We start from the raw sequence: 113838 nt of genomic DNA on the forward strand, positions 1-113838 counted from the left end.
ACCGCCGCGCCGACCGTCACCCGGCGGGACGTGCCGCCCCTGGTGACCGTGCGGGCCCGCCCCGATCACGCCGCCTTCGGCTCCTCGCCGTACCGCAACCAGGAACTGCTGCTCGGCAGCCGCGTCTACACCGTGCCCCGGATCACCGTGCGGGGCGACGACGGAACTCCCGTGCCCGGCCGCCGGGTCGGCTCCGGGACCGCTCTGACCGGTCCCTCCGTCAACGCCCGCTGTCCGGCCGGCACCCAGGTCTACCTGGCCGCCCCGCACTTCTCCGGCACCGCCCGGCTCGCCGGGGGCACGGGGAGCGCCGTCCCGTTCCACTACGACCAGGGGCGCGCCCTGGCCGCCATGGAGCCGCTGGGCCGCGCCCCCGCCTCCGGGCAGGTACGGATCGACCTCGTCCCCGACCGGCCCGGCCGTATCCCGCCCGGCGCCGTCGGCTGCCTGGACACCGCCCGGCTGAGCACGGCCGCCGCCCGTCTCAAGGCCACCGGCGCCACCTCGGTCACCGTCGCGGACGACACCGTGCACGCCCAACTCCCTCTGGGAAGCCAGGGACTCGCCGTCCTCGCCGCGCCCCGCATCGCCGGCTGGCGCTGCGCCACGGGGGCCGGACCGACCCGCCCCGCCCGGAGGTACCACGGACTGATCGCCGTCCCCCTTGACGGCACCGAGACCAGCCTGACCTGCACCTTCCACCCACCCGGCCTCCGCCTCGGCACGGCCGTCGGCTTCGCCTCGCTCGCGGCACTCCTGCTGCTCACCGCCGCGAGCGCCGTCCGCCGCCGACGCCTGCCGGCACCCGCCCCGACCACACCACCGGCACCGCGCGAGCGCGTGACAGCCGCGCCCTGACCGCGATCCGACCGCGCCCCTGGGGGACCTCCGCCATGCTGATATCGATCGTCGCGCCCTGCTACAACGAGGAAGCCGTCCTGGAACGCTTCCACCAAGCCGTCCAGAAGATCGCCGACGAACTGCTGCCGCTCGGTCACGACATGGAGTTCGTGTACGTCGACGACGGCAGCCGCGACCGCACCCTCACCGTCCTCGAACGCCTCGCCGAACGCGACCAGCGGGTGCGTTACGTCTCCTTCAGCCGCAACTTCGGCAAGGAAGCAGCCCTGTTGGCCGGGCTGCGGCACGCCTCCGGCGACTCGGTCGTCGTCATGGACGCCGACCTCCAGCACCCGCCCGAGCTGATCGCCCGCATGGTCCGGCTGCGCGAACAGGGCTACGACCAGGTCATCGCGCGCCGCACCCGCACCGGCGACCGCCTCACCCGCACCCTCACCGCCCGCCTGTACTACCGACTCGTCAACCGCCTGGTCGACGTCGAACTCATGGACGGGGTCGGGGACTTCAGGCTGCTGTCCCGCCGGGTGGTGGACGCAGTGCTCGGCCTGACCGAGTACAACCGCTTCTCCAAGGGCCTGTTCGCCTGGGTCGGCTTCCCCAGCACCACCTTCGCCTACGAGAACGCCGTGCGCGAGGCGGGCAGCAGCTCCTGGAACCTGCGCGGACTGCTCGACTACGGCCTGGACGGCGTCCTCTCCTTCAACAACCGCCCGCTGCGCGCCGCCCTCTGGCTCGGCATCAGCCTGCTGCTGTGCGCCGGTCTCTACACCGCCTGGATCGTGGTCGCCGCCCTCCTGCACGGCGTCCAGACGCCCGGATATGTCACCATCATCACCGCGGTCACCGCCCTCGCCGGGGTGCAGATGGTCATGCTGGGAGTGATCGGGGAGTACACCGGCCGCATCTACTACGAGGTGAAGGGCCGCCCGCACTTCCTGGTGAAGGCGACCAATGTGGAACGGACGAAAGATCTCATTCCTTGATAGCGCGACAGATCATCACCTTCGCCGTGGTCGGCGTGCTCAACACGGCCGTCTACTACGGCCTTTACCTGCTCTTCCTGACCTGGCTCCCGTATCTCGCCGCGCACGTTCTCGCATTCGCGCTGAGCATGGTGGGATCCTTTTTCCTCAATGCGCGGTTCACCTATCGCATCCGCCCGACCTGGCGGAAATTCCTGCTGTTCCCGCTGACCAACGCGGCGAATTTCGTGATCACCACGGTGGGCGTGTACGTGATCGTGGACGTCCTGGGCGCCGGCAGCCGCTTCGCCCCGCTGCTCGCCTCGGCGGCGGCGATCCCGATCACCTTCGTGGTGTCCCGCTGGATCATGCTGCCGGGGGCGTCGCCGCGGGTGGCGGTCGAGAAGTGATCGCGGCGGTCCGGCGCCGGTGACGTCAGCGGTCCGCCTCGACGCCCCACGCGGCGGCCCGTGCCCGGTGAGCCACCGCCCGCCCGGCTCCCGCCGAAGGCGCACCCGTGCAGATGGGAGTCGTTGATCCCCCGCGGCAGCGTCCCGCCGGGCGGCTCCACGACCCGGGTCCCGGCCCCGACGAGAGCCGCGGCCTCCGCCCGCTCCCCGACGGCACTGATCACCCCACCGCTCACCGCGAGCGGCGACGCCGGGGAGAACCCCGCATCCGCCGTGACCCCGGGCACATCGGTCGTCCCACCGATACCGAGGCGGTACGACGACGTCAGCGGGCGCGGTCGTGGGCACCCGTGGCGGCAGGGGTGTCCGGCGGCACGGGCGGGGTCCGGCCCAGGCGGCCGAGCTGGGACAGGGCCATCACGGCCGGGGACAGCAGCATGCCCGCGGCCGTCACGAGGAGGCCGGTGCGCGTGCCCCAGGCCTCCGCGAGGAAGCCGCCGAGCAGGGAGCCGAGCGGGGTCAGGCCCATACCGGCGAAGTTGATCGTCGCGGCGGCCCGGCCCTGCATCCCGTCCGGGGTGACGGCCTGCCGTACGGCCATGAGCGTGACGTTCACCAGCTGGCCGCAGGTCCCGAAGACCACGTTGACCGCGAGCAGCGCCGGAACCGTCACCGCGGGGGAGCCGTGCAGCGCGGGCACGAGCAGGAACGCGCCGTCACCGAGCGCCGCCGCCGACAGCAGTACGGCGCCCCGCCCGAAACGGCCCGGCAGACGGGCGGCCAGCAGCGAGCCGAGGAGCGCGCCGGGCCCCGCCGCCGCGAGCACCGACCCGACGACGGTGCCCGGCAGCCGCAGCTCCCGGGGCAGGAACAGCAGACAGCAGGTCGTCACGGCCGAGAAGAAGAACTGGAAGGCGGCCGAGGCGAGGCACACGGCCCGCAGGGTGGGGTCACCGGCGACGAAGCGCAGGCCCTCATGGATGTGCCGCCCGATCCGGGGCGGGTGCGCCGGGCGTTCCGGGGCGGACTCGCGGCGGCCGATCCGGCGGATCGACAGGAACGACAGCGTGAAGAACAACGCCCCGGTGGCGGCCGCGATCGGCGCCGACAGCGCGGTCACCAGCGCGCCGCCGAGGGCGGGACCGCCGATCTGCGCGGCGGACCGGCTGCCTTCGAGCGCGCTGTTGCCCCGTACCAGCTGATCGCGCGGCACCAGCCGTACCAGGGACGCCTGGTACGCCACGTCGAAGAACACGGACAGCGCTCCGACGGCGAAGGCGACCACGAACAGCGCCGGCAGACCGAGCCCGCCCAGCAGGCCCGCCACCGCGACGGCGGCCAGCGCCAGCGCCCGTCCGGCGTCGGCCGGAACCATCAGCGCCCGCGGCCGCCATCGGTCCACCCAGGCACCGACGAACAGCGACAGCGGCAGGATCGGCGCCTGTTCCACGGCGCGCAGGGCGCCCAGCTGACCGGCACCGGCGCGGAGCGTCAGGACGGCGAAGAGCGGCAGCACCACCAGGCTCGTGTGCTCGCCCAGTTGGGAGACCGTCTGGCCCACCCAGAGCCGACGGAAGTCGCGATCGCGCCACAGCGTCGACGGAGCACCGGGTACGGCGGCGGGAGAAGAGGAAGTGGACGGCACGGGTGAGAACCCCTCGGAGCAGCCGGAGACGAGTCCCGCCGACCGTCTCGGGCAGCGGGCAGGAAGAGCTCGCCGTGCCGCGTGTTCAGGGCGGCACGCGATGACCGGCCGTTCTCACGGCCACGACGTCAACGCGTGCTCTTACGACCGACCATTCCTCGCCCCTCCCCGGTCACCGACCGCACGCACCCTAACCCTCACCCGGCACATCCCGGAAGCGGATTGACGCAGCGGGTCAGGACCGGGTGGGCACGCGGAACTCGTGACCCTCCGGGCCCGTCAGACAGGTCCGGGAGACGGCGCGGTCTTCAGGCCGGGCACCCGGAGGAATTCGAGGCAGGGGTCCCTGCCCCGGGCAGCGCAGCACCGCGAGGTCGCCGGTCACGCCGCGCACGGGCCAGTCCGTCGCCGCGCCCCAGAACCGGGCCGTGGCCCGTGGGTCCGCGCAGTCGACCAGCACCGCGGCGATCGGCCCGGTGTCCCGGTAGACCTCCCGGGGCTCCAGCGCACAGAACTCATTGCCCTTAGGGTCGGCGAGGCACCGGCCACGGCACCTCGCCCTGCCCCACGTCGACGGGCGTCGCGCCGAGTGCCGTCAGGTGTGCGACCAGTTCCGCCTGGTGGGCCGGGGAAGTGGTGGCGAGATCGAGGTGCGTACGGTTCTTCACCGCCGGTTCGGGCTCCGGTACGGGCACGACCCCGATGCCGAGGACGACCGGGCCCGCGGGCGAGGCCGCCCGCGGGCCCGGCGGAATCCGGCGTCCTGGGGTGGCCGGCCGCACCTCCTACTTGTTGTGCGTCGGGTAGACCTGGACACCGACGTAGGAGCCCTTGACCGGCTTCGCGCCCGCGGGCCACTTCAGGTCCACGGTGTGGGTCTCGTTCGGGGGCGTCACCAGGATGTCGGTCGGGGACGTGAGGCTCTTGCCGCTGGAGTCGATGTCGTAGGCGATGTCGAAGACGGCGGCGGCACCGGGCTTGAGGACGGTGATACGCGGCTGGGCGGGCCCGCGGTCGACAGGGCTGGAGGTGTGGTCGGCGTCCTTGATGTCGACGCCCGGGAAGCCCGTCGCCGAGCAGGTGGTCGAACCCCGGTTGACCATGGTGACGTCGATCCTGCCGGACGTCTTGTCGGGCGAGGCGTCGACGGCGTCGATGGCCAGGTCCGCCGTCCGGCAGAACGTGACCTTGCCGCTGGTCGTCGTCCCGCCGCCCGTGCTGCCGGAGCCGGCCTTGCCGCTCCCGCCGGAGGACGACGCCGACTGACCGTCCGTCGAGCCGCCGGAACCCGAGCCGCCACCGGAGGACGAGGAGGCCGAGGACGCGGAGGACGACGCCGACTCCGTGGGCGCGGACGACGCCGAGGAGCCCTTCGCGGACGTGTCCTTCCCGGAGTCGTTGCCGCAGGCGGTGAGCGAGAGGCCGGCGACGAGGCCGATGGCGGCGAGAGCGGTGATACGGGTGGTCTTCACGGTGGTTCCCCCAGGAACTGTGCACTGCGTGTGGTCGGAGATATTTGTATCCCGCAGCCAGTTACAGGCGGTTCTCCACGACGTCCGCGTTCTGTCACGGCCGGAAGCCGCTCCCTCCCATCCACTCATTGCATAAACGTGCAGTGATGCGTATAGTCATGCCATCCAGAGGAGGACGGACATGGCGGTACGTGCGGCGGTTGCCGGAGCGAGTGGATACGCGGGCGGAGAGGTCCTGCGGCTGCTCCTCGCGCACCCCGAGGTCGAGATCGGGGCCCTGACCGGGAACTCCAACGCCGGACAACGGCTCGGAGCGCTCCAGCCGCACCTGTGGCCGCTGGCCGACCGGGTGCTGGCCGAGACCACGCCCGAGAGCCTCGCCGGGCACGACGTGGTCTTCCTCGCGCTGCCGCACGGACAGTCCGCCGCCGTCGCCGAACGGCTCGGCCCGGATGTGCTCGTGATCGACATGGGCGCCGACTTCCGGCTGAAGGACGCGGCCGACTGGGAGAAGTTCTACGGCTCCCCGCACGCCGGCACCTGGCCCTACGGCCTGCCCGAGCTGCCCGGCGCCCGCGCCGCGCTCACCGGCACCAAGCGGATCGCCGTGCCCGGCTGCTACCCCACCGCCGCGACCCTCGCCCTCTTCCCGGCGTACGCGGCGCGGATCGCCGAGCCCGAGGCCGTGATCGTCGCCGCCTCCGGCACCTCCGGCGCCGGCAAGGCACCCAAGCCGCAACTGCTGGGCAGCGAGGTCATGGGCAGCATGTCGCCGTACGGCGTCGGCGGCGGCCACCGGCACACCCCTGAGATGATCCAGAACCTCGGCGCGGTCGCGGGGGAGCCGATCACCGTCTCCTTCACGCCGACCCTCGCCCCGATGCCCCGCGGCATCCTCGCCACATGCAGCGCGAAGGCCGTCCCCGGGGTGGGCGCCGAGGCGGTGCGCGCCGCGTACGAGAAGGCGTACGCCGATGAACCCTTCGTCCGTCTGCTGCCCGAGGGGCAGTGGCCCGCGACGGCCGCCGTCCACGGTTCCAACGCCGTTCAGGTGCAGGTCGCGTACGACGCGGCCGCGGGCCGCATCATCGCGATCAGCGCCATCGACAACCTGACCAAGGGCACCGCCGGCGGTGCCGTCCAGAGCATGAACCTCGCCCTGGGTCTCGCCGAGACCACCGGGCTTTCCACGATCGGAGTCGCACCGTGAGCGTCACGGCAGCCAAGGGATTCCGGGCGGCCGGTATCGCCGCCGGGATCAAGCAGAACGGCAACCCCGACCTGGCCCTCGTGGTCAACGACGGGCCCCGCCGTGCCGCCGCCGGCGTCTTCACCGCCAACCGCGTCAAGGCCGCGCCGGTGCTGTGGTCCGAGCAGGTCATGAAGAGCGGCCAGGTCTCCGCCGTGGTCCTCAACTCCGGTGGCGCCAACGCCTGTACGGGCCCCAAGGGCTTCCAGGACACCCATGCGACGGCCGAGAAGGCGGGCGAGGCCCTCGGCCGCGGCGCCATCGAGGTCGCCGTCTGCTCCACCGGCCTCATCGGCGTCCTGCTGCCCATGGACAAGCTGCTCCCCGGCATCGACACCGCAGCAGCCCAGCTGTCCGAGCACGGCGGCGAGAAGGCCGCCATCGCCATCAAGACCACCGACACCGTGCACAAGACCTCGGTCGCCACCGGCGCCGGCTGGACGGTCGGCGGCATGGCCAAGGGCGCCGGCATGCTCGCCCCCGGCCTCGCCACCATGCTGGTCGTCATCACCACCGACGCCGACGTGGACGACGCCACCCTGGACCAGGCCCTGCGCGCCGCCACCAAGGTCACCTTCGACCGCGTCGACTCCGACGGCTGCATGTCCACCAACGACACCGTGCTGCTGCTCTCCTCCGGCGCCTCCGGCATCACCCCGGAGTACGACGCCTTCGCGGAGGCCGTACGGCAGGTCTGCGACGACCTCGGCCGCCAGCTCATCGGCGACGCCGAGGGCGCCAGCAAGGACATCAAGGTCGAGGTCGTGGGCGCCGCCAGCGAGGCGGACGCCGTCGAGGTGGGCCGCTCCATCGCCCGCAACAACCTCCTCAAGTGCGCCCTCCACGGCGAGGACCCCAACTGGGGCCGCGTCCTGTCCGCGATCGGCACCACGAGCGCCGTCTTCGAGCCCGACCAGCTCAATGTCGCCATCAACGGCGTCTGGGTGTGCAAGAACGGCTCCGTCGGCGAGGACCGCGACCTGGTCGACATGCGCTACCGCGAGGTCCACATCGTGGCCGACCTCGCCGCCGGCACCGAGACCGCGACGATCTGGACCAACGACCTGACCGCCGACTACGTCCACGAGAACAGCGCCTACTCCTCATGACCACGACCCGTAAGCACACGGCCCTGCCCAAGGCGCAGATCCTCGTGGAGGCGCTGCCCTGGCTGACCCGGCACCACGGAAAGACCGTCGTCATCAAGTTCGGCGGCAACGCCATGGTGGACGAGGAACTGAAGGCCGCCTTCGCCCAGGACGTCGTCTTCCTGCGGCACGCCGGACTCAAGCCGGTCGTGGTGCACGGTGGCGGCCCCCAGATCAGCGCCGCCCTCGACCGGCACGGCATCGTCAGCGAGTTCAAGGCGGGCCTGCGGGTCACCACCGAGGACGCCATGGACGTCGTACGGATGGTGCTCGCCGGACAGGTGCAGCGCGAACTGGTCGGCCTGCTCAACCGGCACGGCCCGCTCGCCGTCGGCCTCACCGGCGAGGACGCGCACACCATCACCGCCACCAAGCATCTGCCCGAGATCGACGGGGAACTGGTCGACATCGGGCGCGTCGGCGAGATCACCGCGATCGACACCGGCGCCATCGAGGCCCTGCTCGCCGACGGCCGTATCCCGGTCGTCTCCTCCATCGCCCGCAGTCAGGACGACGGTCATGTCTACAACGTCAATGCTGATACGGCGGCTGCGGCACTCGCTGCGGCCCTTGGCGCCGAAACTCTCATGGTCCTCACCGATGTCGAGGGCCTCTACGAGGACTGGCCGCACTCCGACGAGGTGATCAGCCGCCTCACCGCCACCCAACTGGAGAAGCTGCTCCCGGAGTTGAGCTCCGGCATGGTGCCCAAGATGCGGGGCTGCCTGCACGCGGTGCGCGGCGGTGTGCGCACCGCCCGCGTCATCGACGGACGGGTACAGCACTCCATCCTGCTGGAGATCTTCACCGACGAGGGCATCGGCACCATGGTCGTGCCCGACGAGCCCGAAGGGGACGCATCGTGACGGGGTATCAGACCGGCAACCAGGACCTGACCCAGCGCTGGCAGGGCGCGCTCATGAACAACTACGGCACCCCCCGGCTGCCGCTGGTGCGCGGCGCGGGCACCACCGTGTGGGACGCCGAGGGCCGCGCGTACACCGACTTCGTCGGCGGCATCGCCACCAACGCGCTCGGCCACGCCCACCCGGCGATCGTGGACGCCGTCAGCAAGCAGATCGCCTCCCTCGGCCATGTCTCCAACCTGTTCATCGCCGAGCCGCCCATCGCGCTCGCCGAACGGCTGCTCCAGCTCTTCGGCCGCGAGGGCCGGGTGTTCTTCTGCAACTCCGGCGCCGAGGCCAACGAGGCCGCCTTCAAGATCGGCCGGCTCACCGGGCGCACCCATGTCGTCGCCACCGAGGGCGGCTTCCACGGCCGTACGATGGGCGCCCTCGCGCTCACCGGGCAGCCCGCCAAGCAGGACCCCTTCCGGCCGCTGCCCGGCGATGTCACCCACGTCCCCTACGGCGACGCCCAGGCCCTGGCCGCGGCCGTCACCGACGAGACCGCCCTGGTGATCATCGAGCCGATCCAGGGCGAGAACGGCGTGGTCGTGCCCCCGGCCGGCTATCTCAAGGCCGCCCGCGCCATCACCGCCGCCACCGGCGCCCTGCTGGTCCTGGACGAGGTGCAGACCGGCGTCGGCCGCACCGGCACCTGGTTCGCGTACCAGGCCCACGAGGGGGTGCTGCCCGATGTGGTCACCCTCGCCAAGCAGCTGGGCGGCGGCCTCCCGCTCGGCGCCACCGTCGCCTTCGGCCGCGCCGCCGAACTGCTCGGGCCCGGCCAGCACGGCACGACCTTCGGCGGGAACCCGGTCGCCTGCGCCGCGGGCCTCGCTGTCCTCGACACCATCGAGGGCGAGGGACTGCTGGAGAACGTGAAGCGGCAGGGCGAGAAGCTGCGCGCGGGCATCGAGGCGCTGGGCCATCCGTTGGTCGGCCATGTCCGGGGTGCGGGCCTGCTCCTGGGTATCGTGCTCACCGGGCCGCGCGCGCACGAGGTGCAGCAGGCGGCCCAGGAGGCCGGGTTCCTGGTGAACGCCCCCGCCCCCGACGTCGTACGGCTCATGCCCCCGCTGAACCTGCGCGACGACGAGGCGGGTGCCTTGCTCCAGGCGCTGCCCGGCATCCTCGACGCAGGCGGGGACGGACGATCCGGAGAATGAGACGACGATGAGCCAGGCGCAGGAGCACGAGCAACAGACAGGTGCCGGGCCCGCCGTGCCGCAGACCCGCACCGCACGGCACCGCCGGATCGTGGACATCCTCAACCGCGAGCCGGTGCGCTCGCAGAGTCAGCTGGCCAAGCTGCTCGCCGACGACGGGCTCAGCGTCACCCAGGCGACGCTGAGCCGGGACCTCGACGAGCTGAACGCGGTCAAGATCCGCAACAACGACGGCGATCTCATCTACGCCGTGCCCAGCGAGGGCGGCTTCCGCACCCCGCGCGCACCGCTCGGCGAGTCCGCCAAGGAGGAGCGGATGCGGCGCCTGTCCCAGGAGCTGCTGATCTCCGCGGAGGCCTCGGCCAACCTGGTGGTGCTGCGCACCCCGCCCGGGGCCGCCCAGTTCCTCGCCTCGGCCATCGACCAGGCCGAACTCCACGACATCCTCGGCACCATCGCCGGCGACGACACCCTGCTGCTGATCAGCCGCAACCCGACCGGCGGCCAGGCCCTCGCGGACCATCTGCTCAAGCTCGCGCAGAACGGCCACTGAGCCGGGCCCCGACCGGCGCATGCGGGTGCCCGCTCCGCGACGGAGAATGGGAGCGGCAATCTCCCTGTGGCCGTCGGCCGTATAAAGAGGTGTGTCGGGTTTGCGGTTCCCCGTGGGTCGCCTCCCGGACGAGGCTCTGCTGTCCGGGCTGGCCACCGGAGACCAGGAGCTGGCCGTCGTCTTCGTACGACGTTTCCAGCACCGGGTCTTCGGTGTCGCCATGGCCGTCACCGGAGACCGCCAGCTCGCCGAGGACGTCGCGCAGCAGACGTTCGAACGCGCGTGGCGGCACGCGCAGATCTACGACTCGCGCCGTGGTTCGGTCACCACCTGGCTGACCACCATCGCGCACAACCTGGCCATCGACGCGGTACGCGCCCGGCGCACCGAGCCGGTGGCCCCCGAGGACCTCGACGCCCTGCTCGGCACCGTCACCGAGACCCCCGAGCGCTGGGCGCTGGCCGACGAGGCCTCCGCCCGGCTGCGGGCCGCGGTCTCCCGGCTGCCCCGCGAACAGGCGCGGGCCCTGATGATGGCCGGTATCTACGGAATGACCGCCCAGCAGGTCGCCGACGCGGAACAGATCCCGCTGGGCACCGCCAAGACCCGCATCAGAGCGGCGATGGGCAAACTGCGCACCACACTGTCGGCTCCGGAGCGAGGCGGCCATGTCCAGTGACGCGAACTGCGAGAAAATGCGCGAGATCGGCGCCGAGCTGGCGCTGGGCGTGCTGCCCGGGCGGGAGCGCGCGGAGGCGGTCGCCCATCTGGACACCTGCGCGGACTGCCGGGAGTTCGTCCGGCAGCTGACCCTGGTCGGCGACCGGCTGATCGGCCTGCTGCCCTGCCAGGAGCCGCCGCTCGGCTTCGAGACCCGGGTGGCCCGCAGCCTCACCCAGCAGGCGGCCGCGGACGGGCGCACCGCCGCCCGAGCCCCGGCGTTCCCGGTGCTGCGCGGGCGGGCGCGCCGGGCCCGGGTCCGGCTCGGGGCGGCCGCGGCGGGGCTCGCGGTGGTCGCCGGGTTCGCCGGCTGGGGCATCGGCACCGCCGTGGAGACGGTCACCGCCGCGGCCCCGCGCACCATGGACTCCGAGCCCATACTGGTCGGCGACATGACCGCGGACTCGGCCGCCGGCGGTTCGCCCATCGGCGAGGTCTACGCCCACCCCGGCAGCCCCGGCTGGATCTTCGTGACCGTCGACCTGGCCGGGCACGGCAGCGCGTACAGCGGCCGGGTCAGCTGTGTGCTGGAGCGCTCCGACGGTAGGACCGTGCGCGTGGGCGACTTCACCGTGCGCGACGGGCAGGGCCACTGGGGGGCCCAGGCGCCGGTCGACGCGGACGCGGTCTCCGGCGCCCGGCTGACCTCCGCCGACGGCACGGTCCTCGCCCGCGCCCACCTCCAGACCGGGCACGTGCTGACCCGGGAGACGCATGTGCCGTCCCAGCAGACATGAGAGGGCGGTCAGGGGGAGCGCGACGAGGGTCTACGACAGCACGGTGCCGGTGTTCAGCCGGTGCAGCCGTGCGTACGTCCCGTCGCGCACCAGCAGATCGCCGTGGGCGCCGTCCTCCACGACCCGGCCCCGGTCCAGCACCACGATCCGGGTGGCGTCGCGCACGGTGAGCAGGTTGTGCGAGATGACGATGGTGGTCCGCCCGGCCATCAGCCGCCGCAGCGGCTCCATGATCCGCCGGCCGGAACTCGCGTCGATCCCGGTGGTCGGCTCGTCGAGGAGCAGCACGGGCGCGTCCCTGACCATCGCGCGGGCGATCGCGAGCCGCTGGCACTGACCGCCGGACAGGGTGCGGCCGCGCTGCCCGACGAGGGTGTCGTAGCCGTCCGGGAGCCGTTCGATGAACTCGTGCGCGTCCGCCGCGCGCGCCGCCGCGACGATCTCCGCCTCGGACGCCTCCGGACGGCCGTAGGCGATGTTCTCCCGCACCGTGCCGTGGAAGACCAGGGTCTCCTGGAGCACCACCGCGACGCTCTCGCGGACCTCGGCCAGGCGCAGTTCGCGCAGATCGGTGCCGTCGAGCCGGACCGCGCCCCGCTCGGGGTCGTAGAACCGCAACTGGAGCCGCGCGGCCGTGGACTTGCCCGCGCCGCTCGCCCCGACCAGCGCCAGCGTCTCGCCGGGCGCCACCCGGAACGAGACGTCCGCGAGGGCCCAGGGGGTGGTGCCGGGGTAGCGGAACCAGACGCCGTCGAACTCCACCGCCCCGCGTGCCCGGCCGAGTGAGCGGGCCCCGGGGAGTTCGGTGACCTGCGGCCGCTGGTCCAGCAGTTCGATGATCCGCTCGGCCGAGGCGGCGGCGGAGTAGAAGGTGGTGCCGAGCCCGGACAGGCCGTGCACGGGGCTGTACATCTTGCCGATCAGGGCGAGGAAGACCAGCAGCCCGCCCAGGGTGAGCTGGCCCTGGGACAGCTTCCAGGTGCCGAGGCCCAGCACCGCGAGCCCGCCCGCCACCTCGATGATCTCCACGAGCGGGGCGTACAGGGACCGGATCCGCGTCGAGGCCATCACCGCCCGGAACCGCCCGACGTTCTCCCGATCGAACCGGCGCGCCTCCCAGTCCTGCCGGTTGTACGCCTGCACGAGCGCGACATTGCCGAGCACCTCCTCGGCGATCGCGCTGAGCGAGCCGGTGCGCCGTCTGCGCTCCCGGGAGGCGTCCTTGATCAGCCGCGAGAAGTGCCGGGCCGCGCCCCAGAACAGGGGCACGATGACCAGCGCGAGCAGGGTCAGATCCCAGCTCAGGTAGAACAGCAGGCCGACGAAGACGGCCAGTTGGAGCACGTAGTACAGGGCGTCCGCCACGCCCGAGAGCAGGAAGGTCTCGACCGCGTCCACATCACCCGTGACGCGGGAGAGCACATCGCCGAGCCGGCGGCGTTCGAAGAAGCCGAGGGACAGGCCCTGCACATGCCGGAAGACATCGCGGCGCAGCGAGAGCAGGAAGCGTTCGCCGACCCAGGTGGAGGTCATCTCGTCGGCGAAGCCGAGGACGCCGGAGCACAGGATCAGCCCCAGGTAGGCCGGGGCGATCCACAGAAAGGGGTGCAGGTCCCGGGGGACCAGCACCTGGTCCACGACGCTCTTGAACAGCCACAGCTCACCGGCGTCGATGACCGGTCCGGTCAGGCTGAGCAGCAGCAGCGGGGCGAGCCAGCGCCGATTGCCGCGGGTGTAGGGCCAGAACCGGCGGAAGACCGCGCGCGGTGAGACGGCGGGCGCGGCCGCGACGACATCGCCGGATGCCTCGGGGATGTCGGAGGAGGGGCCGTCGGGGTCTCCCCAGGACAGCAGCCGCCGCAGGACTTGCGCCATGGGATGCGTTCCTCGGACAGCGGCCGGGCGGACCGGGTCCTCCGGGCCCCGGTCCGCTCAGCCTGTGGGGATGGTCAGTAGCCGCCGTGGCCGCCGTGCCCGTGACCGTGGCCACCGTGGCCGTGGTCGTGGCCATGACCGTGGCGGTCGCCGTGCCGGTCTCCGTGACGGTCGAAGCGGTCGAAGCGGTCGAAGGCGTCGAAGCGGTCGTCGCTGTGGTCACGGCCGTGACCCCGGCCGTGGCCGCCGCCGTCCTTGGGCAGCAGACTGCTGAAGATAGCCATGGTGTTCCTCCCGGAAAATTTGCCGCACAGGGGATACGTCCGAGGGCGGCACAGGGATGGCTCTTCGGCGAAAAAATTTCCCTTTCAACCCCTTTTTCACGCTATGTACGTGGCCAGTCCCGCGGTGTGGAGCACCTCGCCGTCCGCCGTGAGCAGCAGTGCCTCGGTGTCCGGCAGCGACTCCAGCCATCCGAGGCCCGCCCGCGACCCCCGGGCGAACGCGGCCGTGGCCCAGCAGTCCGCCCAGGTCAGACGGGGAGCCACCACGGTCACCGCCACCAGGTCGGTGACCGCGGGCCGTCCGGTGCGCGGGTCCGTGATGTGCGCGCCCCGCTCGGCCGTGCCCGAGGTGGCCACGGCCAGCTCGCCCGCCCCCGCCGTCGACACCACCGCGATGAGCCCGCCGGGGCGCAGGGGGTCCGCGATCCCCACCCGCCAGGGCCGCCCCGGCTCCGGCGCGCCCAGCGACTGCACATCGCCGCCGCCGTTGACGCTGACCCCCCGCACCCCGGCCACCTCGGCCAGCCGCCGCGCGGCCCGTTCCGCCGACCACCCCTTGACGATCCCGGTGGGATCCGGCACCCCCCGATGCCGCGCGCTGAACCACCCCTCGCTGACCCGTTCCGCCTCCGCCGCGAGCCCCAGCACCCGCGCGACCTCGGCCGGGCACCGCTCCACGGGCAGCTCACCCCGGGCCAGCCGCGACACCGCGCTGTCCGCGCGGTAGGTGCTGAACACCGTGTCCACCTCGTGCAGTTCCGCCACCACCTGCCCGAGCGCCGCCCGCACCGCGCCGGCCTCGCCGCCCCGCACATCGAAGGAGAACACGGTCCCCATGACCTCCTCCGCGTGCCGGACGCCCTCACCCATGGACCTGGTCCAGCGCGGACTGGAGCGACTGCTGGTAGCCGGTGCTTGTGTACGTCGCGCCCGAGACCATGTCGATCCGTGCGCTCTGCGCGGCCAGCGCCTCGCGCCGCAGCTGGGGGAGCGCGTAGCTGTTGATCTCCTGGTCGCGCGGGTTCTCCGTGGGGTACTGGATGGCTGTCACCTCGGTGAGCCTGCCGCCCGTGACCGTCACCCGTACCTGGACCGGTCCCCAGCGGGTCTGCGCGGTCTCACCGGTGACGGTCTTCGCGGCCCCTCCGGCCGCCGGGGCACCACCGGACGCCGAGGAACTCCCCGATGCCGCGGAACTCCCGGGCGTCGGAGAACCTCCGGAAGCGGCGGGCGCGCTCGCGCCGCCCCCGGAGCCCTGCGCCGACGCGCCCAGGGCGAGACCAGGGCTGCTGTGCGGCTTCAGGGACAGCAGCAGCACCACGGCGGAGACCGTCGTGGCACTCGCCAGCACGACACGGCGCAGCGGGCGGTTCTTCCTCAATGCGTGCATGACCTCGGCCTCACAGCTCGAACGACTCGTGATGGATACGGCGGTCCGGCGAACCCGCCGCGCGCAGGGCCTCGTACACGTCCCGGGCGAACCCGTGGGGCCCGCAGATGTAGACGTCATAGGCGGGCAGACCGGGGAAGCGCGCCCGCAGCGACTCCGCGGTGATGCGGGGCCGCTCGCCGCCCGGGCCGTTCAGCGCGTACAGCACCTTCGCGCCGCGCCACCGCGCTATCGCCTCCAGCTCCCCGCCCAGCGCCAGGTCCTGCGCCGAGCGCGCCCGGTACAGCAGCGTGACCTCGCCGGGCAGCGTCTCGAACAGGGCCCGCAGCGGGGTGATGCCGACCCCGGCCGCGATCAGCAGGGACCGCCCGCCGCTCGCCCGGTCGGCGGTCAGCGCGCCGTAGGGGCCCTCCGCCCACACCCGGGTGCCGGGCCGGAGTGTGGAGATCGCCGCGCTGTGGTCGCCCAGCGCCTTCACGGTGATCCGCAGCCGCTCCGGGCGCGGCGGCGCCGACAGGGAGTACGGCGTGGACGTCCAGGCCATCCCCGCGGTGCGGAACCGCCACCGGAAGAACTGCCCGGGCCGCGCGCTCAGCAGGTCGAGGTCCCGCCCGCGCACCACGACCGAGAACACCCCCGGCGCCTCCGGCGTCACCGACTCCACCCGCAGCCGGTGGCGCCGGTTGAGCCGGATCGGCGCGAGGACCCGGAACCACACCACGAGCGCCGCGACCCCGAGGTACAGCGCGTACCAGGCGGCCGTCGCCACCGGCTCGCCGTTGAACTGCTCGCCCAGTGACACCTGGTGGAAGAAGGCAAGGAACACGGCCGCGTACGTCAGCAGATGGACGTAGTACCAGAACTCGTGCCGGATCCGGCGCCGGGCCGCCCGCGCCGAGGTGATGCCGACCGCGAACAGGATCAGCGTGCCCGCGGTGGCCTTCAGCATGTCCGGGTAGTCCAGCACCACGGTGACCGCCTCGTGCCACAGCGACGCCCGGTCCTGCGCGGCGTACCCGGTGAGGATCAGCACGATGTGCGCCACCAGCAGGCACACCGTGTACCGCCCGGCCATCGCGTGCCAGCGGGCCACCCGGTCCGAGCCCACCCGGTTCTCCAGCACCGGCACCCGCGCCATCAGACCGACCAGCACCGCGCAGGCGTACCCGCACAGCAGCCCGGCGAGCCGTCCCGCACCGGTCAGCCATCCCGCCGCGCCGGCCACGGAGGCGGTGTCCACCCACCACAGCGCGACCACGGCCGCCGCCCCCGCCCACAGCACCGCCAGCAGCGGCCCCGCCGGGGAGCGCCGCGCGACCCCCGGCCGGGGCGGTGCCGCCCGTCTCATGTCCACGGCTGTCATCAGTGCCGTTCCCTTCGTCCGCCGCCCGGGCCACCGGCCGGCCCGAGTCACTGTGCGGGACCCAGCTCTCAGGCGCCTCTGAGAAAGGGCCCCGCGGCCGGTTCTCTGAGGGCTTTCTCACAGAGGTCTCAGCGAGCTCTCACACACCGCCCTGACCAGGGAGTACGACACTCCGCCGAGCCCACTCAGAGGAAACTCAGAGCCGCAGCGGCGGCCGGGCGCCGCGCGCACCCGCGATGCTGGGAGGCGCGATGAACACGACCCGTTCCGGCCGCCCGGCCCTCACCCGCCCCGACGGCACCGCGCTGCGCGTCCTCGTCGTGGACGACGACCCCGACCTCGCCGAGGTGCTCACCGGCGCCCTGCGCTACGAGGGCTGGCAGGTGCGCGCCGCCGGTGACGGCGCCGCCGCCCTCGCCGCCGCGCGCGAGCTGGCGCCCGACGCCGTCGTACTGGACGTGATGCTGCCCGACATGGACGGCTTCACCGTGCTGCGCCGGCTGCACGAGACCCAGCCCGAGGTGTGCGTGCTCTTCCTCACCGCCCGGGACGCGGTCGAGGACCGGATCGCCGGGCTCACCGCGGGCGGCGACGACTACGTCACCAAGCCCTTCAGCCTGGAGGAGGTCGTGGCCCGGCTGCGCGGACTGCTGCGCCGCGCCGGCATGGCCCGCCGCCCGGAGCCGGAGGAGGACCCCGGGCTGGTCGTCGGCGACCTGGTGATGGACGAGGACGCCCGCGAGGTGACCCGGGCCGGCGAGCTGATCGAACTCTCGCCGACCGAGTTCGAGCTCCTGCGCTTCCTGATGCGCAACCCCCGCCGCGTCCTGAGCAAGGCGCAGATCCTCGACCGGGTCTGGTCCTACGACTTCGGCGGCCGCGCCCATGTGGTCGAGCTGTACATCTCCTACCTGCGCAAGAAGATCGACGCCGGCCGCGAGCCCATGATCCACACGGTGCGCGGGGCGGGGTACGTACTGAAACCGGTGGCCGGGTGAGGATCGGTGAGTGGGCGCGGACAGATGGCCGGGTGCGGGCCGGTGGCCGCGACCGCGCGACGGAGGGGGCCCGCGCGACGGAGGGGGCCCGCGCGAAGGGCGGTGACCAGGTGCCGTCCGGTGACCGGGCGAGGTCCGGTGGCCGGACGGAACGCGGTGGCCTGCTCGCCAAGCCGTCCCGTTTCCTCGCCCGGCTGCCCCGCTTCCGCTCCCTGCGTGCCCGGATCACCTTCGGCCTGGTGGTGCTGCTCGCGGTGAGCTGCGCCGCGGTCGGGGTGGCCGCCGTGGTCGAGCTGAACGGCTTCCTCACCCAGCGCCTGGACGAGCAGCTCGCCCAGGTCGGCACCCGGTTCCCGGAGAGCCTGGAGCACCAGGGCAAGCTCCCCGACGACCACGACGGGGACGAGGAAGCCGACACCCGCCGAATGGCCACCGGCACCTTCGGCGCCTGTCTGCGGAGCGGCGCCGTCACGGACAAGGGCCTCATCCGCTCCGGCGACCTCTCCGTCGACCTGGACATCACGCTGAGCGCGCGGGACGCCGAACGGCTCGCCCGAATCCCCGACGACGGCCGCCCGCACACCGTCGAACTCTCCGCCCTTGGCCACTACCGGGTCGTCGCCACCCCCGGCCGCGACGGCGACGTCCTGATGGCCGGGCTCCCGCTGAAGCCCGTCGAGGCGGCCGTGCACCGCCTGGAACTGGTCGCCGGGATCGTCTTCGGCCTCGCCCTCGTGACGGCCGGGGTGAGCGGCGCCCTCTGGGTCCGCTGGTCCCTGCGCCCCCTCGGCCGGGTCACCGCCACCGCCACCCGGGTCAGCGAACTCCCGCTCGCCAGCGGCGTGGTGGCACTGCCCCCGCGCGCCCCCGTCGCCGACCCGCACAGCGAGGTCGGCCAGGTCGCCGCGGCCCTCAACGGCATGCTCGGGCATGTCGAGGACGCGCTCACCAAACGGCACGCCAGCGAGGAGCGGCTGCGCCGGTTCGCCGCCGACGCCAGTCATGAGCTGCGCACCCCCGTCGCCTCGGTGCGGGGCCACGCCGAGCTGGGCCTGCTGCACCCGGGGCCGGTGCCGCCGGAGATCACCCGGGCCCTGGAGCGCATCGCCGCCGAGTCCTCGCGGATGGGCCTGATGGTGGACGATCTGCTGCTGCTCGCCCGCCTCGACGCGGGGCGCCCGCTGGAGCGCGGCCCGGTCGATCTGACCCGGCTGGTCCTGGACGCGGTCACCGACGCCCGGGCCGCGGGCCCCGGCCACGGCTGGGCCCTGGACCTCCCGGAGGACCCGGTCACGGTCACCGGCGACGCCCACCGCCTCCACCAGGTGTTGGCCAACCTGCTGGCCAACGCGCGTTTGCACACACCTGTCGGCACCAAGGTCACCATCACCCTGGACCCCGGCGCCGGCCCCGACGCCGTCCTGCTCTCCGTCCACGACGACGGCCCCGGGATACCCGAGGAGCTGCGCTCCGCCGTCTTCGAACGCTTCACCCGCGCCGACCACCGCCGTCACGGCGACGCCTCCGCCACGGGCGCGGGCCTCGGCCTGTCGATCGTGTCGGCGGTGGTGGAGGCACATGGGGGCACGGTCGGCGTGGAGAGCACATCGGGCTCCACGACGTTCACGGTGAAATTGCCGACGGATACGTAGTCAGGGGCGCGAGGAAGCGCGCACAGCAGATCAATACCGGTTAACCCCTGTGGCGCCGCCCTCCGTGCCGATGGCGATACGCGGCGCAGCCCCCGGCACCACCCACCGGAGGATCCGCCGCATGGCATCCTCCGGCACCGACACACAACCGGCCGTCGCCCCCGCCCCGTCGACATGCAGGAAGATCCCGGCTCCCCGCCCCCGCACCGGCCGGTGGTAGTTGAACCCCACGACGAGCGCGTACGCGTACTGCCCGGCGTACGCGCTGAGATGCTCCGCCTCCGCGGCCCGGCAGTCGCCCGGCAGCGGATCCGTCCAGCGGTTGTACGACGACGACGCGTTGTCCTGGCACCACCAGGAACTCTCCTTCACCGCCCGGTAGGAGATCCCCGTGCCGGCCGGCGCCGCCTTGACCCCGAACCCGAACGGAAGGTCGTACAACCCGGTCGGCGTCGTGTCCGTCCCCTGGGTGCGCGCGCTCCCCTCGACCAGCCCCTTCGCCCCGAACCGCGCCGGCGCGGAACCGGCCCGGGTCCAGGTGCCGCCGCGCAGGTCCCACCAGCTGACCGTGCCCGTCGTGGACGAGGTGTCCGGCGCCTGCGCGATGATCAGCTGGGTGCCGCCGCCGGTGTCCGCGAGCCGTGCGGGCAGTGGCACCGGGACCGGCGCGCGCGGCGCGGGCGCGGCCCCGAGCAGGCCGAGCACGGAGAAGGACAGGAGGCTGGCGACGACACCGGGGCGCATGCTCAGACGCTAGACGGGGGCAGCGGCAACGGCAGCCCGGGCAGTCCGTCCAGGCTGCTGGCGATGTGCTCCTTCTTGGTGAAGTAGTCGTTCAGGGAGGCGTCGTCCTCCCGCGCGAAGCGCCGCTCGTGCAGATCGCGCTCCTCCTCGTACGCCATGAAGGGGACGGCGTATCCGCAGGTGTCCCGCACCAGCTCGGCGTGCACCACGATGACCGCGCGCAGCCCGTGCGAGCGCGCGTCGACGCCGGGGAAGCGGGCGAGCAGTCCGGGGAAGCGCGGGTCGTCGCGGAAGACCGGCTCGCCCCGGCCGTGCACCCGCACGATGTTCGGCGGGCCCTGGAAGGCGCACCACATCAGCGTGATCCGTCCGTTCTCGCGCAGATGGGCGATGGTCTCCGCGTTGGATCCGGCGAAGTCCAGGTAGGCCACGGTGAGTTCGTCCAGTACGGCGAACGAGCCCTTGAGGCCCTTGGGGGAGAGGTTGACCCGGCCGTCGCCGGACAGCGGCGCGGTCGCGGTGAAGAAGAGGGGCTGTTCCTCGATGAACGTACGGAGCCTGCCGTCGATGCGCTCGTAGGTCTTTCCCATGTCCGCGGATTATCCCCGGAACTCTTTCGGCTGTCTAAGGATTCTCGGGCCCCGCCCGCATCACCCGGAGGGGTGATTGACGAATCATGCGGTGTACTGCATACTCATGCATATCAGCGAATGCACTGTGAGGAGAAACCCCGTGACCGAGCGCGTCGTACTCGCCTACTCAGGCGGTCTGGACACCTCCGTCGCCATCGGCTGGATCGCCGAGGAGACGGGCGCCGAGGTCATCGCCGTTGCGGTCGACGTCGGCCAGGGCGGCGAGGACCTGGACGTCATCCGCAAGCGCGCCCTCGCGTGCGGTGCGGTCGAGGCCGAGGTCGCCGACGCCAAGGACGAGTTCGCCGACGAGTACTGCCTCCCGGCGATCAAGGCCAACGCCCTGTACATGGACCGCTACCCGCTGGTCTCCGCCCTCTCCCGGCCGACGATCGTCAAGCACCTCGTGGCCGCCGCCCAGAAGCACGGCGCCACCACGGTCGCCCACGGCTGCACCGGCAAGGGCAATGACCAGGTCCGCTTCGAGGCCGGCATCGTCGCCCTCGCCCCCGACCTGAAGTGCATCGCCCCGGTCCGCGACTACGCGATGACCCGGGACAAGGCGATCGCCTTCTGCGAGGCCAAGCAGCTCCCGATCGCCACCACCAAGAAGTCCCCGTACTCCATCGACCAGAACGTCTTCGGACGCGCCGTCGAGACGGGCTTCCTGGAGGACATCTGGAACGCCCCGATCGAGGACATCTACGAGTACACCTCCAACCCCGCCACCCCGCGCGAGGCCGACGAGGTCGTCATCAGCTTCAAGCAGGGCGTCCCGGTCGCGATCGACGGCAGGCCCGTCACCGTCCTCCAGGCCATCCAGCAGCTCAATGAGCGCGCGGGCGGCCAGGGCATCGGCCGGATCGACATGGTCGAGGACCGCCTGGTCGGCATCAAGTCCCGTGAGGTCTACGAAGCTCCCGGCGCGATCGCCCTGATCACCGCCCACCAGGAGCTGGAGAACGTCACGGTCGAGCGCGAGCTGGCCCGCTACAAGCGCCAGGTCGAGCAGCGCTGGGGCGAGCTGGTCTACGACGGCCAGTGGTTCTCCCCGCTCAAGCGCGCCCTGGACGGCTTCATCAACGAGGCCAACCAGCAGGTCAACGGCGACATCCGGATGACCCTGCACGGCGGCCGCGCGGTCGTCACCGGCCGGCGCTCCGAGTCGTCCCTGTACGACTTCAACCTCGCCACCTACGACACCGGCGACAGCTTCGACCAGGCCGCTGCCAAGGGCTTCATCGACATCTACAGCCTGTCGTCGAAGATCGCCGCCAAGCGGGATCTCGCGTAACCCCTACGGGTTCACCTCGCACGCATCACACTGACGGCCGCCTCCCCACCTGCAAGGGTGGGGAGGCGGTGGCACAGAGACAACATTCCGAGGAGCAACGCAGTGAGCAGCAACAGCGGTGACGTACGGCTCTGGGGCGGCCGTTTCGCCGACGGTCCCGCCGAGGCCCTGGCGAAGCTGTCCGCGTCCGTCCACTTCGACTGGCGGCTCGCGCCCTACGACATCGCCGGCTCGCGCGCCCACGCCCGCGTGCTGCACAAGGCCGGACTCCTCACCGAGGGCGAGCTGACCCGCATGATCGCCGGCCTCGACCGGCTGGAGGCGGACGTCGCCGACGGCTCCTTCACCGGCACCATCGCCGACGAGGACGTGCACACCGCCCTGGAGCGCGGTCTGCTGGAGCGCCTCGGCCCGGACCTCGGCGGCAAACTCCGCGCCGGCCGGTCCCGCAACGACCAGGTGGCCACCCTCTTCCGGATGTACCTCAGGGACCACGCCCGGATCATCGGCGGCCTGATCGCCGACCTCCAGGACGCCCTGGTCGGCCTGGCCGAGGCCCACCCGGATGTGGCGATGCCCGGCCGCACCCATCTCCAGCACGCCCAGCCGGTGCTCTTCGCCCACCATGTGCTCGCCCATGTCCAGTCCCTGTCCCGGGACGCGGAGCGGCTGCGCCAGTGGGACGAGCGCACCGCGGTGTCGCCGTACGGCTCCGGCGCCCTCGCCGGTTCCTCGCTCGGCCTTGACCCGGAGGCGGTGGCCGCGGACCTCGGGTTCGAGCACGGCAGCGCGGCCAACTCCATCGACGGCACGGCCTCCCGGGACTTCGTCGCGGAGTTCGCCTTCATCACCGCGATGATCGGCGTGAACCTCTCCCGGATCGCCGAGGAGATCATCATCTGGAACACGAAGGAGTTCTCCTTCGTCACCCTCCATGACGCGTTCTCCACCGGCTCCTCGATCATGCCGCAGAAGAAGAACCCGGACATCGCGGAGCTGGCCCGGGGCAAGTCCGGCCGTCTGATCGGCAATCTGACCGGTCTGCTGGCCACGCTCAAGGCGCTGCCCCTCGCCTACAACCGCGATCTCCAGGAGGACAAGGAGCCGGTGTTCGACTCCTGCGACCAGCTGGAGATCCTGCTGCCCGCCTTCACCGGCATGATGGCCACCCTCACCGTGCACCGCGAGCGCATGGAGGAGCTGGCCCCGGCCGGCTTCTCCCTCGCCACCGACATCGCCGAGTGGCTGGTCCGCCAGGGCGTCCCCTTCCGGGTGGCGCACGAGGTCGCGGGGGAGTGCGTCAAGGCCGCCGAGGCCGAGGGCAAGGAGCTGGACGAGCTGACGGACGAGCAGTTCGCCAAGATCTCCGTCCACCTCACCCCCGAGGTCCGCACCGTCCTGAACGTCCCCGGCGCCCTGGCCTCCCGCAACGGCCGCGGCGGCACCGCCCCGAGCGCGGTGGCGGTCCAACTGGCCGAGGTGAAGAAGGACGTGGCTCGGCAGCACGAATGGGCGACGGCCAAGAAGTAGCCGTACGGCAGGCGCCCGAAGGGGCGCGGGGCTGTGCCGATAAGCGGCTGCCGCCGCGTGGGCGCGAGCAACCCGGACACACTCGCGCACCCACCGCACGAGCCACGCCCCTGGACGAAGCCCCTCGCGGGTTACGTTGGTCGTGAACCGGAACCGAACCGGAACCGACCGAACCGGAGCCCGCGATGCCCTTCGCCCGCCTCGCCCACGCGACCACCCCGACCTGCCACATCGGACTCGGTCTCGCCGCCGTCGGTCGCCCCGGCTACATCAACCTCGGCCGGGACGACGACCTCGGCGCGGACCGCAGCGTCGACGCCCTGCGCGCCCGTAGCCATGAACTCCTCGACGCCGCCTACGCGCAGGGCGTCCGCTACTTCGACGTGGCCCGCTCCTACGGCCGTTCGGAAGAGTTCCTCGCCCAGTGGCTGGCGGCCAACCCGGGCATCGACGACGTGGTCATCGGCAGCAAGTGGGGCTACACCTACACCGCCGACTGGTCCACCGACGCCGAGCGGCACGAGGTCAAGGACCACACCCTGGCGACGTACGAGCGGCAGCGCGCCGAGTCCGACGCCCTGCTCGGCGACCGGCTCGACCTCTACCAGATCCACTCGCTCACCCCGGACAGCCCCGCCCTCACCGACAAGGAACTCCACGCGCGGCTCGCGGAGGCCGCCGCCGGGGGACTGACCATCGGCTTCTCCACCAGCGGGCCCCGGCAGGCGGACACCGTCCGCGCCGCCCTCGCGGTGACGGTCGACGGCGAGCCCCTCTTCCGTACCGTCCAGTCGACGTTCAACATCCTGGAGCACTCGGCCGAGTCCGCACTCGCCGAGGCCCATGACGCCGGGCTGACCGTGATCGTCAAGGAGGGCATGGCCAACGGCCGGCTCGCCGACCCGAACGCCCCCGAGGCACTGAAGTCGATCGCCGCCGAGGAGGGGCTCGGCCCCGACGCCGTCGCCCTCGCCTGGATCCTGCGCCGGCCCTGGGTGGGCGTCGTCCTCTCCGGCGCCGCGACCCTCACCCAGCTCTCCTCCAACCTGCACGCGCCTGCCGTCGACCTGGACGCTGACCGGATGACCCGCCTCGCCACGCTCACGGAGGAGCCGCGCGTGTACTGGGAGCGGCGCGGACAGCTGCCCTGGCACTGATCGAAGAGCCTCGCTGATCAAGGTCACCCGCTGATCCACGACTCCCGCTGGCCCCTCGCTGACCAGCGGCGATGAGTCACGCGCGCCCGTGGTGAGACATTCATGTCTCACATGGGTTACTCTTGTCTCATGGCCCTGGACCGTGACCATGTACTGCGCAGCGCCGCCGCCCTGCTGACCCGCAAATCCACCGCGACCATGGACGAGGTCGCCAAGGCCGCCGGGATCAGCCGGGCGACGCTGCACCGGCACTTCGCCGGCCGCGACGCGCTGGTACGGGCGCTGGAGGCGCTCGGCATCGCCGAGTGCGAGGCGGCGCTGGACCGGGCCCACCCCGAGGAGGGCACCGCGACCGACGGCGTACGCCGGCTGGTCCGCGAGATGCAGCCGGCCGCGGGACTGCTCGCCTTCCTGTACGGCGAGAGCCAGCTGTGGGAGGGCGAGCGGCAGAACGACGGCTGGCAGCGGCTCGACAGCCGGATCGGCGCCCTGTTCCAGCGCGGACAGCAGGACGGCGAGTTCCGTATCGACCTGACGCCCGTCTGGCTCACCGAGGCCCTGTACGGCCTGACCGCCTCCTGCGCCTGGGCCACCATGGACGGCCGGGTGGCCGCCCGCGACTTCCCGACCATGGTCGCCGAACTCCTGCTCGGCGGCGCTCTACGGAGAGAGGAATCATGACCAGCACAGTGCAGCCGGCCAAGGCGGCGCAGCCCACGGCGCGTCCGGGCCGCTGGCTCGCGCTCTGCGTCCTCGTCCTGGCCGTGCTGCTGGTGGCCGTCGACGCCACCGTGCTCGGCCTGGCGACCCCCTACATCAGCGAGGACCTGCATCCCTCCGGCACCCAGCTGCTGTGGATCGGTGACGTCTACTCCTTCGTCATCGCCGGCCTGCTGGTCTCCATGGGCAGCCTCGGCGACCGCATCGGCCGCAAGCGGATCCTGCTCTGCGGCGCCACCGCGTTCGGCGCGATATCCGTGCTCAACGCCTATGCCACGACACCGGAGTTGATGATCCTGGCGCGGGCGCTGCTCGGTGTCGCGGGCGCGACCCTGATGCCGGCCACCCTCGCCCTGATCCGCAATCTCTTCCACGACCCGCGCGAGCGCAGCCTCGCCGTCGGCATCTGGGGCGCGACCGCCTCGGCCGGTACGGCGGTCGGTCCCATCGTCGGCGGCTTCCTGCTGGGGCACTTCTGGTGGGGCTCGGTCTTCCTGATCAACCTGCCGGTGATGGCGGTCCTCGTGCTGGTCGGCATCCGCACCCTGCCCGAGTCCCGCAACCCCGACCCGGGCCCCTGGGACCTGGCCAGTGTGCTGCTGTCGCTCATGGGCATGATCGGTGTGGTCTACGCCGTCAAGGAGGCGGCCACCCACGGCTTCTCCTGGCCCACGCTCGCCGCGGGCCTGCTGGGCGCGGGCGCGCTGTACGGCTTCGTACGCCGCCAGCTGACCATGCCGGCCCCGCTGCTGGACATGCGGCTGTTCCGGCACCGCGGCTTCAGCGGCGCGGTCCTCGCCGACCTGCTGACCGTGCTCGGCATGTCCGGCCTGGTCTTCTTCCTCTCCCAGTACCTCCAACTCGTCCAGGGCAGGCGCCCGTTCGAGGCGGGTCTGGCCGAACTGCCCGCCGCCGTGGGCGCGGTGGTGGCCGGACTGGCCGCGGGCAGCGCCGCCCGGCGCTTCTCGGTCCGCTCGGTGGTCTCGGCCGGCCTCGCCGCGGTCGGCCTGTCCCTGGCCGCGCTGACCTGCCTCGGCCAGAGCACGGGCTATCCGGTGCTCGGCGCCGCCCTGCTGGTGGTGGGCGTCGGCGCGGGCCTGTCCTTCACGGTCACCGCCGACGTCATCCTCTCCAGCGTCCCCAAGGAGCAGGCGGGTGCCGCCTCCGCGGTCTCCGAGACGGCCTACGAACTGGGCGCCGCCCTGGGCATCGCCCTCCTCGGCTCCATCGTGACCGCCGTCTACAGCGGCTTCCACGGCCCGGCCGGCACCCCGCCGGGCGCCCATGACTCACTGGGCGCCGCCGTCCAGGCATCGGCCCACCTGCCCCCGCAGACCGCCGAGTCCCTCCTGGACGCGGCCCGCGACGCCTTCGTCCACGGGCTCCACCTGGCCTCCGGGGCGGGCGCGGCGGTCCTGCTGGGCACGGCGGCCGCGGCGTGGTTCCTGCTGAAGGGGCAGCGGCTGGAGAACGCCGGGTGAGCGTGCCGCACCCGGCGGCCCCTCACCGCTTGTAGCCGAGCACCGTCATCATCCCGCTCTCCGAGTGGTACTGGTTGTGGCAGTGCACCATCCACAGCCCGGGGTTGTCCGCGTCGAACTCCACCACCAGCTTGCGGTGCGGCAGCACCAGGGCCGTGTCCTTGCGCGCGCCCACCGCGTCCAGGCCCGTCATCGCGAAGGTGTGCCCGTGCAGATGCATGGGGTGCCACATGTCCGTCGCGTTGATGAGGGTCAGCCGCACCCGCTCGCCGGCGTGGATCTCGTGCCGCTGGCGGACGTCGTACGGCTTGTGGTCGAAGCCCCAGTCGAACTTCTGCATACTGCCGGTGATCTTGATGCGCAGCTGGCGGTCGGGGTGCCGCTCGGGCAGCGCCACCGAGTCGGCCGGCCTCAGCCGCCGCGCGGGCACGCACTCGCCGTCCAGTTCATCGGGGCGGACATCCGGCGCCGGAAGGTTCTTCCCCTTGTCGGTGCGCAGGACGGCGAGCGCGTTGCCCTTCTTGCCCTCGGCCAGCGCGACCAGCGGGAAGCAGCCGTCCTTGGCGGTCACCAGCACGTCGTACCGTTCGGACATCCCGATGAGCAGCGCGTCGGTCTCCTTGTGCCGCACCGGGTAGCCGTCGGTGTGGGTGACCGTCATGGCGTGGCCGCCGAGCGAGACCCGGAAGGCCGTCTCAGAGCCCGCGTTTACGAAGCGCACCCGGATGCGGTCGCCGGGACGGCAGCGGAACTCCTGGGGGTGGTGCGGCAGGCGCCCGTTGGCGAGGTAGTACGGGTAGTCGACGCTGCCGCCGTCGCCGTCCAGCATGCGGCTGTGGGAGTCGTGCAGCACCCGGTCGGGGCCGCCCCCGGCCTTCGCGGACGGCGCCCGCTTCGCCCTGGCCGATCCGCTCGGGCTCGGGGCGGGGCTTCCGCTCGCGTGCGGGTGCTCCGGACCCATGCCCATGCCGGCCATCCCGGAGCCGCCCGGCTTGAGTTGTTCGAGCACGCTGTCGGGGGTGGAGCCGTCCACGCCGTCGAGCCAGTCGTCCAGGACGACGACCCACTCCTTGTCGTAGGCGAGCGTCTCCTTGGGATCGTCCACGACCAGCGGCGCGTACAGCGCGCGGTCCGGCTGCATCCCGACGTGGGAGTGGAGCAGATACGTGCCGGGGTGCTTCACGGTGAACCGGTAGCGGAAGTCCGTGCCGGCCGGGATCGGCCGCTGCGTCAGATCAGGGACGCCGTCCATGTCGCAGCGCAGCCGCACCCCGTGGGAGTGCAGGGTGGTGGTGGTCGGCAGCCGGTTGGCGAGCGTCAGATCGAGGACATCGCCCGCGGTCACCCGGACCAGCGGCCCCGGCACCGTGTCGTTGTACGCCCAGGTGCGCACCGAGCGCCCGCCCAGGTCGAGCTTGGTCTCCGCGGCGGTGAACCGGTACGTGCGCACGCGCCCCGCCCCGCGTTTGCGCTCGGCGGCGAGCACCTCCGGGTCCGAGGGGTTGACGTACCCCTTGGGCCCCGCCGGTACGAAGTTCCCCTCGATGCCCGCCCCGAGGGGACCGGTGTCCGGGTGGTGCGGACCGGAGCGGGCCTCGGGCCCCGAACCGGAGCCGCAGGACGCCAGGAAACCCGCGCCGACGGCTGCGATCGGGACACGGAGGAGGGTTCGCCGCGAAGGTGTATCCATGTCTGAATAAGACATGTTCTGTGGATCATGCGCTCGGGGGCGTAGGCCGAATGACCCTGCCTCAGGGCAGATTCACACCGGCAGACGGACGAACGCGGGCCGCCCCGGTACAACCGGAACGGCCCGCGACCATCTGCTGCGCCGGACTCAGGCGGCCTTCGCCTTGGTGGCGTACATGTCGACGTACTCCTGCCCGGACAGCCGCATGACCTCGGCCATCACGGAGTCGGTGACGGCGCGCAGCACATAGCGGTCGCGGTCCATGCCCTCGTAGCGGGAGAACTCCATCGCCGGGCCGAACCGGACGGTGACCTTGCCGGGTCGCGGCATGCCGTTGCCGCCGGGCTGGAGCTTGTCGGTGCCGATCATGGCGAACGGCACCACCGGCGCGCCGGTCATCAGGGTCAGCCGGGCGATGCCCGTACGCCCCCGGTACAGGCGGCCGTCGGGGGAGCGGGTGCCCTCCGGGTAGATCCCGAAGACCTTGCCCTCCTCCAGGACCCGGCGCCCCGTCATCAGCGCCGCCACTCCGCCGTTCGCGCCGTCCCGGTCCACCGGGATCATGCCGACCCCGGTGAAGAACCACGCCATCAGCCGGCCCTTGAAGCCCTTGCCGGTGACGTACTCGTCCTTGCCGATGAAGAGCACCTGACGCTTCGTGACGACCGGGAGCACGATCGAGTCGATGAAGGTGAGGTGATTTCCGGCCAGAATCACCGGCCCGTCCCCCGGGATGTTCTCCATGCCCTCCACCTGTGGGCGGAACATCAGGCGCATGATCGGTCCGAGCACTGCCTTGATGAGGCGGAAGCGGGACAACGGGTCCTCCGATGTCAGGGGGCGGTATGAATCTGTGCGAAGTGGGTCTGTGCAGGTGAGGACATTACTCGCGGCTTCGCCGCGAACGCACATCGGGGACGAGCGGTTCACCGAGGTCTTACGAAGTGTTGACATGGGTTTACCTGCGGTGACGTGCCACGGACGGCGTGTAACGCCCTTGTGCCGATGTGACGGACATCGCTCGTCTCGTCCCTGTACCCGACACCCCGTCACCTGCCCGCACACACGGGCCATACGCCGGCACCCGCGAGTTCGACGCGAAGCCGCCCTTCTGTCATATGCGCGCCCCTACGATCTCCCGGACTGATGAGCGTCGGACTGATGAGCGAAGAAGACAGAAGACGGCAGGAGGCCGCCATGGGAACCGAACGTACGAACGAGACGCAGCCACAGACGCAGGTCACGGGACGGCGGGCGCTCCTCGGCGCCGCGATGCTGGGCGCGAGCGGCGCGGTCCTCGGACTGTCCGGCACCGCCCGGGCCGCCGAGGCCCCGGCGGCCAAGCGCACCGCGCGCGGCCTCAAGGGCCTGCCGGTGCCGACCATCGTCGGCCACCGCGGCGCCAGTGGCTACCGCCCCGAGCACACCTTCGGCTCCTACGAACTGGCCCTCGACCTCGGCGCCGACATCGTCGAGGCCGGCGACCTGTGCCCCACCAAGGACGGCCATCTGGTCTGCCGGCACGAACCGGAGATCGGTGGCACCACCGATGTCGCGGACCACCCCGAGTTCGCCGGCCGCAAGACCACCAAGGTGCTCGACGGCGTCCCCACCACCGGCTGGTTCACCGAGGACTTCACCCTCGCCGAGCTGAAGACGCTGCGCGCGATCGAGCGCATCCCGGACAACCGGCCGCACAACAAGCTCTACAACGGCCGCTGGGAGATCCCCACCTTCGAGGAAGTCCTGAAGTGGCAGGACGAGCAGACCCGCAAGCGCGGCAAGCAGGTCTGGATCTACCCCGAGACCAAGCACCCCACCTACTTCCGCGAGTTGGGCCTCGCCCTGGAGGAGCGGGTGGCCAAGCTGCTGCGCAAGCACGGCAAGGACACCCGCAACTCCCCGGTGATCCTCCAGTCGTTCGAGCCCACCAGCATCCAGCGGCTGAACCAGCTGGTCGACAACCCGCTCGTGGTGCTGCTGTCCACGGCCGACAGCCGCCCCTTCGACTTCGTGGCGGCGGGCGATCCGCGCACGGTCGCCGATCTGATCACCCCCAAGGGCCTGCGGGAGATCGCCGGTTACGCCCAGGGAATCGGCCCCACCCTGGACCTCGTCATCCCCAAGAAGGCGGACGGCTCCCTCGCCGAGCCCTCCACCCTGGTCTCCGACGCGCACCGGGTCGGCCTGATCCTGCACCCCTACACCATGCGCAACGAGAACCCCTTCCTGCCCACCGAGTTCCGCAAGGGCGGCGCGGCCGACGGCTACGGCGATCCGTTCGGCGCCTTCAAGGCGTACTTCGCGACCGGCATCGACGGCGTCTTCACCGACAACGCCGACACCGGCGTCCTGGCCCGCGCCGACTTCCTGGGCTGACCCGCGTACCTGACGCCGTGTCGCCGCCCCCGCGATCTCCCGGAAGGCCCAGGTCCGCCGGGAGATCGCGGGGAGTTGGCTATGTCACAGGGCGTCCCCGCGCGACGAAGGTTGCTTCCCGTCGAGCGCGGGGATAGGAGTGTGGGGGGACAGCAGATGATCAGGTGAGCGGGAGGCATGCGCACATGGGCATGAGCGTGACCATCTCGGTGGCGACCGAACAGGACGCGGAGGAGATCTTCCGCCTCCAGTACCTGTGCTTCCAGAGCGAGGCGCAGCTGTACGGCAATTACCGCATCGACCCGCTCGTCGAGACCCTCGACGCCGTCCGCCGCGAGATCGGCGTCGACTGCGTCTTCGTCGCCCGGCTCGGCGACGAGGTGATCGGCGCCGTCCGCGGCAGGATCACCGAGGACGGCTCGGCCGCGATCGCCCGCCTCTGCGTCCACCCCCGCCTCCAGGGCCATGGCATCGGCGCCCGGCTGCTGCGCGCCGCCGAGGCCGACCTGGCGGGGGCGCGCGGCGCCACCCTCTTCCGCCTCCAGACCGGCCACCGCAGCGAGGGCAACCTGCGCCTCTACCGCCGCGTCGGCTACGAGCCGGTGGGCAGGGCGAAGGGAACGGACGGGGTGGACCTGATCGTGCTGGAGAAGCCGGCGGCCACTTATGTGGCTACGGCGTGAGGGCCGCGCGCCCGCCCACGTGGCTCAGCCGGCCCCCTGCGACCGCGCCTTCCGCAGCCAGTACATCGCGGAGACGGGCAGCAGCACGGGAATGAACACGTAGCCCATCCCGTAGTCGGACCACACCGTGGAGTCGGGGAACGCCGAGGGATCGACCACCGTCCATGTGCCGACGAGCAGCACACCCGCCAACTCGACCCCGCAGCACAGCAGCGCCGCCCGCCGGGCCACGTCCCCGCCCCGCACCAAGGTGTAGGTGATGAACGCGTAGATCAGCCCGGCGACCGCGGACAGCGCGTACGCGAGCGGCGCCCGTCCGAAGTCCGTCGCGATCTGGTAGACGGAACGCGACACCGCGCCGACGACCATCACGCCGTAGAACCACACGAGCAGCATTCCCGGCCCGCTGATCAACCGGGCCGGCTTCTCCTCGACCGTCGTCATCCTCAGCCTCCCCAGATGTCAAAGAGCCGGACCTGAAGCACGGCCAGCACCACGCCGCCCGCCGCGGCCGTCACCGAACCCCACCGGGTCCGCTCGGCCAGCGACATGAAGCCCGCGGCCGGCACACACGCGAACGCGCCCAGCAGATACGCCACGAAGATCGCGGTCCCCTGCTCCGGCTTCTCGCCCCGGGCCAGCTGCACGATCCCGATCACCAGCTGGATCACGCCCAGCAGCGACACCACGGCCATACCGATGAAGTGCCAGTCCTTCGTCGGCTGGTCACGATAGGCGGCCCAGCCGCACCACGCGGCGAGCAGCAGCGCGGCGACCCCGGTCACCAGCGTCAGGACAGTGAGCATGCGGTCGACCTTATTACGGCGGAATCGGGCCAACGCCGCCGACCCCGCCGTACGCCGTAGGGTCGAGGCCATGACGATCCACGCGCACGCTCTCCTGTTCGACAACGACGGCACCCTGGTCTCCTCCTACGACTCCGTCGTGCGCTGCTGGACGCTCTGGGCCCAGGAGTGCGGCGTGACGGCCGAGCGGTTCGGACAGGTGGAGCTGCACGGCCGTACCGCGGCCGAGATCATCGCCGACCTGCTGCCCGACGATGTGGTGCCCCAGGCCGTCGCCCGGGTCGAGCAGCTGGAGGTGGCGGACGTGTCCGGCGTACGGCTGCTGCCCGGCACCCGGGAGTTCCTGGACGCACTGCCCGCCGACCGCTGGGCCGTGGTCACCTCCGCCACCCGCCGGCTCGCCGAGGCCCGCCTAACGGCCGTGGGCGTCACCCCGAAGTGCCTGGTCAGCGCCGATGACGTGAGCCGGGGCAAGCCCGACCCGGAGCCCTATCTACTGGCCGCCCGGCAGCTCGGCGCGGAGCCCGCCGACTGCGTGGTCTTCGAGGACGCCCCCGCGGGACTGCGCGCGGCCCGCGCGGCCGGCATGCGGACCGTGGCGTTGGCCACAACCCACCGGGCCGAGGAGCTCGACGCCGACCTCGTCGTGGACGACCTGGCGGCCTTGCGCGCACTGGTCACCGACGGGGGAGTGGAGATCTCCGTCCGCGACTGAGCCCGCCCCGAGGTGTCCGCCGCTGTCCACTATGCGGACGGCGGCCACCGCTCCCCGGCGGGCTTCTGCTTTACTGGGCCGCATGACCACGACGAACAGCCGCATCCCTGCGACCGAGGCGACCATGACGCCCGGTGCTGTTTGTCTGTGTCCGTGTCGAATGTGCGCCTTCTAGAGGGCCCCCGCACCATCTGAGCCTCGCGCCCCGAAGCGAGAGCCGCGGCCCGTCCCGCGCCCCCACCCGGGCGAGCGGGACCCGAGGGCCGTACCGCGCACACCACGTTCTCTCCACTGCACCGCCACCCGAGAACCGTGCCGCGTACCCCACGAACGCACGCAACGCACCCGTGCCCGGGCACACCCGCGCCCGCGCACTCGACAGTGACGGAAATCCTGTGATCACCACATCGGGCCTGACCAAGGTCTACCGCTCCCGCGGCCGCGATGTCACCGCCCTCGACGGCGTCGATCTCCACGTCCGCGAGGGCGAGGTCTACGGCGTCATCGGCCAGTCCGGCGCCGGCAAGTCCTCGCTCATCCGCTGCGTCAACCTGCTGGAGCGCCCCACCTCCGGCACCGTGACCGTGGCCGGGCAGGACCTCACCGCCCTGGCCGGCCGCGGCCCACGCGCGGGCCGGGAACTGCGCCGGGCGCGCAGCCGGATCGGCATGGTCTTCCAGCACTTCAACCTGCTGTCCTCGCGGACCGTGCAGGACAACATCGAGCTGCCGCTGGAAATCCTCGGCACCTCCGGGAAGGAACGTTCCCGCAAGGCGCTGGAGCTGCTGGACCTGGTCGGCCTCGCCGACAAGGCCAAGTCCTACCCAGCCCAGCTCTCCGGCGGCCAGAAGCAGCGCGTCGGCATCGCCCGCGCCCTGGCCGGCGACCCCAAGGTGCTGCTCTCCGACGAGGCCACCAGCGCCCTCGACCCGGAGACCACCCGCGCCATCCTCCAGCTGCTGCGCGACCTGAACCGGCAGCTCGGCCTCACCGTCCTGCTCATCACCCATGAGATGGACGTGGTCAAGTCGATCTGCGACTCCGCCGCCCTGATGGAAAAGGGCCGGATCGTGGAGTCCGGCACGGTCAGCGAGCTGCTGGCGACCCCCGGCTCGCAGCTGGCCGCCGCGCTGTTCCCGGTGAGCGGCGAGCGCACCGGCGCCGAGCGCACCGTCCTCGACGTCACCTTCCACGGCGAGGCCGCGACCCAGCCGGTCATCTCCCAGCTGTCGCGCACCTACAACATCGACATCTCGATCCTCGGCGCCGCCATCGACACCGTCGGCGGGCTCCAGATCGGCCGGATGCGCATCGAGCTGCCCGGCCACTACGAGGACAACGTGGTGCCCATCGGCTTCCTGCGCGAGCAGGGGCTCCAGATCGACGTCGTGGGCCAGGAGGCCGCACTGGTGAAGGAAGGTGCCAAGTGACCTGGTCCGAGATGCGGCCGCTGCTGTCGGACGCGTGTACCCAGACGTTCGACATGGTGCTCTGGTCCACCCTGATCGCCATCGTCGTGGGCCTCCCGCTCGGCCTCCTCCTCGTCCTCACGGACCGCGGGGGCCTGCTCCAGAACGTCGTCGCGAACAAGGTGATCGGCCAGATCGTGAACGTCGGCCGCTCGCTGCCGTTCATCATCCTGATGGTCGCCCTGATGAGCTTCACCCGCTGGGTCACCGGGACGACGATCGGCACCGCCGCCGCCGTCGTACCGCTCGCCATCGGCGGCATCCCCTTCTTCGCCCGGCTGGTCGAGACGGCCGTGCGCGAGGTGGACGGCGGGCTGGTCGAGGCCGTGCAGTCCATGGGCGGCAACACCTGGACCATCGTCCGCAAGGTGCTCGTCCCCGAGTCCCTGCCCTCCCTGATCGCCAGCACCACCACCACGGTCATCGCCCTCATCGGCTACTCCGCCATGGCCGGCACTGTCGGCGGCGGCGGCCTCGGCGACCTCGCCGTCCGCTACGGCTACCAGCGCTTCGAGACCGAGCTGATGTGGATCACCGTCGGCATCCTCGCCGTCGTCATCTCCCTCATCCAGTTCGCCGGCGACTTCGCGGCCCGCGCCCTGCACCACCGCGGCGGCCGCTCGGGCCCCGCGCCCAAGCTGCGGCTGCTGAAGGCCGAGGAGACCGAGAAGCCGGACACGGCAGAGGTCACCAAGGCCGCCTAACGGCACCCTGAGACTCCCCGTCACCCACACGGGGTCGCACCACCCTTAAGGAAAGGCACTTTTCGTGCGTAACACCGCCAAGCTCACCACCGCCGTCCTCGCCGCCGGAGCCCTCACCTTCGGGCTGACCGCCTGCGGCTCCGGCAAGTCCTCCGCCTCCCATGACTACAGCGGCCCGCTGGTCGTCGCCGCCAGCCCGGTCCCGCACGCCGAGATCCTGAACTTCGTCGAGAAGAACCTCGCGAAGAAGGCCGGGCTCGACCTCCAGGTCAAGGAGTTCACCGACTACATCACGCCGAACACGGCGACCGAGGACGGCTCGGTGGACGCCAACTACTTCCAGAACCAGCCGTACCTGGACGACTTCAACAAGAAGCGCGGCACCCACATCGTGCCCGTCGTCACGGTGCACCTGGAGCCCCTCGGCCTGTACTCCCACAAGGTCAAGAAGGCGGACGAGCTGAAGAGCGGTGCGACCGTCGCCGTCCCCAACGACGCCGTCAACGAGGGCCGCGCCCTCAAGCTGCTCGCCGACAACGGGCTCATCACCCTCAAGTCCGGCGCGGGCAACGACGCCACCCCCGAGGACATCGCCAAGAACCCCAAGCACCTCCAGTTCAAGGAGGTCGAGGCGGCCCAGACCCCGCGCTCCCTGGACGACGTGGACGCGGCGGTCGTCAACGGCAACTACGCCATCTCCGCGGGCCTCAAGCCCGCCAAGGACGCCCTCATCCTGGAGTCCGCGAAGAACAACCCCTACGGCAACTTCCTCGCGGTGAAGAAGGGCAACGAGAACGACCCCCGGGTCAAGAAGCTCGCCAAGCTCCTCACCTCGCCCGAGGTCAAGAAGTTCATCGAGGACAAGTACCAGGGCTCGGTCATCCCGTCCTTCTGATCCGGCCACCGGCAGCGCACGGCATCGCGACGCACGGGGTCCGCTCCCTCACCGGGAGTGGACCCCGTCGTGCGGTTCAGTGGTTTCATGCTGCATGCTGGGCAGTTCAGCAGGTACTTCCGAAGGTTACGGAGCGGCGCATGACAAGCACCTTCCCCAACATCTCCATCAGCACGGAGCGGTTGGTGCTGCGCCCCCTCGACGAGGACGACGTACCCGCACTGGCCGAGATGATGAACGACGAGCAGGTCGCCGCCTGGACCGAGGTGCCCCAGCCGTTCACCGAGGCCGGCGCCCGCCACTGGATCACCCAGCACGCGCCCGCCGAACGCGCCGCGGGCCGCGGACTCGACCTCGCCGTCACGGAGTTCCTCACCCAGCGTCTGGTCGGCATCGTCCGGCTGACCCGCACCGACTGGCGCATCCGCGGCACCGAGCTGTCGTACATCGTCGCCCCCTGGGCCCGCGGCGAGGGCTACGCCTCCGAGGCCGCGCTCGCCACCGCCCGCTGGCTCTTCGGCGACCAGCGCTTCGAGCGCATCGAACTGCGCACCGCCGCCGACAACACCGCCTCCCAGCAGGTCGCCCAGAAGATCGGCTGCATCAGCGAGGGCGTGCTGCGCAACGCGTGCATAGTCCATGTACGCACCGAGGACGGCGGCTGGGCCGATCTGCGCACCGACTTCATCGTGTGGAGCCTGCTGCCGGAGGACCTGGAGGGCGCCGACGAGCAGCTCGCCGACACCAGCGGCTTCACGTCGTACGCCGACTGGAACTGATTTCCGACGGCCGCCCGACCGGGTACCCTCACGGAGCCCGCCCACGGGCCCTGTACCCCTGACGACCTGCGAAAACCTGGAGATGGACGACGATGGCCGACCGGGTCACGGTGATCGGCTGGGACGGCTCGCCGCTGACCGAGGCGGCACGCTCCGCGCTCGGCGCCGCCACCCTCGTGGCGGGCGCGGCCCACCATCTGGCACTGCCCGAGGTCCCGCCCTTCGCCGAACGCATCCGCCTCGGCAGCGTCGCGCTCGCCGCCCGCCGTATCGCCGGCCACCGCGGCACCGCGGTCGTGCTCGCCGACGGCGACCCCGGCTTCTTCGGTGTCGTACGCACCTTGCGCGCACCGGAGTTCGGCCTGGAGGTGGAGGTCGTCCCCGGCGTCTCCTCCGTCGCCGCCGCCTTCGCCCGCGCCGGGATGCCCTGGGACGACGCCCAGGTCGTCGTCGCCCACCCGCGCACCCTGCGCCGGGCCGTGAACGTCTGCCGCGCCCACGCCAAGGTGGCCGTCCTCACCTCACCGGGCGCGGGCCCCGCCGAACTCGGCCTGCTCCTCGCGGGTGTCCACCGCACCTTCGTCATCTGCGAGGAACTGGGCACCGAACGCGAACAGGTCTCCGTCGTCACCTCCGACAAAGCCCCCGACCACACCTGGCGCGACCCCAACGTCGTCATCGTCATCGGCGGCCCGGTGAGCGCGGCCGAGGACGGCGGCTGGATCGCCGGCCGCGACCCGGGCGCCGGCCCGCGCGGCTGGGTCCAGCCCGACGAGGCGTACGGCGACGGCACCGCGCTCGGCGAGGGCGAGACCGAGCTGCTGCGCGCCGCCCAACTCAGCCGCCTCGGGCCCCGGGTCGGCGACCTCGTCTGGGACATCGGCTGCGGCTCCGGCGCGTTCGCCGTCGAGGCGGCGCGCGCCGGCGCCGCCGTCATCGCCGTCGACCGCGACCCGGCCGCCTGCGCCCGCACCGACGCCGCCTCCCGCCGCTACGGAGTCCAGCTCCAGGTGGTGCACGGCAGCGCCCCGCACGTCCTGGAGGACCTGCCCGAACCCGATGTGGTCCGGGTCGGCGGCGGGGGAGCGGCCGTGGTCTCGGCGGTCGCCGACCGGCGCCCGCAGCGCATCGTCGCCCACGCCGCGACCCGCGATGCGGCCGAACTCGTCGGCCGCGACCTGACCGAGCACGGATACCGCGTCGAGTGCGCCCTGCTCCAGTCCGTCGAACTCGACACCCGGGCCTGGCGGGAGACCGAACGGAACGTCGCGTTCCTGCTCAGCGGCGTACTGTCCGATCGCCCCGTGATCCGGTAGTCGTACCGCGCGCGGTAGGCTGGCCGATCGTTGTACCGCACCGGTGGCCCGGAACTTCGTTCGCCAATGTCCGGAACGCACGCCCGTTTTGGGTCGGGGTGGTACGGCGAACCCGTGGACGCGCAACGTGGCGTAGTCCACAGCGGCCTGTCGCGGATCATGCTGTCGCGACGGCGCAACGACCGGGACAATGCCACTGAATGGCTTTGTCGCCTTTTCCGGCGGGTCGTTCGTGCCGCTGGGCACGGACGCTCGTTCTTCACTATGGGGCGGTCGGTGTGCCGTTCCGGGTGAGCTGGTCGTAGAAGCACTAACCGATGGGGCGAGGGGTACGCATGACCGACACCGGCCAGGTCCCGAGCGAGGGACAGCCGGAGAGCGCAGGCATGGTGGAGCAGCCGGGCGTCACCGCGCACGGCGCGTACACCTACCTCTCCGAGGCCCCCGCCGAGGACGAAGACCTGCTGCTGCCGGGCGCCCAGGGCGCATGGGGCAACGAAGTGCCGCCGCCCGCTCCGGAGCCGGTGGTCGAGACCCTGCACGAGGCCTCCGGCCACGACACGGGCTCCGTGGACCTGGGCGGCGTCCGCCTCCCGTCCGCGCAGGAGACCTCGGCGCCGCGCCGCCCGCTGCACCTCGGCCCGCTCATCCCCGACGCCTCCGCGGGACCGGTCCGCTCCCTCGCCGACCGCGGTCCCGAGTACCTCGACGCCCAGCCCCTCCGGGAGATGGGCCCGCAGAGCGCGGCCCCCTGGGGCGCGGCTCCGGCGGGTACGGCCGTGGCCGCGCCGGTCATCGGCCAGGTACCGGGCGAGGCGGAGACCGCCCCGGACGCCGCCCAGGCGCCGGGCGTGGCGGAGACCGGACAGGTCGCCGTCCAGGTGATCGGTGTGCCGGTGGCCGCCGTGGAGGCCGTGCCGGTCCCCGTCGAGGCGCCGGAGCAGGTCGCCGACGCGGCCGCCGATGCCGAGGCGCCGGGCGTGGCGCCGGACGCGGTCGTCGCCGTTCCCGGGGTGCCGGGTGCGGAGGCCGAGCCGGTCGCCGCGGAAGCGCCGCAGGCGCCGGTCGCCGAAACGGTTGACCCGGCGCTCGTCGGGACGCCGGAGGCCGCCGGTGAGGTCGCCGCGCAGGTGACCGCCGTGCCCGCCCCCGAGCAGGTCGTACAGGACCACGACGGTCCGCGGCCCGTCGACAGTCAGGACGGCGTGCCGGCGCCGCAGGTTCCGCAGGGACCCGAGGTTTCCCAGCAGGTGGTGGCCGAGGGCGCGGAGAGCGTGCCGGTGCCGGACGCCCCGGTGGTCGAGGTCGCGGAAGCGGCCGTTCCCGCGCAGCAGGTCCAGGAGGCCCAGGCCGTCGAGGCGGCGGCTCCCGCGGAGGGTGCGCCGCAGGCCGCCGCGCCCGTGCAGGCCGAGGCCCAGGTTCCCGGTGCCGCCGCGCCGGTCGCCGAGGCCGTCCAGCCGGTTGCCGTCGAGTCGGTCGCCGTCGAGCCCGTCCAGGTGACCGAGCCGGTCGAGGCGGTCCAGCAGGTTCCCGGAGCCGTGGCTCCTGGCGTCGAGGCCGCCGAGCAGGCCGAGCCGGTCACGGCTGAGGCCGTCGAGGCCGTGCAGGTCATCGAGCCGGTCGAGCCCGTCGCCGTCGAAGCGGTCGCCGTCGAGCCCGTCCAGGTGCTCCAGCCGGTCGAGCCCGTCGCCGCCGAGGCGGCTCAGTCCGCGCAGCCCGTCGAGCCCGTGGCCGTCCCGGTCGAGCAGGCCCAGCCGGTCGAGGCCGTCGAGGTGGCCGCCGCTCCGGACGCCCAGCAGGTCCAGGCCCCGCAGCCGGTGGAGCCCGTCGTCCAGGAAGCCCCGGCCGTGCCCGGCGTCCCGCAGCAGCCGGAGCCCCAGTCGGAGGCGCAGGAGCAGGCGCAGCCGGTGGCCCAGGCGGCTCCCGTCGCCGAGCCCGTTCCGGCCGGCGACCCCGCCGTACCCGCGCCCCAGCAGCCCACGGACGTCACCCCGGCGCCCGTCGCCGCCGTAGCCGCGGACCCGCAGGCAGACGTGGTCACCGTGGCGGCCGAGGCCGCGCAGCCGCACGCCGTCGCCGAACCGGCACCCGTCGCCCCGGCCGCTCCCGAGCAGCCGCAGGCCGTACCGGCACCCGTCGAAGCCCCGATGCCCGCCCCGGTCGAGATGCCCGCCGAGGACCCGGCCCAGCAGAGCCCCGTGCCGACGGAGGGTCTCGTGCCGACGGACGCCCCCGTACAGCCCGCTCCCGCCGAGCAGTTGCCCGGAGCTCTCCCGGAGCCGGCTCCCGAGCCGCCGCTCGGGGAGTTCGTGCCGGTGGAGGGGCAGGTGCCGAGCGCGCCGCATCTCGCGCCGACCCCGCCGCACCCCCTCGTCCTGCCCGCCCAGGGACCCGCGTCCGGGGCCACCGTGCCCGCGCCCCGGGAGGCCGAGGTCCTGCCGCCCGCGGAGACCCTGCCGCACGCCGAGGCCCCGGAGCCCGTCGCCGAGCAGGGGGAGACCCCGGCCGAGGAGGCACCCGCGCCCACCGGGCCCGCCGCCCCCGGCTACGACGACGCCGAGCGCGAGGCCGTGCTCAAGGTGATGCGCGAGCGCCGCGACATCCGCAACGGCTTCCGTAGCGACCCCATCCCGCACGAAGTGCTGCTCCGCGTCCTGGAGGCCGCGCACACCGCGCCCTCCGTCGGCCACTCGCAGCCCTGGGACTTCGTCGTCATCCGGTCCGCCGACACCCGCAACACCATGCACGAACTGGCCATGCGCCAGCGCGAGGCGTACGCGAAGTCGCTGCCCAAGGGCCGGGCGAAGCAGTTCAAGGAACTGAAGATCGAGGCCATCCTCGACACCCCGGTGAACATCGTCGTCACCGCCGACCCCACCCGCGGCGGCCGGCACACCCTGGGCCGGTACACCCAGCCCCAGATGGCGCCGTACTCCGCCGCGCTCGCCGTCGAGAACCTCTGGCTCGCCGCCCGCGCCGAGGGGTTGGGCGTAGGCTGGGTCAGCTTCTTCGACGAGCGCGAGATGGTGCGTGCCCTCGGCCTGCCCGAGCACCTGGAGGTCATCGCCTACCTGTGCGTCGGGTACGTCGACGAATTCCCGGACGAGCCCGAGCTGATGCAGGCCGGCTGGTCCAAGCGACGCCCCCTGTCCTGGGTGGTGCACGAAGAGACGTACGGCCGCCGCGCCCTGCCCGGAGAGGAACCCCACGACCTGCTTGCCGAGACCGTCGCCCAGATCCGCCCGCTCGACGCCAAGGCCCTCGGTGAGGCCTGGGAGCGACAGAAGCGCATGACCAAGCCGGCCGGCGCGCTCGGCATGCTGGAGATCATCTCCGCGCAGCTGTCGGGCCTGTCCCGGCAGTGCCCCCCGCCCATCCCGGAGCCCGCGGCCGTCGCCATCTTCGCGGGCGACCACGGTGTGCACGCCCAGGGCGTCACCCCCTGGCCCCAGGAGGTCACCGGCCAGATGGTGGCCAACTTCCTGGGCGGGGGCGCGGTCTGCAACGCCTTCGCCGCCCAGGTCGGCGCCGAGGTGTGCGTCGTGGACGTCGGCGTCGCCACCGACCTGCCCGCCACCCCCGGACTGCTGCCCCGCAAGATCCGCGGCGGCACCTCCGACATGACCGCGGGGCCCGCGATGAGCCGCGAGGAGGCCAAGGCCGCCATCGAGGTCGGCATCGAGACCGCCCGCGATCTGGTCGCGGCCGGCAACAAGGCGCTGCTCACCGGCGAGATGGGCATCGCCAACACCACCGCGTCCGCCGCGCTGATCTCCGTCTTCACCGGCACCGACCCGGCCGAGGTCACCGGCCGCGGCACCGGCATCAACGACGAGACGCTGGCCCGCAAGACCGAGGTGGTCCGCCGCGCCCTGGACCTCCACCAGCCGGACCCGTCCGACCCCATCGGCGTCCTCGCGGCCCTTGGCGGCTTCGAGCACGCGGCGATGGTCGGCCTGCTGCTCGGCGGCGCGTCCCTGCGCACCCCGGTCATCCTGGACGGCGTGAGCGCCGGTGCCGCGGCCCTGGTGGCCCGCGCCATCGCGCCCGAGGTCCTCGCGGCCTGCATCGCCGGGCACCGCAGCGCCGAGCCGGGCCATGTCGCGGCCCTCAACAAGCTGGGCCTGCGCCCCTTGGTCGACCTCGACCTGCGCCTCGGCGAGGGCACCGGCGCCCTGCTCGCCCTGCCGCTGGTGCAGAGCGCGGCGAGAGCGATGCACGAGGTGGCGACGTTCGACTCGGCGGGCGTCACGGAGAAGTAGGCACGCGGCGGGAGGGGAGGGCCTCGGCAGGGTGGCGCGGGTCGCCGCCCCGCCCCGCCGGGTCCGAACCGGTCCCGCCGCCCCGCCGGGACCGGTATCCGCCCCCTGCGCCCGGCCGCCCCTGCCCAACCCCCGGACACCCGTCCCGCCACCGCCCTCCGTCACCGTAAAATCCGCACGTCAGGGCCACCACAACGCCCCCGGAGGAGCCATGGCCGAACACCCCGCCTACCCCGTAGGTCTGCGCCTCTCCGGCCGCCGCGTGGTCGTCCTCGGCGCCGGGCAGGTCGCCCAGCGCCGGCTGCCCGCCCTGATCGCGGCCGGTGCGGACATCGTCCTCGTCTCTCCGGAGGCGACCCCCTCCGTCGAGGCGATGGCGGACACGGGCGAGCTCATCTGGCACCGGCGGCGCTACGCGGACGGCGACCTCGCCGACGCCTGGTACGCGCTCATCGCCACCAGCGACCCCGACGCCAACGCCGCCGCCTCCGCCGAGGCCGAGCGGCACCGCGTCTGGTGCGTCCGCTCCGACGACGCCGACCTGGCCACCGCCTGGACCCCCGCCACCGGCACCAGCGAGGGCGTCACCGTCGCCGTCCTCACCACGGACGCCCGCGGCCGCGACCCCCGGCACACCGCCGCCATCCGCGACGCGGTCGTCGAGGGCCTGCGCGACGGCACCCTGGTCGCCCCCCACCACCGCACCCGCGCCCCGGGCGTCGCGCTGGTCGGCGGCGGCCCCGGCGACCCCGACCTGATCACGGTCCGCGGCCGCCGGCTGCTCGCCGAGGCGGACGTCGTCATCGCCGACCGGCTCGGCCCCCGCGACCTGCTCGCCGAACTCCCGCCGCATGTCGAGGTGATCGACGCGGCGAAGATCCCGTACGGCCGCTACATGGCCCAGGAGGCCATCAACAACGCGCTGATCGAGCACGCCAAGCAGGGCAAGTCGGTGGTACGGCTCAAGGGCGGCGACCCCTTCGTCTTCGGGCGCGGGATGGAGGAGGTCCAGGCGCTCGCCGAGGCCGGCATCCCCTGCACCGTCGTCCCGGGCATCTCCAGCTCCATCTCGGTGCCGGGCGCGGCCGGCATCCCGGTCACCCACCGGGGCGTCGCCCATGAGTTCACGGTCGTCAGCGGCCATGTCGCCCCCGACGACGCGCGTTCGCTGGTCGACTGGCCCTCGCTGGCCAAGCTCACCGGCACCCTGGTGATCCTGATGGGCGTCGACAAGATCGGGAAGATCGCCGAGACGCTCGTCGCGCACGGCAAGTCCCCGAAGACCCCGGTCGCCCTGGTGCAGGAGGGCACGACGGCCGCGCAGCGCCGGGTCGACGCCACCCTCGCCACGGTCGCCGAGACCGTCCGCACCGAGGACGTGAAGCCCCCGGCGGTCATCGTGATCGGCGCGGTCGTGACGGAGGGCCCCGATCGGGCCGTCTGACCGAATACCCCCTTGATCACGCGTAACCTCGGGTAACGCACCTCTACCCAGCCGTTGGCACCACACCCAGGACAAGGCAGTATCACCCTGTGGCCGATCTCATCACCGTCGAGGATCCCGACGACCCGCGCCTCGCCGACTACACGGACCTGACCGACGTCGAGCTGCGCCGCAAGCGCGAGCCCGCCGAGGGCCTGTTCATCGCCGAGGGCGAGAAAGTCATCCGCCGCGCGAAGGAAGCCGGCTACGAGATGCGCTCCATGCTGCTCTCGGCCAAGTGGATCGACGTCATGCGCGACGTCATCGACGAACTTCCCGCCCCCGTCTACGCCGTGAGCCCCGAACTCGCCGAGCGCGTCACCGGCTACCACGTGCACCGCGGCGCCCTCGCCTCCATGCAGCGCAAGCCGCTGCCCACCGCCGCCGAACTGCTCGGCTCCGCCCGCCGCGTGGTGGTCATGGAGTCGGTCAACGACCACACCAACATCGGCGCCATCTTCCGCTCAGCGGCCGCCCTCGGCATGGACGCCGTGCTGCTCTCGCCCGACTGCGCCGACCCGCTGTACCGGCGCAGCGTCAAGGTGTCGATGGGCGCCGTGTTCTCGGTGCCGTACGCCCGCCTGGAGAACTGGCCGAAGGGCCTGGAGCAGGTCCGCGAGGCCGGCTTCACCCTGCTCGCCCTCACCCCGGACGAGAAGGCTCGCAGCCTGGACGAGGCCGCCCCGCACACCATGGACAGGGTCGCGCTGATGCTGGGCGCCGAGGGCGGCGGCCTGTCCAGGCAGGCACTGGTCGCCGCCGACGAATGGGTCCGCATCCCGATGTCCCACGGCGTCGACTCGCTCAACGTGGGCGCCGCTGCCGCGGTCGCCTTCTACGCGGTGGCGACGGGACGACCCCGGTCCTGACCGGGACTCTCCGGCGCTCCGGCGCCGCGCCAGGTGGGGGAGGACCCGTACGGGTCGCCGTACGACCCCTCGCCGCCGGCCGCCCGCGCGTGGTCGGCAGGCAGCTGCCGTGACTGCCGTACGCCCGTCCCGGCGCTCCCGCCGGACGCGCCCCCGGACCCGTCGCCCAGACCCCGGGCCGGGCCCTGGCAGCCCTGGGCCAGGGCGATACCGAGGGCCACGAGCAGGGTCACCACGAAGAACACGGTGAGGCGCTGACGCAGCAGGCGGGGGTTGGCGGGGCGCAGCCCGGTCCTCGTGGTGCGCGGCGCCGGACGCCGGGCACCGCCGCGGCTGCCACCGGTGGACCGGGGGCCGCCGCTGCCCCGCTGCTCGGGGGCGGGCCGCGCCGCACCCTGACGCGAGGGAGTACCGCCACCGCGTGAACCGCCCCGCGAGGGCACCCCGTTCCGGGGGGCCGCACCGCCCGGCAACGGTGTGCCGGGGGCCTGGCGGCGCGCGGCACGCTGCGGTTCGGGGTAGGTGTCGACGAGCCGCCCGGTGGGCCGGTCCGCCTCCGCCGCGCGCGGGGACGGCGGTCGTGCCTCGCTCAGACCCTGGGCCTCGCGGGCCGCGATCTCCTTGAGCCGCAGCGACAGCTGGAGGGTGCTGGGCCGGTCCTCGGGGTTCTTGGCGAGACAGGCCCGGATCAGCGGGGCGAGCGCGTCGGGCACACCGTGCAGATGCGGCTCCTCGTGCACCACCCGGTACAGCATCACCTCCGAACTGCCGTGTCCGAAGGGGGAGTCGCCGGTCGAGGCGTAGGCGAGGGTCGCGCCCAGCGAGAAGACGTCGGTGGCCGGGGTGACGGCCGCGCCGCGCACCTGCTCGGGCGCGAGGAAGCCCGGGGAGCCCACGGCGGTGCCCACATGGGTGAGGGTGGAGGCGCCGGTGGACCAGGCGATGCCGAAGTCGATGATCCGCGGCCCCTTGGGGGACAGCAGGATGTTGGAGGGCTTCAGGTCCCGGTGGACCACTCCCGCCTCGTGCACCGCGACCAGACCCTCGGACAGTGCCGCGCCGATCGCCGCCGCGTCGGCCGCGAGCAGCGCTCCCTCGTCGGCGACCCGGTCGTGCAGCGAGGGCCCGGGGACGTACTGGGTGGCGAACCAGGGGCGGTCGGCCTCCAGGTCGGCGGCCACCAGCCGGGCCGTGCAACCACCCCGGATCCGACGGGCCGCGGAGACCTCGCGCGCGAAACGCGAGCGGAACTCCTGGTCCTCGGCGAGATCGGGCCGGATCACCTTCAGCGCGACCCGCTGGCCCTTCTTGTCGGAGCCGAGGTAGACCACGCCCATCCCGCCCGCGCCGAGCCGTCGGTGAAGCCTGAACGAGCCGACGACGCGCGGGTCCTCGCGCCTCAGGCGCATCATCGCCATGTTCATCCCCGCTGCCCGGTCCCTCTGACGTGGCACAGCTTACGTTTCCCGGGCCGCCCGCGCGCAGAGGCCGCGCCCTCTCGGCGCGACGGATTGTGCGCGCCACGCCGGTGAGGTGAGGCGGGGTCAGGACGGCAGCCCCCATTGCCCTCTTGACCGGCCGTCACCGTCAACCGGGCGCGACCAAGGGGACGTTGACCCCGCCGCGACCAGGGGCCCCCTCCCTTCCCGCCCTTCCCGCGAGCCACCGGGGACGCCCCGCCCCACCCGTCGCCGACCGGCGCCCGAAGCCCGCCCGGCAGCCACCCCATGACCGTCCCGAGTGATCGAAGTCACGCGTTCCGGGGCGCCGCCCGCATCCGACATGCCCGACACGGGGGGCGACACCTCAGGGATGACCCCGAGACCGGGGACCGGCTCTCCACCCTGGGGAGTACACCGCGGCCGGGGGCTCATCCTCCGGGAGGCCAGCCAATCGGTACGAGGGCATGACGCCCGGTTCGGGCCCCGCGCCTAGATTTGAGGTCAAGCGGCGGGTGCAGCGCTCGTCCCCCGAGGTCGGACACCCGCCGCTGTGAAGACAGCAGCTGTAGAGACGACAGCTGCGAAGACAACACGAGACGGTCAGGAGAGGGACCATGACCCACCCGGCACCGCGACGTCCCACGTTCGCACCCCGCCGCGCGGGTCGCCGCCACCCCTTGGTGGCGACACTCATGGCCCTTCCCCTGGCGGCCCTGCTCCTGCTCGTCTTCGACGGCTGGGAGACGGTGGCCACACAGGCGTCGTCCGTGGGTGCGATGCTGGGGCGCTGAGCGGCGACCCCAGGCCCGAAAGAGCGGTTCGGGCGGGGACATCCATCCATGAAACCCCGTGGGGACGGGGGTGCGGCGGACGGCACATATGCCGGCGCAGCTGGGGAGCTGCGCCGGCATCGCCGTTTTCCGGGTGCGGTTCGACGCCGGGCGCGGGCCCCGATGGCCGCTCGCGCGGTTCCCCGCACCCCTTCAGGGCGCCTCCGTACGGGAACCGGCACCCTCCACTCCACCGTCGTACCCCTCACTTCACCCCGACCACCCGAGGCCCCGTGACCATCCTCCCCGCGCTCACGGCACACATCCGCGCCGCAGGCACCCCCGCCGGTACTCCCACCGCCCCCACCACCCTCGCCGACCGCCCCGACGCCACCGTCCTCCGCCTCGGGGACACCGTCGTCAAGGCCCACGCCCCCGGCACCGACCCCGCCCGGCTGACCCGGCGCCTCGAAACGGCCGCCGCACTGCCCGGCGTCCTGCTGCCCCCGCTCACCACCACCGCGGAGGAACTGCACGACCGCCTGATCACCTCCTGGCCGTACGGCACCCCCGTGGACCCCGACACCCCCGCCGCCGCCCCCTGGGCAGCCGTGGCCACCCTCCTCGCCCTGCTGCACCGCAGCACCCCCCACCCGGCGCTGCCCCCGATGCGCGGCCCCGCCAAGGCCGCCCGTGCCGTCACCCGGCTCCGCGCCGCCGTCCACGCGCACCCGCACCCCGCCGCCCGCCCCGTCCTCCACGCCTGGGCCGCCCTCCCCGCCTGGGCCCGCGCCGAGGCCCCGATGCCCGGGCCCGCCCTCCTCTGCCACGGCGACCTCCACCTCGGCCAACTCGTCCGGCACCCCGCCCCCGACGGCCCCTGGCGGCTGATCGACGTGGACGACCTGGGACTCGGCGTCCCCGCCTGGGACCTCGCCCGCCCCGCCGCCTGGTACGCCTGCGGACTCCTCCCGCCCGACGACTGGACCCGCTTCCTGACCGCCTACCAGGAGGCGAACGGCCCCGCCGTGCCCGCGACCGGTGACCCCTGGCCCGCCCTGGACGTCCCGGCCCGCGCCCTCACCGTCCAGACGGCCGCCCTGGCGATCACCAAGGCGCTCGCGGCGGACCGCCCGCTGGACGAGATCGAACAGGCCGTCGTCGACGCCTGTGCCCGTATGCCCGCAGGCTGAACAGCGCGGGCCGGGGTCCTCCGCGAAGACATTGCAACCACGCGAGGTGAAACGGAGTCTGTGCTGGAGAACCGCCAAGCAGTACCGACCGGCGAGGAGTTGAGCCGACGATGCAGTGTCCGAAGTGCCACGCACCCATGCAGACGTACAACCGCAGCGGCGTCCAGATCGAGCAGTGCAGCGGGTGCCGCGGCATCTTCCTCGACTACGGCGAGCTGGAGGCGCTGACCCAGGTGGAGTCCCAGTGGGTCAAGCCCGTCCCGCCGGCCCCGCCCGCCGCCCCCGGGGGGTACCCGGCCCCGACCGCGCCCGCCTGGGGCGCCCCGTACGGCGGCCATGGCGGCGGTCACGGCGGTGGGCACTACGAGCACGGGCATCACGGGCATCATGGCCACCACGATCGCCACCACCGGAGCTTCACGCACATGCTGTTCTCCAGCTGAGGCCCACGCAGAAGCCCCCGGCCGTGGAAACGGCCGGGGGCTTCTCGGTGTGTGGACGATACTGGGATTGAACCAGTGACCTCTTCCGTGTCAGGGAAGCGCTCTCCCGCTGAGCTAATCGTCCGCGGACGGTGATCCGGGGATCACGGTCAGTGCGCGATACTGGGATTGAACCAGTGACCTCTTCCGTGTCAGGGAAGCGCTCTCCCGCTGAGCTAATCGCGCGGGGTGGATCTTCGAGAGACCCGGGATCCCCGGACGGACCGGGGATCCAGTGGACGATACTGGGATTGAACCAGTGACCTCTTCCGTGTCAGGGAAGCGCTCTCCCGCTGAGCTAATCGTCCTTGGAGGTGGAGACGGGATTTGAACCCGTGTAGACGGCTTTGCAGGCCGTTGCCTCGCCTCTCGGCCACTCCACCAGGAGTGTAGGGGATCAGGATGACCCCTTCTTCCTTCGAGCGGACGACGAGGCTCGAACTCGCGACCTCAACCTTGGCAAGGTTGCGCTCTACCAACTGAGCTACGTCCGCCTGTCGTTTCGGTCCGCTTCCGCGTCCCGGCGACGTGTTGAACTCTAGCGGATTCCCGGGCCAGTACAAAAACGCGTTTGCGCAGCGTGCTGCGGTGCACCCGGCGGACCCGATGGTCAGGGGCCCCTCCGGGACATCCCCGGGTCACCTCCGGGACACCCACCTAGACTCGGGCATGTGCTCCACCATGCTCCTGGCCTTCCCCCGCTGGCCCGCTTCGGCGACCGCCTCGCCACCGGCCTCCTCGATGTCACCAGCGATCCCGCCGCCCTGGAGTCCACGGGCTTCTGGGCCGTGTGCGCGGACTTCGAGGGCCGTCTGACCTGCGCACGCTTCGCGGACGTACGACATGCCCCGGTGCCCGCCCCGGTGCCCGGCGGCTGGCAGGGCCCCGCGGTGGGGGACTGGGCCACCTCCCTGGACCGCGCCGCCTACACCGCGGCCGTGCGCCGTATCCGCGCCCACATAGCGGCCGGCGAGGTTTACCAGGCCAATCTCTGCCGAGTGCTCAGCGCGCCGATCGCCCCCGACGCCGACGTGGACGCCCTGGCCGCCCTGCTGGCCCGCGGCAACCCGGCGCCGTACGCGGGAACGATCCGGCTGCCCGCGCACGGCGTGGAGATCGCCACCGCCTCCCCGGAACTGTTCCTGCGCCGCTTTGGCCGCACCGTGGAGTCGGGCCCCATCAAGGGCACCGGCCGCACCGAGGCGGACCTGCTGGAGAAGGACTACGCCGAGAACGTGATGATCGTGGACCTGGTCCGCAACGATATCGGGCGCGTCTGCGCCACCGGCAGCGTCACCGTCCCCGACCTGTGCGTCGTGGAGAAGCACCCCGGGCTCGTCCACCTCGTCTCCGCCGTCCGCGGCGAGCTGCGCGCCGACGCCGGCTGGCCCGAGCTGCTCGGCGCCGCCTTCCCGCCCGGCTCCGTCACCGGCGCGCCCAAGTCCAGCGCCCTGCGGATCATCGAGGCCCTGGAGCCGGTACCGCGCGGCCCCTACTGCGGCGGCATCGGCTGGGTGGACGCCGATCGAGGCACCGCCGAGCTGGCCGTGGGCATCCGCACCTTCTGGATCGACCGAGCCGAGGGCGTCCTGCGTTTCGGCTCCGGCGCCGGGATCACCTGGGGGTCGGACCCGGAGGGGGAGTGGCGGGAGACCGAACTGAAGGCGTCCCGGCTGCTCGCGGTAGCGTCGGGGGCGTACGAGGCGAGTGGAGAGGCGTGCGTATGAAGATCTGGCTGGACGGCGGGCTGCGGGACGCGGATTCCGCCCGGGTGTCCGTGTTCGACCACGGGCTGACCGTCGGCGACGGCATCTTCGAGACGGTCAAGGCGGCCGAGGGGCGTACCTTCGCGCTCACCCGGCACCTCGACCGGCTGACCCGCTCGGCCCGGGGCCTCGGGCTGCCCGACCCCGACCACGACGAGATCCGCGAGGCGTGCGCCGCCGTGCTCGCGGCCAACCCGATGCCGCTCGGCCGGCTGCGGATCACCTACACCGGCGGCCACGGCCCGCTCGGCTCCGACCGCGGCGAGCACGGCCCGACCCTGGTGGTCGCCCTCGGCGAGACCGCCCGCCGGCCCGACAGCACGGCCGTGATCACCGTGCCCTGGACCCGTAACGAGCGCGGCGCCCTGACCGGCCTGAAGACCACCTCGTACGCCGAGAACGTCGTCGCCCTCGCCCGCGCCCACGAACGGGGCGCCTCCGAGGCCCTGTTCGCCAACACGGTCGACCAACTGTGCGAGGGCACCGGCTCGAACGTCTTCGTCGTCCTGAACGGCGAGATCCACACCCCGCCGGTCTCCTCCGGCTGCCTCCCCGGCATCACCCGCGCCCTCGCCGTCGAATGGACCGGCGCCACGGAGACCGACCTCCCGCTCGACGTGCTGGACCGCGCCGACGAGATCTTCCTGACCTCCACCCTGCGCGACATCCAGGCCGTGCACCGGGTGGACGACCGCGAACTCCCGGGCGCGCCGGGCCCGGTGACCGCCAAGGCGATGCGGATCTTCGAGGAGCGCTCGGGGCAGGACCTCGACCCGCGCTGACGCGCCGCCCGTTTCACCGGCCCGGGCCGCACCCCGCTGCCCGGGCCGCGCCCTGTCGGCTGGGCCGCCCTCCGTCGCCCGGGTCGGCACCCGGCGAACCGGCCGAACCGGCTGACCCGGCCCGTGCCGTGGGCGGAACGCGTGGGTAGAACAGGGGTGATGACCACGACCCTGCGGCCGGCCGAGCCGCTTCAGCAGCATCCCGACGGCACGCGCTCGCGCCGCTACCAGGTGTGCGTGAACAGCCGTCCCGTCGGCGAGATCCGCCTCGGCACCTCGCCGACCCTCGGGGACACGGTGGGCCGCATCGACGAGCTGACGATCGCCGACGGGGACCGCCGCCGCGGCCGGGGGACGGTCGCCGCGCTCGCCGCGGAGGAGGTGGCGCGCGGCTGGGGCTGCCGGCAGATCGAGACCGTGGTGCCCGCGGCCGCAGCGGACGGCGCGCTACGGCTCTTCGACGCCCTCGGCTACACCCTTCGCAACCGGGGCATGACGAAACGCCTCGGCACCGCCCCGCCCGCGCTGCCGCCGGAGATCCGCGAACGGCCCATGACCGAGGCCGAGTTCACGCACTGGCGGGCCCGCGAGCGCGAGCGGTACACCCGCAACTGGTCCGAGCGGGGCGTGCCCGAGACCGTCGCCCGCGCCAAGGCCCACGACGACCAGGCCCGGCTGCTGCCGCACGGCCTCGCGACCGAGGGCATGCTCCTCAGCGTCCTGGAGCGGGCGGGAACCCTGGTCGGCACCCTGTGGCTGGCCCTGCGGGAGGACAGGGCGTACGTGTACGACGTCGAGACCGTCGCGGCCGAGCGCGGCCGGGGATACGGCAGGGCCCTGATGCTCCTCGCGGAACGCCAGGCACTGGCGTCCGGCCGCCCGCTCCTCGGTCTCAACGTGTTCGCGGGCAACACCCCGGCGGAGCGGCTGTACGAGTCGCTCGGCTACGAGACGGTGACGTACTCCTTGTCGAAGCCGCTGCTGTAGGCGGGGCGGCGCCGCATGATGCCGCCCGACCCGCGGGACCCGGCGGCCTCAGCCCTCCTGCTCGCCCAGCAGCCGGTCCGCGATCTCCTCGATCCGGGAGCGCAGCCCCTCCTGGCTCTTGCCGCCGTCCAGTCGCTCGCCGCCGATGACGTACGTCGGGGTGCCGGTCACACCGATCGCCTTGCCCTCGGCCTGGTCGGCGTCGACGATCAGGATGTGCCGGCCGTCGATCAGCGCGGTGTCGAATTCCTCGGCGTCCAGGCCGAGTTCACGGGCCACCTCGACCAGCAGGGGTTCTCCCGTACGGCCCAGCTCGTCGACCCGCGCCAGGACGGCCTCCACGTACGGCCAGCCGTCGCCCTGCGCCAGCGCCTCCTCGACGGCCTGCGCGGCGGCGAAGGCGTGCTGGTGCCGCTCCAGCGGGAAGTGCCGCAGCCGTACGTCCAGCCGGTCGCCGTAACGGGCACGCAGGGCGCGCACGTCGTCGAGGGCGGTACGGCAGTCGGGGCACTGGAGTTCGCACCAGACGTCGAGGACGACGGCGTCGGGGCGCACGGGGGAGGAGTCGCTCATACGCCCCAGTCTTCCAGGCCGGCCACGACCACCCCAATCCGGACCTGCCCCGGGTCCGCGGCGCCCTGTAGGGGTTCGGCGTCGCCGCCCCCTTCGCGTGCCCCGCCGCCGGCACCCGAGGAGGAGACGACCCGGAGATCACCCTGATCTGTGGCCGGGACCATGGCCCCGCACGGGCCGGGCGGTGCAGGATGGAAGGGACGAAGCGCACGTCGGCGGTGCCGCGGTGCCGCTTCCGCGGTGTGTGCCCGCCACCCGACCGAGCCCGCCTGGAGGACCGGATGATCGCCGAGACAGTCTGCTCCGCCGTGTCCGCGGCGGGCCTGGGAATCGCGGTGGTCACGGCCTACCGCAGACGCTTCCTGGCGGCGGCCCGCATCGCGGCCTACTCGCTGGTGCCGGTCGGCCTGGTGATGACCGGCGTCGTGGGCTGGCTCTCGGACACCGCCCTCAGCCCCACCGCCTGGGCCGGCTTCGGCGTGCTGGCCGGGGCCTGGCTGCTGTTCGCCACCACCCGCGCGGTGGAGCGCCGCAGGACCGGCGCGGGCGCGGACGCGGCGACCGACACCGGGTCGATACGCCCGGGCACCACCGCACCCGCCTCCTCCACCCCGGCCCTGCGCCAGAGTCAGGGCAAGGGACAGGGACAACAGGGCAAGCGCCCGGCGTCCGGCGACGACTTCAGCGACATCGAGGCGATCCTCAAGAAGCACGGCATATGACAGTCACATGACTTGCCGGATCGTCACAGTGAGTCCGCGGACGTCCTGATTCGTTCACCAGCCGAAGCGAGCCGGAAGCAAGATCATGGGATTCGGCGAACTCTCGCAAGATCGTGCGTCTTGATCGCTTACGGGGTTCCCGGTAGGCCATCATCAGCCGCGAGATGCTGGATACGACACAGAGCGAGGCCGCGCCGCCGAAGGACGAGCCGCGCGGGTGCCTCTTCGCCCTCTCCCAGCCACCGCTGATGATCTTCCTTGCGGTGATTGGGTGTCTGATCCTCATGGCGGCGCTGCACGATCTGCTGTTGCTGTGAGCCGTACACGTCCGTCCCGGCGCCACCCGCCGGGACCGACGTCGCCCGCGGACCGCGACCGCCGTCCACAGGGGCGCCGGCCCGGCCGGATTCACCCGCCCGGACCACAGAGGTCAGCCGGTCGCTTCCTTCCGGCGCGCCCGGTAGGCGGCCACGTGCAGACGGTTGCCGCAGGTGCGGCTGTCGCAGTAGCGGCGGGAGCGATTGCGGGAGAGGTCCACGAAGGCGCGGCGGCAGTCCGGGGCCTCGCAGCGGCGCAGCCGCTCCTCCTCACCGGCGACGACGAAGAAGGCCAGGGCCATCCCGCAGTCGGCCGCGAGGTGGTCGGCCACGGAGGAACCCGGGGCGTAGTAGTGGACATGCCAGTCGTAGCCGTCGTGATCGGTCAGCCGCGGGGTGGTGCTCGCCGCCGCGACCAGCTCGTTGATCAGCCCGGCGGCGCTTCTGGCGTCCGGGGCCGCGAAGATCGCCGCGAACCGCGCCCGGACCGCCCGCACGGCCGAGAGATCGGCGGAGGACACCACGCCGACATCGCTGACCTCGTGGTTTCGTACGAATTCCGCGAGGGCCGGGACATCGGGCAGCCCCTCCGGCGCCGTCTCGTCCTCCGGCGCGGTGTTCACCAGGTCCACCACGGTGTCGAGGGCGCACCGGGTGTCATGGGTGATCAGCACGTTTCGCTCCCTGGCCTGGGGGTCGGGCAGGCGCCCGCCGATGCTGGCCGATGGTAGCGACAACGCGCCCGCCGCACGGGCCTTGTCCAGCCCCGACTGCCGGTGGAACGCCGCCGGGGCCCCGGGGGTTCCCGGAAGTCGCCGTACGCCCGCTCCGGGCCGCCGGGGCGCGGTACGCGCAGGCGCGCGGACGGACCGACGCCGTTCCGTGAGCGCTCACGGTGACGGCGCCGGCCCGTGCCGTATGCGGTTGTCCTGGCCCGCGCCGTCTCCCCGAGTGGACGGCGCCGGGCTGCTCAGAAGGGCGGGCTAGCTTTCCGCCAGGATGTGGGAGAGCTCCTGGTCCAGATCGAAGTGCCGGTGCTCCGTGCCGGGCGGCACGGCGGCGTCGGTTCGCTTCAGGAAGGACTCGAGGGCCCGTGCGGGCGCCTCGAGCAGGGCCTCCCCCTCAGGGGAGCTGAGGGCGATGCAGACAACGCCCTGACCGTGGCTGCGGGACGGCCAGACGCGGACGTCTCCGGTTCCGGTGGGCCTATGCAGCCCCTCGGCGAGAAGGTCGCGGGCGAACACCCACTCGACGGTCTCCTCGGCTCCGGTGTGGAAGGTGGCGTGCACGGCGTAGGGGTCGGCCGTGTCGTACCGCAGGCCTGCGGGGACAGGCAGGGAGGACTCGCTCGACACAACGAGGCGCAGGTGCAGCTCGCAGCTGACCGTGGTGTTCATAAGCGCCAGGGCCTTTCGCTCAGTGTGCGCTCGGGGATTCGCACGTCGGCGAAATCGACATGCCACCTACGGTGCCGTTGTAAACCCCTCTGAGGGTTTTGCGTATGTTTACGACACTCTTCCGGCCGAGAACTCGTACCGGATCTACGACCATTCCAGTGATGTGAATCACTCGGGTAGCGTTGTCGGTATGAATACGGGGAGTGACCACTCTGGGCTCGGGTCCCGCGCGCCGGAATTCATCAAGGCGCGCAGCCTGCTGCACCGCGGCTGGCAGGCCGGCGTCTTCGTGATCGGCCTCGCGGTCGTGATCGCCGGCGTCGCCATGCTCGCGCTGCCCGGACCGGGCTGGGTGGTGATCTTCGCGGGCATGGCGATCTGGGCGACCGAGTTCGTCTGGGCCCAGGTCGTGCTCCGCTGGACCAAACGCAAGGTCACCGAGGCGGCACAGCGCGCCCTGGATCCCGAGGTGCGCCGCCGCAACATCGCCCTGACCGTGACCGGAGCGGTGATCATCGTGGTGCTGTGCACGATCTATCTGTGGCGGTTCGGACTCGTGCCGCCCTGGAAGATCAAGGGCCGGTGAGCCGCTCGTACCGCCCCGCGCGGGCACCGGCGGGCCGCTGGTCGAAGGCACCGCCTGACATGGGGTAATCTTCTTCCTGTGCCCGGGCGATTAGCTCAGTGGGAGAGCGCTTCGTTCACACCGAAGAGGTCACTGGTTCGAACCCAGTATCGCCCACCCCGGACCGACGGCCCATCCGCGAAAGAGCGGATGGGCCGTCGTCGTATTCGTCGGCCGTGACGAACCGTCACCCGGCGGAAGAAGTTCCGGTCACACACAACTGGCCGAAACTATCCGGGATTTCCGGAAAGCTGCGGACTTTTCCGCGCGGCGCACCTGGAGCGGGGAATTCCGTGTTGTCCCAACACCGGTATGCGGTAAGCGATCTGAGCCCTCCTCAGTGTCCGGCGCGGCCGGCCGCCCGGGGGCGGGCAGACTCGGCGCATGGACTGGAACCACTACCGCTTCCGCAGCCCATGGCACCTGCCCATGCCGCCGGCCGCCGTCTTCGCCGTACTGGAACGACCCGAGGACTACCCCCACTGGTGGCCCCAGGTGCGCTCGGTGACCCGGCTCGACGACGCCACCGGCATCCTCACCATTCGCTCGGCGTTGCCGTACGCCATGACCTTCACCGCGCACGAGCGGCGCCGCGATCCGGCCGCCGGGATCCTGGAGATCGCCATGAGCGGCGACATCGAGGGCTGGGCCCGCTGGACGGTCACCGCCGCGGGCTCCGGGACGCTCGCCGTCTACGAGCAGGAGGTCGACGTCCGCAAGCCCCTGCTCCGGCGGCTGGCCGTGCCGGGCCGCGCGGTCTTCCGTGCCAACCACCGCCTGATGATGCGTGCCGGACGGCGCGGACTGCTGCGGCGGCTGCGAGCGGTTTGAAGGATCGGCGTCGGGACCTGTATTGTTCAGTGCGTTCCCGGGCGATTAGCTCAGTGGGAGAGCGCTTCGTTCACACCGAAGAGGTCACTGGTTCGAACCCAGTATCGCCCACCGGGAAAGAGCCGGTCCGCAGCAGCGGACCGGCTCTTTTTGCTGTCGAGGAGGGGCGGCCCGGACAACTGGGCGGCCGGGCACCGGTGATGCGCCGACGGGACCACCCGTCGCCCCCGGTACCGGGGGACGGCAGGATGCCGGAGTGACTCATCCGCTCCGGCTCCGCGACTTCCGGCTGCTCTTCGCCAGCCGCACCATGTCCACGCTCAGCGACGCCCTGGTGCCCACCGCTCTGAGCCTCGCCGTGATCGAGGTGACCGGCTCGGCGACCGCTCTGGCCGTGGTGCTCGGCTGCGCCCTGGGCGCCCGGCTGCTCGCGCTGCCCGTGGCCGGCGTCGTGGCCGACCGGTACAACACCCGCTGGGTGGCCTTCGGCGCCGACCTCACCCGGGTCGCCACCCAGGCCCTCGTCGCCGTCCAACTGATCGGCGGCCACCCCTCGATCCCGCTGATCGCCACCGCCCAGGCCGTGGCGGGGGTGGCCTCGGCCGTCAGCCTCCCCAACCTCGCACCGCTCGTCACCCGGGCCGTACCCGGCCCCGGACCGGAGCGGCAGGAGGCCAACTCACTGATGGGCGTGGCCAAGAGCATCTCCCAACTGGCAGGACCCGCCCTCGCCGGCGCGCTGATCTGGGCGCTCGGCATCGGCTGGGTCTTCGTCCTCGACTCCGCCGCCTTCGCCGTCAGCGCCACCATGCTGCTCCTCGTCCGCCTGAACCGGGACGGGCCGCCGCCCGGCGCCCGCCGCGCGATCCTCGCCGGACTGGTCGAGGGCTGGGCCGAGGTGCGCGCCCGGGACTGGTACTGGATCAGCCTGATCGCACACGCCACCTGGAACTTCGCCGCCAACATCCTGCTCACCCTCGGCCCGCTCGTCGCGGTCACCCGGCTCGGCGGACAGGGCACCTGGATCGCGGTGACACAGGCCGGCGGCATCGGCCTGCTGGCCGGCTCGCTACTGGCCGGACGCGCCCGCCCCCGGCGCCCGATCCTCGCCGGCAACCTGGTCCTGGCCAGCTACGCCGTGCCCCTGACCCTCTTCGCGATCGGGGCCCCGGTGCCCGTGCTCGTGGCCGGGTACGGCGTCGCCATGGCCGGCCTCGGCTTCCTGAACCCCACCTGGCAGACCACGGTGCAGACGGCCGTCCCGCAGCGCGTGCTCGCCCGGGTCAGCTCCTATGACTGGCTGGTCTCGCTCGCCGCACAGCCCCTCGGCGTCATCCTTGCCCCGATCGCGCTGCACGCCTGGGGCGCCAGACTGCCCTTCGCGCTCACGGCCGTCCTGGTCGCCACCGTCTGCGTCGCTGCCGCACTGGCGCCCGGCGTGCGCAATCTGCGCCTCGAACAGCCCGCGGACACACCGGTCGACGGCCCCCGCTCCCTGTGCGAGCCCGCGCCGGACAAGGCGACGGGCACGGCCTGACCCCTTGTCCGGGGGCCTCGCACACAGGGCGCGACACGGCCCCCGCGGTGCTCACACCACGCACACCGGCGCCGACGACACGGCCGGACTCACGCGTCGAAGCACCGAAGGCCCTGGGGTCTTTCGTCTGGATCGGCCCGGCGTGATCCACACAAGAGGCCCTACGCCGCCGCCGGCATCTCCGGCCGCAGCGGCCACTCCGTGCTGACCGTCTCGTCCGAGCCGTTGCGGGCGAACCAGGACTGGAGGCCGCGGGCCTGGGCGGCATGCCAGTTGGCCTGGAGGGTGTGCAGCTCGGCGGGGGAGAGGCGTTCGAGGCGGGTGGCGAAGCGGCGGCCCAGCGCGCGCACCACCTCCAGCGCGGCCAGCGCGTCCGCCGCCGCGTCGTGCGCCCCCTCCAGTTCCACGCCGTAATGCGCGCACAGATCCGTCAGCGTGCGGCGCCCCTTGCGATAGCGGTCCAGATGCTTGTCCAGCACCCGCGGATCCAGCACCCGCAGCGGCACCGAAGGGAACCACCGCTCCAGCGACGACGCCCGGTGCCGGCGCAACTCCCGGTCCAGCAGCGTCAGATCGAACGGCGCGTTCATCACCACCAGCGGGCGCCCCCGCGCCGCGTGCTCCGCCAGCTGCTCGGCTATCTCGAACATCACCGGCGCCGGCCAGCGCCCGTTGCGCTGGAGGTGCTCCTCCGTCAGCCCGTGCACCGCTATCGCCCCCGCCGGCACCGGAACCCCCGGGTTCACCAGCCAGCGCGAGACGCGGGGCAGCGTCTCCGGTGCGTCCTGGACGACGACGGCGGCCGACACGATCCGGTCGGTCTCGACGTCCACACCCGTGGTCTCCGTGTCGAAGGCGGCCAACGGCCCCTCGTACCAGTACGTCATCCCACCCAACTCCTCGTTCACCCACGGCAGATGACGTACCGTCTTCTGCCAGTTTGGTGATACCCGGGCCGTTTGCGCCGTACGCCGGACGGAGACAACAGGAGTACGGGTCTTTGCAGTTCAGCAGCCCGCAGCGGGGAAACTCTTGGCTCGGAAGGCTGTTGGTCATGGCCACTTTGCAGCCCGAGCGCGGCGGGCTGCTGCCCGAGCGCACGGGCACCGTCCGCGGCTCGCTCGCCACCACCGCCTGCATGGAGACACTCCAGGTCGGCTATCTGCACGCGGTCGCCGCCGCGGCCGGCTGCTCGCTGTCCCAGCCCTTCCCGGACAACGGCATCGACTGGCACGTCAGCCACAGCGCGCCCGGCCACACCGTCGACGACGAGGTCACCATCAAGGTCCAGCTCAAGGCCACGTACCAGATACCGCCCCACCCCCCGGGCCGCACCTTCTCCTTCACGCTCGACAACGACCATCTGCGCAAGCTCGCCCGCACACCCGTCTCGGTGCACAAGATCCTCGTCGTGATGCTGGTCCCGCGCGCCCAGGACGACTGGCTGCGCGCCGGCCACGACCGGCTCGACCTGAGGCACTGCTGCTACTGGGTCAACCTGGCCGGCCACCCGCTCACCGGCCGGACCCGGACCACCGTGCGGATACCGACCACACGCATCTTCGACGACCGGGCGCTGTGCGAGATCATGACCCGCGTCGGGACGGGAGGCAGACCATGAGGATCCGTCCCGACGAGGAGCAGGTGCCGCCGCGGCCGCGCCCGGGCGCCCTCCCCTGGCACCGCCCCCCGAGCCCCGCCGACGTCGACCCCGCCGTCCTCGCCGCCCTGCTGCGCCGGCACGGCTGGCAGCGCCGCGGCGGGGCCGCCGGACGCTACGGCCGCTGGACCCCGCCAGGACCGAGCGGCGCCGGGACCAGCCTGCTGGTCCCCGAGAGCCGCGCCTACCCCGACAGCGACGACCTCCTCACCGAGGCCCTGGACGCCCTCGCCCGCAGCGACACCCCCGCCGCCCGCGAGGTGCTGATCTGCCTCGCCGTGCCCAGCGACGAGATCCGCTGGTGGCGCGACACCCCGAGCGGCCCGGCCGGCGCCGCCTCCTGGGGCCACGAGGAGCAACTGCGCGACGCCGGACGCCAGTTGCTGCTCGCCGCGGCCCTCGCCACCCGCGCCAGGGCCGGCTACCACGGCGCCCGCCACCGCCGCGCCGCCACCGCCCTCCTCGACGACGTCCTCGTCGGACCCGCCACCGAGGACGGCCGGCTGACCGCCTTCGCGCCCGTCGCCGTCGCCCGCCCCCTCGCCGTCCGCCTCCACCAGGCCCTGTACGCCGCCCGCGAGGCCATCGACTACCGGCGCGCCACCGGCGGCATGGACGCCTTCGACGGCGCCGTCGAAGCCGGCGTCAGCCGCGAGCTGACCGAGGCCATCGGCGCGCTGGTGCGGGGCACCGAGGGCGCCGGGGTCGCCGTCGCCTGGGCACCCGCCGCCGGCGTCCCCGAGGGCTGCGCCCCGGGCGCCGAATCCGTCGAGTTCTCCCCCGGCGACCTGCCCGTGCTGCGCGAGGCCGCGGCCCGCTATCTGCATGAGGAACCCTCCGAGGCCGTGCGGATCACCGGCGCGGTGGTGCGGCTGCGCCGCTCCGGCCCGCGCGGCGAGGGCACCGTACGACTGCGTGTCCTCGCGGGCGCCGAGGTGCCGCACGTCCGCGTGACCCTGGACGAGGAGGACTACCGGATCGCGGGCCACGCCCATCTCGTCGGCCTCCCGGTGCGGGTGCACGGCCGGCTGGAGCGGCGCGGCGGCTTCCGCAGGCTCACCGGCGCCTCCGGGGTCGTACCCGTACAGGTGGACGAGGCGGAGCGGGACCGGCTGATGAAATCCCTCCAGGAGAACCTGGACTTCTTCGAGGAGGCCTGCGGGGAGGCGTGAGGGGCCGGGGACCGACCGTAACCGTTTCGCGGTCGGTGCCCTCGGGTCGGTACGATCGCCTGTGCGCGCGCTCCTGGTATGGCGCCGCACCCACCTTCAGTCAGGAGAGACCGGTGTCAGACGTCCGTGTGATCATCCAACGCGATTCCGAGCGGGAAGAACGCGTGGTGACGACGGGCACTACGGCCGCCGACCTCTTCGCGGGCGAGCGCTCGATCATCGCCGCGCGCGTGGCCGGCGAGCTGAAGGACCTCGCGTACGAACTGTCCGACGGCGACGAGGTCGAGGCCGTCGAGATCGCCTCCGAGGACGGCCTGAACATCCTGCGCCACTCCACCGCGCATGTCATGGCGCAGGCCGTGCAGGAGCTGTTCCCCGAGGCCAAGCTCGGCATCGGCCCGCCGGTCAAGGACGGTTTCTACTACGACTTCGACGTCGAGAAGCCGTTCACGCCCGAGGATCTCAAGGCCATCGAGAAGAAGATGCAGGAGATCCAGAAGCGCGGGCAGAAGTTCGCCCGTCGCGTCGTCACCGACGAGGCCGCCCGCGAGGAGCTGGCCGACGAGCCGTACAAGCTGGAGCTGATCGGCCTCAAGGGTTCCGCGTCGCACGACGACGGCGCGGACGTCGAGGTCGGCGTCGGCGAGCTGACGATCTACGACAACCTGGACGCCAAGACCGGCGAGCTGTGCTGGAAGGACCTCTGCCGCGGTCCCCATCTGCCCTCCACCCGCCTCATCCCGGCGTTCAAGCTGATGCGCAACGCGGCCGCCTACTGGCGCGGCAGCGAGAAGAACCCGATGCTCCAGCGCATCTACGGCACCGCCTGGCCGTCCAAGGACGAGCTGAAGGCGCACCTGGAGTTCCTCGCCGAGGCCGAGAAGCGCGACCACCGCAAGCTCGGCGCCGAGCTGGACCTCTTCTCCATCCCCGAGCAGATCGGCTCCGGCCTCGCCGTCTTCCACCCCAAGGGCGGCATCATCCGCCGCACCATGGAGGACTACTCGCGGCGCCGCCACGAGGAGGAGGGCTACGAGTTCGTCTACACCCCGCACGCGACGAAGGGGAAGCTCTTCGAGACCTCGGGCCACCTGGACTGGTACGCCGACGGCATGTACCCGCCCATGCAGCTCGACGAGGGCGTGGACTACTACCTCAAGCCCATGAACTGCCCGATGCACAACCTGATCTTCGACGCGCGCGGCCGCTCCTACCGCGAACTGCCGCTGCGCCTCTTCGAGTTCGGAACCGTGTACCGGTACGAGAAGTCGGGCGTCGTGCACGGCCTCACCCGCGCCCGCGGCTTCACGCAGGACGACGCGCACATCTACTGCACCCGTGAGCAGATGTCCGAGGAGCTGGACAAGACGCTCACCTTCGTCCTCGGCCTGCTGCGGGACTACGGTCTGACCGACTTCTACCTGGAGCTGTCCACCAAGGATCCGGAGAAGTTCGTCGGCTCCGACGAGGTCTGGGAGGAGGCGACCGAGACCCTGCGCCAGGTCGCCGAGAAGCAGGGCCTGCCCCTGGTCCCGGACCCGGGCGGCGCCGCGTTCTACGGCCCGAAGATCTCCGTCCAGGCCAAGGACGCCATCGGCCGCACCTGGCAGATGTCGACGATCCAGCTCGACTTCAACCTGCCCGAGCGGTTCAACCTGGAGTTCACCGGCTCCGACGGCACCAAGCAGCGCCCGGTCATGATCCACCGCGCGCTGTTCGGCTCCATCGAGCGGTTCTTCGCGGTGCTCCTGGAGCACTACGCGGGCGCGTTCCCGGCGTGGCTGGCCCCGGTGCAGGCGCTCGGCATCCCGATCGGCGACGGTCATGTCGAGTACCTGGAGAAGTTCGCCGCGGCGGCCCGCAAGCAGGGCCTGCGCGTCGAGGTGGACTCCTCCTCGGACCGTATGCAGAAGAAGATCCGCAACGCCCAGAAGCAGAAGGTGCCCTTCATGGTCATCGCGGGCGACGAGGACATGTCGAACGGCTCGGTTTCCTTCCGCTACCGCGACGGCTCCCAGGAGAACGGCATCCCGGTCGACGAGGCCATCGCCAAGATCGCCAAGATCGTGGCGGAGCGGGCCCAGGTCTGACCCTGGCCGAGAAGGGCCCCCGGCGGACTTCGGTCTCCGGGGGCCCTGGCCTGTACGGGGGCCTTACGCCATATGCTGCGTAGCATGACGAGTGAGCCGGAGCAGCAGATCGGCGTGGGGACGCAGGACGCGTTCCAGCGCCTGTGGACGCCTCATCGGATGGCCTACATCCAGGGCGAGAACAAGCCGAGCGGCCCGGAGGCCGGAGACGGCTGTCCCTTCTGCTCGATCCCGGCCAAGTCGGACGAGGACGGGCTGATCATCCGCCGCGGCGAGCATGTCTACGCCGTCCTCAACCTGTATCCGTACAACGGCGGCCATCTGATGACCGTGCCCTACCGGCATGTCGCCGACTACACGGAGCTCACCGGGCCCGAGACCGCCGAGCTGGCGGAGCTGACCAAGCAGGCGATGACCGCCCTGCGTACCGCGTCCGGGGCGCACGGCTTCAACATCGGCATGAACCAGGGTGCGGTGGCGGGCGCCGGCATCGCCGCCCACCTGCACCAGCATGTGGTGCCCCGCTGGGGCGGCGACACCAACTTCATGCCGGTCGTCGGCCACACCAAGGTCCTCCCGCAGCTTCTCGCCGACACCCGCGAGATGCTGGCGGACGCCTGGCCCGCGTAGGCCGGTACGTCGCACGGAAGAGGGCGCCTCCCCGAACGGGGAGGCGCCCTCTTCGGGTTCCGGACGCGCTACGCGTCGTACAGGTCCGCCTTGCGCGGCGACGGGTCCTGGATCGCTCCGCTGAGCACCGAGGAGCGGTTGCCGAACTTCTCCGTGTCGACGCCGTGATCCTTGAGGACCTTGAGCGCGGCCGAGTGCACCACCCGCAGCACCGGAGTGGCCGCGCGCAGCGCGTCGTCGGCCATGAAGCGGTGCTTCCACGGCTGGTCGGCCCAGGCGTGCCGCAGACCGAACGGCTCGGGCAGGCCCAGTGAGCCGCCGAGCCAGTTGAGCAGCGGCGGGTACCAGGCCAGCGGGGCGCGCACGGCGAGCCGTACGACCTCGTCCGTGGTCATCAAGGGCAGGTTGATCTTGCGGGTCTCCCAGAACTTGAAGGTCTTGGTGACCTCCTTGGTGCGCCCCTCCGGCTTGCTCCAGAACAGGCCGCTGACGGGGCCGAGCGCATGGCCGGTGACCTCGATGCGCAGCGTCTCGTGCAGCACGGTGACGGTGATCATCATGGTGATCACCAGCTGGCCGTCCCACAGCGTCCACTGCACGCCCAGGTAGTGCCGGTCGCCCTTGCCGAACTGCTGCTTGTTGCAGATTTCCTGTATGGCGTGCGGCTTGACCTGGAAGGCCTCCACGTCGGCGCCCTCGGGCCGGGACACCGCGCCCGCGCCCTCCGGGATGGGGGTGACGATCCAGTGCTTGACCGACGGCTTGGGGAAGCCCCCGGTGTTCAGCGGGCCGCGCTCCAGCAGGGCCAGCTGGTCATGGATCGCGCGGATGACGTCCCAGCTGCGGAACGGGTGGATCTCCCGGCCGGGGTCGTCGGACACCAGCTCCTCGGCGAGCTGCCAGGAGCCCCAGCGGGTGCCCATGCCGAGTATGCCCTTGGGGCCCGCGTAGAAGACCGAGTTGGACTGCTGCTCGGCGGTGAGCCGGGCCAGGGCCTCGCGCAGCGCGTCGGCCGCGGTCTGGTCCGGGCCGCGCGGCACCGCCTCGGGCACCTTGATGCCGACGCTGCTGCCGGACAGCAGGCCGTCCCAGCGGGAGCGCAGGTCCTGGGCGGTGCGTTCGCAGATCCGCTTGGCCAGGTACCAGCCGACGACGGGCAGCACCACGGCCGCCCGTGCGTACCATCCCCAGAAGCCGCCGAAGGGCATCTTCACCAGGAACAGCACGGCCAGCAGGCCCACGCCGAGGAGCAGCGTGGTGGCCAGGGTGCCGGCCCGTTTGTCGTCCCGCTTGGCGACGAAGGCGCGCAGCTGGAAGACGAGCAGCCAGCCGATCAGGCCCGGCAGGAAGAGCACGCCGCACAGGACGGTCACGAGCGTCAGCCGGTTGTCGCGCTCCCGGCGGATGTTGTTGGCCGCCAGGCAGTGCTCGACCACGAACTGGGGTTCGGAGCCGAAGGACTGGATGAGCGGCTTGCGGCCGGCGCCGAGCATGCGATCCACGACGGCACGCGAGAACGCCTCGCCGAGGTTGGGCCTGAACAGGGCGATCCTGCCGCCCTTGACGGTGGACTGATGCCACTCGTTGTCCGCGTCCTTGATCTTTTCGACCGGGCCGTCCCGGTAGGCCGCGGAGGCCAGGGCGGCCGTCGCCGCCTGCTGGCCGTCGCCGGAGACGGGCACCTGGGGCCCGTCCCACTCCGTTCCAAACGACATTCCCGCCCCCATCGCCGCCGGTGTCGCTCCTGCGGCCTTCCCGACTTCCCTGCCCCGCACACCTGTTGGGCGCGTCGTCGTACCGGAATCGGACGGCCGGCGCGGGACGTGCCCAGGTGATCAGCGTATCGGCCGGCACCGACAAGCGGAGGGCGGACGGCCGAAGCCGTCCGCCCCGGTGCCCGGGAACTACCCGTCGTCCCCGCCCTGTTCGCGGATGCGTTCGGCGATCTGCGCCGGCATCGGCTCGTGCCGCGCGTACGCCCGGTCGAAGCGGGCCGTGCCGTGGGAGAGCGAGCGCAGGTCGACGGCGTAGCGGCCGATCTCGAACTCGGGGACCTCGGCCCGGATCAAGGTGCGTCCGGTGCCCAGCTGTTCGGTGCCGAGCACCCGGCCGCGGCGGCTCGACAGGTCGCTCATCACGGCGCCCACGTAGTCGTCGGGGACCAGGACGCTCACCTCGGCGACCGGCTCCAGCAGATGGATCCTGGCGTCGGCGGCGGCCTCGCGCAGGGCGAGGGCGCCCGCGGTCTGGAAGGCGGCGTCGGAGGAGTCCACCGAGTGCGCCTTGCCGTCGAGCAGGGTGACCCGGACGTCCACGAGCGGATGTCCGGCGGCGACGCCCTTGGCGGCCTGGGCGCGGATCCCCTTCTCCACGGACGGGATGAACTGGCGCGGCACCGCCCCGCCGACCACCTTGTCCACGAACTCGATGCCCGAGCCGCCGGGCAGCGGTTCGACCTCGATCTCGCAGATGGCGTACTGGCCGTGCCCACCGGACTGCTTGACGTGCCGGCCGCGCCCGCTCGCCCGGTTCGCGAACGTCTCCCGCAGGGAGACCTTGTGCGGTACGACGTCGACCTGGACGCCGTAGCGGCTGCGCAGCCGTTCCAGCGCGACGTCCGCGTGCGCCTCGCCCATGCACCACAGCACCACCTGGTGGGTGTCCTTGTTCTGCTCCAGGCGCATCGTCGGGTCCTCGGCGACCAGTCGGGACAGCCCTTGGGAGAGTTTGTCCTCGTCGGCCTTGCTGTGCGCCTGGATGGCGATCGGGAGCAGCGGGTCCGGCATCTGCCAGGGCTCCATCAGCAGCGGGTCGTCCTTGGCGGAGAGCGTGTCCCCGGTCTCGGCGCGGGCGAGCTTGGCCACGCTCACCAGGTCGCCCGCGACGGCCTGGGTGAGGGGCCGCTGCTGCTTGCCGAAGGGCATGGACAGGGCGCCGATCTTCTCGTCGACGTCATGGTCCTCGTGGCCCCGGTCGGTCAGGCCGTGCCCGGAGACGTGCACCGTCTGGTCGGGGCGCAGGGTGCCGGAGAAGACGCGGACCAGGGAGATGCGGCCGACGTAGGGGTCGGAGGCGGTCTTGACGACCTCGGCGGCCAGCGGCCCTTCGGTGTCGCACGGTGTGAGCTCGCGGGCCTTTCCGTCGGGGGTGGTCACGCCGGGCACCGGGTGTTCGAACGGGGTCGGGAAGCCGCCCGTGATCAGGTCGAGCAGTTCCACGGTGCCCAGGCCCTGGCGGGCGCCCTCGGCGGCGGGGGCGGCCGCGAGCACCGGGAAGAAGCGGCCGCGGGCCACGGCCCGCTCCAGGTCCTGGATCAGGGTCTTGATCTCGACCTGTTCGCCGCCGAGGTAGCGGTCCATGAGGGTCTCGTCCTCGCTCTCGGCGATGATCCCCTCGATGAGCCGGTTGCGGGCCTCGTCCAGGTCGGGCAGCTGGTCCGCGCCGGGTTCGGACTCCTTGCGCTCGCCGGTGGAGTAGTCGAACAGTTTGCGGGTGAGCAGCCCCACCAGGCCGGTGACGGGCGCGTGTCCGTCGGGGCCCTCGGCGCCGCGCAGCGGCAGGTAGAGGGGCAGGACGGCGTCCGGGTCGTCGTCGCCGAAGGCCTCCGCGCAGATCCGGGTGGTCTCCTCGAAGTCGGCGCGGGCCGCCTCCAGGTGGGTGATCACGATCGCCCGTGGCATTCCGACGGCCGCGCACTCCTCCCAGACCATGCGGGTGGAGCCGTCCACGCCGTCGGAGGCCGAGACGACGAAGAGGGCCGCGTCCGCGGCGCGCAGACCGGCCCGCAGTTCTCCGACGAAGTCGGCGTATCCGGGGGTGTCCAGGATGTTGATCTTGATGCCGTCCCAGGCGACCGGCACCAGCGACAGCTGGACGGAGCGCTGCTGGCGGTGCTCGATCTCGTCGTAGTCGGAGACGGAGCCGCCGTCCTCCACGCGGCCCGCCCGGTTCACCGCCCCGGCGGTCAGCGCGAGGGCCTCCACCAGGGTCGTCTTGCCCGACCCGGAGTGGCCGACCAGCACCACATTCCGTATGGACGCGGGCCGGTCGGCCGTCAGAGCCCTGCCGGCGGCCCCGGGGTGTGTCTGAGTCTTGTCGCCCATGATCCTGCCTCCCGTGCACGGTGAGGTCATCGGGGCGCGGACACGCGAACCGCGTGCTGCGGCGGCTTCGGCGACGCCCGCGGTTATTCGAGCTTTCCACTCCCGTCACGTCGCGTCCATACGACGGACCCCGCGACGGACCCGATCCCGCTGCCGGCGCCCGGGGCAGGGGCCGTACGGTGCCCCGCTCGGGGCGCCGCGCGGGGTCGTACGCACCGCCGCGCGGGGGTCGTACGCACGCTCCCGGGCGGCTTCGCGCGAGCCCGGCGCACCACCTCGGCGCACGGGCCGCGGGTGCCCGCCCGCCACGCGTACGCGCGCGTGGCTACGATGGGCCAGCCGGCGGCCATCAGGGCCGCGGCGACACCGACCGTCGGGAAGGCCATGCTGAACAAGTACGCGCGTGCATTTTTCACGCGTGTCCTCACACCGTTCGCCGCGTTTCTCATCCGGCGGGGGGTGAGCCCCGACACGGTCACGCTGCTCGGCACGGCGGGCGTGGTGGCGGGCGCGCTGGTCTTCTACCCCCGGGGCGAGTTCTTCTGGGGCACGGTCGTGATCACCCTGTTCGTCTTCTCCGACCTGGTCGACGGCAACATGGCCCGCCAGCTGGGCCGCTCCAGCCGCTGGGGCGCCTTCTTGGACTCCACCCTGGACCGGGTCGCCGACGGCGCGATCTTCGGTGGCTTCGCGCTCTGGTACGCGGGGCAGGGCGACGACAACATGATGTGCGCGGTCTCGATCTTCTGCCTGGCCAGCGGCCAGGTGGTGTCGTACACCAAGGCGCGCGGCGAGTCGATCGGGCTGCCGGTCGCCGTCAACGGGCTGGTCGAGCGTGCCGAGCGGCTGGTGATCTCGCTGGTCGCGGCCGGATTCGCGGGTCTGCACAAATTCGGTGTGCCGGGCATCCAGTGGCTGCTGCCGATCGCCCTGTGGATCGTCGCCGCGGGCAGCCTGGTCACGCTGATCCAGCGGGTCGTCACCGTGCGCCGTGAGTCGGCGGAGGCCGAGGCGGCCGCGCGGGACGCGAGCGGGGCGGCGAAGTGAGCGTCTCGGACCGGCTCTCCGACGCGCTGTACGGCGCGGGCTGGAGCACCGTCAAGAAGCTCCCGGAGCCCGCCGCGGCCCGCCTGGGGCGAGCCGTCGCGGACCTCGCCTGGAAGAAGCGCGGCAAGGGCGTGCTGCGCCTGGAGGCGAACTACGCGCGTGTCGTGCCCGGCGCCAGCCCGGCGCGCCTCGCGGAGCTCTCCCGCAAGGGGATGCGCTCCTATCTGCGCTACTGGATGGAGTCCTTCCGGCTGCCCGCCTGGAGCCCCGAGCGGATCAGGACGGGCTTCGACCCCAAGGACATACACCACCTGACCGAGGGCCTGGACGCGGGCAAGGGCGTGATCCTCGCCCTGCCGCACCTGGCCAACTGGGACCTGGCCGGCGCCTGGGTCACCACCGAGCTGCGCACCCCGTTCACCACGGTCGCCGAACGCCTCAAGCCCGAGACGCTCTACGACCGCTTCGTCGCCTACCGCGAGGGCCTCGGCATGGAGGTGCTGCCGCACAGCGGCGGCTCCGCCTTCGGCACCCTGGCCCGCAGGCTCCGTGACGGCGGTCTGGTCTGCCTGGTCGCCGACCGCGATCTGTCCGCCTCCGGCGTCGAGGTCGACTTCTTCGGCGAGAAGGCCCGGATGCCCGCTGGCCCCGCCCTGCTCGCCCAGCACACCGGCGCCCTGCTGCTGCCGGTCACCCTCTGGTACGACGACTCGCCCGTCATGCGGGGCCAGGTGCACCCGCCGATCGAGGTGCCCGGGTCAGGCACCCGGGCCGAGAAGGCGTCTGTCATGACACAGGCCCTGGCCGACGCCTTCGCCACCGGGATCGCCGAGCACCCGGAGGACTGGCACATGCTCCAGCGGCTGTGGCTCGCCGACCTCGACCCCGCGAAGGGACCCTCGTGAGAATCGGGATCGTCTGCCCGTACTCCTGGGACGTGCCCGGGGGCGTCCAGTTCCACATCCGCGACCTCGCCGAGTACTTCATCCGCCTCGGCCACGAGGTCTCGGTGCTGGCCCCGGCCGACGACGACACCCCGCTGCCGCCGTACGTCGTCTCGGCGGGCCGCGCGGTCCCGGTGCCGTACAACGGCTCGGTGGCCCGGCTGAACTTCGGCTTCCTGTCGGCCGCGCGGGTACGGCGCTGGCTGCACGACGGCGCCTTCGACGTGGTGCACATCCACGAGCCGACCTCGCCCTCGCTCGGCCTGCTCACCTGCTGGGCGGCGCAGGGCCCGATCGTGGCCACCTTCCACACCTCCAACCCGCGCTCGCGGGCGATGATCGCCGCGTACTCGATCCTCCAGGCCGCCCTGGAGAAGATCAGCGCCCGGATCGCGGTCAGCGAGTACGCCCGGCGCACCCTGGTCGAGCATCTGGGCGGGGACGCGGTGGTCATCCCGAACGGCGTCGACGTCGACTTCTTCGCCGGGGCCGAGCCCAAACCCGAGTGGCAGGGGGAGACGATCGGCTTCATCGGCCGGATCGACGAGCCCCGCAAGGGCCTGCCGGTGCTGATGAAGGCCCTGCCGAAGATCATGGCCGCCCGGCCCACCGCGCGGCTGCTGGTCGCGGGCCGCGGCGACGAGGAGGCGGCCGTCGAGCACCTGCCCGCGGAGCTGCGCTCCCGGGTGGAGTTCCTCGGCATGATCAGCGACGAGGACAAGGCCCGGCTGCTGCGCAGCGTGGACGTGTACGTGGCGCCCAACACCGGCGGCGAGAGCTTCGGCATCATCCTGGTCGAGGCCATGTCCGCGGGCGCCCCCGTGCTCGCCTCCGACCTCGACGCCTTCGTCCAGGTCCTCGACCAGGGCCGGGCGGGCGAGATCTTCGCCAACGAGGACGCCGACGCGCTCGCCGACGCCGCCGTACGGCTGCTGGCCGACCCGGAACGCCGGGCCGCACTGCGCGAGCACGGCAGCGCCCATGTGCGGCGCTTCGACTGGTCCACGGTCGGCGCGGACATCCTCTCCGTCTACGAGACGGTCACGGACGGCACCACGGCGGTCGCGGCGGACGAGCGGTCGACGGGGCTGCGGGCGCGGTTCGGGCTGGCGCGGGACTGAGACCCGGATGCGCTGAGACCTCGTCCGGGATCAGAACCTCGTGCGGGAGTGAGAGCCTCGCGCGGCAGTGAGACAGGTGCCTTCCGGGCGCGTGTCCGCTGGGCCGAAGGGGTGCCGATAGCCTTCCCGCGTGACCGCAACCCTCATCTGGATCCTCGTCGCCCTCCTCGCGATCGGCGTCTACCTGAGCTGGACCGCAGGACGCCTGGACCGGCTGCACGTACGGATGGACGCCGCCCGCGCCGCGCTCGACGCCCAGCTGCTGCGCCGCGCCTCCGTGGCCCAGGAACTCGCCACCTCCGGCGTGCTCGACCCGGCCGCCTCGATCGTGCTGTACGAGGCCGCGCACGCCGCCCGGCAGGCCGAGGAGGAGCAGCGGGAGGTCGCCGAGAGCGAGTTGAGCCAGGCCCTGCGCGCGGTGTTCGCGGAACCGGCCCAGGTGGAGGCGCTGCGTGAGGCGCCCGGCGGCGAGGACGCGGCCCATGAGCTGGCCGAGGCCGTGCGCCGGGTCCCGATGGCCCGCCGCTTCCACAACGACGCCGTGGGCGCCGCCCGCAGGCTGCGCGAGCACCGCAAGGTCCGCTGGTTCCGGCTGGCAGGCCACGCCCCCTTCCCGCTGGCCTTCGAGATGGACGACGAACCCCCCGCCGCCCTGGTGGAACGGGTCGCCTGACCGCCCCTCACCTGGCATTCCCAGCGAAAACGAGCCACGGGCTTTCCATTGGCCCTTGCTGTGGCCTGGTCCACTCGCGTTTCCTCGGTGCAGCAGAGAACCCTCTTTCCCTTCAGTGAGGTCGCCCGTGTCCACCACCGAGAACCAGGCTCCCGAGACCGGTACCGCCCGCGTGAAGCGCGGCATGGCCGAGCAGCTCAAGGGCGGCGTCATCATGGACGTCGTCACCCCGGAGCAGGCGAAGATCGCCGAGGACGCGGGCGCCGTCGCCGTCATGGCCCTGGAGCGGGTCCCGGCCGACATCCGCAAGGACGGCGGCGTGGCCCGGATGTCCGACCCGGACATGATCGAGGGCATCATCGACGCCGTCTCGATCCCGGTCATGGCCAAGTCCCGCATCGGCCACTTCGTCGAGGCCCAGGTCCTCCAGTCCCTCGGCGTGGACTACATCGACGAGTCCGAGGTCCTCACCCCGGCCGACGAGGTCAACCACTCGGACAAGTGGGCGTTCACCACCCCGTTCGTGTGCGGTGCCACCAACCTGGGCGAGGCCCTGCGCCGCATCGCCGAGGGCGCCGCGATGATCCGCTCCAAGGGCGAGGCCGGCACCGGCAACGTCGTGGAGGCCGTGCGCCACCTGCGCCAGATCAAGGGCGAGATCGCCAAGCTGCGCGGCTGCGACAACAACGAGCTGTACGCCGCCGCCAAGGAGCTGCGCGCCCCCTACGAGCTGGTCAAGGAGGTCGCCGAGCTGGGCAAGCTCCCCGTGGTGCTGTTCTCCGCCGGCGGCGTGGCCACCCCGGCCGACGCGGCCCTGATGCGCCAGCTCGGCGCCGAGGGCGTGTTCGTCGGCTCCGGCATCTTCAAGTCCGGCGACCCGGCCAAGCGCGCCGCCGCCATCGTGAAGGCGACCACCTTCTACGACGACCCGAAGATCATCGCGGACGCGTCGCGCAACCTCGGCGAGGCCATGGTCGGCATCAACTGCGACACCCTCCCCGAGACCGAGCGCTACGCGAACCGCGGCTGGTAAGCACAGGCCCACAGGTATCCACATCCCATGAACACTCCTGTCATCGGTGTCCTGGCGCTCCAGGGCGACGTACGGGAGCACCTCATCGCCCTGGCCGCGGCGGACGCCGTGGCCAGGCCGGTGCGGCGCCCCGAGGAACTCGCCGAGGTCGACGCGCTCGTCCTGCCCGGCGGCGAGTCCACCACCATCTCCAAACTCGCCGTGCTCTTCGGCGTGATGGAGCCCCTGCGCGCCCGGGTGCGCGCCGGTATGCCCGTCTACGGCACCTGCGCGGGCATGATCATGCTGGCCGACAAGATCCTCGACCCGCGCTCCGGCCAGGAGACCATCGGCGGCATCGACATGATCGTGCGCCGTAACGCCTTCGGACGTCAGAACGAGTCCTTCGAGGCCGCGATCGACGTGCGCGGCGTCGCTGGCGAGCCTGTGGAGGGCGTCTTCATCCGCGCCCCCTGGGTGGAGTCCGTGGGCGCGGACACCGAGGTGCTCGCCGAGCACGGCGGCCATATCGTCGCCGTCCGCCAGGGCAACGCGCTCGCCACGTCGTTCCACCCGGAACTGACCGGCGACCACCGGGTGCACGCCCTGTTCGTCGACATGGTGCGCGCCAACACCGGCTCGGAGTCCTTGTAGGATCTCAGGCGTTCGTTCATAGATGGGTAACGCGAAGGAGACAGGCAGATGTCCGGCCACTCTAAATGGGCTACGACGAAGCACAAGAAGGCCGTGATCGACGCCAAGCGCGGCAAGCTCTTCGCGAAGCTGATCAAGAACATCGAGGTCGCCGCCCGTATGGGCGGTGTCGACCTCGAAGGTAACCCGACGCTCTACGACGCCGTCCAGAAGGCCAAGAAGCAGTCGGTCCCGAACAAGAACATCGACTCCGCGATCAAGCGCGGTGGCGGTCTTGAGGCCGGCGGCGCCGACTACGAGACGATCATGTACGAGGGCTACGGTCCGAACGGCGTCGCGGTGCTCATCGAGTGCCTCACCGACAACCGCAACCGCGCCGCCTCCGACGTGCGCGTGGCCATGACCCGCAACGGCGGCAACATGGCCGACCCGGGCTCGGTGTCGTACCTCTTCAACCGCAAAGGCGTCGTCATCGTCCCCAAGGGCGAGCTGAGCGAGGACGACGTGCTCGGCGCCGTCCTGGACGCCGGTGCCGAGGAGGTCAACGACCTCGGTGAGTCCTTCGAGGTGCTCAGCGAGGCCACCGACCTGGTCGCGGTCCGCACCGCCCTCCAGGAGGCCGGCATCGACTACGACTCCGCCGAGGCCAACTTCGTCCCGACCATGCAGGTCGAGCTGGACGAGGAGGGCGCCAGGAAGATCTTCAAGCTGATCGACGCCCTGGAGGACAGCGACGACGTGCAGAACGTCTTCGCCAACTTCGACGTGAGCGACGAGGTCATGGAGAAGGTCGACGCGTAACGCGTACGGCTGACCGACCGGGCCGACGGGACACACCCCGTCGGCCCGTCGCGTTGTCGGGTACCGGCGGGGACGCCGACGGGGGCGTTGGTGCGCGGCGTTGTCAGTGCCACCCGATAGCCTGCACAAACAGGTGATCGAGCGGTCGGAGGGAGGGGCCCGTGCGGGTACTGGGGGTGGACCCGGGACTGACCCGGTGCGGGGTCGGCGTGGTCGAGGGGGTCGCCGGACGCCCGCTCACCATGATCGGCGTCGGTGTCGTGCGCACCCCCGCGGACGCCGAGCTGAGCCGCCGACTGCTCGCCGTCGAGCAGGGCATCGAGGCGTGGCTGGACGAACACCGGCCCGAGTTCGTGGCCGTCGAGCGCGTCTTCAGCCAGCACAATGTGCGCACCGTGATGGGCACCGCCCAGGCCAGCGCCGTCGCCATGCTGTGCGCCGCCCGCCGCGGCATCCCCGTCGCGCTGCACACCCCCAGCGAGGTCAAGGCCGCCGTCACCGGCTCGGGCCGCGCGGACAAGGCCCAGGTCGGCGCCATGGTCACCCGGCTGCTCCGGCTCGCCGCGCCCCCGAAACCCGCCGACGCGGCCGACGCCCTCGCCCTCGCCATCTGCCACATCTGGCGCGCCCCCGCCCAGAACCGCCTCCAGCAGGCCGTCGCCCTGCACACCGCCCACGCAACGAAAGGCCGTACGGCATGATCGCCTTCGTCAGCGGCACGGTCGCCGCGCTCGCCCCCGACGCCGCGGTGGTGGAGGTCGGCGGTGTCGGCATGTCCGTCCAGTGCACCCCGGACACGCTCTCCACGCTCCGCCTCGGACAGCCCGCCAAACTGCACACCTCCCTGGTCGTGCGCGAGGACTCGCTGACCCTGTACGGCTTCGCGGACGACGACGCCCGCCAGGTCTTCGTCCTGCTCCAGACCGCCAGCGGCGTCGGCCCCCGCCTCGCCCAGGCCATGCTCGCCGTGCACTCCCCGGACGCGCTGCGCCGCGCCGTCGCCACCGGTGACGAGAAGGCCCTCACCGCGGTCCCCGGCATCGGCAAGAAGGGCGCCCAGAAACTGCTCCTGGAACTGAAGGACCGCCTCGGCGCCCCCGTCGGCACCGCCCCCGCCGTCGGCGCCCCGGTCACCCAGGGCTGGCGCGACCAGCTGCACGCGGCCCTCATCGGGCTCGGCTACGCCACCCGCGAGGCCGAGGAGGCCGTGACCGCCGTGGCCCCGCAGGCCGAGGCGGCGGCCGGCACCCCGCAGGTCGGCCCGCTCCTGAAGGCCGCCCTCCAGACCCTGAACCGCGCCCGCTGACCCCCACCCCTGTTGAGGCACACCACATGAACTGGGACGACACGGCCGACACCGGCGACACGCCCGCCGCCGAGCGACTGGTGGGCTCCGCCGCCGACCGCGAGGACCAGGCCGTCGAGGCCGCCCTGCGCCCCAAGGACCTCGGTGAGTTCATCGGCCAGGAGAAGGTCCGCGAACAGCTCGACCTGGTGCTGCGGGCGGCCCGCGCGCGCGGCGCCACCGCCGACCACGTCCTGCTCTCCGGCGCCCCCGGCCTCGGCAAGACCACCCTCTCGATGATCATCGCCGCCGAGATGGGCGCCCCCATCCGCATCACCTCGGGCCCCGCCATCCAGCACGCCGGCGACCTCGCCGCGATCCTCTCCTCCCTCCAGGAGGGCGAGGTGCTCTTCCTGGACGAGATCCACCGCATGTCCCGGCCCGCCGAGGAGATGCTCTACATGGCGATGGAGGACTTCCGCGTCGACGTCATCGTCGGCAAGGGCCCCGGAGCCACCGCCATCCCCCTCGAACTGCCCCCGTTCACCCTGGTCGGCGCCACCACCCGGGCCGGACTGCTGCCGCCCCCGCTGCGCGACCGCTTCGGCTTCACCGCGCACATGGAGTTCTACGAGCCCCGCGAACTGGAGCGCGTCGTGCACCGCTCCGCGCAGCTCCTGGACGTCGGCATCGACACGGACGGCGCCGCCGAGATCGCCGGCCGCTCCCGCGGCACCCCCCGTATCGCCAACCGCCTGCTGCGCCGCGTCCGCGACTACGCGCAGGTCAAGGCGGACGGCGCGATCACCAGGGACATCGCCGCGGCCGCCCTCGCCGTCTACGAGGTCGACGCACGCGGCCTCGACCGGCTGGACCGCGCCGTCCTGGAGGCTTTGCTGAAGCTTTTCGCCGGCGGCCCCGTCGGTCTGTCCACCCTGGCCGTCGCGGTGGGGGAGGAGCGCGAGACCGTCGAGGAGGTCGCCGAGCCCTTCCTGGTCCGTGAGGGACTGCTGGCCCGTACCCCGCGCGGCCGCGTCGCCACGCCCGCCGCCTGGACGCACCTCGGTCTCACCCCGCCCGGCTCCAGTACGGCGGGAAACGGACAACCGGACCTGTTCGGGACGTGACGCCACCGCCCCTGGGCGCCCCTCCGCTTCGGCAGTGGCCCGGTGCGGAACCCAGGTGCCATGCTGGGCGTTGTTCCATGTGTGCGGACTCGCTTAGACTCCGCCGATGCCGCCCTTGTGGGCGGCGCCGACACACCCCCATCCCCGAAAAGGCCGCTCTCCGTCGCGGTCGCGCGAAGGAAATCCCGTCCCGTGAATCCGTATACCCTTCTCCCGTTCATCGTGCTCATCGCGGCCATGTTCCTGATGACGCGCTCTGCCAAGAAGAAGCAGACTCAGGCCGCGCAGATGCGCAATGAGATGCAGCCCGGCTCCGGTGTCCGCACGATCGGGGGAATGTACGCGACGGTCAAGGAGGTCAATGAGGACACCGTCCTCCTGGACGCCGCTCCCGGCGTCGACCTCCTCTTCGCCAAGAACTCGATCGGCGCCGTCCTCACCGACGACGAGTACAACCGCATCGTGCACGGCATCGAGCACGACCTGAAGTCCGACGCCGAGATCGTCCCGGACGACGCCTCCTCCCTCACCGAGACCGACGAGACCGACGGATCTGCCGCCGCTGCCGCCGCCTCCGACGACAAGATCGACCTCGGTAAGAAGGACGCAGACGAGGACACCGCCGACGGGTCCGAGGCCGTGACGGAGGACAAGCCGAAGAAGTCCGACGGCGATTCCGACGCGAAGTAGTCACGCCCCGGTGGTGCGCGAGACGGCATAATCACGCCCCGCGCACCACCGGGCGCGTCTGTTTCCCGTACGGGGAGCCCGACACCATGTCATGGCCGCCGAGCGCCGACCGGGCGCCGGAGCGGCCCGAGAGGGAGTACGAGAAGGTGGCAGCACCTAAGAAGGGCCGGAGCGCGAGCGCCCAGAGCAAACCAGGGCGCTCACTGGCCCTGATCCTGATCGCCATCGTGGCGCTCACCGGAGGGATGTTCGCCTCCGGGCACACCACCCCGCGTCTCGGTATCGACCTCGCCGGTGGTACGAGCATCACGCTCAAGGCGAAGGCCGACCAGGGGTCCGCGGTCAACAAGGCCAACATGGACACCGCGGTCGAGATCATGAACCGCCGTGTCAACGGCCTCGGCGTCTCCGAGGCGGAGGTGCAGACCCAGGGAACCGACAACATCATCGTCAACATCCCGCGGGGCACCAACTCCAAGGAGGCCCAGCAGCAGGTCGGCACCACCGCCAAGCTCTACTTCCGGCCGGTTCTGGCCAGCGAGCCCAGCGGTGCCGCGGCCAGCCCCTCGCCGAGTGGCTCCCCGTCCGCCGGCTCCTCGCCCAAGCCGGGCTCCAGCTCCTCCCCGAGCGCCTCCTCCTCGCAGAAGGCCTCCTCCTCGTCGAGCACGTCCCCGACCTCCTCCGCGACCACGCAGGGCCGTGCGGTCACCGACGCGCTCAAGGCCGGCTCCAGCCCCTCGCCGAGCGCGACGCCCACCGGTGGTCCCTCCCCGAAGCCGACCCCCTCGGCCTCCGGCGGCACGGACACGGCCAAGCTCCAGGCCGCGTACACCGCCCTGGACTGCTCCAACCAGGACGACCGCGCCAAGGCCGGCAACAACGCCAAGCCGGGCGACCCCACCATCGCCTGCGGCAAGGTCGGCAAGGGCTACTACAAGTACCTGCTCGGCCCGGCCGGCGTGGACGGCACCGAGGTGAAGAAGGCCCAGGCCATCTTCGACACCCAGGGCGCCTCCGGCTGGCAGGTCCAGATGACCTTCAACTCCACGGGCGCCAAGAAGTTCGCCGACATCACCGGTGAGCTGGCCAAGAACCAGGCCCCGCAGAACGAGTTCGGCATCGTCCTGGACGGCGAGGTCGTCTCCAGCCCTTACGTCAGCCAGGCCATCACCGGCGGCCAGGCGGAGATCTCCGGCAGCTTCACGCAGCAGGAGGCGCAGAGCCTCGCCAACATGCTGTCGTACGGCGCGCTGCCGCTCTCCTTCCAGGAGCAGTCCGTCACCACCGTGACCGCCGCGCTCGGTGGTCAGCAGCTGCACGCCGGTCTGCTCGCCGGCGCCATCGGCCTCGCGCTGGTCGTGCTCTACCTGGTGGTCTACTACCGCGGCCTGTCGCTCGTCGCCATGGCCTCGCTGGTCGTCTCGGCGATCCTCACCTACGTGATCATGTCGCTGCTCGGCCCGGCCATCCATTTCGCACTGAACCTGCCGGCCGTCTGTGGCGCCATCGTCGCCATCGGTATCACCGCCGACTCGTTCATCGTGTACTTCGAACGCATCAGGGACGAGATCCGCGAGGGCCGCTCGCTGCGACCCGCCGTCGAGCGGGCCTGGCCGCGCGCCCGGCGCACCGTCCTGGTCTCCGACTTCGTGTCGTTCCTCGCCGCCGCCGTGCTGTTCATCGTGACCGTCGGCAAGGTCCAGGGCTTCGCGTTCACGCTGGGTCTGACCACCGTGCTCGACGTGGTCGTCGTCTTCCTGTTCACCAAGCCGCTGATGACCCTGCTCGCCCGCCGCAAGTTCTTCGGCAACGGCCACAAGTGGTCCGGCCTCGACCCGAAGAGCCTCGGTGGCAAGCCGCCGCTGCGCCGCACCCGCCGTCCCGCCGGCCCCGCCGCCGGCCCTGTCGACCCGAAGGAGGCGTGAGCGATGTCGAAACTCGGCTCCATCGGCGCCCGGCTGCACCGCGGTGAGATCAGCTACGACTTCATCGGCAAGCGCAAGATCTGGTACGGCGTCTCCATCCTGATCACCATCACGGCCATCCTCGGCCTGGCGGTGCGCGGCCTGAACATGAGCATCGACTTCCAGGGCGGCGCCGTCTTCACGACGCCGACCAACATGAGCACCTCGATCGCTCAGGCGGAGTCGTACGCCAAGGACGCCTCCGGCCATGAGGCCGTCGTGCAGAAGCTCGGCAACGGCAGCCTGCGCATCCAGGTCGCCGGCCTGGACACGGCCAAGTCCGACCAGGTCAAGGAGAGCCTGGCCAAGGACCTGAAGCTCAACCCCGAGAAGCTCGCCGCCGACCTGGTCGGCCCGAGCTGGGGCCAGGAGATCGCCAACAAGGCCTGGGAGGGCCTGGCGATCTTCATGGTGCTCGTCGTGATCTACCTGGCCATCGCCTTCGAATGGCGCATGGCCGTCGCGGCCCTGGTCGCGCTGATCCACGACATCACCATCACGACCGGTATCTACGCCCTGGTCGGCTTCGAGGTCTCGCCCGGCACGATCATCGGTCTGCTGACCATCCTCGGTTACTCGCTCTACGACACGGTCGTCGTCTTCGACAGCCTCAAGGAGCAGACGAAGGACATCACCAAGCAGACCCGCTTCACCTACAGCGAGATCGCCAACCGGTCGATCAACGGCACCCTGGTCCGCTCCATCAACACCACGGTCGTCGCCCTGCTGCCGGTCGCCGGTCTGCTCTTCATCGGCGGCGGCTTCCTCGGCGCCGGTGACCTCAACGACATCTCGCTGTCGCTGTTCGTCGGCCTCGCGGCCGGTGCGTACTCCTCGATCTTCATCGCCACCCCGCTGGTCGCCGACCTCAAGGAGCGCGAGCCCGCGATGAAGGCGCTCACCAAGCGGATCATGGCCAAGCGCGCCCAGGCCGCCTCGGAGGACGGTCCCGTCACCGCCGGTGGCGACGACGCCGAGGACGCCACGCCCGCCGTCGTCGGCCCGCGCAACCAGCCCTCCTCCCGCGGCCGTGGCCGCGGCCGGCAGGCGGGCAAGCGCCGATGACCGACATCCAGGAGCTGCTGCTCAGCCGCATCCGAGACGTCGCGGACTACCCGGAGCCGGGAGTGATGTTCAAGGACATCACCCCGCTCCTGGCGGACCCCGCCGCGTTCACCGCCCTGACCGACACGCTCGCCGGTATCGCCACCGCCACCGGCGCCACCAAGATCGTCGGTCTGGAGGCCCGGGGCTTCATCCTCGGCGCCCCGGTCGCCGTCCGCGCGGGCCTGGGCTTCATCCCGGTCCGCAAGGCCGGCAAGCTGCCCGGTGCCACCCTGCGCCAGGCCTACGACCTGGAGTACGGCTCGGCCGAGATCGAGGTGCACGCCGAGGACCTGACCTCGGGCGATCGCGTCCTGATCGTGGACGACGTGCTGGCCACCGGTGGCACCGCCGAGGCGGCCATCCACCTCATCCAGCGCGCCGGTGCCGAGGTCGCGGGCCTCGCGGTCCTGATGGAGCTGGGCTTCCTCGGCGCCCGCACCCGACTGGAACCGACCCTCGCCGGAGCCCCCCTGGAAGCCCTCCTCCAGGTCTGACCAGGCTCCGGTCAGCAGCAACGCCGTACGGCCGCCCCGGCACCCCGCCGAGGCGGCCGTACGGCGTTCCCGGCCAGGACCTCCCGGCGCTGCCGCGTCCTCCGCAGCACCGCCCGGCCACCTCCAGGAATCCCAGGTGCACCTCTGGCGTTACCGGGGTAGTCGGTCCCTACGATCCGCCTGAAGGCGATCCGTGGCGGTGGGATCGCTACCATGGGGTCTCCGGAGCCTGACCGGGGGACCCGGAACGTGCACGAGGAGCCCTCTTGCCAGACGAGGCCCAGAGACTGACCGCCGCCAAGCCCGAGCCCGCCTCGGCGCCCGCGGCAAAGCCCGCGCCCACTGTGTCGACCGCCAAGAACGACACCCACGGGGCGGTCGAGCACGCCCCGGCCGCGCCCGTCGAGAAGTCCGCGGAGTCCTCGCGTCCCAAACCGGCGACCCCCGCCGAGCGCCCCGCCCAGCCCCCCGTCGTGCGCCCGCCCGCGGTGCAGAACGGCCGCTCCGGCTCCTCCAACCGCGTCCGCGCCCGCCTGGCCCGGCTCGGCGTCCAGCGCGCGAACCCGTACAACCCGGTCCTGGAGCCGCTGCTGCGGATAGTGCGCAGCAATGACCCGAAGATCGAGAACTCCACCCTCCGCCAGATCGAGCGCGCCTACCAGGTTGCCGAACGCTGGCACCGCGGCCAGAAGCGCAAGAGCGGCGACCCGTACATCACGCACCCGCTCGCGGTCACCACCATCCTCGCCGAGCTGGGCATGGACCCGGCCACGCTGATGGCGGGCCTGCTGCACGACACCGTCGAGGACACCGAGTACGGCCTGGAGGACCTGCGCCGTGACTTCGGCGACGTGGTCGCCCTGCTCGTCGACGGCGTCACCAAGCTGGACAAGGTCAAGTTCGGCGAGGCCGCGCAGGCCGAGACCGTGCGCAAGATGGTCGTCGCCATGGCCAAGGACCCCCGCGTCCTGGTCATCAAGCTCGCCGACCGCCTGCACAACATGCGCACCATGCGCTACCTCAAGCGCGAGAAGCAGGAGAAGAAGGCGCGCGAGACCCTGGAGATCTACGCGCCGCTCGCCCACCGCCTGGGCATGAACACCATCAAGTGGGAACTGGAGGACCTCGCCTTCGCGATCCTCTACCCCAAGATGTACGACGAGATCGTCCGGCTGGTGGCCGAACGGGCGCCCAAGCGCGACGAGTACCTCGCCATAGTGACCGACGAGGTCCAGTCCGACCTGCGCGCCGCCCGTATCAAGGCGACCGTCACCGGCCGCCCGAAGCACTACTACAGCGTCTACCAGAAGATGATCGTCCGCGGCCGCGACTTCGCGGAGATCTACGACCTGGTGGGCATCCGTGTCCTGGTCGACACGGTCCGCGACTGCTATGCCGCCCTCGGCACCGTGCACGCGCGATGGAACCCGGTCCCCGGCCGGTTCAAGGACTACATCGCGATGCCCAAGTTCAACATGTACCAGTCACTGCACACCACGGTGATCGGCCCCAACGGCAAGCCCGTCGAACTCCAGATCCGCACCTTCGACATGCACCGCCGCGCCGAGTACGGCATCGCCGCGCACTGGAAGTACAAGCAGGAGGCCGTCGCCGGCGCCTCCAAGGTGCGCACCGACGCGCCCAAGGCGGTCGGCAAGGACAAGGACGCCATCAACGACATGGCGTGGCTGCGGCAGTTGCTCGACTGGCAGAAGGAGACCGAGGACCCGGGCGAGTTCCTGGAGTCGCTGCGCTTCGACCTGTCCCGCAACGAGGTCTTCGTCTTCACGCCCAAGGGCGACGTCATAGCGCTCCCGGCCGGCGCCACCCCGGTGGACTTCGCCTACGCCGTGCACACCGAGGTCGGCCACCGCACCATAGGAGCGCGGGTCAACGGCCGCCTCGTACCGCTGGAATCCACCCTGGACAACGGCGACCTGGTCGAGGTCTTCACCTCCAAGGCGCCCGGCGCCGGACCCTCCCGGGACTGGCTCGGCTTCGTCAAGTCGCCCCGGGCGCGCAACAAGATCCGCGCCTGGTTCTCCAAGGAGCGCAGGGACGAGGCGATCGAGCAGGGCAAGGACGCCATCGTGCGGGCCATGCGCAAGCAGAACCTGCCGATCCAGCGCATCCTGAACGGCGACTCCCTGATCACCCTCGCGCACGAGATGCGCTACTCCGACATCTCCGCGCTGTACGCGGCGATAGGCGAGGGCCATGTCTCCGCGCAGAACATCGTGCAGAAGCTGGTGCAGGCCCTCGGCGGCGAGGAGGCCGCCACCGAGGAGATCGACGAGACGGTCCCGCCGTCCCGCAGCCGCCGCAAGCGCCGCTCCAGCGCCGACCCCGGTGTCGTGGTCAAGGGCGTCGACGACGTGTGGGTGAAGCTGGCCCGCTGCTGCACGCCCGTGCCCGGCGACCCGATCATCGGCTTCGTCACCCGCGGCAGCGGTGTCTCCGTGCACCGCAGCGACTGCGTCAACGTGGATTCGCTGTCCCGGGAGCCGGAGCGCATCCTCGACGTCGAGTGGGCGCCCACCCAGTCCTCGGTCTTCCTGGTCGCCATCCAGGTCGAGGCCCTGGACCGCTCCCGCCTTCTGTCGGACGTCACGCGGGTGCTGTCCGACCAGCACGTCAACATCCTCTCGGCCGCCGTCCAGACCTCCCGCGACCGCGTCGCCACCTCCCGCTTCACCTTCGAGATGGGCGACCCCAAGCACCTGGGCCACGTCCTGAAGGCCGTACGGGGCGTGGAGGGCGTGTACGACGTCTACCGGGTCACCTCGGGACGCCAGAAGCACTAGCGGGCTCTGAGCACAGCGAAAGGGCGGGCCGGGCAGTGACTGCCCGGCCCGCCTTGTCTTTCAGTGCCTCTTCCAGGCCCTGAGACCCAGGACGCCCGGAAAGCGGTCGGGGCGGCAACCATTACGGTCACCGCCCCATCAGGTGCGTGCTGTCGCCGGCAGGTCAGCCGCCGAACTCCTGGAGGCCCTTCAGAGCCTGGTCCAGGAGTGCCTGGCGGCCCTCCAGCTCCTTCTGGAGCTTGTCGGCCCTGGAGTTGTTGCCCTGGGCGCGGGCCTGCTCGATCTGCGCCCCGAGCTTGTCCACGGCGGCCTGGAGCTGACCGGTCAGACCCTCGGCACGCGCCCGCGCCTCCGGGTTCGTCCGGCGCCACTCGGCCTCCTCGGCCTCCTGGATCGCCCGCTCGACCGTGTGCATCCGGCCCTCGACCTTCGGACGCGCGTCCCGCGGGACATGGCCGATGGCCTCCCAGCGCTCGTTGATCGAACGGAACGCGGCACGGGCGGCCTTCAGCTCACCGATCGGCAGCAGCTTCTCGGCCTCCTCGGCCAGCTCCTCCTTGAGCTTGAGGTTCTCCGCCTGCTCCGCGTCCCGCTCGGCGAACACCGAGCTGCGCGCCGCGAAGAACACGTCCTGGGCGCCGCGGAAGCGGTTCCACAGGTCGTCCTCGTGCTCGCGCTGGGCGCGGCCCGCGGCCTTCCACTCCGACATCAGATCGCGGTAACGGGCCGCCGTCGGACCCCAGTCCGTGGAACCCGACAGCGACTCGGCCTCGGCGACCAGCCGTTCCTTGATCCGGCGGGCGTCCTCGCGCTGCGCGTCCAGCTGCGCGAAGTGCGCCTTGCGGCGCTTGGAGAACGCCGACCGGGCGTGCGAGAAGCGGTGCCACAGCTCGTCGTCGGACTTGCGGTCCAGCCGCGGCAGCCCCTTCCAGGTGTCCACCAGCGCCCGCAGCCGCTCACCCGCGGCCCGCCACTGGTCGGACTGCGCCAGCTGCTCCGCCTCGGCGACCAGGTCCTCCTTGGCCTTGCGGGCCTCGTCGGACTGCTTGGCCCGCTGGACCTTGCGCTCCTCGCGGCGCGCCTCGACCGTCTCCACGAGCTTGTCCAGCCGACCGCGCAGCGCGGCCAGATCGCCGACCGCGTGATGCGCGTCCACCTGCTCGCGCAGATGGTCGATGGCGGCCTGGGCGTCCTTCGCCGACAGGTCGGTGGTCCGCACTCGCTTCTCGAGGAGGCCGATCTCGACAACCAGGCCCTCGTACTTGCGCTCGAAGTAGGCCAGCGCCTCCTCAGGGGAGCCGGCCGCCCAGGATCCGACGACCTGCTCGCCGTCGGCCGTACGCACGTACACGGTCCCCGTCTCGTCGACGCGGCCCCACGGGTCGCTGCTCACAGCGCCTCCTCCACATGATGCCTCGGGGCGCCTCAGCGCCCCCGGGCATCGACCACAGTTTCGTCACGGCCAACATAGGCGACCAGCGGGTTCCCTGTCCGCATCCAGCGCGACCGAAATTCCGCCGACGGCCCTGCCCGGCCTCAGGACTTGGTGACCGTCGCCTTATTGATCACCACGGTCGCGTTCGGGGCACCGTCTCCCCGGCCGGTGCTCTCGCCCGCCGCCGCGATCTTGTTCAGCACCTTCATGCCGGACGCCGAGATCGTGCCGAACGGCGTGTACTGCGGCGGCAGCGGGCTGTCCTTGTAGACCAGGAAGAACTGGCTGCCGCCGGTGTGCTTCTGGCCGGTGTTGGCCATCGCCACCGTGCCCGCCGGGTAGGTGTTCTTCTTCAGGCTGGCGTCCTTCAGGTTCTCGTCCGGCAGCGTGTAGCCGGGACCGCCCATGCCGGTGCCCTGCGGGTCGCCGCACTGGAGCACGTAGATGCCCTGTGTGGTCAGCCGGTGGCACTTGGTGTGGTCGAAGTAGCCCTTGCCCGCGAGGAAGTCGAACGAGTTGGCCGTGTGCGGGGCCGCCGACGTCTTCAGCGAGATCGGGATGTCACCGCACGTCGTGGAGAGGTCCATCGTGTACTTCGCCGACGTGTCGATCGACATCGCCGGCTCCTTCTTCCAGCTGAGCTTCTTCACCGAGCCCGCCGCCGGCTTCTGGCACGGGTCCGGCGCCTTGCTCGGCTGCGTGGACGCGCTCGGCTTCGTCTTGGCGCCGGCGTCGGTCTTCTTGTCGTCGCCCCCCAGCACATGGGTCGTGTAGAGCGCCACACTGCCGATCACGATCACGCCGAGTACCGACGCGATCGCGGAGTTGCGCACGCGGGCCTTGCGCCGCGACTCGGTGCGTCGCTGCTGCTGCCGCAAGAACTTCTCCCGGGCGAGCTGACGCCGCCGCTGCTCCTGGCTGACCACCGGGTTCTCTCCTCATGCGTGTCGTGTGTCGAGCGGTACGCGTGCGTCCTCGTGGGCCGACCACTGCGTGTAGCCCCGTACCGTATATGGGTTCGCTGAGGAAACGGCAGCGCCGGTAGGCTCTGACTGCGGCCGAGGCCGCCTTGTCACCACCTGCACACCGATGAAACGAAGGACGATCGTGCTCATTGCCGGGTTCCCCGCCGGGGCCTGGGGGACGAACTGCTACCTCGTCGCCCCCGCCGCCGGTGAGGAGTGCGTGATCATCGACCCGGGCCACCAGGCCACCGAGGGAGTCGAGGAAGCGCTGAAGAAGCATCGGCTCAAGCCCGTCGCCGTCGTCCTCACCCACGGCCATATCGACCATGTGGCCTCGGTCGTCCCCGTGTGCGGCGCCCATGACGTGCCCGCCTGGATCCACCCCGAGGACCGCTTCATGATGAGCGACCCGGAGAAGGCGCTCGGCCGCTCGATCGGCATGCCCCTGATGGGCGAGCTGACCGTGGGCGAGCCCGACGACGTCCGGGAGCTGGCGGACGGCGCGCAGCTGGACCTGGCCGGCCTGGAGTTCTCCGTCGCGCACGCGCCGGGCCATACCAAGGGGTCGGTGACCTTCCGGATGCCCGAGAGCGCCGACGTGCCGTCGGTGTTCTTCTCCGGGGATCTGCTGTTCGCCGGCTCCATCGGACGCACCGATCTGCCGGGCGGATCCATGGCGGACATGTTCGGGTCGCTGGCACGGGTGTGCCTGCCGCTCGACGACTCCACCGTGGTCCTGTCCGGCCACGGCCCCCAGACGACCATCGGCCGCGAGCGCGCCACCAACCCCTATCTGCGGGAAGTGGCAGCCGGCCAGGGAGCCCCCGCGGCTCCCCGACGAGGAATGTGACGAGAGAGCTTCCGTGAGCACCTTCCAGGCCCCCAAGGGCACCTACGACCTGATCCCGCCGGACTCCGCGACGTACCTGGCGGTCCGCGAGGCGATCGCCGCCCCGCTGCGCAACTCCGGCTACGGCTACATCGAGACCCCCGGCTTCGAGAACGTCGAGCTGTTCGCACGCGGTGTCGGCGAGTCCACCGACATCGTCACCAAGGAGATGTACGCCTTCGAGACCAAGGGCGGCAACAAGCTCGCCCTGCGCCCCGAGGGCACGGCCTCCGTGCTGCGCGCGGCCCTGGAGGCCAATCTGCACAAGACCGGCAACCTCCCGGTCAAGCTCTGGTACTCGGGCTCGTACTACCGCTACGAACGCCCGCAGAAGGGCCGCTACCGCCACTTCTCCCAGGTCGGTGCCGAGGCGATCGGCGCGGAGGACCCGGCACTGGACGCCGAGCTGATCATCCTGGCCGACCAGGCGTACCGCTCGCTGGGCCTGCGCAATTTCCGCATCCTGCTCAACAGCCTGGGCGACAAGGAGTGCCGGCCCGTGTACCGGGCCGCGCTCCAGGACTTCCTGCGCGGCCTTGACCTCGACGAGGACACGCTGCGGCGCGCCGAGATCAACCCGCTGCGCGTCCTGGACGACAAGCGCGAGTCGGTCCAGAAGCAGCTCACCGGCGCCCCGCTGCTGCGCGACTACCTGTGCGACGCCTGCAAGGCGTACCACGAGGAGGTCCGTGAGCTGATCACGGCGGCGGGCGTGGCCTTCGAGGACGACCCGAAGCTGGTCCGCGGCCTGGACTACTACACCCGCACCACCTTCGAGTTCGTGCACGACGGCCTCGGCTCGCAGTCCGCGGTGGGCGGCGGCGGCCGCTACGACGGCCTGTCCGAGATGATCGGCGGCCCCGCGCTGCCCTCCGTCGGCTGGGCCCTGGGCGTCGACCGCACGGTCCTCGCCCTGGAGGCCGAGGGCGTGGCGCTGGACCTCCCGTCCACCACGTCCGTGTACGCCGTCCCGCTCGGCGAGGAAGCCCGCCGCGTCCTGTTCGCCAAGGTCACCGAGCTGCGCAAGGTGGGCATCGCGGCGGACTTCGCGTACGGCGGCAAGGGCCTCAAGGGGGCCATGAAGAACGCCAACCGCAGCGGCGCGCGCTTCACCCTGGTCGCCGGCGAACGCGACCTGGCCGAGGGCGTCGTCCAGCTGAAGGACATGGAGTCCGGCGAGCAGAGCGCGATCGGTGTCAACGAGATCGTGGCGGAGCTGGAGTCGCGACTCGGCTAGCAGCCGACAGTTTGCGTGCGGAAGGGGCGCCGGGGAAGTCCCCGGCGCCCCCTGCGCACCGCGCCGGCAGCGTCCGCCGTCAACCCGGTGGCTGCCGATTCGTCCTGCCAGAGGAACCCGAACATCTCACCGCGCCGGACGCCGGGATCCGGGCCGGACACCGCGGCCACGTCCCCGTACCGCTCGCACGACCCCGTGCATTCACCGCGAATTCGCTCGCGTGTGCTGTCATGGTCTTGATGCTCCGGCCGAAACCATACGGTCCGTGACCGCCGGGCGGCCTTCCTTATGTCCGTCGAACGGTGGACACACAGAAGGGTGCGGCACAATGGCCGGTGCCCGAAGATGGTCCAACTCTCAAGTGACGGAATCGGCGTGATGAGCAAGACGACAGTCAACGACGTCTCCGCGGTGTCCGGTCCCGACCGTCCCGCCGACGGCCGCACCGTGGGCGGCAGCCGCGCCTTCGCCCTGCTGCTGGTCATCACCGGTGCGGCCGGACTGCTGGCCGCGTGGGTGATCACGCTCGACAAGTTCAAGATCCTCGAGTACAAGGTCGCGGGCAAGACCTTCACGCCCGGTTGCAGCGTGAACCCGGTGGTCTCCTGCGGCAGCGTGATGGAGAGCAAGCAGGCCGCCGCCTTCGGCTTCCCCAACCCGATGCTCGGCCTGGTCTGCTACGGCATCGTGATCTGCGTCGGCATGAGCCTGCTGACCCGCGCCCGCTTCCCGCGCTGGTACTGGCTGACCTTCAACTTCGGCACCCTCTTCGGCGTCTGCTTCGTCACCTGGCTCCAGTTCGAGTCCCTGTACCGGATCAACGCCCTGTGCCTGTGGTGCTCGCTGGCCTGGGTCGCCACGATCACCATGTTCTGGTACGTCACCTCGTTCAACGTCCGCCACGCCTTCCTGCCCGCCCCGCGCTGGCTGCGCTCCTTCCTCGGCGAGTTCACCTGGGTGCTGCCGGTCACCCACTGCGGCATCATCGCCATGCTGGTCCTGACCCGCTGGGGCAGCGCCCTCTGGGCCTGAGCCCCCCGCCCGCGGCCCGGTCCCCGCATGGGTCCGGGCCGCATTGTCAGTGCCGTGACTTAGGGTTTCAGCGTGGAACCCGACCTCTTCACCGCCGCAGCAGAAGAACGCCAGGAGAAGGACCCGGCGGCCAGCCCCCTGGCGGTGCGCATGCGCCCGCGCACCCTCGACGAGGTCGTGGGCCAGCAGCACCTGCTCAAGCCCGGCTCGCCCCTGCGCCGCCTGGTCGGCGAGGGCTCCGGCGGCCCCGCCGGACCGTCCTCGGTGATCCTCTGGGGCCCTCCCGGCACCGGCAAGACCACCCTCGCGTATGTCGTCTCCAAGGCCACCAACAAGCGTTTCGTGGAGCTGTCCGCGATCACCGCGGGCGTCAAGGAGGTGCGCGCGGTCATCGACGGCGCCCGCCGCGCCACCGGCGGCTTCGGCACCGAGACCGTCCTCTTCCTGGACGAGATCCATCGCTTCAGCAAGGCCCAGCAGGACTCCCTGCTCCCCGCCGTCGAGAACCGCTGGGTGACCCTGATCGCGGCCACCACCGAGAACCCCTACTTCTCGGTGATCTCACCGCTGCTGTCCCGCTCCCTGCTGCTCACCCTCGAACCCCTCACCGACGACGACATCCGCGGCCTGCTGCGGCGCGCCCTGGACGCCGAGCGCGGTCTGAAGGGCGCGGTCACCCTCCCCGAGGACACCGAGGAGCACCTGCTGCGCATCGCGGGCGGCGACGCCCGCCGCGCCCTGACCGCCCTGGAGGCCGCCGCCGGAGCCGCCCTCGACCAGGACGAGCGGGAGATCACCCTCGCCACACTGGAGCAGACCGTGGACCGGGCGGCGGTCAAGTACGACCGTGACGGCGACCAGCACTACGACGTCGCCAGCGCGCTCATCAAATCCATCCGCGGCTCCGACGTGGACGCGGCCCTGCACTACCTCGCCCGCATGATCGAGGCCGGCGAGGACCCCCGGTTCATCGCGCGGCGCCTGATGATCTCCGCCAGCGAGGACATCGGCCTGGCCGACCCGAACGCGCTGCCCATCGCGGTCGCCGCCGCCCAGGCCGTCGCCATGATCGGCTTCCCCGAGGCGGCCCTCACCCTCAGCCACGCCACCATCGCCCTCGCGCTCGCCCCCAAGTCCAACTCCGCGACGACCGCGATAGGCGCCGCCCTGGAGGACGTCCGCAAGGGCCTGGCGGGCAGCGTCCCGGCGCATCTGCGCGACGGCCACTACAAGGGCGCCGCCAAACTCGGCCACGCGCAGGGGTATGTGTATCCGCACGACCTGCCCGAGGGCATCGCCGAGCAGCAGTACGCCCCGGACACGATCAAGGACCGCGAGTACTACGCGCCGACCCGGCACGGCGCCGAGGCGCGCTACGCGGACGCGGTCGACTGGACCCGCAGGCACCTCGGTCGCAGGCGGCCCTGAGCAGCCTGTAGAATGCTCCGAAGTGCCCAGTCCCGTGCCGTCAGAGCGGGACAACGGGCCGGAGACCCGTCCCTGTGGGGCCGGACTCCAGGAGCGTCGCGCACCGTCGAACGGTGTCGCGGGCAGCCCACCACCACCGGGAGTCCCGGAGCGGTCGGTGGGCCACTCGCGTGCTGCACGTATGTGCCCAGATCAGGGAAGCGGCTGCCCAGCGGGTCCCCAGTGGACCGGCGGGTCTTCCCGGCTGCGGATGCGACCTCCCGAAACCTCTGGCAAGCCGAACACTACGAAACGAGATTGAGACAGTGGCGAACCAGTCCCGCCCCAAGGTCAAGAAGTCGCGTGCCCTCGGCATCGCGCTGACCCCGAAGGCCGTCAAGTACTTCGAGGCCCGCCCCTACCCGCCGGGTGAGCACGGCCGCGGCCGCAAGCAGAACTCGGACTACAAGGTCCGTCTGCTGGAGAAGCAGCGCCTGCGCGCTCAGTACGACATCTCCGAGCGTCAGCTCGTCCGCGCCTACGAGCGTGCCTCCAAGGTCCAGGGCAAGACCGGTGAGGCCCTGATCGTGGAGCTGGAGCGCCGCCTCGACGCGCTGGTCCTGCGTTCGGGTCTCGCCCGCACGATCTACCAGGCCCGCCAGATGGTCGTCCACGGCCACATCCAGGTCAACGGCCAGAAGGTCGACAAGCCGTCCTTCCGTGTCCGTCCGGACGACGTCGTGCAGGTCCGCGACCGCTCCAAGGACAAGACGCTCTTCCAGATCTCCCGTGAGGGTGGCTTCGCCGCCGACGGCGAGACCCCGCGTTACCTCCAGGTGAACCTCAAGGCCCTGGCGTTCCGCCTGGACCGTGAGCCGAACCGCAAGGAGATCCCGGTGATCTGCGACGAGCAGCTCGTCGTCGAGTACTACGCCCGCTGATCCCAGCCCCGGCGCAGCACCGCACTCCGGACCGCCGTCCTCCCCGTCCCGCTGGGCGGGGGAGGCGGCGGTTCCGCGTTTCCGGGCCGGGTGGTGCGGCGGCCCCGGCGTTCCCCCGGCCTACCGGCCCTGCCCCGCCTCGCAGCCCCCGCCGGTGCGCACCGCGTTCCACCGTGCCGCCCCGCGCGGCGCCGGTACCGCGGCCGGCGGCCGGTTCCCCTCCCGGCCCAGCACCCGGCTCACCGCGGCCTCCCGGTCCAGGCGCCCTCCGCGTCGTACGCACTCCTCGTAGCGGGCGTCTCCGAGCGCTCCGCGGGCGGCCGACTCGCACTGCGCGTGCGGGGCGTTGTAGTGCGCCGAACCGAAGAGGGGCAGGCCCACCGAGGGCCATAGACGGGCGGCCGCGCCCTGGAGGACGGCCGCCTCCGCCAGATCGCCCTCGGTCGCCGTCACCAGGGCGAGCAGTTCGAGGGCCAGCACCGAGCCCAGCAGATCGTCGAAGGCATGGGTGTTGCGCAGACACTCGGTCAGCAGCTCCCGCGCCCGCCCCGGAACGCCCTCCCGGCAGGCCGCGTACGCCAGGACGTACAGCGCGTACGACCGCGCCCAGCGCTCCCCGTGCTCCTCGCACACCCGGCGCACGTCCTCGCACAGCCGTACCGCGTCCGGCAGATCCCCCTGGAAGGCGCGCGCCATCGCCAGCTCGACGCGCCCCATGAGCACGTTGCTGTTCAGCTCGCCGGTCTCCGCATAGCGCGCCAGCGCCGAGCGCAGCAGCGTTTCTGCACGCGGCAGATCGTCCGTGACCAGCGCCAGACAGCCGGTGCGATGCTCCGCGTACGCCAGCGCCGACGCGTCCGCCGCCCGCTCCGCCCGCTCCCGGCACATCCGCAAGGTCTGCCCCGCGGGCCCGCTGTCGCCCTGGAGCACCGCCACGTACCCGAGCACCCACAGCGCCTTCAGCCGGGACCGCTCGTAGCCCGACTCCAGCGCCACGCTCCGCTCCAGCCAGCGCCGCCCCTCCGCCAGCCGCCCGCAGCCCACCCAGCAGAACCACAGCGACCCCGCGAGGTACTGCCCCAGATGCGCCTCCGCGGGCTCGGTCAGGCAGAACTCCAGGGCGGCCCGCAGGCTGGGCAGCTCCACCGCCATCCGCGCGGCCACCTCCCGCTGCCGGGGCGAGAACCACTCCAGTTCGCACCAGGTCGCCAGGCCCAGGTACCAGTCCCGGTGCCGCCGCCGCAGTCGTACCGCGTCCCCGGCCGCCTCCAGCCAGCCGGCGCCGTAGGCCCGCACGGTGTCCAGCATCCGGTAGCGCGAGCCCGCCGCGGTCTCCTCGCGGGCGATCACCGACTGGGCCAGCAGCTCCGAGAGCACATCGAGGATCTCCGTGTCGGGCAGCCCGTCCCCGCTGCACACGTACTCGACCGCCTCCAGGTCGAAGGTCCCCGCGAACACCGTGAGCCGCGCCCACAGCAGCCGCTCGGGCGGGGTGCACAGCTCATGGCTCCAGCCGATCGCCGTGCGCAGCGTCTGATGGCGGGGGAGCGCGTAGCGGCCGCCGCCGGTCAGCAGCCGGAACCGGTCGTCAAGCCGGTCCAGCAGCTGCGTGGGGGACAGGGCCCGCAGTCGCGCCGCCGCCAGCTCCAGCGCCAGCGGGATGCCGTCGAGCCGGGCGCACAGCTCGCGCACCTCGGGATCGTCGGACACCGTGACGCCCTGCTCCCGGGCCCGGTCCCTGAGCAGCTGCACCGCCTCGTCCGCGCCGAGCGGCGCCAGCGGGAACAGCCGCTCGCCGGCGAGACCCAGCGGCCGCCGGCCCACCGCGAGCACCCGCAGTCGAGGCAGCTTGCGCAGCAGCTGCGCGACCAGCTCGGCGGTGGCCGCCACCAGATGCTCGAACCCGTCGAGGACCAGCAGCGTGGGGCGCGCGGCCAGCTGTTCCAGCACCGTCTCGCGCGGCGTCCGGGTGGTGTGGTCGGTCAGCCCGAGGGCCTCCGCCACCTCGTACTCCACGAACTCCGGGTCGTGCGCCGACGCCAGCTCGACCCAGCCGTGCGCCGTCTCCCAGTCCGCCACGACCCGCGCGGCCAGCCGCGACTTGCCCACTCCGCCGGCCCCGGTCACCGTCACCAGCCGGGCCGACCGCAACGCCGCGGCGAGCCCCGCCGCCTCCGCCGTACGTCCGACGAATCCGGTCAGTTCAAGGGGCGGCTCGCCGTCGGCGAAAGGTTCTGGGCACTGAGGACCTCGCATGGGACACGGAGCGTACTGAACCGTGTTCATTCCGTACAATCGCTTCCCGTAACTCCACCGTTCCCGCCGGTAATCCGGTACGGAGCGTCCGCCCCGGCGCGATAGGCTCGGGACACGACTTTTCCGATGCTCAGGCACGTTTCAGGGAGCGGGTGCGCACAGTGTCCGGTGGCGAGGTGGCCGGGATCCTGGTGGCCGTCTTCTGGGCGATCCTGGTCTCCTTCCTCGCGGTGGCCCTCGCGAGGGTGGCCCAGACGCTCAAGGCGACCACCAAGCTCGTGGCGGACGTGACCGACCAGGCCGTCCCGCTGCTCGCGGACGCCTCCCAGGCGGTGCGCTCCGCGCAGACCCAGATCGACCGGGTCGACGCGATCGCCACCGACGTCCAGGAGGTCACCTCCAACGCCTCCGCGCTGTCCACCACCGTCGCCTCCACCTTCGGCGGCCCGCTGGTCAAGGTCGCGGCCTTCGGCTACGGCGTCCGCAGGGCGCTCGGCGGCCGCAAGGAGGAGGACGTGCCGGGGAATTCGGCCCGGCGTACGGTGATCGTGGGCCGCACGGTCCCCGCCGCACGACGCAAGCGCAACCTCCGCGGGAAGAGGGACTGAGACCGAGCCATGTTCCGTCGTACCTTCTGGTTCACCACCGGCGTCGCCGCCGGCGTCTGGGCCACCACCAAGGTCAACCGCAAGCTGCGGCAGCTGACCCCCGAGAGCTTGGCCGCGACCGCCGCCAACAAGGCTCTGGAGACCGGTCAGCGCCTGAAGGACCGCGCGGTCGGCTTCGCGCTCGACGTCCGCGACAACATGGCTCAGCGGGAGGACGAGCTCCAGGAGGCCCTCGGCATCCAGGACGACGCGCTCCCGGCGCCCCGGCGGCTCACCGCCATCGAGTACACCCCGAGCACCGACCGCACCAACCCGAAGTACATCGAATCCCCGATGCACTCGTACAACCGGAATGAGGACCACTGATGGAGTCGGCCGAGATTCGCCGCCGCTGGCTGAGCTTCTACGAGGAGCGCGGTCACACCGTCGTCCCTTCGGCGTCGCTCATCGCGGACGACCCGACTCTGCTCCTCGTCCCCGCCGGCATGGTGCCCTTCAAGCCCTACTTCCTGGGTGAGGTCAAGCCCCCCTTCCAGCGCGCCACCAGCGTGCAGAAGTGCGTGCGCACGCCTGACATCGAAGAGGTCGGCAAGACCACCCGCCACGGCACGTTCTTCCAGATGTGCGGCAACTTCTCCTTCGGCGACTACTTCAAGGAAGGCGCCATCAAGTACGCCTGGGAGCTGCTCACCAGCGACCGGGACAAGGGCGGTTACGGCCTCGACCCCGAGCGCCTGTGGATCACCGTCTACCTGGACGACGACGAGGCCGAGCGGATCTGGCACGAGGTCGTCGGCGTGCCCAAGGAGCGCATCCAGCGCCTGGGCAAGAAGGACAACTTCTGGTCCATGGGCGTCCCCGGACCCTGCGGCCCCTGCTCCGAGATCAACTACGACCGAGGCCCCGAGTTCGGCGTCGAGGGCGGCCCGGCCGTCAACGACGAGCGGTACGTGGAGATCTGGAACCTCGTCTTCATGCAGTACGAGCGGGGCGAGGGCACCGGCAAGGACGACTTCGAGATCCTCGGCGACCTGCCCAGCAAGAACATCGACACCGGCCTCGGTCTGGAACGCCTCGCCATGATTCTGCAAGGCGTGCAGAACATGTACGAGATCGACACCTCGATGGCGGTCATCGAGAAGGCCACCGAGCTGACCGGTGTCCGCTACGGCGACGCCCAGGACTCGGACGTCTCCCTGCGCGTGGTCACCGACCACATGCGCACGTCGGTGATGCTCATCGGTGACGGCGTCACCCCGGGCAACGAGGGCCGCGGCTATGTGCTGCGCCGCATCATGCGCCGCGCGATCCGCAACATGCGGCTGCTGGGCGCCACCGGGCCGGTCGTCAAGAACCTGGTCGACACCGTGATCGCCATGATGGGCCAGCAGTACCCGGAGCTGGTCACCGACCGCGAGCGCATCGAGAAGGTCGCCGTCGCCGAGGAGAACGCCTTCCTCAAGACGCTGAAGGCCGGCACCAACATCCTGGACACCGCCGTCACCGAGACCAAGCAGTCCGGCGGCAGCGTCCTGTCCGGAGAGAAGGCCTTCCTGCTCCACGACACCTGGGGCTTCCCGATCGACCTCACCCTGGAGATGGCCGCCGAACAGGGCCTCGCCGTGGACGAGGAGGGCTTCCGCCGCCTGATGAAGGAGCAGCGGGAGCGCGCCAAGGCCGACGCCCAGGCCAAGAAGACCGGCCACGCCGATCTCGGCGCCTACCGCGAGATCGCCGACAGCGCCGGCGCCACCGACTTCATCGGGTACGCCGACACCGAGGGCGAGTCCACCATCGTGGGCCTCCTGGTCGACGGCGTCTCCTCGCCCGCCGCCTCCGAGGGCGACGAGGTCGAGGTCGTCCTGGACCGCACCCCGTTCTACGCCGAGGGCGGCGGCCAGATCGGCGACACCGGCCGGATCAAGGTCGACTCCGGTGCCGTGATCGAGATCCGCGACTGCCAGAAGCCGGTCCCGGGTGTGTATGTGCACAAGGGCGTCGTCCAGGTCGGCGAGGTGACCGTCGGTGCCAAGGCCCAGGCCTCCATCGACGTGCGCCGCCGCAAGGCCATCGCCCGCGCCCACTCGGCCACCCACCTCACCCACCAGGCCCTGCGCGACGCCCTCGGCCCGACGGCCGCCCAGGCCGGTTCCGAGAACCAGCCGGGCCGCTTCCGCTTCGACTTCGGCTCGCCGGCTGCCGTACCGACGGCCGTGATGACCGACGTCGAGCAGAAGATCAACGAGGTCCTCGCCCGCGACCTCGATGTGCACGCCGAGGTCATGGGCATCGACGAGGCCAAGAAGCAGGGTGCCATCGCCGAGTTCGGCGAGAAGTACGGCGAGCGGGTCCGTGTGGTCACCATCGGCGACTTCTCCAAGGAGCTGTGCGGCGGCACGCATGTGCACAACACCGCCCAGCTGGGCCTGGTGAAGCTGCTCGGCGAGTCCTCCATCGGCTCCGGTGTGCGCCGTATCGAGGCCCTGGTCGGCGTGGACGCCTACAACTTCCTCGCCCGTGAGCACACGGTCGTCAACCAGCTGACCGAGCTGCTCAAGGGCCGCTCCGAGGAGCTGCCGGAGAAGGTCTCCGCCATGCTCGGCAAGCTGAAGGACGCCGAGAAGGAGATCGAGAAGTTCCGCGCCGAGAAGGTGCTCCAGGCCGCCGGCGGGCTCGCCGACTCGGCCAAGGACGTACGGGGCATCGCCCTGGTCACCGGGCAGGTGCCGGACGGCACCACGCCGGACGACCTGCGCAAGCTGGTCCTCGATGTGCGCGGTCGCATCCAGGGCGGCCGGGCCGCCGTGGTCGCCCTGTTCACGGTGAACAACGGCAAGCCGCTGACGGTCATCGCCACCAACGAGGCCGCCCGCGAGCGTGGTCTGAAGGCCGGTGACCTGGTGCGCACGGCCGCCAAGACCCTCGGTGGCGGCGGTGGCGGCAAGCCGGACGTCGCACAGGGCGGCGGTCAGAACCCGGCCGCCGTCGGCGAGGCCGTCGAGGCCGTCGAGCGTCTCGTCGCCGAGACCGCCAAGTGATATCCGAGTAAGGAAACGGTCGGAAATGCGCAGAGGACGTCGGCTTTCGATCGACGTCGGGGACGCCCGGATCGGGGTCGCCTCGTGCGACCCCGACGGGATCCTCGCCACCCCGGTGGAGACGGTCCCCGGCCGGGACATCCCCGCCGCCCACCGCCGGTTGCGTCAACTGGTGGCGGAGTATGAGCCGATCGAGGTAGTCGTCGGTCTCCCTCGCTCCCTCAAGGGGGGCGAGGGCCCGGCCGCCGTCAAGGTCCGCGCGTTCACCCAGGAACTGGCCAAGGGCATCAAGCCGGTGCCGGTCCGCCTCGTGGACGAGCGGATGACCACGGTGACGGCCTCGCAGGGACTGCGCGCCTCGGGCGTGAAGTCCAAGAAGGGCCGGTCCGTCATCGACCAGGCCGCGGCCGTGATCATCCTCCAGCAGGCCCTCGAATCCGAACGGGTGTCAGGTAAGCCACCCGGCGAGGGCGTCGAAGTGGTCATCTGATCGCGATACGGTAACGTTCCGCGCGATGCGGCGGCGTTCGAACAGCCGCCGCACAGCAAGAGGCGGAGCGGAAGCCGGCCCCAGAGCCGCGTGACCGTCGGCCTCGCGGCTCTAGGGGATCGATGACTGAGTATGGCCGGGGCCCAGGCTCCGAACCGTGGCATCCGCAGGACCCGTTGTACGGGGACGGCGGATGGGAAGGGCAGCAGGCGTACGCCGGGCATCAGGCTGCCTACGGCGGCCAGTCGCAGCAGCAGTACCCGCAGCAGCAGCCGCAGCAGTACGGCGGCGAGTGGGCCCAGGGCCCCCAGCCCGGGCACGACGGCCGGCAGTACCCGTACTACGGCGACCAGGGCCATCCCCAGTACGACCCCCAGTACCAGGGCCAGTATCCGCAGCACCCGCAGCAGCCGGGCGATCCGCAGCAGCCCGGACACCACCAGGGCGGCTGGGACGCGACCGGTACCCACGGCCAGTTGCCCTACGCGGCCGACCCCGGCGATCCCTACGGGCAGCAGCCCGTGGCGTACGGCGCCGAGCAGCCCGACCTCTACGGCACCGAGGACGCCTACCCCCCGCCGGAGCCCCCCGGCCGCAGACGTCCCGAGGCCGAACCCGATCCGGAGGCCCCCGCCGAGGACGAGGAGGAACACGCCTTCTTCGCGGGCGGCGGGGACGACGACGAGGACGGCGAGGAGCACGAGCTGGCCGGCCGCAGGGAGCGGCGCGCCGGCAAAGGCCGAAAGCCAGTCAAGAGCAAGAAGCGCCGCACCGGCTGCGCCTGCATGGTCGTCGTCCTGGTCTTCGGCGGCGGCCTCGGCGGAGTGGGTTACTACGGCTACAAGTTCTACCAAAATCGTTTCGCCCCGGCCCCGGACTACGCGGGCGACGGCACCGGCGAGACGGTGACCGTCGAGATCCCCAAGGGCGCGGGCGGCTGGGACATCGGCCGGCGGCTGAAAGAGGCCGGTGTCGTCAAGAGCGCCGACGCGTTCGTGCACGCCCAGGGCACGACACCGGGCGGCGACTCGATCCAGGCCGGCGCCTATCTCCTGAAGAAGGAGATGTCCGCCGCGAGCGCGGTGCGCATGATGCTCGACCCGAAGAGCCAGAACAATGTGATGGTGACGCCGGGCGAGCGTAATTCCGCCGTCTACCAGGCCATCGACAAGAAGCTCGAAATGCCCGCCGGCAGTACCGAGAAGATCGCGAAGAAGGGCTACAGCAGCTTCGGGGCCCCGGCCTGGGTGCAGAAGAACTCCGAGATGAAGGACCCGCTGGAGGGCTTCCTCTTCCCGGGCACGTACCCGGCCGCCAAGGGTATGAAGCCGGACACGATCCTCAAGCAGATGGTGGCCCAGGCCAAGGAGCGGTACGCCGCCTACGGACTGGACGCGAAGGCCAAGTCCCTCGGTCTGCATGACGCGTTCGAGCTGGTCACGGTCGCGAGCCTGGTCCAGGCAGAGGGCAAGACACACGAGGACTTCCGCAAGATGGCCGAGGTGGTCTACAACCGCCTGAAGCCCACCAACACCGAGACGAACCAGCTGCTCCAGTTCGACTCGACGTACAACTACGCCAAGGGCACCAGCAACATCCATATCTCCGAGAAGGAGATCAACAGCAACCAGAGCCCGTACAACACGTACACCCACAAGGGCTTGCCGCCCGGTCCGATCGGAAACCCCGGAGAGGACGCGATCAAGGCGGCGCTGAATCCGACCCACGACGGCTGGATCTATTTCGTGGCGACCGACGGTACGACCAATACCGAATTCGCCAAGACGTACGAAGAATTCCAGCAACTCAAGGACAAGTTCAATGCCAGCTCGGGCAACTGACGCCCGCCGGGCCGCCGTGCTCGGAAAGCCCATCGCCCACTCGCTCTCCCCGGTGCTGCACCGGGCCGCCTACGCCGAACTCGGCCTCACCGGCTGGTCGTACGACCGGTTCGAGGTCGACGAGGCGGAGCTGCCGGGCTTCTTCGAGAAGCTCGGGCCCGAGTGGGCGGGGCTGTCGCTGACCATGCCGCTGAAGCGGGCGGTCATTCCGCTGCTGGACGAGATCAGCGAGACCGCCGCCTCGGTGGACGCCGTCAACACGGTCGTGTTCGGCGCGGACGGCCGCAAACGCGGCGACAACACCGACATCCCCGGCATGGTGGCCGCGCTGCGCGAACACGGCATCGAAGAGGTCGAGTCCGCCGCGATCCTCGGCGCCGGCGCCACCGCGTCCTCCGCGCTCGCCGCCCTCTCCCGTGTCTGCACCGGCGAGGTCGTCGCCTATGTGCGCAGCGAGTCCCGCGCCGCCGAGATGCGCCAGTGGGGCCGCCGCCTCGACGTGGACGTCCGTACGGCCGACTGGTCGGAGGCGGCCGAGGCGCTGCGTGCCCCGTTGGTGATCGCCACCACCCCGGCCGGCGCCACGGACGCCCTCGCCGCAGCCGTGCCCGAGCGCCCCGCCACCCTCTTCGACGTGCTCTACGAGCCCTGGCCCACCGAGCTGGCCGCCCGCTGGTCCATGTACGGCGGCGCCGTGGTCGGCGGCCTCGACCTGCTGGTCCACCAGGCCGTCCTCCAGGTCGAGCAGATGACCGGACACACCCCGGCGCCCCTGGACGCCATGCGCCGGGCCGGAGAACAGGCACTCGCCGCCCGCTGACCGCCTCGCGTCCGGCCCGCTGGCGGCCCGTATCCCGTCCGCTTGCTGGACCGGACACCGGACACCCGCCGCGGACGTGGGAGGATCGGACATGGCGGACCGGGGTCGCGCATCCGGTCACTCCGTCGGCGCCCGCGAAAGTCGCGTGGGCCGGGCAGTACCGGGCGCGAACACTGAGGAGCACCGTTGAGCAGGCTGCGTTGGCTGACCGCGGGGGAGTCCCACGGTCCCGCACTTGTGGCGACGCTGGAGGGCCTTCCCGCCGGCGTACCGATCACCACGGAGATGGTGGCGGATCACCTCGCGCGGCGGCGGCTCGGCTATGGCCGCGGTGCGCGGATGAAGTTCGAGCGGGACGAGGTCACCTTTCTGGGTGGTGTCCGGCACGGGCTGACCCTCGGCTCCCCGGTCGCGGTCATGGTGGGCAACACCGAATGGCCGAAGTGGGAGCAGGTCATGTCGGCCGACCCGGTCGACTCCGAGATCCTCGACGGGCTCGCCCGTAACGCGCCGCTGACCCGGCCGCGGCCCGGTCACGCGGACCTCGCGGGCATGCAGAAGTACGACTTCGAGGAGGCCCGCCCGATCCTGGAGCGCGCCTCCGCCCGGGAGACGGCCGCCAGGGTGGCGCTGGGCGCGGTGGCCCGGTCGTACCTGAAGGAGACGGCCGGGATCGAGATCGTCTCCCATGTGGTCGAGCTGTGCTCGGTGAAGGCCCCGGCCGGGGTGTACCCGACGCCGGCCGATGTGGAGAAGCTGGACGCGGACCCGCTGCGCTGCCTGGACGCGGACGCGTCGCGGGCGATGGTCGAGGAGGTCGACCAGGCCCACAAGGACGGCGACACCCTCGGTGGCGTCGTCGAGGTGCTGGCGTACGGTGTGCCGGTGGGTCTGGGCTCGCATGTGCACTGGGACCGCAAGCTGGACGCGCGGCTCGCCGGTGCCCTGATGGGCATCCAGGCGATCAAGGGTGTGGAGATCGGCGACGGCTTCGAGCTGGCCCGGGTGCCGGGCTCGCATGCGCACGACGAGATCGTCAGCACCCCGGAGGGCATCCGGCGGGTCTCCGGGCGCGCGGGCGGCACCGAGGGCGGCCTGTCCACGGGTGAGCTGCTGCGGGTGCGGGCCGCGATGAAGCCGATCGCGACCGTGCCGCGCGCGCTGCGGACCGTGGACGTGACCACCGGCGAGGCCGCGCAGGCGCACCACCAGCGCTCGGACGTCTCCGCGGTGCCCGCCGCGGGCATCGTGGCCGAGGCCATGGTCGCGCTGGTCCTGGCCGACGCGGTCGCCGAGAAGTTCGGCGGCGACTCGGTGGGCGAGACCCGTCGAAACGTCCGTTCGTACCTCGACCACCTGCGGATCCGATGAGCGGGCCGCGTCTCGTCCTCGTCGGCCCGATGGGCGTCGGCAAGTCCACCGTGGGCCGGCTGCTGGCCGAGCGGCTGGACGTCGGCTACCGGGACACCGACGACGACATCGTGGCCACCGAGGGCCGGGAGATCTCCGAGATCTTCGTGGACGAGGGCGAGGAGCACTTCCGGGCGCTGGAGAAGGCGGCCGTGGCCACCGCGCTCGCCGAGCACCGGGGCGTCCTCGCGCTCGGCGGCGGCGCGGTCCTCGACGCGGACACCCGGGCGCTGCTCGCCCCGCACCCGGTGGTCTACCTCTCCATGGACGTGGAGGAGGCGGTCCGCCGCACCGGTCTGAACGTGGCCCGTCCGCTGCTTGCGGTCAATCCGCGCAAGCAGTGGCGCGAGCTGATGGAGGCCCGGCGCCACCTGTACGAGGAGGTCGCCACCGCCGTCGTCACCACCGATGGGCGCACCCCCGAAGAGGTCACCCAAGCAGCGCTGGACGCACTGGAGTTGAAGAAGGCATGAGCGAGGCAGTCACCCGGATCCAGATCGCGGGCAGCGCGGGCACCGACCCGTACGAGGTGCTGGTCGGTCGTCAACTCCTGGGCGAACTGGCCGGGTTGATCGGCCCCAAGGCCAAGCGGGTCGCGGTGATCCACCCGGAGGCGCTGGCCGAGACGGGGGACGCGCTCCGCGCCGACCTGGCCGACCAGGGCTACGAGGCGGTCGCCATCCAGGTGCCCAACGCCGAGGAGGCCAAGACCGCCGAGGTCGCCGCCTACTGCTGGAAGGCGCTCGGCCAGTCCAACTTCACCCGCACCGACGTCATCGTCGGCGTGGGCGGCGGCGCGACCACCGACCTGGCCGGGTTCGTGGCCGCGACCTGGCTGCGCGGGGTGCGCTGGATCGCCGTGCCGACCACCGTGCTCGCCATGGTGGACGCGGCGGTCGGCGGCAAGACGGGCATCAACACCGCCGAGGGCAAGAACCTGGTCGGTGCCTTCCACCCGCCGGCCGGGGTGCTGTGCGACCTGGCCGCGCTGGACTCGCTGCCGGTCAACGACTACGTCTCCGGGCTCGCCGAGATCATCAAGGCCGGTTTCATCGCCGACCCGGTGATCCTCGACCTGATCGAGGCCGACACCGAGGCCGCGCGGGGTCCGCAGGGCCCGCACACGGCCGAACTGATCGAGCGCTCGATCCGGGTGAAGGCCGAGGTCGTCTCCTCGGACCTGAAGGAGTCCGGCCGCCGCGAGATCCTCAACTACGGCCACACGCTCGGCCACGCCATCGAGAAGAACGAGCGCTACAAGTGGCGGCACGGCGCCGCGGTCGCGGTCGGCATGCACTTCGCCGCCGAACTCGGCCGTCTCGCGGGCCGGTTGGACGACGCGACCGCCGACCGGCACCGCGCGATCCTCGAAGCCGTCGGCCTTCCGCTGCACTACCGCTACGACCAGTGGCCCAAGTTGGTCGAGAACATGAAGGTCGACAAGAAGTCCCGCGGCGATCTGCTGCGCTTCATCGTCCTCGACGGGCTGGCCAAGCCGACCGTCCTGGAGGGCCCGGACCCGGCCGTCCTGTTGGCCGCCTACGGGGAAGTCGGCGAGTAGCTCCGCGTTCTCGCAGGTTGCGCCATCTTTCTCGGCGCATCGGGCACTTCGGATCGTCCCCGGCCGTTTCACCGAACGACGGCCGGGGACGGTACCGTTCGGAGAGGGGCGGGGCCCACCCCCGCCGCCTGCACCCCCAACTGCCTGTACGAGACGGAGTGGCAACGGATGCAGCACGCAGTGGGATCTCCGCTGCCGCCGCCCCATCAGCCGGGGCACCGGCCGCACACTGGCTGGCCGTCGGCCGCACAGCCCCCGGGCGAACCCCCCGCGCAGGGCTCCGCCGCCCCGCCCCCGGCCTTCCCGCCGCCGTCGCCGCAGGTCCCGCCTGGCGGGCAGCAGCCGCCGTCGCGGGGGATCCCTGGGGGGCACCGGCCCCCGCAGGCCCCTCCGGGGCCGCTTCCGCCCGCACCGGCACCGTCGGGGCACCCGCAGCCGCACCCGCCTGCACAGCCCCCGGCTTCCACCCCTCCGGTCACCCCGGCGCAGCCGCGGCCCCCGGCCCCCGGGAGCCCCGTGCCGCCGGGGGCACCCGCCGGGCAGTACCGGGCCGCGCCGCCGCCCCCCGACGGCACCGGCCATGTGCACCTGCCGCCGGGCGCCCCCTTCGGTGTGCCGACCCCGGCGCCGACCGCCACCGCGGTGCCCGATCCGACGACCACCACGCTGGCGGTCCTGCTGATCGGTCCCGCGGGCGCGGGCAAGACCAGCGTGGCGAAGTACTGGGCGGACCACCGGCGCGTGCCCACGGCCCACATCAGCCTGGACGACGTCCGCGAGTGGGTGCGCTCCGGCTTCGCCGACCCGCAGTCCGGGTGGAACGACCACTCCGAGGCCCAGTACCGCCTGGCCCGCCGCACCTGCGGCTTCGCCGCGCGCAACTTCCTGGCCAACGGCATCTCCTGCATCCTGGACGACGCGGTCTTCCCGGACCGCCCGGTCGTCGGCCTCGGCGGCTGGAAGCGCCATGTCGGCCCCGGCCTGCTCCCGGTCGTCCTGCTGCCCGGCCTGGACATCGTCCTGGAGCGCAACGCCGAACGCTCCGGCAACCGCCGCCTCACCGACGAGGAGGTCGCCCGCATCCACGGCCGGATGGCCGGCTGGTACGGCTCGGGCCTCCCGATCATCGACAACTCCCAGCTGGACGTCCCGGGCACGGCCCGGGTCCTGGACGAGGTCCTGGCGAGGGCGATAGCGAGCCCCCCGAACTGGTGATCACGGGGTCCTGGTCCCAACCCAGGGGCGCGAGGAACCGCGCGACCAGCCACGACGGTCCCGCACCCGGCGCCGGGGACAAGACCCCCCAACCCCACTCGGCCCTCCTGAATCGGCACAAACGGCATAAAACTCCTACGCTCATCTCATGTCAGAGGTGTACGCGAACCGCCGATCCCGCCTGCGGGACCACTTCAACGCGGCCGGCACCGCGGCAGCGCTCGTCACCCGCCCCGCCAACGTGCGCTACCTCGCGGCCGCCGCCCCGCACGGCGCCGTCCTGCTCCTCGGCGGCAGCGAGGACCTCCTGGTGTGCGCGGTCCCGCCCGACGACCGCCCCTTCGAGGGCCGCCCGGACGAGGCCCTGCGGGTACAGGTCCTGCCCGCGCGGGGCGGCGACACCGCCGTGACCGCGGCCGACCTCGCCCGGAGTCAGGGCGCGGACTCCCTCGCCGTCGAGGAGCACCATCTGACGGTCGCCCGGCACCGGGCCATCGCCGCCGTCGCCCCGGCCCTGCGCCTGGCCGACGTCGGCCGCGCCGTGGAGCAGCTCAGGGTCGTCAAGGACGAGGAGGAGATCTCCTGTCTGCGCATCGGCGCCGAGATCGCCGACCAGGCCCTCGGCGAGCTGCTGGAGTCCATCCTCGTCGGCCGCACCGAACGGCACCTCGCCCTGGAGCTGGAGCGCCGCCTGGTCGACCACGGCGCCGACGGCCCGGCCTTCCCCACCTCCGTCGCCACCGGACCGAACTCCGGCCGGCGCGGCCACCGGCCCACCGACCGGCGCGTGGAGGAGGGCGATTTCCTCTCCGTGTGCCTCGGCGCGACCTACCGCGGCTACCGCTGCGAGATCGGCCGTACGTTCGTCATCGGCACCTCTCCGGCGGACTGGCAGATCCAGCTGTACGACCTGGTCTTCTCCGCCCAGCGCGCCGGACGCGAGGCGCTCGCCCCCGGTGCCGCCTACCGTGATGTGGACCGCGCGGCACGCCATGTGCTGGACTCCGCGGGCTACGCGGAGGCCCTGCCGCCGCTCACCGGGCACGGTGTCGGACTCGAAATCGACGAGGACCCGCAGTTGTCCCCCGCGGCCATGGGTAAACTGGACGCTTGCGTGCCGGTCACCGTCGAACCGGGGGTCCACCTCCCGGGCCGGGGCGGTGTCCGGATCGATGACACGCTCGTCGTACGCCCCGAGGCGGACGGCGGACCCGAGCTACTCACCATCACGACCAAGGAGCTGCTCGCGCTGTAGCGCGTGACCCGGGGTCGTACGTCAGTCCAGGAGATTCCGCAACCGTGGCTTCCACGAACGACCTCAAGAACGGCCTGGTGCTCAAGCTCGAAGGCGGCCAGCTCTGGTCCGTCGTCGAGTTCCAGCACGTCAAGCCCGGCAAGGGCCCGGCCTTCGTGCGCACCAAGCTCAAGAACGTGCTCTCCGGCAAGGTCGTCGACAAGACCTTCAACGCCGGTGTCAAGGTCGAGACCGCCACTGTCGACAAGCGCGACATGCAGTTCTCGTACATGGACGGCGACTACTTCGTCTTCATGGACATGGAGACCTACGACCAGCTGATGGTCGACCGCAAGGCCGTCGGCGACGCCGCCAACTTCCTCATCGAGGGCTTCACCGCCACCGTGGCCCAGCACGAGGGCGAGGTGCTCTTCGTGGAGCTGCCCGCCGCCGTCGAGCTGGTCATCCAGGAGACCGAGCCGGGCGTCCAGGGCGACCGCTCCACCGGTGGCACCAAGCCCGCCACCCTGGAGACCGGTCACCAGATCCAGGTCCCGCTCTTCATCACCACCGGTGAGAAGATCAAGGTCGACACCCGTACGAGCGACTACCTCGGCCGGGTGAACAGCTAACCGTGGCTGCCCGCAACACGGCCCGCAAGCGCGCCTTCCAGATCCTCTTCGAGGGCGACCAGCGCGGCGCCGACGTCCTGACGGTCCTCGCCGACTGGGTTCGGCTGTCCCGGTCCGACACCCGGCAGCCGCCGGTCAGCGAGTACACGATGCAGCTGGTCGAGGGCTACGCCGAGCACGCCCGGCGCATCGACGAACTGATCGCCCAGTACGCGGTCGGGTGGACGCTCGACCGGATGCCCGTCGTGGACCGCAACATCCTGCGGCTGGGCGCGTACGAGCTGATCTGGGTGGACGAGACCCCGGACGCCGTCGTGCTGGACGAGATGGTGCAGCTGGCGAAGGAGTTCTCGACCGATGAGTCGCCCTCGTTCGTCAACGGCCTCCTGGGGCGGTTCAAGGAGCTGAAGCCTTCGCTCCGCCGGGCCTAGCCCCTAGCGGACCGCCTGGAGGGGCGCCGGGTGACTGTGGGACGCGGCTGCGGGCATGCCCGTGGCGCGTCGCGCGGTGCCTCGCGTCCCTCAGGCATGTCCGCGGTCACCGGCGTCGAGAAGCCGGCCCGGACGGCCGTACAAACCGGCCCGGACAGTCGTATGAAAACGCCGCCGGGGTGGCTGGAACCGTCTGGTTCCGGCCACCCCGGCGACACGTTTCTGCTTGTCTGTCCGCCAAGACCTAGGGGGTCACGCCTCTTCGTGCGTGGCCACCGCGCGGCGGGCGTCCGCGTCCAGGACGCCCCAGCTGATCAGCTGCTCGGTGAGGACCGAGGGGGACTGGTCGTAGATGACGGCGAGTGTGCGCAGGTCGTCCTGGCGGATGGAGAGCACCTTGCCGTTGTAGTCGCCGCGCTGGGACTGGATCGTCGCCGCGTAGCGCTGGAGGGGGCCCGCCTTCTCGGCCGGCACCGTGGCCAGCCGCTCCAGGTCGAGGACCAGCTTCGGCGGCGGCTCGGCGGCACCGCCGGGCGTGGTGCCCGGCAGAAGCTCCTGCACCGGGACGCCATAGAAATCGGCCAGCTCGGCAAGGCGCTGCACGGTCACGGCACGGTCGCCGCGCTCGTACGAACCCACCACCACGGCCTTCCAGCGACCCTGGGACTTCTCCTCGACACCGTGGAGGGAAAGGCCCTGCTGGGTGCGGATGGCCCGGAGCTTGGCCCCGAGCTGTTTGGCGTATTCGCTGGACATATAGCTCCCCGGACACTGTGTCGACGCGGTCGGCTGTCTTCCCGCCGCGCGTTTTGGTAACTCACTGTGAGGTTACGCAGCGTGATTCTTCTGCGTCAAGCCGAATGGGCCACCCCGACGCTTCCGTGGTAGTGCTGACGCGTTGGGCCAAGGGGGTGAATCGAAGCGGTCCCCGCGACCTGCTACCGTAGATGGCGCAATTCCGACGTCCTTTAAGGTCCGTCCCGTGAGGCGGAGAAGGAGGTCCGTTTTTTATGGACACGAACGCCCATCTGTCGGCAACCGATGCCCGGCCCGTTCTCGAAGGCCCCGACATCGCGCGGGTACTGACCCGTATCGCCCACGAGATCGTCGAGCGCGCCAAGGGCGCCGACGACGTGGTGCTCCTCGGCATTCCCACCCGGGGCGTCTTCCTCGCCCAGCGGCTGGCCGCCAAGCTGGAGCAGATCACCGACCGCGCCATCCCGGTCGGCTCCCTCGACATCACCATGTACCGCGACGACCTGCGGATGCACCCGCCGCGTGCGCTGGCCCGCACCGAGATCCCCGGTGACGGCCTCGACGGCAAGCTGGTCGTCCTCGTGGACGATGTGCTCTTCTCCGGCCGCACCATCCGCGCCGCCCTCGACGCCCTGAACGACCTCGGGCGCCCGCGCGCGGTCCAGCTCGCGGTCCTGGTCGACCGCGGCCACCGGGAACTGCCGATCCGCGCCGACTACGTCGGCAAGAACCTCCCCACGTCGCTGCGGGAGACGGTCAAGGTCCAGCTCGCCGAGGAGGACGGTCGCGACACCGTGCTGCTCGGTGTGAAGCCGGCCGACCAGTAGCAAGTCAGGCGCGCGAGGGTCGCTTCGGCGTACCCACCCGCGCCGGGTTTGCCCCAATCCTCCCGAACTGCCTTACGGAGCCTGACAGATGCAGCGTCATCTCATCTCGGCCGCCGACCTCTCCCGCGACGACGCCGTCCTGATCCTCGACACCGCCGAGGAGATGGCCCGGGTCGCCGACCGGCCGATCAAGAAACTGCCGACCCTGCGCGGCCGTACCGTCGTGAACCTCTTCTTCGAGGACTCCACGCGCACCCGGATCTCCTTCGAGGCCGCCGAGAAGCGCCTGTCCGCGGACGTCATCAACTTCTCCGCCAAGGGTTCGAGCGTGTCCAAGGGCGAGTCCCTGAAGGACACCGCCCAGACCCTGGAGGCGATGGGCGTCGACGCCGTCGTCATCCGGCACGGCGCCTCCGGCGCGCCCTACCGCCTCGCCACCTCCGGCTGGATCGACGCCGCCGTGATCAACGCGGGCGACGGCACCCACCAGCATCCCACTCAGGCCCTCCTGGACGCCTTCACCATGCGCCGCCGCCTGGTCGGCCGCGACGCCGGCCTCGGCCGGGACCTGGCCGGCAAGCGCGTCACCCTCGTCGGCGACGTCCTGCACAGCCGGGTCGCCCGCTCCAACGTCGACCTGCTGCATACCCTCGGCGCCGAGGTCACTCTGGTCGCCCCGCCCACCCTGATCCCGGTCGGCGTCGAGTCCTGGCCCTGCGAGGTGTCGTACGACCTCGACAGCACGCTGCCCAAGTGCGACGCGGTGATGATGCTGCGCGTGCAGCGGGAGCGGATGAACGCCGCCTTCTTCCCGACCGAGCGCGAGTACTCCCGGCGCTACGGCCTCGACGGCGACCGCATGGCCAAGCTGCCCGAGCACGCCATCGTGATGCACCCCGGTCCGATGGTGCGCGGCATGGAGATCACCGCCGAGGTCGCCGACTCCGACCGCTGCACCGCCGTGGAGCAGGTCGCCAACGGCGTGTCCATCCGGATGGCCGTCCTGTACCTGCTGCTCGGCGGCAACGAGCCCGCCGCCGCCCCCCTTCGCGCTGAGGAGAAGTAAGAACATGAGCAAGATCCTGATCCGCGGTGCGAAGGTGCTCGGCGGCGAGCAGCAGGACGTGCTGATCGACGGCGAGACCATCGCCGCGGTGGGCACCGGACTGTCCGCCGAGGGCGCCGAGGTGATCGAGGCCGAGGGCAAGGTGCTGCTGCCGGGCCTGGTCGACCTGCACACCCATCTGCGCGAGCCCGGCCGCGAGGACTCCGAGACCGTCCTCACCGGCACCCGCGCGGCCGCGAGCGGCGGCTACACCGCCGTGTTCGCCATGGCCAACACCTTCCCCGTCGCCGACACCGCGGGCGTCGTCGAGCAGGTCTGGCGGCTCGGCAAGGAGCACGGCTACTGCGACGTCCAGCCCATCGGCGCCGTCACCGTCGGCCTGGAGGGCAGGAAGCTCGCCGAACTCGGCGCCATGCACGAGTCCGCCGCCGGGGTCACCGTCTTCTCCGACGACGGCAAGTGCGTGGACGACGCGGTGATCATGCGCCGCGCCCTGGAGTACGTGAAGGCGTTCGGCGGCATCGTCGCCCAGCACGCCCAGGAGCCGCGGCTGACCGAGGGCGCCCAGATGAACGAGGGCGTCGTCTCCGCCGAACTCGGCCTGGGCGGCTGGCCGGCCGTCGCCGAGGAGTCGATCATCGCCCGCGACGTCCTGCTCGCCGAGCACGTCGGCTCCCGCGTCCACATCTGCCACCTGTCGACCGCCGGCTCCGTCGAGATCGTCCGCTGGGCCAAGTCCCGCGGCATCCAGGTCACCGCCGAGGTCACCCCGCACCACCTGCTGCTCACCGACGAGCTGGTGCGCACCTACAACCCCGTCTACAAGGTCAACCCGCCGCTGCGCACCGAGCGCGACGTCATGGCGCTGCGCGAGGCCCTCGCCGACGGCACGATCGACATCGTCGCCACCGACCACGCCCCGCACCCGCACGAGGACAAGGACTGCGAGTGGGCCGCGGCCGCCATGGGCATGGTGGGCCTGGAGACCGCGCTGTCGGTGGTGCAGGAGACCATGGTCGACACGGGTCTGCTGGACTGGGCCGGCGTCGCCGACCGGATGTCCGCCAAGCCCGCGCAGATCGGACAGGCCACCGGACACGGCCGTCCCGTCTCGGCCGGTGAGCCTGCCAACCTCACCCTGGTCGACACGGCATACCGTGGCCAGGTGGACCCCGCGGGCTTCGCCTCGCGCAGCCGCAACACCCCCTACCAGGGGCGCGAGCTGCCGGGCCGTGTGACGCACACGTGGCTGCGGGGCAAGGCCACGCTCGTCGACGGGAAGCTCACGTGACACCTGTAATCCTCCTGGCCGAGGCAGAGAAGTCGGCCCCGGTCACCGACTGGCCGGCGCGCATCGGCTGGCTCGTCGGACTCCTGCTCTTCATCGCGCTCGTCTACTGGCTGATGCGCGAGGGCTGGAAATGGCGCGCCACGCTCCAGAGCGACATCCCGGAGCTGCCCGCCGCGCCCGAGGACACCGGCCCGGTGAAACTGACCATGAGCGGCCGCTACCACGGCTCCACCACCGCCGGGCAGTGGCTGGACCGCATCGTGGCCCACGGCCTGGGCACCCGGAGCCTGGCCGAGCTCACGCTCACCGACGCGGGCCTCGAGGTCGAACGCCCCGGCGCGGACGACTTCTTCATCCCGGCCGCCGCGCTGCGCGAGGCCCGGCTCGACAAGGGCATCGCGGGCAAGGTCCTCACCGAGGGCGGACTGCTGGTGGTGACCTGGGCGCACGGCGACAAACTGATCGACTCCGGCTTCCGCTCCGACCGCGCGGCCGAGCACCCCGCATGGGTCGACACGCTCAACCACATGACCAACGACACGGAAGGCGCACGATGACGACCTCCACCAGGGGAGCCGCGAAGACTCCCGCCGTACTCGTCCTGGAGGACGGCCGCACCTTCCGCGGTCGCGCCTACGGGGCCGTGGGGGAGACCTTCGGCGAGGCCGTGTTCTCCACCGGGATGACCGGCTACCAGGAGACCCTGACCGACCCGTCGTACGACCGCCAGATCGTCGTCGCCACCGCCCCGCAGATCGGCAACACCGGCTGGAACGACGAGGACGACGAGTCGGGCCGCATCTGGGTCTCCGGCTATGTGGTCCGCGACCCCGCGCGGGTGCCGTCCAACTGGCGGGCCAAGCGCTCCCTGGACGACGAGCTGGAGCGCCAGGGCGTCGTCGGCATCTCCGGCATCGACACCCGCGCCCTGACCCGCCATCTGCGCGAGCGCGGCTCCATGCGCGCCGGCATCTTCTCCGGCGAGTCCGTCGCCGCCGAGCCGGAGCTGCTGGCCCGGGTGCAGGCCCAGCCGCACATGAAGGGCGCGAGCCTCTACGAGGAGGTCGCCACCAAGGAGGCGTACGTCGTCCCCGCGGTCGGCGAGAAGAAGTTCACCGTCGCCGCCGTCGACCTCGGCATCAAGGGCATGACCCCGCACCGGATGGCCGAGCGCGGCATCGAGGTGCATGTGCTGCCCGCCACCGCCACCGCCGACGACATCTACGCCGTCAACCCCGACGGCGTGTTCTTCTCCAACGGCCCCGGCGACCCCGCCACCGCGGACGGCCCGGTCGCCCTGATGACCGCCGTCCTGGAGCGCAGGACGCCGCTGTTCGGCATCTGCTTCGGCAACCAGATCCTCGGCCGCGCCCTCGGCTTCGGCACCTACAAGCTGAAGTACGGCCACCGGGGCATCAACCAGCCGGTCCAGGACCGTACGACCGGCAAGGTCGAGGTCACCGCGCACAACCACGGCTTCGCCGTCGACGCGCCGCTCGACCGGGTCAGCGACACCAAATTCGGCCGCGCCGAGGTCTCGCACGTCTGTCTGAACGACGACGTCGTGGAGGGGCTCCAGCTGCTCGACCAGCCCGCCTTCTCCGTCCAGTACCACCCCGAAGCGGCGGCCGGCCCGCACGACGCCGCCTACCTGTTCGACCGCTTCGTTTCCCTGATGGAGGGCCAGCGTGCCTAAGCGCACCGATATCCAGTCCGTCCTGGTCATCGGCTCCGGCCCGATCGTCATCGGCCAGGCCGCCGAGTTCGACTACTCCGGCACCCAGGCATGCCGCGTGCTCAAGGCCGAGGGCCTGCGCGTCATCCTCGTCAACTCCAACCCGGCGACGATCATGACCGACCCGGAGATCGCCGACGCCACGTACGTCGAGCCGATCACCCCCGAGTTCGTCGAGAAGATCATCGCCAAGGAGCGCCCCGACACCCTGCTGCCCACCCTGGGCGGCCAGACGGCCCTGAACACCGCCATCTCGCTGCACGAGAACGGCGTTCTGGCCAAGTACGGCGTCGAGCTGATCGGCGCCAAGCCCGAGGCCATCCACAAGGGTGAGGACCGCGACCTCTTCAAGGGCGTCGTGGAGGAGGTCCGCCGCAAGACCGGGCACGGCGAGTCCGCCCGCTCGGTGATCTGCCACACCATGGACGACGTCCTCAAGGGCGTCGAGACGCTCGGCGGCTACCCGGTCGTCGTGCGCCCCTCCTTCACCATGGGCGGCGCCGGCTCCGGCTTCGCGCACGACGAGGAGGAGCTGCGCCGCATCGCCGGCCAGGGCCTCACCCTCTCGCCGACCACCGAGGTACTCCTGGAGGAGTCCATCCTCGGCTGGAAGGAGTACGAGCTGGAGCTGATGCGCGACAAGAACGACAACGTCGTGGTCGTCTGCTCCATCGAGAACTTCGACCCCATGGGCGTGCACACCGGTGACTCCATCACCGTGGCGCCCGCCATGACGCTCACCGACCGCGAGTACCAGATCCTGCGCGACATCGGCATCGCCGTGATCCGCGAGGTCGGCGTCGACACCGGCGGCTGCAACATCCAGTTCGCGGTCGACCCCGTGGACGGCCGCGTGATCGTCATCGAGATGAACCCGCGCGTGTCGCGCTCCTCGGCCCTCGCGTCCAAGGCGACCGGCTT

The 113838-nt window shown here is 71.7% G+C and carries 105 protein-coding genes, 7 tRNA genes and 1 pseudogene (2 of these 113 cut by a window edge); 83 read left to right on the forward strand and 30 right to left on the reverse strand.

The features are described 5' to 3' along the window. The 3 genes in view from HEP81_RS30790 to HEP81_RS30800 are tightly spaced (at most 35 nt apart) and all read left to right on the forward strand, a layout consistent with a single transcriptional unit that may run on beyond the window. Nucleotides 1-858, forward strand: the 3' portion of a protein-coding gene (locus HEP81_RS30790) for a YfhO family protein (RefSeq protein WP_037651181.1). Its footprint begins 1728 nt before the window's first position; only the last 858 of its 2586 coding nucleotides appear in the window; the start codon falls outside the window, past its left edge; its stop codon occupies nucleotides 856-858. A gap of 35 nt (nucleotides 859-893) precedes the next feature. Then, the gene (locus HEP81_RS30795; protein ID WP_037651179.1) at nucleotides 894-1844 is read left to right on the forward strand and encodes a glycosyltransferase family 2 protein; all 951 of its coding nucleotides are present in this window, start codon (nucleotides 894-896) and stop codon (nucleotides 1842-1844) included. Continuing rightward, nucleotides 1841-2233 (forward strand): GtrA family protein, encoded by a 393-nt coding sequence (locus tag HEP81_RS30800; RefSeq protein ID WP_037651178.1) that lies wholly within the window; start codon nucleotides 1841-1843, stop codon nucleotides 2231-2233. The genes HEP81_RS30795 and HEP81_RS30800 overlap by 4 nt, the downstream gene beginning before the upstream one ends. A 325-nt stretch (nucleotides 2234-2558) precedes the next feature. Here HEP81_RS30800 and HEP81_RS30805 read toward each other — a convergent pair whose 3' ends face one another. The 3 genes and pseudogenes from HEP81_RS30805 to HEP81_RS30815 all read right to left on the reverse strand — a co-directional run bounded on the left by HEP81_RS30805 (nucleotide 2559) and on the right by HEP81_RS30815 (nucleotide 5350). Continuing rightward, nucleotides 2559-3878: an MFS transporter gene (locus HEP81_RS30805; RefSeq protein ID WP_037651177.1), complete on the reverse strand. Its 1320-nt coding sequence runs from the start codon at nucleotides 3876-3878 to the stop codon at nucleotides 2559-2561. Between the two features lie 297 nt (nucleotides 3879-4175). After that, a pseudogene (locus tag HEP81_RS30810) lies at nucleotides 4176-4736 on the reverse strand (VOC family protein); the annotation flags it as partial. Next, nucleotides 4664-5350, reverse strand: coding sequence for a DUF4232 domain-containing protein (locus tag HEP81_RS30815; protein ID WP_037651176.1), 687 nt, complete (start codon nucleotides 5348-5350; stop codon nucleotides 4664-4666). The pseudogene HEP81_RS30810 and the gene HEP81_RS30815, both read right to left, overlap by 73 nt. A 181-nt stretch (nucleotides 5351-5531) precedes the next feature. Here HEP81_RS30815 and argC point away from each other — a divergent pair, with 181 nt between their 5' ends. The 7 genes from argC to HEP81_RS30850 all read left to right on the forward strand — a co-directional run bounded on the left by argC (nucleotide 5532) and on the right by HEP81_RS30850 (nucleotide 11828). Continuing rightward, complete coding sequence (gene argC / locus HEP81_RS30820) at nucleotides 5532-6560, forward strand: N-acetyl-gamma-glutamyl-phosphate reductase (protein ID WP_037651174.1); 1029 nt, start codon at nucleotides 5532-5534, stop codon at nucleotides 6558-6560. Beyond that, nucleotides 6557-7708 carry a bifunctional glutamate N-acetyltransferase/amino-acid acetyltransferase ArgJ gene (argJ, locus tag HEP81_RS30825; protein ID WP_037651172.1) on the forward strand — a complete coding sequence of 384 codons (1152 nt, stop codon included), beginning with the start codon at nucleotides 6557-6559 and terminating at the stop codon, nucleotides 7706-7708. The genes argC and argJ overlap by 4 nt, the downstream gene beginning before the upstream one ends. Further along, nucleotides 7705-8613, forward strand: a complete 909-nt coding sequence (gene argB, locus HEP81_RS30830) for an acetylglutamate kinase (protein ID WP_037651169.1) — start codon at nucleotides 7705-7707, stop codon at nucleotides 8611-8613. The genes argJ and argB overlap by 4 nt, the downstream gene beginning before the upstream one ends. Beyond that, on the forward strand, nucleotides 8610-9818 hold the full coding sequence (locus tag HEP81_RS30835) for an acetylornithine transaminase (protein ID WP_037651167.1): 1209 nt from the start codon (nucleotides 8610-8612) through the stop codon (nucleotides 9816-9818). The genes argB and HEP81_RS30835 overlap by 4 nt, the downstream gene beginning before the upstream one ends. A 7-nt stretch (nucleotides 9819-9825) precedes the next feature. Next, complete coding sequence (locus HEP81_RS30840; protein ID WP_037651166.1) at nucleotides 9826-10371, forward strand: arginine repressor; 546 nt, start codon at nucleotides 9826-9828, stop codon at nucleotides 10369-10371. 91 nt (nucleotides 10372-10462) lie between these two features. Then, nucleotides 10463-11050: an RNA polymerase sigma factor gene (locus HEP81_RS30845; protein WP_037651164.1), complete on the forward strand. Its 588-nt coding sequence runs from the start codon at nucleotides 10463-10465 to the stop codon at nucleotides 11048-11050. Then, nucleotides 11040-11828, forward strand: a complete 789-nt coding sequence (locus HEP81_RS30850) for a zf-HC2 domain-containing protein (RefSeq protein ID WP_037651162.1) — start codon at nucleotides 11040-11042, stop codon at nucleotides 11826-11828. The genes HEP81_RS30845 and HEP81_RS30850 overlap by 11 nt, the downstream gene beginning before the upstream one ends. A gap of 30 nt (nucleotides 11829-11858) precedes the next feature. Here HEP81_RS30850 and HEP81_RS30855 read toward each other — a convergent pair whose 3' ends face one another. From HEP81_RS30855 to HEP81_RS30875, 5 genes are all read right to left on the reverse strand, one after another. Further along, complete coding sequence (locus HEP81_RS30855) at nucleotides 11859-13703, reverse strand: ABC transporter ATP-binding protein (RefSeq protein WP_037651160.1); 1845 nt, start codon at nucleotides 13701-13703, stop codon at nucleotides 11859-11861. Between the two features lie 74 nt (nucleotides 13704-13777). Beyond that, on the reverse strand, nucleotides 13778-13987 hold the full coding sequence (locus HEP81_RS30860; protein WP_051849851.1) for a hypothetical protein: 210 nt from the start codon (nucleotides 13985-13987) through the stop codon (nucleotides 13778-13780). Nucleotides 13988-14083: 96 nt separating this feature from the next. Beyond that, nucleotides 14084-14857, reverse strand: a complete 774-nt coding sequence (locus HEP81_RS30865) for an FAD:protein FMN transferase (protein WP_037651158.1) — start codon at nucleotides 14855-14857, stop codon at nucleotides 14084-14086. Continuing rightward, nucleotides 14850-15377 carry an FMN-binding protein gene (locus HEP81_RS30870; RefSeq protein ID WP_037651157.1) on the reverse strand — a complete coding sequence of 176 codons (528 nt, stop codon included), beginning with the start codon at nucleotides 15375-15377 and terminating at the stop codon, nucleotides 14850-14852. Before HEP81_RS30870 ends, HEP81_RS30865 begins: the two co-directional genes overlap by 8 nt. Nucleotides 15378-15387: 10 nt before the next feature. Continuing rightward, a complete protein-coding gene (locus HEP81_RS30875; RefSeq protein ID WP_037651156.1) occupies nucleotides 15388-16740 on the reverse strand; it encodes a ferredoxin reductase family protein in 1353 nt (450 codons plus the stop codon). 251 nt (nucleotides 16741-16991) lie between these two features. Between HEP81_RS30875 and HEP81_RS30880 the strand changes: the two genes are divergently transcribed. Together HEP81_RS30880 and HEP81_RS30885 are read left to right on the forward strand one after the other, a co-directional pair. Further along, on the forward strand, nucleotides 16992-17738 hold the full coding sequence (locus tag HEP81_RS30880; RefSeq protein ID WP_037651155.1) for a response regulator transcription factor: 747 nt from the start codon (nucleotides 16992-16994) through the stop codon (nucleotides 17736-17738). Between the two features lie 194 nt (nucleotides 17739-17932). Continuing rightward, nucleotides 17933-19390: a sensor histidine kinase gene (locus HEP81_RS30885; RefSeq protein WP_381126784.1), complete on the forward strand. Its 1458-nt coding sequence runs from the start codon at nucleotides 17933-17935 to the stop codon at nucleotides 19388-19390. Nucleotides 19391-19420: 30 nt separating this feature from the next. Here the strand turns inward: HEP81_RS30885 and HEP81_RS30890 are convergent, their stop codons facing one another. Beyond that, entirely contained in the window at nucleotides 19421-20134 is a 714-nt protein-coding gene (locus HEP81_RS30890) for a L,D-transpeptidase family protein (protein WP_037651152.1), read from the reverse strand. Nucleotides 20135-20136: 2 nt separating this feature from the next. Beyond that, nucleotides 20137-20724 carry a pyridoxamine 5'-phosphate oxidase family protein gene (locus HEP81_RS30895; protein WP_037651150.1) on the reverse strand — a complete coding sequence of 196 codons (588 nt, stop codon included), beginning with the start codon at nucleotides 20722-20724 and terminating at the stop codon, nucleotides 20137-20139. 142 nt (nucleotides 20725-20866) lie between these two features. On the opposite strand from HEP81_RS30895, the gene HEP81_RS30900 reads away from it, so the two are divergent. The 5 genes from HEP81_RS30900 (at nucleotide 20867) to HEP81_RS30920 (ending at nucleotide 26948) form a co-directional block, all read left to right on the forward strand. Next, a complete protein-coding gene (locus HEP81_RS30900) occupies nucleotides 20867-22060 on the forward strand; it encodes an argininosuccinate synthase (protein ID WP_037651145.1) in 1194 nt (397 codons plus the stop codon). A gap of 102 nt (nucleotides 22061-22162) precedes the next feature. Further along, nucleotides 22163-23590 (forward strand): argininosuccinate lyase, encoded by a 1428-nt coding sequence (argH, locus tag HEP81_RS30905; protein WP_037651143.1) that lies wholly within the window; start codon nucleotides 22163-22165, stop codon nucleotides 23588-23590. A 185-nt stretch (nucleotides 23591-23775) separates the two neighbouring features. Continuing rightward, nucleotides 23776-24747 (forward strand): aldo/keto reductase, encoded by a 972-nt coding sequence (locus HEP81_RS30910; protein WP_037651141.1) that lies wholly within the window; start codon nucleotides 23776-23778, stop codon nucleotides 24745-24747. Between the two features lie 129 nt (nucleotides 24748-24876). Next, nucleotides 24877-25428, forward strand: a complete 552-nt coding sequence (locus tag HEP81_RS30915) for a TetR/AcrR family transcriptional regulator (RefSeq protein ID WP_037651139.1) — start codon at nucleotides 24877-24879, stop codon at nucleotides 25426-25428. Further along, nucleotides 25425-26948 (forward strand): MFS transporter, encoded by a 1524-nt coding sequence (locus tag HEP81_RS30920; RefSeq protein ID WP_037651137.1) that lies wholly within the window; start codon nucleotides 25425-25427, stop codon nucleotides 26946-26948. The genes HEP81_RS30915 and HEP81_RS30920 overlap by 4 nt, the downstream gene beginning before the upstream one ends. A 22-nt stretch (nucleotides 26949-26970) precedes the next feature. On the opposite strand, the gene HEP81_RS30925 is transcribed toward HEP81_RS30920, so the two are convergent. Then, nucleotides 26971-28638, reverse strand: a complete 1668-nt coding sequence (locus HEP81_RS30925; RefSeq protein WP_037651132.1) for a multicopper oxidase family protein — start codon at nucleotides 28636-28638, stop codon at nucleotides 26971-26973. 147 nt (nucleotides 28639-28785) lie between these two features. Next, a complete protein-coding gene (locus HEP81_RS30930) occupies nucleotides 28786-29550 on the reverse strand; it encodes a lysophospholipid acyltransferase family protein (RefSeq protein WP_078967125.1) in 765 nt (254 codons plus the stop codon). Between the two features lie 285 nt (nucleotides 29551-29835). On the opposite strand from HEP81_RS30930, the gene HEP81_RS30935 reads away from it, so the two are divergent. Both HEP81_RS30935 and HEP81_RS30940 read left to right on the forward strand, forming a co-directional pair. Beyond that, nucleotides 29836-31017 (forward strand): glycerophosphodiester phosphodiesterase, encoded by a 1182-nt coding sequence (locus HEP81_RS30935; protein ID WP_037651129.1) that lies wholly within the window; start codon nucleotides 29836-29838, stop codon nucleotides 31015-31017. Between the two features lie 185 nt (nucleotides 31018-31202). Next, complete coding sequence (locus HEP81_RS30940; protein WP_037651126.1) at nucleotides 31203-31700, forward strand: GNAT family N-acetyltransferase; 498 nt, start codon at nucleotides 31203-31205, stop codon at nucleotides 31698-31700. Nucleotides 31701-31724: 24 nt separating this feature from the next. Here the strand turns inward: HEP81_RS30940 and HEP81_RS30945 are convergent, their stop codons facing one another. Both HEP81_RS30945 and HEP81_RS30950 read right to left on the reverse strand, forming a co-directional pair. Beyond that, nucleotides 31725-32144, reverse strand: coding sequence for a hypothetical protein (locus tag HEP81_RS30945; protein ID WP_037651125.1), 420 nt, complete (start codon nucleotides 32142-32144; stop codon nucleotides 31725-31727). Nucleotides 32145-32146: 2 nt separating this feature from the next. After that, nucleotides 32147-32506 carry a hypothetical protein gene (locus tag HEP81_RS30950; RefSeq protein WP_037651124.1) on the reverse strand — a complete coding sequence of 120 codons (360 nt, stop codon included), beginning with the start codon at nucleotides 32504-32506 and terminating at the stop codon, nucleotides 32147-32149. A 70-nt stretch (nucleotides 32507-32576) separates the two neighbouring features. Here HEP81_RS30950 and HEP81_RS30955 point away from each other — a divergent pair, with 70 nt between their 5' ends. From HEP81_RS30955 to HEP81_RS30995, 9 genes are all read left to right on the forward strand, one after another. Beyond that, entirely contained in the window at nucleotides 32577-33221 is a 645-nt protein-coding gene (locus HEP81_RS30955) for an HAD-IA family hydrolase (RefSeq protein ID WP_037651123.1), read from the forward strand. Between the two features lie 395 nt (nucleotides 33222-33616). After that, nucleotides 33617-34651, forward strand: a complete 1035-nt coding sequence (locus tag HEP81_RS30960; RefSeq protein WP_037651121.1) for a methionine ABC transporter ATP-binding protein — start codon at nucleotides 33617-33619, stop codon at nucleotides 34649-34651. Then, nucleotides 34648-35394, forward strand: a complete 747-nt coding sequence (locus HEP81_RS30965) for a methionine ABC transporter permease (protein WP_037651119.1) — start codon at nucleotides 34648-34650, stop codon at nucleotides 35392-35394. Before HEP81_RS30960 ends, HEP81_RS30965 begins: the two co-directional genes overlap by 4 nt. A gap of 64 nt (nucleotides 35395-35458) precedes the next feature. After that, nucleotides 35459-36289, forward strand: coding sequence for a MetQ/NlpA family ABC transporter substrate-binding protein (locus tag HEP81_RS30970; RefSeq protein WP_037651117.1), 831 nt, complete (start codon nucleotides 35459-35461; stop codon nucleotides 36287-36289). A gap of 140 nt (nucleotides 36290-36429) precedes the next feature. Beyond that, nucleotides 36430-37068 (forward strand): GNAT family N-acetyltransferase, encoded by a 639-nt coding sequence (locus tag HEP81_RS30975; protein ID WP_037651116.1) that lies wholly within the window; start codon nucleotides 36430-36432, stop codon nucleotides 37066-37068. A 92-nt stretch (nucleotides 37069-37160) separates the two neighbouring features. After that, on the forward strand, nucleotides 37161-38384 hold the full coding sequence (gene cbiE, locus HEP81_RS30980; protein ID WP_037651115.1) for a precorrin-6y C5,15-methyltransferase (decarboxylating) subunit CbiE: 1224 nt from the start codon (nucleotides 37161-37163) through the stop codon (nucleotides 38382-38384). 335 nt (nucleotides 38385-38719) lie between these two features. Continuing rightward, nucleotides 38720-42646: a nicotinate-nucleotide--dimethylbenzimidazole phosphoribosyltransferase gene (cobT, locus tag HEP81_RS30985; RefSeq protein WP_037651113.1), complete on the forward strand. Its 3927-nt coding sequence runs from the start codon at nucleotides 38720-38722 to the stop codon at nucleotides 42644-42646. Nucleotides 42647-42857: 211 nt separating this feature from the next. Continuing rightward, nucleotides 42858-44090, forward strand: coding sequence for a uroporphyrinogen-III C-methyltransferase (gene cobA / locus HEP81_RS30990; RefSeq protein WP_037651111.1), 1233 nt, complete (start codon nucleotides 42858-42860; stop codon nucleotides 44088-44090). A gap of 89 nt (nucleotides 44091-44179) precedes the next feature. Beyond that, a complete protein-coding gene (locus HEP81_RS30995) occupies nucleotides 44180-44998 on the forward strand; it encodes a TrmH family RNA methyltransferase (RefSeq protein ID WP_037651106.1) in 819 nt (272 codons plus the stop codon). On the opposite strand, the gene HEP81_RS31000 is transcribed toward HEP81_RS30995, so the two are convergent. Continuing rightward, nucleotides 44965-46422, reverse strand: a complete 1458-nt coding sequence (locus tag HEP81_RS31000) for a serine/threonine-protein kinase (RefSeq protein WP_078967124.1) — start codon at nucleotides 46420-46422, stop codon at nucleotides 44965-44967. The two genes, HEP81_RS30995 and HEP81_RS31000, sit on opposite strands and share 34 nt — an antisense overlap. Before the next feature lie 1081 nt (nucleotides 46423-47503). Here HEP81_RS31000 and HEP81_RS31005 point away from each other — a divergent pair. Together HEP81_RS31005 and HEP81_RS31010 are read left to right on the forward strand one after the other, a co-directional pair. Next, entirely contained in the window at nucleotides 47504-48403 is a 900-nt protein-coding gene (locus tag HEP81_RS31005; RefSeq protein ID WP_037651104.1) for a phosphotransferase family protein, read from the forward strand. Between the two features lie 110 nt (nucleotides 48404-48513). Beyond that, nucleotides 48514-48846: a TFIIB-type zinc ribbon-containing protein gene (locus HEP81_RS31010; protein WP_037651103.1), complete on the forward strand. Its 333-nt coding sequence runs from the start codon at nucleotides 48514-48516 to the stop codon at nucleotides 48844-48846. A 52-nt stretch (nucleotides 48847-48898) separates the two neighbouring features. Here HEP81_RS31010 and HEP81_RS31015 read toward each other — a convergent pair. The 5 genes from HEP81_RS31015 to HEP81_RS31035 form a co-directional block, all read right to left on the reverse strand. Beyond that, a tRNA-Val gene (locus HEP81_RS31015) sits at nucleotides 48899-48970 on the reverse strand. 29 nt (nucleotides 48971-48999) lie between these two features. After that, nucleotides 49000-49071 (reverse strand) — tRNA-Val (locus tag HEP81_RS31020). Between the two features lie 50 nt (nucleotides 49072-49121). Further along, nucleotides 49122-49193, reverse strand: a tRNA-Val gene (locus HEP81_RS31025). Nucleotide 49194: 1 nt separating this feature from the next. After that, nucleotides 49195-49268, reverse strand: a tRNA-Cys gene (locus HEP81_RS31030). Between the two features lie 38 nt (nucleotides 49269-49306). Beyond that, a tRNA-Gly gene (locus tag HEP81_RS31035) sits at nucleotides 49307-49379 on the reverse strand. Nucleotides 49380-49556: 177 nt separating this feature from the next. Between HEP81_RS31035 and HEP81_RS31040 the strand changes: the two genes are divergently transcribed. From HEP81_RS31040 to HEP81_RS31050, 3 genes are all read left to right on the forward strand, one after another. Then, complete coding sequence (locus tag HEP81_RS31040) at nucleotides 49557-50612, forward strand: chorismate-binding protein (protein ID WP_037651101.1); 1056 nt, start codon at nucleotides 49557-49559, stop codon at nucleotides 50610-50612. Further along, nucleotides 50609-51433, forward strand: a complete 825-nt coding sequence (locus HEP81_RS31045) for an aminotransferase class IV (protein ID WP_037651099.1) — start codon at nucleotides 50609-50611, stop codon at nucleotides 51431-51433. The genes HEP81_RS31040 and HEP81_RS31045 overlap by 4 nt, the downstream gene beginning before the upstream one ends. A gap of 159 nt (nucleotides 51434-51592) precedes the next feature. Then, on the forward strand, nucleotides 51593-52420 hold the full coding sequence (locus HEP81_RS31050) for a GNAT family N-acetyltransferase (RefSeq protein ID WP_037651097.1): 828 nt from the start codon (nucleotides 51593-51595) through the stop codon (nucleotides 52418-52420). Nucleotides 52421-52468: 48 nt separating this feature from the next. Here HEP81_RS31050 and HEP81_RS31055 read toward each other — a convergent pair whose 3' ends face one another. After that, nucleotides 52469-52993 (reverse strand): DsbA family protein, encoded by a 525-nt coding sequence (locus HEP81_RS31055; protein WP_106979825.1) that lies wholly within the window; start codon nucleotides 52991-52993, stop codon nucleotides 52469-52471. A 281-nt stretch (nucleotides 52994-53274) separates the two neighbouring features. Here HEP81_RS31055 and HEP81_RS31060 point away from each other — a divergent pair, with 281 nt between their 5' ends. Together HEP81_RS31060 and HEP81_RS31065 are read left to right on the forward strand one after the other, a co-directional pair. Continuing rightward, complete coding sequence (locus tag HEP81_RS31060; protein ID WP_037651093.1) at nucleotides 53275-53715, forward strand: type 2 periplasmic-binding domain-containing protein; 441 nt, start codon at nucleotides 53275-53277, stop codon at nucleotides 53713-53715. A gap of 164 nt (nucleotides 53716-53879) precedes the next feature. Continuing rightward, on the forward strand, nucleotides 53880-54032 hold the full coding sequence (locus HEP81_RS31065) for a hypothetical protein (RefSeq protein WP_164932512.1): 153 nt from the start codon (nucleotides 53880-53882) through the stop codon (nucleotides 54030-54032). Between the two features lie 113 nt (nucleotides 54033-54145). On the opposite strand, the gene HEP81_RS31070 is transcribed toward HEP81_RS31065, so the two are convergent. Both HEP81_RS31070 and HEP81_RS31075 read right to left on the reverse strand, forming a co-directional pair. Next, nucleotides 54146-54706, reverse strand: coding sequence for a CGNR zinc finger domain-containing protein (locus HEP81_RS31070; RefSeq protein ID WP_037651091.1), 561 nt, complete (start codon nucleotides 54704-54706; stop codon nucleotides 54146-54148). Nucleotides 54707-55015: 309 nt separating this feature from the next. Further along, entirely contained in the window at nucleotides 55016-55429 is a 414-nt protein-coding gene (locus tag HEP81_RS31075; RefSeq protein WP_004002642.1) for an SsgA family sporulation/cell division regulator, read from the reverse strand. Nucleotides 55430-55619: 190 nt separating this feature from the next. Between HEP81_RS31075 and HEP81_RS31080 the strand changes: the two genes are divergently transcribed. From HEP81_RS31080 to HEP81_RS31100, 5 genes are all read left to right on the forward strand, one after another. Further along, nucleotides 55620-56015: a TIGR02611 family protein gene (locus HEP81_RS31080; protein ID WP_051849850.1), complete on the forward strand. Its 396-nt coding sequence runs from the start codon at nucleotides 55620-55622 to the stop codon at nucleotides 56013-56015. Between the two features lie 84 nt (nucleotides 56016-56099). Next, a tRNA-Val gene (locus tag HEP81_RS31085) sits at nucleotides 56100-56171 on the forward strand. A gap of 267 nt (nucleotides 56172-56438) precedes the next feature. Next, on the forward strand, nucleotides 56439-56885 hold the full coding sequence (locus HEP81_RS31090; RefSeq protein ID WP_037651089.1) for an SRPBCC family protein: 447 nt from the start codon (nucleotides 56439-56441) through the stop codon (nucleotides 56883-56885). 39 nt (nucleotides 56886-56924) lie between these two features. Further along, a tRNA-Val gene (locus HEP81_RS31095) sits at nucleotides 56925-56996 on the forward strand. A 145-nt stretch (nucleotides 56997-57141) separates the two neighbouring features. Then, the gene (locus HEP81_RS31100) at nucleotides 57142-58422 is read left to right on the forward strand and encodes an MFS transporter (RefSeq protein ID WP_051849849.1); all 1281 of its coding nucleotides are present in this window, start codon (nucleotides 57142-57144) and stop codon (nucleotides 58420-58422) included. A 161-nt stretch (nucleotides 58423-58583) separates the two neighbouring features. Here HEP81_RS31100 and HEP81_RS31105 read toward each other — a convergent pair whose 3' ends face one another. Next, nucleotides 58584-59309 carry a 3'-5' exonuclease gene (locus tag HEP81_RS31105; RefSeq protein ID WP_037651087.1) on the reverse strand — a complete coding sequence of 242 codons (726 nt, stop codon included), beginning with the start codon at nucleotides 59307-59309 and terminating at the stop codon, nucleotides 58584-58586. Between the two features lie 167 nt (nucleotides 59310-59476). On the opposite strand from HEP81_RS31105, the gene HEP81_RS31110 reads away from it, so the two are divergent. From HEP81_RS31110 to HEP81_RS31125, 4 genes are all read left to right on the forward strand, one after another. After that, a complete protein-coding gene (locus HEP81_RS31110) occupies nucleotides 59477-60043 on the forward strand; it encodes a DUF4365 domain-containing protein (protein ID WP_037651085.1) in 567 nt (188 codons plus the stop codon). Next, entirely contained in the window at nucleotides 60040-61254 is a 1215-nt protein-coding gene (locus HEP81_RS31115; RefSeq protein WP_037651082.1) for a hypothetical protein, read from the forward strand. The genes HEP81_RS31110 and HEP81_RS31115 overlap by 4 nt, the downstream gene beginning before the upstream one ends. Before the next feature lie 113 nt (nucleotides 61255-61367). Further along, entirely contained in the window at nucleotides 61368-63344 is a 1977-nt protein-coding gene (thrS, locus tag HEP81_RS31120; protein WP_037651080.1) for a threonine--tRNA ligase, read from the forward strand. Between the two features lie 72 nt (nucleotides 63345-63416). Continuing rightward, complete coding sequence (locus tag HEP81_RS31125; protein ID WP_063755181.1) at nucleotides 63417-63974, forward strand: HIT family protein; 558 nt, start codon at nucleotides 63417-63419, stop codon at nucleotides 63972-63974. 68 nt (nucleotides 63975-64042) lie between these two features. Here HEP81_RS31125 and HEP81_RS31130 read toward each other — a convergent pair whose 3' ends face one another. Next, nucleotides 64043-65689: a hypothetical protein gene (locus HEP81_RS31130; RefSeq protein WP_106979824.1), complete on the reverse strand. Its 1647-nt coding sequence runs from the start codon at nucleotides 65687-65689 to the stop codon at nucleotides 64043-64045. Nucleotides 65690-65878: 189 nt separating this feature from the next. Further along, nucleotides 65879-68077, reverse strand: coding sequence for an elongation factor G-like protein EF-G2 (locus tag HEP81_RS31135; RefSeq protein ID WP_037651074.1), 2199 nt, complete (start codon nucleotides 68075-68077; stop codon nucleotides 65879-65881). 330 nt (nucleotides 68078-68407) lie between these two features. Here HEP81_RS31135 and pgsA point away from each other — a divergent pair, with 330 nt between their 5' ends. The 15 genes from pgsA (at nucleotide 68408) to relA (ending at nucleotide 83800) form a co-directional block, all read left to right on the forward strand. After that, nucleotides 68408-69124 (forward strand): phosphatidylinositol phosphate synthase, encoded by a 717-nt coding sequence (gene pgsA, locus HEP81_RS31140; protein WP_037651073.1) that lies wholly within the window; start codon nucleotides 68408-68410, stop codon nucleotides 69122-69124. Continuing rightward, the gene (locus HEP81_RS31145; RefSeq protein ID WP_037651072.1) at nucleotides 69121-70029 is read left to right on the forward strand and encodes a phosphatidylinositol mannoside acyltransferase; all 909 of its coding nucleotides are present in this window, start codon (nucleotides 69121-69123) and stop codon (nucleotides 70027-70029) included. The genes pgsA and HEP81_RS31145 overlap by 4 nt, the downstream gene beginning before the upstream one ends. Continuing rightward, on the forward strand, nucleotides 70026-71189 hold the full coding sequence (locus HEP81_RS31150; RefSeq protein ID WP_037651071.1) for a glycosyltransferase family 4 protein: 1164 nt from the start codon (nucleotides 70026-70028) through the stop codon (nucleotides 71187-71189). Before HEP81_RS31145 ends, HEP81_RS31150 begins: the two co-directional genes overlap by 4 nt. 130 nt (nucleotides 71190-71319) lie before the next feature. Beyond that, nucleotides 71320-71862: a LemA family protein gene (locus HEP81_RS31155; protein WP_037651069.1), complete on the forward strand. Its 543-nt coding sequence runs from the start codon at nucleotides 71320-71322 to the stop codon at nucleotides 71860-71862. Nucleotides 71863-71989: 127 nt separating this feature from the next. Then, entirely contained in the window at nucleotides 71990-72895 is a 906-nt protein-coding gene (pdxS, locus tag HEP81_RS31160; protein ID WP_037651067.1) for a pyridoxal 5'-phosphate synthase lyase subunit PdxS, read from the forward strand. Nucleotides 72896-72922: 27 nt separating this feature from the next. Next, complete coding sequence (gene pdxT, locus HEP81_RS31165; protein WP_037651065.1) at nucleotides 72923-73528, forward strand: pyridoxal 5'-phosphate synthase glutaminase subunit PdxT; 606 nt, start codon at nucleotides 72923-72925, stop codon at nucleotides 73526-73528. Between the two features lie 48 nt (nucleotides 73529-73576). Beyond that, on the forward strand, nucleotides 73577-74329 hold the full coding sequence (locus HEP81_RS31170; protein ID WP_037651063.1) for a YebC/PmpR family DNA-binding transcriptional regulator: 753 nt from the start codon (nucleotides 73577-73579) through the stop codon (nucleotides 74327-74329). Between the two features lie 161 nt (nucleotides 74330-74490). Beyond that, nucleotides 74491-75030 carry a crossover junction endodeoxyribonuclease RuvC gene (gene ruvC / locus HEP81_RS31175; RefSeq protein WP_037651061.1) on the forward strand — a complete coding sequence of 180 codons (540 nt, stop codon included), beginning with the start codon at nucleotides 74491-74493 and terminating at the stop codon, nucleotides 75028-75030. Continuing rightward, nucleotides 75027-75635: a Holliday junction branch migration protein RuvA gene (ruvA, locus tag HEP81_RS31180; RefSeq protein WP_037651060.1), complete on the forward strand. Its 609-nt coding sequence runs from the start codon at nucleotides 75027-75029 to the stop codon at nucleotides 75633-75635. The genes ruvC and ruvA overlap by 4 nt, the downstream gene beginning before the upstream one ends. Nucleotides 75636-75661: 26 nt before the next feature. Beyond that, nucleotides 75662-76741, forward strand: a complete 1080-nt coding sequence (gene ruvB, locus HEP81_RS31185) for a Holliday junction branch migration DNA helicase RuvB (protein WP_037651059.1) — start codon at nucleotides 75662-75664, stop codon at nucleotides 76739-76741. A gap of 192 nt (nucleotides 76742-76933) precedes the next feature. Next, nucleotides 76934-77431 (forward strand): preprotein translocase subunit YajC, encoded by a 498-nt coding sequence (gene yajC, locus HEP81_RS31190; RefSeq protein WP_037651057.1) that lies wholly within the window; start codon nucleotides 76934-76936, stop codon nucleotides 77429-77431. A gap of 146 nt (nucleotides 77432-77577) precedes the next feature. Next, nucleotides 77578-79356 (forward strand): protein translocase subunit SecD, encoded by a 1779-nt coding sequence (gene secD / locus HEP81_RS31195; RefSeq protein ID WP_172624539.1) that lies wholly within the window; start codon nucleotides 77578-77580, stop codon nucleotides 79354-79356. Between the two features lie 3 nt (nucleotides 79357-79359). Continuing rightward, nucleotides 79360-80460 carry a protein translocase subunit SecF gene (gene secF, locus HEP81_RS31200; protein WP_037651056.1) on the forward strand — a complete coding sequence of 367 codons (1101 nt, stop codon included), beginning with the start codon at nucleotides 79360-79362 and terminating at the stop codon, nucleotides 80458-80460. Continuing rightward, nucleotides 80457-80996, forward strand: coding sequence for an adenine phosphoribosyltransferase (locus HEP81_RS31205; protein WP_037651054.1), 540 nt, complete (start codon nucleotides 80457-80459; stop codon nucleotides 80994-80996). Before secF ends, HEP81_RS31205 begins: the two co-directional genes overlap by 4 nt. A 266-nt stretch (nucleotides 80997-81262) precedes the next feature. Then, on the forward strand, nucleotides 81263-83800 hold the full coding sequence (gene relA / locus HEP81_RS31210; RefSeq protein WP_037651052.1) for a GTP pyrophosphokinase: 2538 nt from the start codon (nucleotides 81263-81265) through the stop codon (nucleotides 83798-83800). Nucleotides 83801-83963: 163 nt separating this feature from the next. On the opposite strand, the gene HEP81_RS31215 is transcribed toward relA, so the two are convergent. Then, the gene (locus tag HEP81_RS31215; protein ID WP_037651050.1) at nucleotides 83964-85193 is read right to left on the reverse strand and encodes a DUF349 domain-containing protein; all 1230 of its coding nucleotides are present in this window, start codon (nucleotides 85191-85193) and stop codon (nucleotides 83964-83966) included. A gap of 143 nt (nucleotides 85194-85336) precedes the next feature. Then, nucleotides 85337-86161, reverse strand: coding sequence for a peptidylprolyl isomerase (locus HEP81_RS31220; RefSeq protein ID WP_037651048.1), 825 nt, complete (start codon nucleotides 86159-86161; stop codon nucleotides 85337-85339). Nucleotides 86162-86342: 181 nt separating this feature from the next. Between HEP81_RS31220 and HEP81_RS31225 the strand changes: the two genes are divergently transcribed. The 5 genes from HEP81_RS31225 (at nucleotide 86343) to rpsD (ending at nucleotide 91706) form a co-directional block, all read left to right on the forward strand. After that, nucleotides 86343-87050: an MBL fold metallo-hydrolase gene (locus HEP81_RS31225; protein ID WP_037651046.1), complete on the forward strand. Its 708-nt coding sequence runs from the start codon at nucleotides 86343-86345 to the stop codon at nucleotides 87048-87050. 13 nt (nucleotides 87051-87063) lie between these two features. Next, complete coding sequence (gene hisS, locus HEP81_RS31230) at nucleotides 87064-88326, forward strand: histidine--tRNA ligase (protein ID WP_037651045.1); 1263 nt, start codon at nucleotides 87064-87066, stop codon at nucleotides 88324-88326. A gap of 378 nt (nucleotides 88327-88704) precedes the next feature. After that, nucleotides 88705-89358: a vitamin K epoxide reductase family protein gene (locus HEP81_RS31235; protein WP_037651043.1), complete on the forward strand. Its 654-nt coding sequence runs from the start codon at nucleotides 88705-88707 to the stop codon at nucleotides 89356-89358. 72 nt (nucleotides 89359-89430) lie between these two features. Further along, nucleotides 89431-90786 (forward strand): replication-associated recombination protein A, encoded by a 1356-nt coding sequence (locus tag HEP81_RS31240; RefSeq protein ID WP_037651041.1) that lies wholly within the window; start codon nucleotides 89431-89433, stop codon nucleotides 90784-90786. A 305-nt stretch (nucleotides 90787-91091) separates the two neighbouring features. Next, nucleotides 91092-91706 (forward strand): 30S ribosomal protein S4, encoded by a 615-nt coding sequence (rpsD, locus tag HEP81_RS31245; RefSeq protein WP_037651039.1) that lies wholly within the window; start codon nucleotides 91092-91094, stop codon nucleotides 91704-91706. 120 nt (nucleotides 91707-91826) lie between these two features. Here rpsD and HEP81_RS31250 read toward each other — a convergent pair whose 3' ends face one another. Then, nucleotides 91827-93962: an ATP-binding protein gene (locus HEP81_RS31250; RefSeq protein ID WP_182787000.1), complete on the reverse strand. Its 2136-nt coding sequence runs from the start codon at nucleotides 93960-93962 to the stop codon at nucleotides 91827-91829. Nucleotides 93963-94114: 152 nt separating this feature from the next. On the opposite strand from HEP81_RS31250, the gene HEP81_RS31255 reads away from it, so the two are divergent. From HEP81_RS31255 to nusB, 13 genes are all read left to right on the forward strand, one after another. Further along, a complete protein-coding gene (locus HEP81_RS31255; RefSeq protein WP_086808818.1) occupies nucleotides 94115-94570 on the forward strand; it encodes a DUF948 domain-containing protein in 456 nt (151 codons plus the stop codon). Between the two features lie 9 nt (nucleotides 94571-94579). After that, nucleotides 94580-94936 carry a hypothetical protein gene (locus HEP81_RS31260; RefSeq protein ID WP_037651036.1) on the forward strand — a complete coding sequence of 119 codons (357 nt, stop codon included), beginning with the start codon at nucleotides 94580-94582 and terminating at the stop codon, nucleotides 94934-94936. Beyond that, a complete protein-coding gene (gene alaS / locus HEP81_RS31265; protein ID WP_037651034.1) occupies nucleotides 94936-97608 on the forward strand; it encodes an alanine--tRNA ligase in 2673 nt (890 codons plus the stop codon). Before HEP81_RS31260 ends, alaS begins: the two co-directional genes overlap by 1 nt. 25 nt (nucleotides 97609-97633) lie before the next feature. Then, nucleotides 97634-98098 carry a Holliday junction resolvase RuvX gene (gene ruvX / locus HEP81_RS31270; protein WP_051849848.1) on the forward strand — a complete coding sequence of 155 codons (465 nt, stop codon included), beginning with the start codon at nucleotides 97634-97636 and terminating at the stop codon, nucleotides 98096-98098. A gap of 122 nt (nucleotides 98099-98220) precedes the next feature. Further along, nucleotides 98221-99939 (forward strand): endolytic transglycosylase MltG, encoded by a 1719-nt coding sequence (mltG, locus tag HEP81_RS31275; protein ID WP_078967123.1) that lies wholly within the window; start codon nucleotides 98221-98223, stop codon nucleotides 99937-99939. Next, on the forward strand, nucleotides 99920-100759 hold the full coding sequence (locus tag HEP81_RS31280) for a shikimate dehydrogenase (RefSeq protein ID WP_037651030.1): 840 nt from the start codon (nucleotides 99920-99922) through the stop codon (nucleotides 100757-100759). Before mltG ends, HEP81_RS31280 begins: the two co-directional genes overlap by 20 nt. Nucleotides 100760-100945: 186 nt before the next feature. Next, entirely contained in the window at nucleotides 100946-102130 is a 1185-nt protein-coding gene (gene aroC / locus HEP81_RS31285) for a chorismate synthase (RefSeq protein ID WP_037651028.1), read from the forward strand. Continuing rightward, nucleotides 102127-102642 carry a shikimate kinase gene (locus HEP81_RS31290; protein WP_037651027.1) on the forward strand — a complete coding sequence of 172 codons (516 nt, stop codon included), beginning with the start codon at nucleotides 102127-102129 and terminating at the stop codon, nucleotides 102640-102642. Before aroC ends, HEP81_RS31290 begins: the two co-directional genes overlap by 4 nt. Next, nucleotides 102639-103730, forward strand: a complete 1092-nt coding sequence (aroB, locus tag HEP81_RS31295; RefSeq protein WP_037651026.1) for a 3-dehydroquinate synthase — start codon at nucleotides 102639-102641, stop codon at nucleotides 103728-103730. The genes HEP81_RS31290 and aroB overlap by 4 nt, the downstream gene beginning before the upstream one ends. Nucleotides 103731-103898: 168 nt before the next feature. Beyond that, on the forward strand, nucleotides 103899-104945 hold the full coding sequence (locus tag HEP81_RS31300) for an AAA family ATPase (RefSeq protein WP_078967122.1): 1047 nt from the start codon (nucleotides 103899-103901) through the stop codon (nucleotides 104943-104945). 148 nt (nucleotides 104946-105093) lie between these two features. Further along, a complete protein-coding gene (locus HEP81_RS31305; RefSeq protein WP_037651024.1) occupies nucleotides 105094-106200 on the forward strand; it encodes an aminopeptidase P family protein in 1107 nt (368 codons plus the stop codon). Nucleotides 106201-106244: 44 nt separating this feature from the next. Continuing rightward, nucleotides 106245-106811 carry an elongation factor P gene (gene efp / locus HEP81_RS31310; protein WP_020938844.1) on the forward strand — a complete coding sequence of 189 codons (567 nt, stop codon included), beginning with the start codon at nucleotides 106245-106247 and terminating at the stop codon, nucleotides 106809-106811. 2 nt (nucleotides 106812-106813) lie between these two features. Beyond that, nucleotides 106814-107242 (forward strand): transcription antitermination factor NusB, encoded by a 429-nt coding sequence (nusB, locus tag HEP81_RS31315; protein WP_037651022.1) that lies wholly within the window; start codon nucleotides 106814-106816, stop codon nucleotides 107240-107242. Between the two features lie 252 nt (nucleotides 107243-107494). Here the strand turns inward: nusB and bldD are convergent, their stop codons facing one another. Further along, a complete protein-coding gene (gene bldD, locus HEP81_RS31320) occupies nucleotides 107495-107998 on the reverse strand; it encodes a transcriptional regulator BldD (protein ID WP_014671524.1) in 504 nt (167 codons plus the stop codon). Nucleotides 107999-108252: 254 nt separating this feature from the next. Between bldD and pyrR the strand changes: the two genes are divergently transcribed. The 6 genes from pyrR to carB form a co-directional block, all read left to right on the forward strand. Next, nucleotides 108253-108825, forward strand: a complete 573-nt coding sequence (gene pyrR, locus HEP81_RS31325; protein ID WP_037651019.1) for a bifunctional pyr operon transcriptional regulator/uracil phosphoribosyltransferase PyrR — start codon at nucleotides 108253-108255, stop codon at nucleotides 108823-108825. An 88-nt stretch (nucleotides 108826-108913) separates the two neighbouring features. Next, nucleotides 108914-109891 (forward strand): aspartate carbamoyltransferase catalytic subunit, encoded by a 978-nt coding sequence (locus HEP81_RS31330; protein WP_037651017.1) that lies wholly within the window; start codon nucleotides 108914-108916, stop codon nucleotides 109889-109891. Between the two features lie 4 nt (nucleotides 109892-109895). Then, nucleotides 109896-111182: a dihydroorotase gene (locus HEP81_RS31335; RefSeq protein WP_037651014.1), complete on the forward strand. Its 1287-nt coding sequence runs from the start codon at nucleotides 109896-109898 to the stop codon at nucleotides 111180-111182. Beyond that, nucleotides 111179-111739 (forward strand): PH-like domain-containing protein, encoded by a 561-nt coding sequence (locus tag HEP81_RS31340; protein ID WP_037651013.1) that lies wholly within the window; start codon nucleotides 111179-111181, stop codon nucleotides 111737-111739. Before HEP81_RS31335 ends, HEP81_RS31340 begins: the two co-directional genes overlap by 4 nt. Next, nucleotides 111736-112878 carry a glutamine-hydrolyzing carbamoyl-phosphate synthase small subunit gene (carA, locus tag HEP81_RS31345; RefSeq protein WP_037651012.1) on the forward strand — a complete coding sequence of 381 codons (1143 nt, stop codon included), beginning with the start codon at nucleotides 111736-111738 and terminating at the stop codon, nucleotides 112876-112878. Before HEP81_RS31340 ends, carA begins: the two co-directional genes overlap by 4 nt. Next, a protein-coding gene (gene carB / locus HEP81_RS31350) for a carbamoyl-phosphate synthase large subunit (protein ID WP_037651010.1) crosses the window boundary here: on the forward strand, nucleotides 112871-113838 show its 5' portion. The gene runs 2341 nt beyond the window's last position; the window shows 968 of its 3309 coding nt (coding positions 1-968); it begins with the start codon at nucleotides 112871-112873; its stop codon lies beyond the right edge, outside the window. The genes carA and carB overlap by 8 nt, the downstream gene beginning before the upstream one ends.

Source organism: Streptomyces griseofuscus (genome assembly GCF_014673495.1).
GTDB classification, from domain to species: Bacteria; Actinomycetota; Actinomycetes; order Streptomycetales; family Streptomycetaceae; genus Streptomyces; species Streptomyces murinus.

What these genes read in the sequence shown, in the direction of transcription:
- HEP81_RS30795 (WP_037651179.1), top strand. Translation starts at nt 894, where the DNA reads ATGCTGATATCGATCGTCGCGCCCTGCTACAACGAGGAAGCCGTCCTG.
- argC (WP_037651174.1), top strand. Translation starts at nt 5,532, where the DNA reads ATGGCGGTACGTGCGGCGGTTGCCGGAGCGAGTGGATACGCGGGCGGA.
- argB (WP_037651169.1), top strand. Translation starts at nt 7,705, where the DNA reads ATGACCACGACCCGTAAGCACACGGCCCTGCCCAAGGCGCAGATCCTC.
- HEP81_RS30840 (WP_037651166.1), top strand. Translation starts at nt 9,826, where the DNA reads ATGAGCCAGGCGCAGGAGCACGAGCAACAGACAGGTGCCGGGCCCGCC.
- HEP81_RS30850 (WP_037651162.1), top strand. Translation starts at nt 11,040, where the DNA reads ATGTCCAGTGACGCGAACTGCGAGAAAATGCGCGAGATCGGCGCCGAG.
- HEP81_RS30855 (WP_037651160.1), bottom strand. Translation starts at nt 13,703, where the DNA reads ATGGCGCAAGTCCTGCGGCGGCTGCTGTCCTGGGGAGACCCCGACGGC.
- HEP81_RS30860 (WP_051849851.1), bottom strand. Translation starts at nt 13,987, where the DNA reads ATGGCTATCTTCAGCAGTCTGCTGCCCAAGGACGGCGGCGGCCACGGC.
- HEP81_RS30865 (WP_037651158.1), bottom strand. Translation starts at nt 14,857, where the DNA reads ATGGGTGAGGGCGTCCGGCACGCGGAGGAGGTCATGGGGACCGTGTTC.
- HEP81_RS30870 (WP_037651157.1), bottom strand. Translation starts at nt 15,377, where the DNA reads ATGCACGCATTGAGGAAGAACCGCCCGCTGCGCCGTGTCGTGCTGGCG.
- HEP81_RS30875 (WP_037651156.1), bottom strand. Translation starts at nt 16,740, where the DNA reads ATGACAGCCGTGGACATGAGACGGGCGGCACCGCCCCGGCCGGGGGTC.
- HEP81_RS30880 (WP_037651155.1), top strand. Translation starts at nt 16,992, where the DNA reads ATGAACACGACCCGTTCCGGCCGCCCGGCCCTCACCCGCCCCGACGGC.
- HEP81_RS30890 (WP_037651152.1), bottom strand. Translation starts at nt 20,134, where the DNA reads ATGCGCCCCGGTGTCGTCGCCAGCCTCCTGTCCTTCTCCGTGCTCGGC.
- HEP81_RS30895 (WP_037651150.1), bottom strand. Translation starts at nt 20,724, where the DNA reads ATGGGAAAGACCTACGAGCGCATCGACGGCAGGCTCCGTACGTTCATC.
- HEP81_RS30910 (WP_037651141.1), top strand. Translation starts at nt 23,776, where the DNA reads ATGCCCTTCGCCCGCCTCGCCCACGCGACCACCCCGACCTGCCACATC.
- HEP81_RS30915 (WP_037651139.1), top strand. Translation starts at nt 24,877, where the DNA reads ATGGCCCTGGACCGTGACCATGTACTGCGCAGCGCCGCCGCCCTGCTG.
- HEP81_RS30920 (WP_037651137.1), top strand. Translation starts at nt 25,425, where the DNA reads ATGACCAGCACAGTGCAGCCGGCCAAGGCGGCGCAGCCCACGGCGCGT.
- HEP81_RS30925 (WP_037651132.1), bottom strand. Translation starts at nt 28,638, where the DNA reads ATGGATACACCTTCGCGGCGAACCCTCCTCCGTGTCCCGATCGCAGCC.
- HEP81_RS30930 (WP_078967125.1), bottom strand. Translation starts at nt 29,550, where the DNA reads ATGTGCGTTCGCGGCGAAGCCGCGAGTAATGTCCTCACCTGCACAGAC.
- HEP81_RS30935 (WP_037651129.1), top strand. Translation starts at nt 29,836, where the DNA reads ATGGGAACCGAACGTACGAACGAGACGCAGCCACAGACGCAGGTCACG.
- HEP81_RS30940 (WP_037651126.1), top strand. Translation starts at nt 31,203, where the DNA reads ATGGGCATGAGCGTGACCATCTCGGTGGCGACCGAACAGGACGCGGAG.
- HEP81_RS30945 (WP_037651125.1), bottom strand. Translation starts at nt 32,144, where the DNA reads ATGACGACGGTCGAGGAGAAGCCGGCCCGGTTGATCAGCGGGCCGGGA.
- HEP81_RS30950 (WP_037651124.1), bottom strand. Translation starts at nt 32,506, where the DNA reads ATGCTCACTGTCCTGACGCTGGTGACCGGGGTCGCCGCGCTGCTGCTC.
- HEP81_RS30955 (WP_037651123.1), top strand. Translation starts at nt 32,577, where the DNA reads ATGACGATCCACGCGCACGCTCTCCTGTTCGACAACGACGGCACCCTG.
- HEP81_RS30975 (WP_037651116.1), top strand. Translation starts at nt 36,430, where the DNA reads ATGACAAGCACCTTCCCCAACATCTCCATCAGCACGGAGCGGTTGGTG.
- cbiE (WP_037651115.1), top strand. Translation starts at nt 37,161, where the DNA reads ATGGCCGACCGGGTCACGGTGATCGGCTGGGACGGCTCGCCGCTGACC.
- cobT (WP_037651113.1), top strand. Translation starts at nt 38,720, where the DNA reads ATGACCGACACCGGCCAGGTCCCGAGCGAGGGACAGCCGGAGAGCGCA.
- cobA (WP_037651111.1), top strand. Translation starts at nt 42,858, where the DNA reads ATGGCCGAACACCCCGCCTACCCCGTAGGTCTGCGCCTCTCCGGCCGC.
- HEP81_RS31000 (WP_078967124.1), bottom strand. Translation starts at nt 46,422, where the DNA reads ATGAACATGGCGATGATGCGCCTGAGGCGCGAGGACCCGCGCGTCGTC.
- HEP81_RS31010 (WP_037651103.1), top strand. Translation starts at nt 48,514, where the DNA reads ATGCAGTGTCCGAAGTGCCACGCACCCATGCAGACGTACAACCGCAGC.
- HEP81_RS31045 (WP_037651099.1), top strand. Translation starts at nt 50,609, where the DNA reads ATGAAGATCTGGCTGGACGGCGGGCTGCGGGACGCGGATTCCGCCCGG.
- HEP81_RS31050 (WP_037651097.1), top strand. Translation starts at nt 51,593, where the DNA reads ATGACCACGACCCTGCGGCCGGCCGAGCCGCTTCAGCAGCATCCCGAC.
- HEP81_RS31055 (WP_106979825.1), bottom strand. Translation starts at nt 52,993, where the DNA reads ATGAGCGACTCCTCCCCCGTGCGCCCCGACGCCGTCGTCCTCGACGTC.
- HEP81_RS31060 (WP_037651093.1), top strand. Translation starts at nt 53,275, where the DNA reads ATGATCGCCGAGACAGTCTGCTCCGCCGTGTCCGCGGCGGGCCTGGGA.
- HEP81_RS31065 (WP_164932512.1), top strand. Translation starts at nt 53,880, where the DNA reads ATGCTGGATACGACACAGAGCGAGGCCGCGCCGCCGAAGGACGAGCCG.
- HEP81_RS31075 (WP_004002642.1), bottom strand. Translation starts at nt 55,429, where the DNA reads ATGAACACCACGGTCAGCTGCGAGCTGCACCTGCGCCTCGTTGTGTCG.
- HEP81_RS31080 (WP_051849850.1), top strand. Translation starts at nt 55,620, where the DNA reads ATGAATACGGGGAGTGACCACTCTGGGCTCGGGTCCCGCGCGCCGGAA.
- HEP81_RS31090 (WP_037651089.1), top strand. Translation starts at nt 56,439, where the DNA reads ATGGACTGGAACCACTACCGCTTCCGCAGCCCATGGCACCTGCCCATG.
- HEP81_RS31105 (WP_037651087.1), bottom strand. Translation starts at nt 59,309, where the DNA reads ATGACGTACTGGTACGAGGGGCCGTTGGCCGCCTTCGACACGGAGACC.
- HEP81_RS31110 (WP_037651085.1), top strand. Translation starts at nt 59,477, where the DNA reads ATGGCCACTTTGCAGCCCGAGCGCGGCGGGCTGCTGCCCGAGCGCACG.
- HEP81_RS31115 (WP_037651082.1), top strand. Translation starts at nt 60,040, where the DNA reads ATGAGGATCCGTCCCGACGAGGAGCAGGTGCCGCCGCGGCCGCGCCCG.
- HEP81_RS31125 (WP_063755181.1), top strand. Translation starts at nt 63,417, where the DNA reads ATGCTGCGTAGCATGACGAGTGAGCCGGAGCAGCAGATCGGCGTGGGG.
- HEP81_RS31130 (WP_106979824.1), bottom strand. Translation starts at nt 65,689, where the DNA reads ATGTCGTTTGGAACGGAGTGGGACGGGCCCCAGGTGCCCGTCTCCGGC.
- HEP81_RS31135 (WP_037651074.1), bottom strand. Translation starts at nt 68,077, where the DNA reads ATGGGCGACAAGACTCAGACACACCCCGGGGCCGCCGGCAGGGCTCTG.
- pgsA (WP_037651073.1), top strand. Translation starts at nt 68,408, where the DNA reads ATGGGCCAGCCGGCGGCCATCAGGGCCGCGGCGACACCGACCGTCGGG.
- pdxT (WP_037651065.1), top strand. Translation starts at nt 72,923, where the DNA reads ATGAACACTCCTGTCATCGGTGTCCTGGCGCTCCAGGGCGACGTACGG.
- HEP81_RS31170 (WP_037651063.1), top strand. Translation starts at nt 73,577, where the DNA reads ATGTCCGGCCACTCTAAATGGGCTACGACGAAGCACAAGAAGGCCGTG.
- ruvA (WP_037651060.1), top strand. Translation starts at nt 75,027, where the DNA reads ATGATCGCCTTCGTCAGCGGCACGGTCGCCGCGCTCGCCCCCGACGCC.
- ruvB (WP_037651059.1), top strand. Translation starts at nt 75,662, where the DNA reads ATGAACTGGGACGACACGGCCGACACCGGCGACACGCCCGCCGCCGAG.
- secF (WP_037651056.1), top strand. Translation starts at nt 79,360, where the DNA reads ATGTCGAAACTCGGCTCCATCGGCGCCCGGCTGCACCGCGGTGAGATC.
- HEP81_RS31205 (WP_037651054.1), top strand. Translation starts at nt 80,457, where the DNA reads ATGACCGACATCCAGGAGCTGCTGCTCAGCCGCATCCGAGACGTCGCG.
- HEP81_RS31235 (WP_037651043.1), top strand. Translation starts at nt 88,705, where the DNA reads ATGAGCAAGACGACAGTCAACGACGTCTCCGCGGTGTCCGGTCCCGAC.
- HEP81_RS31250 (WP_182787000.1), bottom strand. Translation starts at nt 93,962, where the DNA reads ATGCGAGGTCCTCAGTGCCCAGAACCTTTCGCCGACGGCGAGCCGCCC.
- HEP81_RS31260 (WP_037651036.1), top strand. Translation starts at nt 94,580, where the DNA reads ATGTTCCGTCGTACCTTCTGGTTCACCACCGGCGTCGCCGCCGGCGTC.
- alaS (WP_037651034.1), top strand. Translation starts at nt 94,936, where the DNA reads ATGGAGTCGGCCGAGATTCGCCGCCGCTGGCTGAGCTTCTACGAGGAG.
- ruvX (WP_051849848.1), top strand. Translation starts at nt 97,634, where the DNA reads ATGCGCAGAGGACGTCGGCTTTCGATCGACGTCGGGGACGCCCGGATC.
- mltG (WP_078967123.1), top strand. Translation starts at nt 98,221, where the DNA reads ATGACTGAGTATGGCCGGGGCCCAGGCTCCGAACCGTGGCATCCGCAG.
- HEP81_RS31280 (WP_037651030.1), top strand. Translation starts at nt 99,920, where the DNA reads ATGCCAGCTCGGGCAACTGACGCCCGCCGGGCCGCCGTGCTCGGAAAG.
- HEP81_RS31290 (WP_037651027.1), top strand. Translation starts at nt 102,127, where the DNA reads ATGAGCGGGCCGCGTCTCGTCCTCGTCGGCCCGATGGGCGTCGGCAAG.
- aroB (WP_037651026.1), top strand. Translation starts at nt 102,639, where the DNA reads ATGAGCGAGGCAGTCACCCGGATCCAGATCGCGGGCAGCGCGGGCACC.
- HEP81_RS31300 (WP_078967122.1), top strand. Translation starts at nt 103,899, where the DNA reads ATGCAGCACGCAGTGGGATCTCCGCTGCCGCCGCCCCATCAGCCGGGG.
- HEP81_RS31305 (WP_037651024.1), top strand. Translation starts at nt 105,094, where the DNA reads ATGTCAGAGGTGTACGCGAACCGCCGATCCCGCCTGCGGGACCACTTC.
- bldD (WP_014671524.1), bottom strand. Translation starts at nt 107,998, where the DNA reads ATGTCCAGCGAATACGCCAAACAGCTCGGGGCCAAGCTCCGGGCCATC.
- pyrR (WP_037651019.1), top strand. Translation starts at nt 108,253, where the DNA reads ATGGACACGAACGCCCATCTGTCGGCAACCGATGCCCGGCCCGTTCTC.
- HEP81_RS31330 (WP_037651017.1), top strand. Translation starts at nt 108,914, where the DNA reads ATGCAGCGTCATCTCATCTCGGCCGCCGACCTCTCCCGCGACGACGCC.
- HEP81_RS31335 (WP_037651014.1), top strand. Translation starts at nt 109,896, where the DNA reads ATGAGCAAGATCCTGATCCGCGGTGCGAAGGTGCTCGGCGGCGAGCAG.
- carA (WP_037651012.1), top strand. Translation starts at nt 111,736, where the DNA reads ATGACGACCTCCACCAGGGGAGCCGCGAAGACTCCCGCCGTACTCGTC.